Raw genomic sequence first — 112867 nt, 5'->3', positions numbered from 1 at the left:
CGTGCGCATTGCCCTGGACAACTTCGGCACCGGCTATTCCAGCCTCTACCACCTGCGCAACTTCAAGCTCGACAAGGTGAAGATAGACCGCAGCTTCATCGAGAGCATGGGCGTGGAACAGGAAAGCGCCGATATCGTCAATGCCCTGGCCGGGCTGGGCCGCGGCCTGGGCCTGACGCTGGCCGCCGAAGGCATCGCCGACCCGGACCAACAGGCCGCGCTGATCGGCAGCGGCTGCGAACAGGGCCAGGGACATCTGTTCAGCGAGCCGATCGAGGCCGCGCGCACGCTGGAACTGGTGGCGCAGCCGGCGGCCGCGCCGGCCTGAGCCGGGCAGTACCTTCCAGGCGCTTTGACCTTTCGGCCGCCCGTCAGGCGGGGGCCGTGGCCTTCATGGACGGCCGCTGCGAAAACGCCTCGTAGAATGCCGCCGCGCCGGGCCGCCCGCAGCGCCAGTCTTCGCCCGCGAACCTGAAATCGAGATAGCCGAGCGCGCACGCCACAGCGATCCGTTCGACCGTGGCCGGGCCCTGCAGTGCGGCGGCATCGGCCTCGATGCTATCGAGCGCGGCCCGTACCTTGCCCATCTGTCCATCTATCCATTCCGGCCAGCGCAACGCAACAGGCCGTAGCGCGGTTTCGTAGCGCAGCAATACCGCCGCATCGAGCAGGCCGTCGGCCAGCGCATGCAGGCGAAGTGCCGGCCACCGTTGCGCGCCGGGCGGCATGATCGACGCCGCGCCGGGCAGCTCCGCCAGATATGCCACGATGACACGACTGTCGTACAGCGGCGTGCCGTCGTCCAGTTCCAGAACTGGAACCTTGGCCAGCGGGTTGCGCGCGGCCACCTCCGGGTTGCGCGCCACCGGCGACACCGCCTGTTCCACCAGTTGCAGCCGGCCGGCGATGCCGGCCTCGTGCGCGGCCACGAGCACCTTCCTGGCGAAAGGCGATGCGGGGGTGTAGATGAATTTCACCTGTTGTCTCCTCGATGCGCCGCCGGCGGCGGCCGGCCGCCATTGTCCGTTGCTGGCCGCCGCCTGGCAACGCAGGCGAGAACGGAAAGCCGCGTATCGACGGCCATAGGTTTTACATATGCCTAATCTCGGAAAACGGTATTTTTCATCTGGACGGCCACGGCGCATGCTCTGCGCTGTCGCGACGAGGGCGGGCGCCAGACCCGCAGCGCGACGGCACGGAGGAGACCGCAATGAAAAGACGATCGGCACTGCCGCTCCTGGCGGCACTGTCATGCTGGGGTCCGGCCATGGCGCAGGATTACCCGACCCACGCGCTGCGCATCATCGTGCCGTTCGCGCCGGGCGGATCCAACGACGTGGTGATGCGCCTGCTGGCGCCGAGGCTGGCCGAGCAGCTCGGCCAGCCCGTGGTGATCGAAAACCGCCCCGGGGGCGGCTCGACGATAGGCATGGACGTGGTCGCCAAGTCGCCGCCCGACGGCTACACGCTGGGCGTGGCCAACATCTCGTTCGGCTCCAACCCATTCGTCATGGCCAAGATGCCGTTCGACGCCAGGAAAGATTTCGTGCCGGTGGGCCTGGTAGCGCTGGTGCCGTTGGTGGTGGTGGTCAATCCGTCGGTGCCGGCACGCTCCGTTTCCGAGCTGATCGACTACGCCAAGGCGCATCCCGACGCCATCAACTACGGCTCGGCCGGCAACGCCAGCGGCCCGCACCTGGCCACCGCGCTGTTCAACTACCAGACCGGCACGAAGATGACGCACATTTCGTACAAAAGCGGGGGCGAGGCGGTGGCCTCGCTGTTGGGCGGCGTCACCACGGTGCTATTCGCCACCATCGCGTCGTCGGTGCAGCAGATCAAGTCCGGCCGCATCATCCCGTTGGCGGTGACCACGCTGCAGCGCGACCCGAGCCTGCCCGACGTGCCGACCGTATCGGAAGCCGGCGTGCCCGGTTTCTCGGTGTCGGACTGGGTCGGCATCGTGGCGCCTGCCGGCACGCCCGGCGCCATCGTGACCAAGGTCAACGAGGCGCTGGCCAGGACGCTGGCCAAGCCCGAGGTGCGGGCCAGCCTGGCCAAGGTCGGCACTCAGCCGGTGGGGGGTACGCCCGCCGAACTGGACGACTTCATCAACAAAGAGCTCGCCACCTGGTCGAAAGTCGTCAAGGCGGCGGGCATCCACATCGACTGACCGATCGGAAGCAAAGCGATGACCCACACCATCGGCATGCTCATCCCAGCCACCAACACCGCGGTCGAGATAGACGTCAACCGGGTGCTGCCAAAGAACTACCAGGTCCACGTCGGCCGGCTGCGGGCCAGTTCGGTCGACGAGGCGGGCTGGCACGAGCACGACGCCGACATCGACTACCAGGCGCAGTTGCTGGGAACCATCAAACCGGCCGTCATCATCCTGCTGCAGACGGCCAGCAGCTTCTACGGTCCGCCCGGCTACGACGCCGAGGTGGTCCGCCGCATCGCCCGCATCTCGGGGGCGCCTGCCGGCACCACGGCCCACGCGATCGGCCGCGCGATGAAGGCGCTGGGCGCGCGCAAGGTGGCCATGCTGTCGCCGTACAACGCCGACCTGGTAGCGCGTGGCCGGCGCTATTTCGAAACCGTGCACGGGCTCGAATTCCTGGCCGTCGATTCATTCGACATGACCGATCCGATGGCCATCACCCGCCTCGGCACCGAGCCGGCCGAGGCCGCGCTGGAACGCTTGGCGCGACAGGCGCCCGACGCCATCATATTGGCCGGCGGCGCCTACCACGTGATGGACCAGGTCGACCGCTGGGAGCGCCGCTTCGGCATACCCATCGTCACCACCAACCAGGCCGCCATGTGGGCTGCGGTGCAGGCGGTAGGCGGCGCGGAACGCATCGCGGGCTACGGCCGGCTGCTGGCCTACATGCCCAGAGGCTGAAGCGCGCGCATCCCACGACCAGAACATTCAGGACGGGAAGAGCAGGCAATGAACAAAGACACGCAGTCCGGCCAGGCGTCCTTCATCGCACAGATGGTCGGCCTGCCCTGGCGGGAATTCCCCGGGCACTTCGGCGGCGCGCTGTCGAAGATGCTGGTCGGGCCGGAGATCGGCGGCTCGGCGCGCATCGACTTCCGCATCTCGCGCTACGCGCCGGCGGCCTACGTCGAAGAACACGCGCACAAGGTGCAAGAACAGATCTACTACATACTCGAAGGAGAGGGTTTGCTCACGCTGGATGACGACAGCCGCATCATGCGGCCGCACGACTACGTCTACGTCCGGCCGGGATGCCGGCACGGCCTGGCCAACACCGGACTGTCGGGCCTCGTGTTCCTGGTCATCACGACACCGGCCAGCGACGAGGAGGCGCCGTGATGGTCAGCAGCGCCCAGGTACACGGCGCCGGCCGGCCGCCCGGCACCGCGACGCAGCCCGGCCAGCTGGTCGACGGCGAATGGATCGAAGGCGCCGGCGAGCCGCTGGCGGTGCGCGACAAATACTCGCTCGAACCTTTCGCATGGATCGGCACGGCCGACGCCGCCCAAGTCCGCCACTGCGTGGAGACGGCGCACGCCGCGTTCCGTCGCGGCGCGCCCGGCGCGTTCGAACGCGGCGTCGTGCTCGACCGTGCCGCCGCACTGGTGGAAACGCGCGCGGAAGACTTCGTCGAGGCGATGCGGCGCGAGGCCGGCTTCCCGCGCCAGGACGCGCTGGGCGAGGTCCGGCGCTGCATCCAGACGCTGCGGCTGTCGGCCGAGGAAGCGCGGCGCATCGCCGGCGATATCGTGCCAGTCGACGGCGCGCCGCAGCAGGCCGGCCGGCTGGCCTTCACGCTACGCGTGCCGCTGGGCGTAGTGGTGGCGATCACGCCGTTCAACTCGCCGCTCAATACCGTGGCCCACAAGATCGCGCCGGCCTTCGCCGCCGGCAATGCCGCCATCCTCAAGCCCTCGCCCCATACGCCGTTCACCGCCTGCCTGCTGGCGCGCGCGCTGGCCGACGCCGGCATGCCGCGCGGCCTGCTATCGGTACTGCAGGGCGGCGCCGAGGTCGTCCAGCGCCTGCTACAGGACGAACGCGTGCGTTTCATCGCCTTCACCGGAAGCACCGAGGCGGGCCGGACGATCCAGCAGGCCGCCGGCCTGCGGCGCACGCAGATGGAACTCGGCTCGATCGCCTGCACCATCGTGTGCGCCGACGCCAACCTCGACCACGCGCTGCCGCGCATCGTGGGCGCGGCCTATCGCAAGGCGGGCCAGGTCTGCACTTCCATCCAGCTGCTGCTGGTGCACCGCTCGCGCATGGCGGAGGTCGAAGACCGGCTGGCCGGTGCGGTGCGCGGACTGGCCTACGGCGACCCGGCCGACCCCGGCACGGTGGTCGGCCCCGTCATCAGCGAAGCATCGGCCGTGCGCATCGAAGCCTGGATCGACGAAGCCATCGGCCGCGGCGCGCGCCGCCTGGCCGGCGGCCGCCGCAGCGGAGCCGTGATCGCGCCTACCTTGTTGGCCGACGTCGACGACGGCATGAAGGTCAGCTGCGCCGAGATCTTCGGGCCGGTCATGTGCCTGCTGCCCTTCGATCGCCTGGAAGATGCCATCGGCCGCATCAACGCCACGCCCTACGGGCTGGCCGCCGGCATTTTCACCAACCGGCTCGACGAAGCGCTGGGCGCCGCGCGCCGGCTGGAAGTGGGCGGCGTGCACGTCAACGACACGTCGAGCTCGCGGGTCGACATGATGCCCTACGGCGGCAGCAAGGACAGCGGCTTCGGCCGCGAGGGCCCGCGCTACGCCATCCACGAGATGACCGAAGAACGCGTCGTGTCGTTCACCTGCGTCTGAAGAAGGAATCGCGAAATGTCCAAGATGAAAGGCGGCGAGCTCATCGCCGAGTACCTGGTCCGGGAAAAAGTACCGTACGTGTTCGGCATCTGCGGCCACGGCAACGTAGGCATCCTCGACGCGCTCTACGAGGTGCGCGACAAGGTCAGGCTGGTGTCGCCGCGCCACGAGCAGTGCGCGGGCCACATGGCCGACGCCTACTTCCGGGTCAAGCACCGGCCAGTGGCGACACTGTCGTCTACCGGGCCGGGATCGGCCAATATGGTGATGTCGCTGGCCACCGCGCTGTCGGATTCCTCGGCCTTCCTGGCCATTACCGCCAACGTGCCGACCTCGCAGGCCAATCGCGCGCCGTTCCAGGAGCTGTACAAGCACAACCAGTCCGACTTCCCGTCGGTGCTGCGGCCGGTGGTCAAGCGCAGCTTCCAGCCCTCGCGGGTCGACATGCTGCCGCTGGCGCTGCGCCAGGCCTTCGACACCATGACCACAGGCCGCCCCGGCCCGGTCAATCTCGATATTCCATACAACGTGTTCCAGGAAGAGGCCGACGTCGAAGTGCCGCCGCCGGCGCACCGCCACGGCACGCACCGGCCCGGCGCCTCGGAGGCCGACGTGGCGGCCTCGCTCGACCTGCTGGAGCAGTCGGCGCGGCCGGTGTTCTTCATCGGCCAGGGCGCCACGCTGGCCGAGGCCGGCCCCGAGATCACCGCCCTGTCGCAGCGGCTCGGCATCCCGGTCATCACCTCGCCCAACGGCATGGGCTGCGTGCCGGCCGACGATGCGCTTACGCTCGGCTTCATCGGCCGCAACGGCGCCTATCCGGCCAACCAGGCCGGCCGCCATGCGGATCTGGTCATCACGATCGGCACCCGCTTCGACGATCGCTCCTCCTCTACCTGGCATCCCGGCTATTCGTGGAACTTTCCCAAGACCCGCCTGCTGCACGTCGACATCGATCCTCAGGAACTGGGCCGCAACTATCCGCCCACGCTGGGCATCATCGCCGACGCCAAGGTCTACGCCGGGCAGCTGCTGGCTGCGCTGGACGGCCGGCCCGGGCTGGATGCTTCCCGCTTCGGCGCCTGGCGCGAGCAGGTGGCCGGCTGGCGGGCCGAATGGGAAGCCTACGTGCGGCCGCATTTCAGCGAGACCACCTCGCCGCTGCGGCCGGAATACGTGGTGGGCGCGCTGCAAAGCGCCTTGCCCGACGACGTGATCCTCACCCTCGACTCGGGGGTGCACCACAACTGGTTCATGCAGTTCTGGAAGCCGAAGCGGCCGCAAAGCATGCTCAATAGCTGGGGCTATTCGTCGATGGGTTTCGGCGTGTGCAGCGTGCTGGGCGCACAGCTGGCCGCGCCCGACCGGCCGTGCGTGGCGGTGGTGGGCGACGGCGGCTTCACGATGACGCCCTACGTGCTGTGCACCGCGGTCGAATACGATTTGCCCTGCGTCTGGGTCATCTGGAACAACTTTGCCTGGGCCGCGATCCGCGACATCCAGTACGGCCTGTTCGACGGTCGCGAGTACGGAACCGCCTTCTACCGCGGCCAGGACATGAAACAGCCGTACAACCCTGACTTCGCGGCGCTGGCCCGCGCCTGCGGCGCCGACGGCGTGACCGTCACCCGCAGCGAGGACCTGCGCGGCGCGGTGGAGCAGGCGGTGCGCAACCGCCGGCCTTGCGTGATCGACGTACACGTCGACGCCGAGGTCCGTCCGCCGTCCACCGGCACCTGGCAACTCCCGCCGATTCCGTTCAAGGATCCCGTCTACGGCAAACCCTGGATCGCCTGACAGCGGTGCATCAGACACCCACACAGGAGGAGACACTCATGAAAGCCATCACCGCGGCCGCCCTCGCGCTGGCCGGCCTGTTGCCGTTCACCCCGCCCGCCGGCGCGCAGCCCTATCCGGACAAGCCGATCAGGATCATCGTGCCGTTCGCCCCGGGCGGCTCCACCGACGTCGTCATCCGGCTGCTGGCCCCGCGGCTGACGGAACAGCTGGGCCAATCGGTCGTGGTCGAGAACCGGCCCGGCGGAGGCGCCATCATCGGCATGAACGTAGTGGCGCGCGCGGCGCCCGACGGCTACACGCTGGGCGTGGCCAGCCTGTCGTTCGGCGCCAATCCATTCTTGCACAGCGAGATGCCGTTCGACGCCGAGCGCGATTTCGCGCCGATCAGCCTGGTGGCGCTGGTGCCGATGGTGATGGCGGTCAATCCTTCCGTGCCGGCACATTCGGTGCAGGAGCTGGTGGCGCTGGCCAAGAAGAATCCCGGCCAGATCAACTACGCGTCGGCCGGCACCGGCAGTTCGAATCACCTGGCCACCGAGCTGCTCGCCTATCTGACCGGCTCGAAGATGACGCATGTTCCGTACAAGAGCGGCGGCGAAGCCGTCACCTCGATCGTCGGCGGCCAGACGTCGGTGCTGTTTGCCACCATCCCCTCGGCATTGCAGTACTTCAAGGCGGGCCGGCTGCGCGGCCTCGCCGTCACCAGCGCGCAGCGCGACCCCACGCTGCCCGATATCCCGACCGTGGCCGAGTCCGGCGTGCCGGGCTACGAAGTCAACGATTGGCAGGGCCTGTACGCGCCGGCCGGCACGCCGCCGGCGGTGGTGGCGCGCGTGCACCAGGCGCTGACGGCCGCGCTGGCGCAGCCCGGGGTCAAGGAAGGCATCGAGAGGGTCGGGGCGCATCCGGTCGGCAGCACGCCGGAAGAGCTGTCGGCCTATCTCAAGAACCAGCTGGCGACCTGGTCCAAGGTCATCAAGGCCGCCAACATCCGCATCGACTGAAACAGCGACACATCCCGCCACCGCGCGTGGCGCAAGGAACGACGATCATGAGTTTCGAGAAACGCATAGGCCTGCTGGTGCCCTCGTCCAACACCTCGGTCGAGGCCGAATTCCACCGGCTGCTGCCGGCGGGCGTCACCCAGCACGTGGCGCGGCTGTTCATCGCCCGCGTCGAGCCCGATTCGATCGAACGGATGGTCGAGACGCTGGAGGCGCAGTCGCGCCTGCTGGCCTCGGCTGACGTCGACCTCATCATGCTATGCGCCACCGCGCCCAGCTTCCTGAAGGGCCAGGGCTACGACCGCGAAATCGGCAAACGCATCGAAGACGCCACCGGCAAGCCGGCCACCACCACCTCGACCGCGCTGCTCGACGCACTGCGCGCGCTGGGCATCCAGCGGCTCGCGCTCGGCTCTGCCTTCACTCCCACCGTCAACGGCATCTGCGCCGGCTTCCTCGAGGCCAACGGACACCGGGTGGTGGCGCAGGACGGCCTGAACAAGCTCGACAACCTGGAGATCGGCCGGCTCGACGTCGAAACCGCCTTCGATCTCGGCACCCGGATCGACCGCGACGACGCACAGGCCATCGTGCTGGCCTGCACCAACTGGCGCACCATCGACGTCATCGACCGGCTCGAACAGCGCCTGAACAAACCGGTGCTGACCACCACTCAGGTCAGCGCCTGGCATGCGCTGCGCAAGCTGGGCTATGGCGGCAGCATTGCCGGCTACGGCACGCTGCTGCGCGACCACCTGGCGCCGCAGGCGGCCTGACGGCCGCCCGCTTCGTCGCACCGCTGACCACGATGGCGGCCGGCCGCCACGGCCCGGCCGCAGGACCTTACGCGTCCTCAACCCTACGGAGACGACATCATGAACCTTCCCCGCCTTGGCCTGCCCGGCCGGCGGCGGCTGCTTGCGGCCGCCGCCGGCGCCGCCGCCCTGGCCGCGCCCGTCGCGCACGCGCAATCCAGCTACCCCGTCCGCTCGATCAGGATGATCGTGCCCTATTCGATCGGCGGCGCCTCCGGCGTCCTGGGCCAGGGTGTGGCCGAGAAAATGACCGCCCTGCTCGGGCAATCGGTATATGTCGAAGAGCGCACCGGCGCCAACGGCATCCTGGGCGCGCAGGCGGCCGCCACCGCGACGCCCGACGGCTACACCATCGTGCTGCTGAACGATGGCACGGCGGCCCTGAACCAGGCGCTGTACCCGAAGCTGCCGTACGACATGCAGAAGGATTTCGTGCCATTGAGCTACGGCGGCGACGTCCGCATGGTGCTGATCGTCAACCCCTCGGTACCTGCCAGGAACGTGGCCGAACTGCTCAAGATCGCCCGCGGCAAGCATGGCGACATGAACTACGCCTCGGGCGGCGCCGGCAGCGTGCAGCAGATCCTGATGGAGATATTCATGGACGCCACCGGCACGCGCTTCACCCACGTGCCGTACAAGGGCGTCATCCCGGCGGTGTCGGCGGTGGCCGGCGGCCAGGTACCGGTCATGTTCGCCGGGCTGGCCGGCGCGCTGCCGCTGATCCAGGCCGGACGTGTGCGGGCGTTGGCCGTCACCAGCGCCGATCGCCAGGACTCTTTGGCCGACGTGCCAACCTTGAGCGAGGAAGGCGTGGCCGGCTTTCCCACCGAGCCGTGGAACGCGTTCTTCGCGCCCGCCGGCACGCCGCCCGAAATCGTCAAGCGCCTGAACTGGGCGCTGACGCAGGCCCTGAACGCGCCCGATGTGCGCGAGAAGCTGAAGCTCTCGCTAGGCGTGCGCCCCAGCACGCCGGAAGAACTGAAGAAGATCGTCGACCGCGACATCGCGCGCTACGGCGCGCTGGTGCGCAAGGTCGGCATCCGGCTGGACTGAGCGCGGCGCCTGCGCTCAGGCGACGGCCGCCGCGCCGACCGGATCGATGCCCGGCCACTCGCCCGACTCGACCAGGCGGGCGGCCACGGTCTTCAATTCCTCGCTGACCAGCGCGGCCGCCGGCGATAGCATGTCGGGCGCAATCGTGTACAGGTAGTTGCGCCGGTCTATTCGGGCATCCGAGATTGACAGCGCGCGCCAGGTCCGGCCGCGCTGCCCCTCCAGCGACATGACCGAAATGGGTTTGATGCTGGCCCCCATGCCGTCGTACACACAACCCATCAGCAACGACAGCGAGTCGATCTCGGCCACGATGTGCGGCGACAAATTGCGTTGGTCGAACTCGGCATTGATCCGCCGCCGCAGCCCGTGCATGCCGGTGGGCAGAATCAGCGGCAGCGCTGCCGCCTCGGCCAGGGTGATACTGGTGCGCCCGGGCGCCACCAGTGTGGTGTGGCCCGGCAGGATCACGAACAATTCCTCTTCGAACAGCGGCACGGCATCGAGGTCCGGAATCGCATCGCGGCTGAACAGGATGGCCAGATCCAATTGCTTGAGCCTCATCATCTGGCACAGATGGCCGCTCATGCCCTCCACCACGTTGAGCAGAATGCTGGGGTAATGCTCGCGCACCTGCTTCACCAGCGGCAGTCCGAGCGTCAGGATGGTGGTGGCCGGCAGGCCGACGGTTACCATGCCGCGCACCGTGCCCGAATCCTGCCGCGCGATCGACAGCGCCTGGTCCACCTGCCGCAGCATGAAACGCGCGTGGTGATACAGCGCCAGGCCGTTCTGGGTCGGAACCACGCCTTTGGAAGAGCGGGTCAGCAGCGGCTTGCCCACCTCTTCTTCCAGCTTGGTCAACTGCTGGCTAAGCGCCGGCTGGGCCACGAACAGCTGCCGGGAAGCTTTCGACACGCTTTCGCTTTCGACGATCTGTACGAAATACCGAAGTTGGCGGATGTCCATGTGCTCCTCCGTGAAAACCCGGTGCCGGCGCGGCCGAGACGCGGCGCCGCTTCGGGCTTTTTCCGCGCATTGTGCCACCGGCGGGCAAGGCGCCGGAAGGCGAATACCCAAATCGTGGTATTGCCGGGCCTGGGGGGCGCCGGTAGGCTCACCCGCATCGTCCGCCGCCGAACCGAGAAGGAGATCCCCAGCCATGAGAAGCCCCGCCCCGAGGCCGCGGCTGCGAGCCCTGTCCGCCGCCGCGACCCTGCTGACGCTGGCGGCCTGCCACAGCGATTCCGGCACCAGCTCATCCGCTCCGCCGCCGGTGGCGCAGAAACCCAACATCCTGTTCATCGTGCTCGACGACTTCGGCGTCGACCAGCTCACGGCCTACGGCTACGGCGGCGCGGCCCCGGCCCGCACGCCCAACCTGAGCGCCATCGCCAGGGCCGGCCTGCTGTTCCGCAACGCCTGGGCCATGCCGACCTGCACGCCCACGCGGGCCACCTTCTTCACGGGGCGTTACCCGTCCAGCACCAACGTCCTGAACGCGGTGGTGTCCAGCGACCTCGCCAACTCGGAAATCTCGCCGTACGAGGTGACCGTGCCCAAGATGCTGAAAACCCAGGGCTACGTCAGCGCGCTGATCGGCAAGATGCACCTCACGGGCTCGGACCTGGACGGTTCGCGCAATCTGCCCTACGGCTGGCAGACCATGTGGAAGCTGGGCTTCGATCACTTCGACGGCTACCTCGACGGCGCGCCGTACCCGGTCGATACGCGCGCCGGCCTGTCCACCTTCGGCAGCGACGTGGCGGATGGCCCCTACAAGTGCGGCTTCGTGCCGCGCGCCCAATTCACCGGCGGGGCCGACTCGGGCGCCTGCTACCAGGCCACCGGCAGTTGCGAAAACCTCGCCGTGGGCAGCGACGGCACCGCCCCGGGCCGCAGCTGCATGGAGCGCGGCGGCATTTTCGATCCCGGCCAGAGCTGCCAGAGCAGCGTCCCCTCTTACATCGACTTCACTGCGCAGAACGGCTATTACACCGGCGAATTCATCGTCAGCGAAGCCGACGGCAGCGCCGTGAAGGTCACGGCCAGCGACCCCGCCGGCCGCGGCTACCGCACCACGATGGAAACCGACCGCGCCATCGCCTGGGCCAAACAGCAGGGCGGCGACAAGCCCTGGATGCTGACGCTGGGCTACTCGGCCATCCACGCGCCGCTGCAACTGCCGCCCAAATCGTTGATCGCGGACGACACGCTGGGTCGCAACGACCCCTTCGTCTGCTTCCCCGGCAGCGACGCCGAAGGCGCGCCCGCGGGCCAGCTCTCCGGAGTGGTCGATCCGCGCCTCATCACGAACCTGATGACCGAGGCGATGGACAAGGAGATCGGCCGCCTGCTGGTGGAACTGGGCCTGGCCAGCTGGAACGACGACGGCACGCTGAACTACCAGCCCGAAAAGACCAACACCGTGGTGGTGGTGATGGGCGACAACGGCACCTACGTGAACAGCGTCAAGCTCACCGCGCCGGGCCAGTTCGACGCCGCCCGCTCCAAGGGCTCGCCCTACCAGACCGGCGTGTGGGTGCCGCTGCTGGTGGCCGGGCCGATGGTCAAAGAGCCGGGCCGCGAAGTGCCGCACATGGTCAACGCCGCCGACCTGTACCAGCTGTTCGGCGAACTCGCCGGGGCCGACGTGGCCGCCAGCGTGCCCGCCGACCGGCCGATCGACGGTCAGCCCATGCTGGCCTACCTGACCGACCCCGGCCAGGCCGGCATCCGCGCCACCAACTTCACCGAAGTGGGCATGAATTTCACCAATCCGCAGGCGACCAGCACGCCGTTTCCCTGCGTGATCGAGGCGGCCGACACCTGCCTGGTGTTCTTCCCGGACAAGGCGCTTTGCGACGACCAGAGCGGCGTCTGGTACGGCCCGGGCTCCACCGTGGCCGGCGTGCCCGCGCCCAACGGGTACAGCAACTGCGCCCAGGTGTCGTCGTTCCGCGTCGCCAACGGCCAGGACGCCGTCAAGGTCTACCCGCGCGCGCAGAAGGCGGTGAGCGACGGCACCTACAAGCTGGTGCGCGTCGACCGGCAAAACTGCCCGGTGGACACCAGCGACATCGACAGCGCCCAGTGCAGCGGCTACGCGCTTACCGACGAGTTCTACAAGATCGACACCGCCACGCCCAATCCCACGCTCGACCGCGACGTGGGCTCCTCGCAGGCCTCGCCGCCCATCGCCACGGCCACGTCCACCGACGGCAACGCCCCCGTCATCACGGGCCTGAACGGCGAGCAGCAAGAGGCGTACGACCGGCTCAAGGCCGAACTGGACAAGCGGGACGAGGTGGCCAGCTACAACCAGAACTACGACAGCGTCAATTGCCCGGGCGACGGCAACCGGGATTTCGTGGTCGATCAGCAAGACCTGGACAACTGGACCGAGCTGAGCCGGCTCAACGGCGGCCAGTCGAGCTGGTACGACTTCAACCACGACGGCAAGACCGACGCGGCCGACCAGGCGATCATCCAGCAGAACCTCGGCAGGCGCTGCACGCCGCCGGCGTCCTGAACAATCCGGATTTCATGGGGCAGCTTTTTTTTCGCGGTGGCAGGGAATAATCGGGCATGGCGGTACGTCCATACCTTGCCGTGTCCCCTACCGTGAAGGAGTTGCCATCATGAACGTCCGATTCGCCGCCGCGGCGCTGTCCGCCGCCCTGTTCTGCGCCGCCGCCCAGGCCCAGGCGCCCGTCAAGACCCAGGACGGCCTGCTGGTCGACAGCGCCGGCATGACCCTCTACACCTTCGACCGCGACAGCGGCGGCAAGAGCGCCTGCAACGGCGCCTGCGTCAAGCTGTGGCCGCCCGTCATGGCCACCGCCGCCGACAAGCCGTCCGGCGACTACACCGTCATTGCCCGCGACGACGGCGGCAAGCAATGGGCGTACAAGGGCAAGCCGCTGTACCGCTACGCCAGCGATGCCAAGCCGGGCGACCGCGGCGGCGACAACTTCAAGGAGGTGTGGCACGTCGTCAAGCCCTGACCGCCGCCCGCCATGCGCGCCAGCGACGAAACCGAGCTTCTGGCCTGCATTCCCAGCCTGCGCCGCTATGCGCGCGGCCTGACGGGCGATCCGCACCGCGCCGACGACCTGGTGCAGGACACGCTCGAGCGCGCCTGGCGCCGCTTCGGGCTATGGCAGCGGCGCGGCGAATTGCGCGCATGGCTGTTCGGCATCATGCACAACCAGTTCGTCGACCGGCTGCGCGCCCGGCACAGCCGGCCCGAGGCCGATGCCGGCAGCGACCCGCCCGATGCCGAGGTGCGCGCCACCCAGGCCGACCGCCTGGAGGTGCGCGACCTCGACCGCCTGCTGGCCCGGCTGCCTCCCGACCTGCGCGCCGTGCTGCTGCTGGTGGGCGTGGAGGAATTGAGCTATCGCGAAGCCGCCGCCGTCATGGGCGTGCCGATCGGCACCGTCATGTCGCGGCTGTCGCGCGCGCGCGAACGGCTGGCCGCGCTGATGCAATGAACCCGACCTCCTACGCGCTTCTCGCGCCCCCTCGAGGGGGCGATGCGGGCGGACCGGCGGAGCCGGATCCGCCGCATCCTGGATGGCACCGCCGCAAATTCATGCGCCATGGAAAGCTGAAATGACATGAACGAAAGCGAACCTACGTCTTCCGGCCTTTTCGCCACCGGCGCGCCCATTGCCGAGGCCGACCTGCACGCCTACGCCGACCGCGAATTGCCGCCGGCGCGCCGCGCCGAGGTCGAGGCCTATCTGGCGTCCCACCCCGACGCCCGCCGGCGCATCGAGGCCTGGCAGGCGCAGAAACGCGTGCTGCGCGAATGGCTCGACCCCGTGCTGGACGATCCGCTGCCGCTGCGCTTTCCCTTGCAGCCGGCGCGCCGGCCGTGGCCGTGGCCGCAGCCGTGGCGCAGCCTGGCCGCCGGCGTGGCGATCGCCATCGCCAGCGGCGGCGCGGCGTGGTCGGTGCGCGGCGTGCTGGATGCCCGCGCGCCCGTCGGCGGCATGCAAGCACTGGCCGCGGCCGATGCCGGCGCCGGGTTCGCCCACCGCGCCGCGATCGCGCATGCAGTCTATACCCCGGAAGTGCGGCGTCCGGTGGAAGTCGGCGGCGACCAGGAACAGGCGCTGGCCACCTGGCTCACGCGCCGCCTGGGCGCCACCGTCAAGCCGCCCAGGCTGGCCGGCATCGGCTACGACCTGGTGGGCGGCCGCCTGCTGCCCGGCGGCAAGGGCCCGGTGGCCCAGTTCATGTACGCCGACGCCAACGGCCGGCGCCTGACCCTGTACGTGACGCGCGAAGTGGAAGGCGCCCAGACCACCGCGTTCCGCTTCAAGGAAGAAGGCGCGGTCAAGGTGTTCTACTGGATCGACCCGCACTTCGGCTATGCGCTGTCGGGCGCCATCGACCGCGGCGAACTGCTGCGGGTGTCAGAAGAAGTCTACAAACAGCTCGATTGACGATAGACCCCGCGCGGCCGCGGCCACGGTCGCGGCGCGGCTGGCGCTAGACGCCGGCGCCGCCGTCCGCCGTTCGCGCGTGCGCCGTCGCTTCTTCCTCGACCCAGGCCTTGATGTCGCGCGCCATCGGATTGCGCAGTTCTTCCAGCACGTGGGCCACCAGGCCGATGGCGCGCGACATCACGCCGATGCCCCGCACCACCCGCCACGGAATCGCCAGTTCGCTGGCCACGGCGGCGATCGCGCCGGTGGCGTTGACCGGCAGATTCTTTCCCAGTCGCTTCCCGGCCGCCTCCGCAACGGCGTTCATCAGTGCCACGTAGGGGCCGTCGAAGCCATTTTCGCGGGCGATCTCGAACAGACGGGGCGCGCGCGGATCCTGCGGCTTGTGGATGTGGTGGCCGATGCCCGGCACGGTCCGCTTGCCGGCCACGTGCGCATCGACGATGCGCGCCGCCAGCGCGCCGATGTCGCCCGGGCTGGCCGGATCCGGCAAGCCCTCCTGCAGCATGCGCGCGGCGTTTTCCATGCTGCCCACGAACACGCTGCCCAGGCCGCACAGGCCGGCGGCCACCGCGGCCTGCATGGCCTCGGGCGCGCCGCACAGCGTCATGCGGGTGACGATGGCGCTGGGCGTCATGCCGTGTTCGACCAGGATGACGGCCATCGCGTTGAACAGGCGCGACTCGCGCTCGTCCGGCAGGCGGCCCGTCAATTCCAGGAAGGCCATGTCGCCCAGCGAGACCTTGCCCATGATGTCTTTGCACAGGTCGAGCCCCTGGACGGTGATCGACTCCTCGGTGCTCCAGCTGATGTCGGTCCTCAATTGCTTGCGCTTGGCCATGGTGGCTTGTCTCCTCCGCATTGCGGCTGTCGTGCCGATTGGAAAAACGAAATGACCGCGCCGGCGCGGCCGCGGATCATGCCTGCAGATCGACCATGCGGGCCTTGACGGCCGGGTCGTCGCGCAGCACGTTCTTGGCGATCTTGTGGGTGGGGGTGTGGGGCAGCGACGGCACCAGGGCCACGTAGCGCGGCACCTTGCTGGCGGCCAGGCGTTCCCGGCACCAGGCGGCGACGTCGGCCTCGGCCAAGGCCGCGCCATCGCGCGGCGCCACCACCATCAGGATCTCGTCTTCGCCCAGCTCCGACGGCACGGCCAGCGCCGCGGCCTCGTAGACCGCGGGATGTTCGTTCATCACCATCTCCAGCTCCGCCGCGGCGATGTTTTCGCCGCGGCGGCGAATGATGTCTTTCTTGCGCGAAACGTGGAAGAAAAAGCCATCGGCGTCGCGCCGGACCAGGTCGCCCGTCTTCAGCCACTCGCCCTCGAAGGCCTGGCGGGTCTGCTCGGGATCGCGGAAGTAACCCTGCATGACGATGGGCGTGGCCACCCACAGTTCGCCCACTTCGCCGACGCCGACGTCGCGGCCTTCGTCGTCGACCACCCGGCAGCGCGCCCAGGGCCGCGCCGGATCGGGATGGACGCCCACCACGCCCATGCTGCCGGGCTTGTCGGGGCCATCGTAGGGATTGCACGTCACGCCAGGGATTTCGGTCATGCCGAAACCCGAAAACAGGCGCTGCACGCCGAACTCGTCGCGGAACACCGGCGCCGCTTTCTTGCGCACGCCGTAGACCGCGCGCAGCCGGTGGTCGGGCCGGTACTCGCTGCGGTCGCGCGCGGCCAGGATGGTGCCGACGGCCTCGATGATATTGACCACGGTGGCGCCATTGTCGGCGGCCGTCTGCCAGAAGGTCGAGGCGGAGAACCTGGGCACCACGATCATGCATGCGCCGGCGGCCAGCACGCCGCTGACCGAATAGAACAAGGCGTTGATGTGGAAGAAGGGCAGCACGATCATCACGCGGTCCTCCGGCTGCAGGTGCAGCCGCGCGACATTGGCCTCGCCCGCCGCCACCAGATTGCTCTGGCTGTGCATGACGCCCTTGGGAAAGCCCGTGGTGCCCGAGGTATAGATGATGACGCAGGTGTCGGACGGCGCCGCGGGGGCCGGCAACGGCTGGTCGCCGGCGCCGTCCATGGCCGCAGCCAGAGAGGCCGGGTCGTCGGCCCGAGCGTCGAGCGTCATCACCCATGGCGGCGCGTCGGACCCGGCCACCGCCCTGCCGACCAGCTCGAGCAGGCGGGACTCGGCGATGACCCCCTGCACGTCGGCATGCCGCAGCGCGTAGGCCATTTCCCGCTCGCCGAATTCGGGATTGACTGGCACCATGATGGCGCCCAGCCGCGCCAACGCGAACAGCGCCAGCACGTGGCCCTTGTCGTTGCGGCCGGCCACCGCCACCCGCATGCCATGCCCGATGCCGCGCCCGGCCAGCGCGCGGGCCAGGCGCTCGTAGCGGTCGCCGAATTCCTGCCATGTCCAGGGCACGCCGTCCTGGATCAGGAAGGGCTGGCCGGACCGCGTGGCGCAGCGGCTCCGGAACGCCGCGTGCAGGGTGCCGTCGTGGGGGGGATAACAGTTCAGGACGTCGAGCGGATTTTTCATGGCTAGAGGGCGCGAGCAGGACGGGGCGGCCGGCGGCGGACCGCGATCGATGGCTCGCGCACGCCAGGTCTGGCTTTTTTCCGGACGCCTGATCGCATAATCTTATCCTTGCAGGCTCCAGAAGTCAGAACGACACGCGCGGGCCGCCTGCGCCAGCCCGACCGAAACCCCTGCCCCTTCCCAGGAGGAGACGTGAAAATTGCGCTCGCAGCGGCGGCCTTCGCGGCCGTCTTCGCATCCCCAGGCCATGCCGCATCGGCCGACAGCTATCCCGACAGGCCCGTCCGCATCGTGGTGCCGTTCGCCGCCGGCGGCGGCGGCGACTTCATCGTCCGCGCCTTTTCCGACAAGCTCGCCGACACGCTCAAGCAGCCCGTCGTGATCGACAACCGCGGCGGCGGCAATACCGTCACCGGCACCGAAGCCGTGGCCAAGGCCGCGCCCGACGGCTACACGCTGCTGATCGTCAGCCCCAGTTTCGCCACCAATCCCACGCTCATGTCCAGCCTGCCGTACAAGACGGAGGATTTCGCGCCGGTCGGGCTGGTCATCACCTATGCCATGGGGCTGGCGGCCCGCTCCACGCTGGAGGCAAACGACATCCCCCAATTGCTCGATCTGGCCAGGAAGAAACCCGGCACGCTGACCTTCGCCACCTCGGGCGAAGGCTCCGCCACCCACCTCGCCACCGAGCTGTTCAAGGCCGCCACCCACATCAACGTCCTCGACGTGCCGTACCGCGGCGCCGGCCCGGCCATGCTCGACGTCGCCAGCGGCCACGTCGACCTCGCGTTCACCGGCCTGTCGCAGATCAAGCCACACCTGGAGAGCGGCCGCGTCAAGCTGATCGCCACCTCCGGGCTGAAGCGGCTGCAATCGGCGCCCGACGTGAAAACCATCGCCGAACAGGGCGTCAAGGATTTCGAGGCCGTGGTGTGGTGGGGCATCCTGGCGCCGGCCGGCACGCCCAAGCCCATCATCGACAAGATCAACGGCGCGCTGCGCACCAGCCTGGCCGACCCCGAAGTGGCCAAGCGGCTGTCGGTCATCGATGGCGAAGTGCGCGTATCGTCGCCGGAGGCGTTCGGCCGCTACGTGCGCGAGGAAATCGACCGCTGGCACACGCTGCTGAAGCCGGCCAAAAAGTAGCCCCGTCCGCTCTCGACGGAACGCGCAGGCAGCCGGGCGCCGCGGCGTTGGCGGCGTCCCCGGACGGCCTAGCCGCCGTCCCCCCCGTCCGCCATGGCCGCCAGCGCCGACGCCTGCCGCTGCAATCCGCCGAGCATGGCGTCGGCCACGCGCTGCGGAAACCCCGCCGGCAGTTCGGCACCGACGGCCGCGATCACCGCCGGCGTGCGCTCGACGATGCGCGCGATGAGCGCATCGGGGGCGCGCAGGCCCATCAGCCCGGCCGTGTGGATCATGTGGCCGCGCCGGATTTCCCTCAATCCATAGTGCTTGTGCCTGCCGCGAAACGCCATCGCCAGCTTGGCCTCGAACCGCGAAACCTGTCCGCCGCCGTCGCCTTCCACCGGCCAGATCGACAACACGTCGTAGAGCGGCGTCATCGAATAACGTCCTTGCGGATGGATGTGGAGACTGAAGTTCTTCGCGTGTCCGTCGGTCGCCGCCAGCATCCAGAACAAGACCTGCGCGGCGAAGAAATCCGCCTGATCTTTTTCGGCCTGTGTCGAGTGGCCCAGTATGCGCGCGATCTCAAGCATCCCGGGCCCGCCCTGGTTCTCGTATTTCAAATGCGATGGAGTATCCGTTGCCTGACAAAAATCCTCTTGCGGCAACCTCATCCACCACCTGCCGCTGGAGTGCAGTTGGCGATCGAAACGCTCGACCGCCAAGGCCTTGACCGCGCCGAACGCCAGGATCTCGCAATTCGCCACCGGCAGGCCATAGGCGGCAAGAATCCGCGCGCACAGCCATTCATTTTCAAGCGATGCCGAAAAATCCAGCTTGCGGTTGCCGACCAGGCCCAGCGGCAGTTTGAAGATATGCGTGGTCGGCGTGGCGCCATGCGGCAGGCACCACCTGCCTTGGTGCCGCAGCAATGCCGTTTTTTCCTGCGCGCCGGCCAGCGAAATGCGCAGATCGTCCTCATCGTTCCACCGCGCCTGTCCCGGGGGCGCCGCGACGCGCAGCAGGTGCTGCGCGACCTCGTCGTCGCTCAACGGCCGGCCGTCTATCGTCATGACGCCTTCCGGCGTTTCGCCGTCCGGCAGCAACTGCACCGCGCCGACGCAATCGCGCCCGATCGCGGCCAGCAGGTCGAAGGCTTCCGCCGACGCGGCGGCGAAACGGGCCGCCACCCGCCTGCGGATCGCATCGCTGTCGGGCAGCAGATTGTCGAAATAGTGCTGGACGGGATCGCCTTTCAATACCGTGCCGGCATCGCCGAAAGGCAGTGACAGCGACAGCGGCCGGCCTGCCGGGGACGCCATCCAGGATTCGGCATAGCGCAATTCCATCGGGCCGTAGGCGGGCAGGGACCAATCGCCCACGTAGACACCATTGGCCCAGATGCCCAGCCGGCGTCCGCGCGAGCGGCGGCCCACGCTACCACTCCACCGGCGTGCCGGCCTGGCCTTGCGGCTGGTCGGGCGGGTTCGCGCCCTGCGGCGCGACCCACAGTTCCAGTTTCAGGATGGCCAGCCAGTCGAGCAGGCGTTCGGCGGTCAATTGCGCCGGATCGCTCTCCAGTTCCGACACGCGGTTCTGGCTGATGCCCAGCCGCTCGGCCAGGGCCGCCTGCGACAGTTTACGCGCCGCGCGGGTCGACCGGAGCAGATGGGACAGCTGGCTGGCCTGCAGGATGAGATGGCTCATGATCTTATCGACAATATCGATACTCAGAATTTATCGCTATTGTCGATAAAGATCAAATATCGGTATTGTCGATAAAGCGCGTTTATCGACAATACCGATACCAATACACCCCGGCTGCTATGCCGCCCTCACGGCCGGCACCGACCGCACGGCCGGCCGCTCCACGCCGCAGAAACGGAAATCCACCTCCGGCTGCCGCCCCGAGATCAGCTCGGCCAGCGCCCGCCCGGACCCGCAGCCATGGGTCCACCCCAGCGTGCCATGCCCGGTATTCAGGTACAGCCCCGCCACCCGGCTCTTGCCGATGTACGGCACGTTGCCCGGCGTGGCCGGCCGCAGGCCGGTCCAGTAGCTGGCCAGTTCGGGCCGGCTCATGCCTGGGAACACCTCCAGCGTGCGGCGCACGATGGCTTCGCAGCGGACCGGGTTCAGCGCCAGGTTGTAGCCGTTGAGCTCGGCCGTGCCGGCGATGCGCAGGCGGTCGCCCAGGCGCGAGAACACCAGCTTGAATTCGTCGTCGGTCAGGCTGACGCTGGGCGCGGCGGCCGGGTCCAGCACGGGCAGCGTGGCCGAATAGCCCTTGGCGGGGTAGACGTCGAGCTTGACGCCGGCCTCGCGCGCCAGCAGCGGGCTCAGGCTGCCCAGCGCCAGCACGTAGGCGTCGGCCTTGACCACTTCGTACAGGCCGGTCTCGCCGGCGATCTCCACGCCTTCCATCGCGCCGCCGGCCACCCTCAGCTTCTGGATCCGCACGCCGTAGCGGAATTTCACGCCGCGCGCCTCGCACAGCGCGGCCAGGCCGGTGGTGAACTTGTGCACGTCGCCCGATTCGTCGGCGCTGGTGTAGGTGGCGCCGGCCAGTTGCGGCGCGATGTGGGCCATCGCGGGTTCGAGTTCGACCGCGCGCCTGGCGTCGATCACCTCGCGCTCGCAGCCCAGCTCGCGCATCACGCGCGCCGGCTCCAGCGCGGCGTCGAACTCCTTGGCGCTGGTGTAGAAGTGCAGGATGCCTTTTTCCAGGTGGTCGTACTCGATGCCGGTTTCGCGGCGCAGTTCCTGCAGGCTGTTGCGGCTGTAGGTGCCCAGGTTCAGGATCTGGATCATGTTGTCGGTGGCGCGGCGATGGCTGCATTGCATCAGGAACTTCAGCCCCCACGACCACTGCGCCGGATCGGCCCGCAGCCGGAACAGCAGCGGCGCGTCTTCCTTGCCCAGCCAGCGCAGCAGCTTCAGCGGCGCCGACGGATTGGCCCACGGCTCGGCATGGCTGACCGAGATCTGGCCGCCGTTGCCGAAGCTGGTTTCGCGGGCGGCGCCGGCGTTGCGTTCCAGCACGGTCACTTCGTGCCCCTGGCGGCTGAGGTACCAGGCGGTGGCGACGCCGATCACCCCGGCGCCCATGACGACGACTTTCATCGCGAATCTCCAAAAGGAAAAGGGCGGTTGCCGCCGCATCGCGACGGCACCGCCCCACTGTCCTTTTGCCTGAGAGATTCGCCGCATCCGCCCGGATGAGGCTTGCCCCTTCGGCGGCCGCGCCGGCATGCCGGGCGACGCTCTCCAGTTTTGCAATCCGACCAGTCTGTTGACCTGAGCGTTTCAGGGGTACGCCTTCGGTAGCGCACGCTTCCACGTGCGGCTTCTCCTGGTTGCCACAAGGTAGCATGGGCCCGCGGGCCGCCGCAACCCGCCGTGCGCGGCCGCCCGCGCCATGCGGGCCGCTTCCATTAGAATCGTTGGATATTCCTGACAACGCGCCCGCAGGCGCTCCCGCCATGGCCCAAGGCTTCACCACCCGCATCCTGCACAGCGACCGCCAATCCCCCATCGAGCACGGCGCGGTGCACAAACCCATGCACGTCGCCGTCGCGTTCGGCTACCAGGACACGCAAACGCTGGTCGACGTGTTCCAGGGCCGCAACCCCGGCTATTCCTACGGCCGCCAGGGCAATCCCACCACGGCCGCGCTGGAGGCCAAGCTCAACGGCATGGAAGACGGCATCGGCACCGTCACCTTCGCCACCGGCATGGCGGCCATCGCGGCCATCATGACCTCGCTGCTGAAGGCCGGCGACCACATCGTGTCGAGCGCCTTCCTGTTCGGCAATACCAACAGCCTGTTCGACACCCTGCACAACCTGGGGGTGGAGATCGATTTCGTCGACGCCACCGACGCCGCCGCGGTCGAACGCGCGCTGCGGCCGGAAACGCGCATGGTGTTCGTCGAGACCATCGCCAACCCGCGCACCCAGGTGGCGGCGCTGGCCGAGATCGGCGAACTGTGCCGGCAGCGCGGCGTGCTGTACGTGGTCGACAACACGATGACCTCGCCCTACCTGTTCCGGCCCAAGACGGTCGGCGCCGGGCTCAGCGTGAACTCGCTCACCAAGTACATCTGCGGCCACGGCAACGCGCTGGGCGGCGCCGTCACCGATACCGGCCTGTTCGACTGGACGGCCTACCCCAACATCTTTCCCGCCTACCGCAGCATCAAGCCGGCCATGCAGGGGCTGCAGCAGATCAAGAAGAAGGCGCTGCGCGACATGGGCGCCACGCTGACCTCGGAAGCCGCGCACCGCATCGCGGCCGGCGCCGAAACGCTCAGCCTGCGCATGGACCGCGCCTGCGCCAACGCCGCCGCGCTGGCCGCGCAGCTGGCCGCGCATCCCAAGGTCAAGCGGGTCTACCACCCCAGCCTGCCCGACCATCCGCAGCACGCCCGCGCGCGCGAACTGTTCCGCCACGGCGGCGCGCTGCTGAGCTTCGAACTGCAGGACGGGCTGGACCCGGTGCGCTACCAGGACGCGCTGCAAGTGGTGATCTCGTCCACCCACCTGGGCGACAACCGCACGCTGGCGATCCCGGTGGCGCAGACCATCTACTGGGAAATGGGCGCCGAGCGGCGGCGCTCGATGGACATCGCCGATTCGCTGATCCGCGTCTCGGTCGGCATCGAGGATACCGACGACCTGCTGGGCGACTTCGACCAGGCGTTCGGCGCGGTGTGAACGCGCCGGCGCGCCAGGACGGCGCCGCGCCCGGCGGCCCGTTCCAGGTACGGATCGAGCCGCACGGCTGGTGCTTCGAGGCCGGCTCCAGGCAATCGCTGTTCGAGGCCGCGCGGCAGGCCGGCATCCGGCTGCCCACCCTGTGCCGCAACGGCACCTGCCGCACCTGCATCGCCCTGCTGCGCGAAGGCAGGGTGCGGTACCGCGTGGAATGGCCCGGCGTCAGCGCCGACGAAAGGGAACAGGGCTACATCCTGCCCTGCGTGGCGGTGGCCGAGTCGGCGCTGATAATCGAATTGCCCGAGGCAAGACGCTGGGACGATCCGTATTGAGCCCGCTGCTTCAGGACGCCGCGCCCGCCGCCCGCAGCTTGATCGCCTGGTGGCGGCGTTCCATTTCCTGGCGCAGCTCGCGCCGCGCCTGGGCGGCATCGAAGCGCTGGCGCTCTTCCTCGGTCTGCGGCACCAGCGTGGGCACCACCGCCGGCGTGCCGTCGTCGTCGACAGCCACCATCGTGAAATAGCAGCTGTTGGTGTGCCGCACCACGCGCTGGTGGATGTCCTCGGTCACCACCTTGATGCCGATCTCCATCGAGGTGCGGCCGGTGTAGTTGACCGATGCGTAGAAGGTTACCAGCTCGCCCACGTGGATCGGCTGGCGGAACACCACCTGGTCCACCGACAGCGTGACCACGTAGCGGCCGGCATAGCGGCTGGCACAGGCATAGGCCACCTGGTCCAGGTATTTCAGGATGGTGCCGCCGTGCACATTGCCCGAGAAATTGGCCATGTCCGGCGTCATCAGGATGGTCATCGAAAGCTGGTGGTGGGAGTCGTTCATGAGGGCGGAACGGCGCGTGGAGAAGCGGCCATTGTAATGGTGCGATGCAAAAAAACGTCGCGCAGATTCAAAGAATGGGCGCGAACAGCCTGGCGTAATGCATGACGATGCGGCGCGGCATCGACACCTGCTCGTATTCGTCGGCCGGCACCAGTTCGGCCTGCTCGAAGTCGGCCCGCAGCATGGCCTCGACGTCGGCCGCGAAGGCCGGGCTGGCCACCAGCAGCATCAGCTCGAAGTTCAGGCGGAACGAGCGGTTGTCGAGATTGGCGCTGCCCACCGCGGCCGCGTCGTCGTCGATCAACAGCGCCTTCTGGTGCAGGAAGCCGGGCTGGTAGCGATAGACCTTCACGCCCGTGCGCACCGCCTCGTAGGCATGGTAGGCCGAGGCCTGGAACACGGTGAAGTGGTCGGGCCGGCACGGGATCAGCACGCGCACGTCCACCCCGCGCAGCGCCGCCAGCCGCAGCGCCGCCCGCACCGCCGAATCCGGCACGAAATACGGCGACGACAGCCAGATCCGGTGGCGCGCCGCATGGATGGCCTGCACGAAGAACAGCGAGCAGGTCTCCTGCGCGTCGGCCGGGCCGCTGGGCACCGCCAGGCAGCACATGTCGCCCGGCGTCGAGACCGGCTCGCGCACGTCGGGCAGGCGCTGGGTCACCCAGTACCAGTCTTCGCTGAAGGTGCGCTCGACCTGCACCACCGCCGGCCCCTCGATGCGGATGTGGGTATCGCGCCAGGGCGACAGCGGCGCCCGCGCGCCCAGGTATTCCACGCCCACGTTGTGGCCGCCGATGAAGGCGCATTGGCCGTCGACCGAGACGATCTTGCGGTGGTTGCGGAAATTCAGCTGGAAGCGGTTGCGGAAGCGGCGGATCGCGAAGGCGTGGATCTGCACCCCCGCGGCGCGCAGCGTGTCGATGTAGCGGCGGTCCAGCGCGTGGCTGCCGATGCGGTCGTACAGGAAATACACGCCCACGCCGCGGCCCACGGCGTCGAGCAGCGCGCGCTGCAGTTCGCGGCCGAGATCGTCGTTGCGGACGATGAAGAATTGCACGATCACGTAGTGGCGGGCGGCGGCGATCGCCTGGAAGATCGCGTCGAACGTGGCGCGGCCGTCCTTGAGCAGGGCCACGCGGTTGCCGCCCAGGAAATGCCGGCCCACCAGGCCCTCCACCGCCAGGAAGCGGTGCAGCGCCGGCTCCTGCGCGGCGTAGCGGCGCGCGGCGGCCACGATGCGCATCGCGGCGTCGCCGGCGGCCCGGCGCGCCTGCGCGCGGGCGCGGTTGAAGCGGTGCTCGTCCACGTAGCCGGCGAACCGGCTGCTGCCCAGGAACAGGTAGGGGACCAGCGTCACGTACGGCACCGATACCAGCGCCACGGCCCAGGCGATGGCGCCCTGCGAGGTACGGGCATGCATGATCGCATGGCACGCCGCGATGAACCCCAGCACGTGCAGCGAAACCAGCTCCAGGCCGACCGACAGCAGATTCATGGCATCAACGACGTGTGTCCCCGTTATCGGGCGTAAGGGTAACCGATAGGACGAGGCGCGGGGGGCGCGTGAGGCCGCCGCGCAACGGTCGGGACCGCGCACCGGCGGGCCGGCCGGGCTCAGTCGTCGGCGCCGGCGTCCAGGCCCGGGAACAGGACCTCGGTGAACCCGAAGCGGGAGAAGTCCTCGATCCGCGACGGGTACAGGCGCCCGATCAGGTGGTCGCACTCGTGCTGCACCACGCGCGCGTGGAAGCCCTCGGCAATGCGGTCGATCGGCGCGCCTTGCGGATCGACGCCGCGGTAGCGGATATGCGTGTAGCGCGGCACCACGCCCCGCAGGCCAGGCACCGACAGGCAGCCCTCCCAGCCCTCTTCCCGCTCGTCCGACAAGGGCTCGATCACCGGATTGATCAGCACGGTGGTGGGCACCGGCGGCGCGTCGGGATAGCGTTCGCTGCGCTCGAAGCCGAAGATCACCACCTGCAGGTCGACGCCGATCTGCGGCGCCGCCAGCCCCACGCCGCCCGCGGCCGCCATCGTGTCGAACATGTCGGCGATCAATTCGTCGAGCTCGGGCGTACCCGTCCGCTCGACCGGCCGCGCGATGCGCAGCAGCCGCTCATCGCCCATCTTGAGGATCCCGCGAATCAAAACCGGCTCTCCTCCAGGCTCATTGCAATGGCTGCTTCAACAGGCCCTGGGCCGACGGCCGCGCGCTGATGCGCTCGTGCCAGGCCCGGATGTTGGGCACATGGGGATGCTCGATGGGCAGGCCCAGCCAGCGGTCGACCGCGCAGCCCGCCACCACGTCGCCCATGGTAAAGCGGCTGCCGCCGACATGATCCTGGCCCGCCAGCGACTGCTCCAGCACCATCGCCACCTGCGCCGCCCGGGCCACCGACTGTTCGATGGCCGCCTGGTTGCGTTTCTCCGGCGGCGTGCGGATCAGCTGCATGAAGGCCGGGACCATGGCCGGGCTGAACTCCACGTTCTGCCATTCCATCCAGCGATCGCTCAGGCCGCGCTCGCGCGGATCTTCCGGCCACAGCGAGCCGGCGCCGTAGCGCGCCGCCAGGTAGCGGACGATGGCGTTCGACTCCCACAGGATGAAACCGTCGTCGTCCAGCGTCGGGATGCGCCGGTTCGGGTTCAGCGCGCCGTACCCGGGCGTATCCAGGCCGCCGAACGCGCCGCCCACGTCGACGCGCTCGAACGGCAGGCCCAGTTCGCGGATGGTCCATACGACTTTCAGGACGTTGATCGATGTAATGCGGCCCCAGACTTTCAACATCGGCGATTTCCTCATGCTTTGCCGGCGCATGCCGCCGGATCACGGTATTCGAGCGCGGCGGCCGCCACGGCGTCCAGCACGCCGGGCAGGTCGGACAGCGCGGGCAGCACGGCCACTTCCAGACCCGGATGCCGGACGCGAGCGGCTTCCAGCAAGGCCGGCAGGTCGCGCAGCACATGGCCGCCGCCGGCCCAGAACACCGGCAGCAGGGCGACCCGCGCGTGCCCGGCCGCGGCCAGCGCGTCGATCGCGTCGGGCAGCGTGGGCGGCATCAGCTCCAGGAAGGCCTGGGCCACGGTCACCGCCGGATCGCGGCGCCGCACCGCATCGGCCAGGCGCGCCAACGGCTCGGCCCAGCGCGGGTCGCGGGAGCCGTGCGCGAACAGCAGCAGCGCGCGGGCGGATACGGTCAAGGCGTTCATGCGCCTGCCTTGCGCAATGCGTCCACCGCCTCTATCGCGACGCGGCATTGGTCGGCGATGGCCTGCGGCATGGGCGTTTCGCCGCGGCGGATGGATTCGATCCAGGCGGCGGTGGCGGCGGCCTCGCGTTCGGGCAGCTCCGGCAATTGCGGCGGGCTGCCGGCGGCGCCTTCGATCGCCACGCTCTCGGCCCCGTCCAGCCAGCGCGCCACACGCTGCGGCCGCCGCACGTTGGCGACGGCCTCGCCTTCGGTGGCCCGCATCAGCAGCGCCGCCTGCGGCCGCATGGCGAACAGTTCGCCCAGCATCGCGCCGAATTCGGGATGGGTATAGCTCGACATCAGCAGGCTGGGCCCGGCCACCGGGCACAGCAGCTTGACCAGCGTATGCGCGACGTTGCGCACGCCCAGCACGCGGCGGATGCCGACCAGCCGCGCCAGGCCCGGATGCACCACGTCCAGCGGCAGATAGGCCATGCCGCCCGCGCGCAAGCGCGCCGCGGCGTCGTCCGGCCCGGCCGCGGGCTCGACGCCGAGCGCGCGCAGGATCTCCTCCGTGCCGACCCGCGCCGCGGCCGTGCCGTGCGCCGGGTCGGACGCCTGGCCGTGCATCAGCACCGGCACGCCGGCCCGGGTCAGCGCCCAGGCCAGCAGCGGCACCAGGTTCGGCAGGCGCCGGGCGCCGTTGTAGGTAGGCAGCACCACCACTGGCGCGCCGATCTCCAGCCGCGCGCCGCGCGGCTCGGCGGCGTCGAGGAAGCCGGCCACCTCGGCCGCCGCCTCGCCCTTCATCCGCAGCGCCAGCAGCACGCCGCCCAACTCCAGGTCGGACACGCGGCCATCCAGGATGGCCGCCATCAGCGCCTGCGCCTGTTCGCGGCTCAGCGCCCGCGAGCCGTCCTTGCCGCGGCCGATCTCGCGCAACAGCGGCGCGCAGGCGAAACCGGGTTCGTTCACGAGAGCATCCTCCGCGCGGCGAGGTCCACTGCCGCTTCATCGAGCTTCACTGCCGCCCCATCCGGCTTCACTGCCGCCCTATCCGGCTTCACTGCCGCCCTATCCGGCTTCACTGCCGCCCTGTCCACTGCCGCCTCGTCAGCCTTCACTGCCGCCTCATCAAGCCATTGATCCGCTCGGCCGCCGCCAGCAGCGGCGGCAGCAGCCGTTCCCGCATCTGTTCGGCGGTGATCAGATGCGCCTGCCCGCTCAGGTTCAGCGCCGCGATCGTGCGCCCGCCGTGGTCGCGGATCGGCGCGCTGATGGCCACCAGGCCGGTTTCCAGCTCGCGGTCGACCAGCGCCCAGCCTTGCCGGCGAACCTGGGCGATCACCTCCTTGAGCCGGGCCGGGTCGGTCAGCGTCAATGGCGTATGCGCGGCCAGGTCCGAACGGCGCAGCGCGTCGTCGAGCGCGGCGTCGTCCAGGTCGGCCAGCAACACCCGGCCCATGGCCGAACAATAGGCCGGCAGCCGGCTGCCGACCCCGAGGTTGACCGACATATTGCGCCCGGCCGGAACGCGCAGCACATAGACGATGTCGGTACCGTCGAGCACCGTGGCCGAGCAGGACTGGTGCACCTCGGCCGCCAGAGTCTCCATGACGGGCTCGGCCAGGTCCCAGAACGGCATCGAGCTCAGGTAGGCGAAGCCCAGCTCCAGGATGCGGGGCGTGAGCCGGAACAGCCGGCCGTCGTTGCTGACGTAGCCCAGCTGCACCAGCGTCAGCAGAATCCGCCGGGCCCCCGCGCGGGTGAGCCCGGCGGCCTCGGCCACCTCGGTCAGCGTCATGGCCGAACGCCGGGCGTTGAAGACCCGGATGACGCTCAGGCCGCGGGCGAACGACTGCACATAGGCATCGCCCGGCCGCGCGGGCGTCACAGCAGTTCGAACGCCATCGCGGTGGCTTCGCCGCCGCCGATGCACAGGCTGGCCACGCCGCGCTTGCCGCCCGTCTTGCGCAGGGCGCCCAGCAGCGTGACGATCAGCCGCGCGCCGCTGGCGCCGATCGGGTGGCCCAGCGCCGTGGCGCCGCCGTGCAGGTTGAGCTTTTCGCGCGGAATGCCATGCTCCACCGCGGCCGCCATCGCCACCGCCGCGAACGCCTCGTTGATCTCGAACAGGTCGACGTCGGCGGTCTTCCAGCCGGTCTTGTCGAACAGCTTGCGCAGCGCGCCCACCGGCGCCGTGGTGAACCACTGCGGTTCCTGCGAGTGCTGGCTGTGCGCCACCACCCGCGCCAGCGGCTTGACGCCCAGCTTGCCGGCGGTCGACTCGCGCATCAGCACCAGCGCCGCGGCGCCGTCGGAAATGCCCGACGAGTGGGCCGCGGTGACGGTACCGTCCTTCTTGAAGGCCGGCTTCAGCGTGGGGATCTTCTCGGGATTGGCCTTGTACGGGCCTTCGTCTTTCGAGACCACCTTCTCGCCCTTGCGGTCGGTCACGGTGGCGGGGGCGATTTCCCAATCGAAGCTGCCGTCCTCGCTGGCGGCCTTGGCGCGGCGCAGGCTCTCGACCGAGAACTCGTCCTGCTGCTGGCGCGAGAACTGGTACTTGGCCACGCAGTCTTCGGCCAGGATGCCCATCGAACGGCCGCGCTCGTAGGCGTCTTCCAGGCCGTCGAGCGCCATGTGGTCGTACATGGTGGCGTGGCCGTAGCGATAGCCCTGGCGGGCCTTGGGCAGCAGGTAGGGGGCGTTGCTCATGCTTTCCATGCCGCCGGCCACGACCACGTCAACCGTGCCGGCCAGCAGCATGTCGTGGCCGAGCATCGCGGCCTTCATGCCCGAACCGCACACCTTGTTGATGGTGCTGCACGCCACGCCGATCGGCAGGCCTGCGCCCAGCGCCGCCTGCCGCGCCGGCGCCTGCCCCTGGCCGGCCTGCAGCACGTTGCCCATCAGCACTTCCTGGATCTGCTCGGGGCGCAGCCCGGCGCGCTCGACCGCGGCCTTGATCGCCACCGATCCCAGCTGGTTGGCCGACAGGCTGGAAAGCTCGCCCAGCATGGCCCCGATCGGGGTACGGGCGACGGAAACTACGACTATGGGATCCGACATGGGAACTCCTGACTCCTGACGCGGGAAGAAAAGGGTCGGGGCGGCGGGCGGCGACCTGGGTACACTGGTACTTTACGCTAATGTATTTTAGTCCACTGATACCGGCCCACCTGTATGCCGGCCCCCCTGCGCGCTTGCGCGCGCCCCTCGAGGGGCGATGCGGGCGGGCCGGCGGAGCCGGATCCGCCGCATCCTGGATGGGGCGGCGCGGATTCGTGCGGTGTGGAAGGCGCGCGGCACCATGGAAAACCTATGAACGAACTCGAACACGAACTGCACTACCCCCTGGGCGACAAGCTGCCGGCGCCTGCCACGACCATCGAACTGGCGCCCGGCGTGCGCTGGCTGCGCATGCCGCTGCCGTTCGCGCTCGACCACATCAACCTGTGGCTGCTGCGCGACCGCATCGACGGCCGCGACGGCTGGACGGTGGTCGACTGCGGCGTGTCGCGCGACGAGGTCCAGGCGCTGTGGGAGCAGATCTTCGAGAAGGAGCTGCAGGGCCTGCCGATCCTGCGGGTGATCGTCACCCACATGCATCCCGACCACATCGGCCTGGCCTACTGGCTGACCGAACGCTGGCAGGCGCCGCTGCAGATGACGATGACGGACTACGCCATCGCCCAGCTCAACCTGACCGGCAGCTCCATGGCCGGCGGCGACCGGGTGGCCGACCATTTCGAGCGCCACGGCATGGCCGACGCCGGCGCGCTGGAAGCCGTGCGCAGCCGCGGCGGCTACTACCAGCGGATGGTGCCGCGGGTGCCGCCCAGCTTCGTGCGCATCCTCGACGGCGATACCGTGCGGATCGGCGGCCACGACTGGCACGTGATCGTCGGCTACGGCCATGCGCCGGAACACGCCTCGCTGCACTGCCCGGCGCTGAACGTGCTGATCTCGGGCGACATGGTGCTGCCGCGCATTTCCACCAATATCGCCGTGCACGCCAACGAGCCGGAAGGCAACCCGCTGCAGGCCTACCTCGATTCGCTGGACCGCTACCGCGCGCTGCCGGCCGACACGCTGGTGCTGCCGTCGCACGGGCGGCCCTTCGTCGGCTTGCATACGCGGGTGGATCAGCAGCATGGGCACCATGCGGGTCACCTGGAAAGAGTGCTGCAGGCCTGTGGCAACGGGCCGCAGTCGGCTGCCGACATTATCCCGGTGCTGTTCCGGCGCAAACTTGACGCGCATCAACTGACGTTCGCGGTGGGCGAGGCGATCGCCCATCTGCACATGCTGTATTACCAGGGCAGGCTGGCGCGCCGGACGGGGAACGACGGCGTGATCCGGTTCGCGGCGGTGGGCTGACGCGTCCGGCCGGCGCGGCGGTCAGCCCGGGATTTCGGGCTCGACCAGCTTCGCCAGCTGCTCCAGCGATTCCTGCCAGCCGAGATAGCACATCTCCACCGGGATGACCTCGGGTATCCCTTCCTGCGCGATCGCGATCTCGGTGCCGCAGGCCACCTGCCGCAACTCGACCGTGACCTGCATTTCGCCCGGCAGGTTCTGGTCGTCGAAGCGATCCGAATAACGGAGCTTCCGGGACGGCACCAGTTCGAGGTACTCGCCGCCGAAGGAGTGGCTGTTGCCGGTGCCGAAGTTCCGGAACGACATCCTGTGGCTGCCGCCCACCCGCGCCTCCAGGTGATGGACCTGGCAGGTGAACCCATAGGGCGGAAGCCACCTGGCGACGGCGTCCGGTTCGAGGAAGGCCCGATAGACGCGTTCGGGAGGCGCGCGCAAGACGCGGTGCAGTTTGACGGTTCCGGTAGCCATGGCCGGTCTCCTTGTGGAAAAGGTGGGATTTACATCTACGACGGATGGGCGATACGGGTATCCTCTGCGGCAAGAGAGTGGGAGTTTAGGAGGAGAACGTGAAAAAGTCGTGTTCGGGCGGGCGGCCGCCGGCATTCGCCATCCATCGGACCCGGACCTTGCTCCGGCCCCTGGCCACGGCCGCCGTGCTGGGCCTGGCCGCCTGCGGCGGCGACGATGACCCTGGCGGCGACGACGGGAACGGCACGCCCGCCGCGTCCTGCGCCGAACGGGCCAACGACACCGAAGCCAGGCTGCTGGCCTGCGTCACGGGCGACGGCGCGCTGGCCCATCTGCAGGAACTCGACCGCATCGCCCGCGCCAACGGCGGCAACCGGACCAGCGGCAGCCCCGGCCACGACGCGTCGGCCGCCTATGCCGAAAAGGTGCTGGCCGACGCCGGCTACGCCGTCACCCGCCAGGCCTTCACCTTCGTCCAGTACACCGACCTGGGCGGCAGCGCGCTGCGGCAGGTATCGCCCGCCCCCGCCGAAGATATTCCGCATCGGGTCATGGATTATTCCGGCTCGGGTGACGTCGCCGCCGCGCCCGTGTTCGTGGCGGCGGGGCCGGGCTGCGGCGCGGCCGATTTCGCCGGCCTGCCCGCCGGCGCCGCGGCCCTGGTCGAGCGCGGCGACTGCTCGTTTTACGACAAGGCCATGAACGCCATCGCGGCCGGCGCGGCCGCCGTCGTGGTCTACAACAATGAAAGCGGCGATGTGGAGGGCAGCTTGAGCGAGGCGTTCAGCGCCGACGTCCCCGTGCTGGAGACCACGCGCGAAGCCGGACAGCGGCTGGCCGCGACCCCCGGCCTGGTGCTGGGCATCAAGGCCGGCACGCTGCGCACGTCCGGCACGAGCTACAACGTCATCGCGGAAGGCCGCGGCGGCGGCCCGGACCACGTGGTGGTGGTCGGCGCCCACCTGGATTCGGTCGCCGCGGGGCCAGGCATCAACGACAACGGCAGCGGCTCGGCAGCGGTGCTGGAAACCGCGGTGCAGATGGCGAAGGTCACGCCTGCGAACAGGCTCCGCTTCGCGCTGTGGGGTGCCGAGGAAAACGGCCTGCTCGGCTCGGCCGACTACGTCGACAGCCTGACGGAGGAAGAACGCGGCAGGATCGCGCTGTACCTGAACTTCGACATGCTGGCTTCGCCGAACGGCGGATACTTCATCTATGACGGCGACGATTCCGACGGCGTCGGCGAAGGCCCCGGCCCCGACGGCTCGGCGACGATCGAGGGCGCCTTCGAGGCGTTCTACCAGGCGCGGGGCATACCGACCAAGGGTACGGACTTCGACGGCCGTTCCGATTACGGGCCGTTCATCGAGTATGGCATCCCTGCCGGTGGCGTATTCAGCGGTGCGGAGGATTTGCGGACCGAAGAAGACGCGGCGCTGTGGGGCGGCGCCGCGGGCATCGCCTTCGATCCGTGCTACCACCAGGCTTGCGACGACCTGGGCAATCTCGATCTTGCCGCGCTCGAGGTGAATGTCGACGCGGTGGCGGCGATCACGCTGCGTTTCGCCAACAGCCTGGAGGGCCTGCGGCCGCCAGCCATGCCGGGCGCCATGGCGCGGATGCAGGGTGGCGCGACACGCGCGCAGGCCTATACGCCGCCCGCCGACATGCGGCCGAGGCAGGCGCCGGCTCGGCGCTAGCCTTGCGGGCCGGCGCGCTGCCGCCGCAAAGAGCGCCGGCGCGCCCCGCGGCGGGCGTATCAGCCGCGCCGGGCCGCTTCGATCGCGGCGATGTCGATCTTGCCCATTTCCATCATGGCTTCGAACGCGCGCTTGGCGGCCGCCGGGTCGGGATCGGTGACCGCGGCCGTCAGGGCGCGCGGCGTGATCTGCCACGACAGCCCCCACTTGTCCTTGCACCAGCCGCATGCGCTTTCCTGGCCGCCGTTGCCCACGATCGCGTTCCACAGGCGATCGGTTTCGGCCTGGTCGTCGGTCGCGACCTGGAATGAGAAGGCCTCGGTGTGCCTGAACGCCGGGCCGCCATTCAAGCCAAGGCAAGGAATGCCCATCACCGTGAACTCGACCGTCAGGACATCGCCTTGCTTGCCCGAGGGATAGTCGCCGGGCGCGCGATGAACGGCCTTTACCGCGCTGTCGGGAAAGGTCTCCGCGTAGAATGTGGCGGCATCCAACGCGGTGCCGTCGTACCAGAGGCAAATCGTGTTCTTGCCGGTCATCCTGGTTCTCCCAGCTGCGAGACGAGCGCCTGGGCGGCGGCGCGGCATTCATTGTCGCCGATGTGCCGATGCGTGACGAGCCGCAGCGTTCGCGCATCGCGCGCCCGCACCGCCACGCCCGCCCGGGCCAGCGCGTCGACCCAGGCCGACGCATCGCGCGGCCGCCGCGCGGCGCCGACGTCGACCATGACGATATTGGTTGGCGGCGGCGCGTCGCCGACCCATGCCGGGTCCGCGTCGCGCAACAGCGACCACAGCAGCGCCGCGCGCCGATGATCCTCGGCCAGCCTCGCCGTCATCTCGCGCAGCGCCACCAGCCCGGCCGCCGCCACGCACCCGGCCTGCCGCAATCCGCCGCCCGCCATGCGGCGGAAGGCGCGCGCGCGGGCGATGAAGTCCTTCGACCCGGCCAGCACCGAGCCCATCGGCGCGCTCAGGCCCTTCGACAGGCAGAAGGTGACGCTGTCGCCGGCCGCCGCCACCGCCGACGCCTGCACGCCCAGCGCCAGCGCGGCGTTGAAGATCCGCGCGCCGTCGATGTGGACCGGCACCCCGGCCGCGCCCGCCGCGTCGCGCAGGCCGGCCATGTAAGCCAGCGACGGCACGCGCCCGCCGGCGTGGTTGTGGCTGGTCTCGACCACCACCATCGCGGTGGGCGTGCCGTGGCGGGAATAGCCGGAGCGCAACGCGGCGCGCACCTGGTCCAGGTCCATTTCGCCGCCCGGGGCGGGCAGCCGCGTGCACATCAGGCCGGCCAGGCGGGAGATGCCGCCGCCCTCGGAACGCGCGATGTGCGCATGCTCGTCCACGACCGCCTCGGCGCCCCGCACGGCGTGCGACAGCGACGCCACCAGGTTGCCCATGGTGCCGCTGACGACGAACAGCGCGTCCTCCTTGCCCATCATGGCCGCGCCCAGTTCCTCCAGCTCGCGCACCGTCGGGTCGCGGTCGAGTCCGTCGTCGCCCAGCCGCGCGGTGCGCATGGCTTCGATCATCGCCGGCGTGGGCAGCGTGACGGTGTCGCTGCGCAGGTCGATGACGCCGTCCATCGCGATGCTCATCATGTCGGTGCTCCATGGCGCCGCGCGCCTTTCACGACGCATGGACCCGCGCCGCCCCGTCCGGGATGCGGCGGATCCGGCTGCGCCGGTCCGCTCGCATCGCCCCCTGAGGCGCGCGCGAAGCGCGCAGGGGGGATCATTCCCCCCGCCAGCCGGCGGTCACGCCGATGGCCGTCTCGACGTCGGACAGGTCATTGTAGAAATGGATGGAGAAGCGCAGCAGGCCCCGGCGCACCGCCGCCTGCACGCGGTTGGCCTGCAAGTGCTGCTGCAGCCGATCGGACGCCTGCGCGCCGCCGGGAATCTTCAGGCATACCATGTTGGCCATCAGCGCGCCTTGCGGACGAACGACCTGACAGCCGCGCTCGGCCAGCCCGTTCGCCAGCGCGGTCGCCAGCTGCGTGACATGGCGGTCGATGGCCGGCGTGCCGCAGTCCAGGATCATCCCCAGCGTGTCGTTCACCAGCGCCGACGCCAGGAAGTTGTAGTTGCCCAGGTCGAAGCGCAGCGCGCCCGGCTGGTACTGGATCGGGCCGGTGTCGTAGTCGGCCTCGTGCGTGGCGGCGATCGTCACGCCGAAGCGCGCCAGTTGCCGCGGCGCCAGCGATTCGGCAAAGGCCTTGCGCACGTACAGGAAGCCCATGCCGTACAGCGAACAAAGGCCCTTCTGCGTGCTGGCGGCCAGCGCGTCGATGCCCATGGCCTCGACGTCCAGATGCGTGATGCCGGCGGCCTGCGCCGCGTCGACCACCAGGTGGGCGCCGGCCTCGCGGCAGGCCAGGCCCAGCCGGTGCAGGTCGGTGCGGAAACCCGGCTTGAACGAGGTGGCCGACACGGTCACCACGCGCACCGGCGCGCCCGAGCGCAGCGCGTCCAGCACTTCTTCGAGCGGAAACAGGCCGTCGGGCGCGGGAAAGTCGCGCACCGTCACGCCCAGGCGTTCCTGGTTGCGCCAGGTGTACAGATTGTTCGGATGCTCGATGCCGGAGCACAGGAAAACCTGGTCGCCCGGCTTCCAGTCGATCGATGCCGCGATGATGTTGAGCCCTTCCGATACGTTCTTGGTGATCGCGATCTCGACCGGGTCGGCGCCGACCAGGCGCGCGAAGCGCTGCCGCGCGGTCTCGACCAGCCCGAAATAGCGGTCCTTGTCGATGACGCCGTCGACCCGCTCCTGCAGGTGGGCCTGGGCGATGTCGAGGCTGCTGGCGGGGATCAGGCTGCGGCTGGCGACGTCGAGATGGGCGCGCTGCGACGTGCCGGGAAACCGCGCGCGCACGCCGGCGAACAGGGAGGGATCATGGGAAGTAGTCATGAGGAGGCATACCGCGGAGATGGCTTGCGGATAGCATAGCCAAGCGCCGCCGGCGCGCCTATCGAGTTTTGCGCGGGCGAGCCATGACGCCAGGTCATAGCTCGGGCGGCCGCGTCGCCGGGCCGGCGACGGCGCCGGCCTGCTGGTAAAGGAAGCGGATCAGCGTCGCGGCCGCCGCCGACAGCGGCCGGTCCACGCGCCGGATGATGCCCATCTGGCGCTCGGGCCGCGGCTCGCCCAGCCGGCGGTAAACCAGCCCTTCCATGTTCATCGCCTCCAGCCCCACGCGCGGCAGGATGGTGACGCCCAGTCCTTCGCGCACCATGCTGAGCGCCGTCACCATGTTGACCACTTCGAAGGCCGGCGCGCGGTGGCAGCCCGCCTGGGCCAGCCCCGCGTCGGCCAGGCGGCGGGCCGCCGCCGAGATGGGCAGCAGGATGAGCGGCACGTCGGCCAGGTCCGCCCATGCGACCTCGGCCGCGGCGGCCAGCGCATGGTCGGGCCGCACGATGGCGACCAGTTCGTCCATGAACATGAAATCGAAGCGCAGCGCCGGATCGGCGTGCGAGAACATGCCCAGCCCGAACTCCACTTCGCGCTGGAGCACCTTGTCGATCAACAGGCCGTTCTGGTCTTCGATCTGCCGGACCTGCACGTGCGGATGGCGTTCGCGCAGCTGCGCGATGGCGCGCGTGCCGATGACGAACGCGGCCGACGGCAGCACCGCATAGGTGATCGAGCCGCGCTCGCCGCCGGCCAGTTCGCGCAGGTTCGCATAGGCGTGCTGCAAGTCGTCCAGCGGACGCTTGACCTGCGCCAGCAGGATGCGCCCGGCCTCGGTCAGCTCCATGCGGCGGGTGGTGCGTTCGAACAGGCGCACGCCCACCATGCCCTCCAGCTCGCGGATCAATTGCGAGAACGCGGGCTGCGTCATGGCGAGCCGGTCGGCCGCCTTGCTGAAGGCGCCCGTTTCGGCCGCGGCGACGAATCCTTCCAGCTGGCGTAGCTTGAAATTCATACGTATCGCGTATAAATAATAAATAAATATCCAATAGTCGTAATAGTCTAGCAAGCTCATAGTCACATCGACAGGGCCGGTCGCGGCCCATGCCGAGGACTGAATGAGCGAATACTGGATAGGCATCGACACGGGCGGCACCTTCACCGACCTCGTGCTGGCCGAAGCGCGCACCGGGCGCTGGCACTATCACAAGGTGCCCACGCTGACGGCCGACCCCGCGCGCGGCATCTTGAACGGCATTGCCGAAATCATCTCCCTGGCGGGGATAGCCGCCGCCGACGTGCGCTTCCTCGTCCTGGGAACCACGCTGGCCACCAATGCGGTGCTGGAAGGCAAATGGGCCCCCACCGGCCTGATCACCACGCGCGGGTTCGGCGACGTGCTGAGCCTGGCGCGCCAGCGCCGCCCGCACTACTTCAACCTCGACGTGCCCAAGCCGGTGCCGCCGGTGGCCGACGACTGCCGCATGGAAGTCGACGAGCGCCTGTCGGCCGGCGGCGAGGTCGTCACGCCGCTGGACGACGACGACGTGCTGCGCGCGGTAGCCACGCTCAGGCAGCGCGGCGTCGAGGCGGTGGCCATCTGTTTCCTGCACGCATACCAGAACCCCGAGCACGAAGCGCGGGCGCGGCGGCTGGTGGCCGAACGGTGGCCTGGCGTCTACGTCAGCGCGTCGTCGGAAGTGCTGCCCGAATTCCGCGAGTACGAGCGCTTCGTCACCACCGTCGTCAACGCGAGCCTGATGCCGATCATGGACGACTACCTGCGCCGCTTCGAGGACGGCGTGCGCGAGCTGGGCGTGCCGTCGGCGGCGCACGTCATGCAGTCCAACGGCGGCGCGGTCACCGCCGGAACGGTGCGCAAGCGCCCCATCAACACCTTCTTCTCCGGCCCGGCCGGCGGCGTGGTCGGCACCGCTGCGCTCGGCCAGGCGGCCGGCGTGCGGCACCTCATCACCTTCGACATGGGCGGCACCAGCACCGACGTGTGCCTGATCCGGGACTTGCGGCCGGCCATGAAGAACGAGCGCGACATGGGCGGCTTCCCGGTGCGCACCCGCACGCTCGACATCCATACCATCGGCGCCGGCGGCGGCAGCCTGGCCTGGCTCGACGCCGGCGGCATGCTGAAGGTCGGCCCCAAGAGCGCCGGCGCCTATCCCGGCCCGGCGGCCTATGGCCGCGGCGGCGAGCGGCCCACCGTCACCGACGCCAACGTGCTGCTGGGGCGGCTGAGCCCCGTATCGCTGCTCGGCGGACGGATGGCCATGCATCCCGACCTGGCGCTGCGGGCCATCCGCCGCGAGGCCGCCGACGCCATGGGCAAGACGCCCGAGGAAGTGGCGATCGGCATCCTCGAAATCGCCAACGCCAACATGACCGGCGCCGTGCGCGTGATCTCGGTCGAACAGGGCGAAGACCCGCGCGACTACGCGCTGGTGGCCTTCGGCGGCGCCGGGCCGCTGCACGCCGCCGACGTGGCGGCGATGGCCGGCATGCGCCACGTCATCGTGCCGCCGCGGCCCGGCCTGATGTCGGCGCAAGGCCTGCTGCAGGCCGACCGCCAGGGCGATTTCTCGCTGACGCGCCTGGTGCCGGCGACGCCCGACCGCCTGCCCGCGCTGAACGCCGGGCTGCAGGAACTCGGCCGCCGCGCGGCGCAATGGCTCGACGCCGAAGGCATGACGCGCACGGCGCGCGACGCCGGCGCCGTCTCGCTGCGCTGGCAGCTGGACCTGCGCTACGTGGGCCAGAACGCCGAACTGATCCTCGACATCGCCGGCGGCGAGCTCGACGCCGACGGCCTCGCGGCCGCCATCGAGGCCTACCACCGCCGGCATGCCGAGCTGTACGGCTACGACATGCGGACGCAGGGCATCGAGGTAGTCAACGTGCGGCTGTCGGTCGTGATCGCCCGCGGCCGCATCGGCACCGACGCGCCCATCGACGCCGACCGCCGCGCCGCGGCGGCGGAGTCCTCCCGCCGGCCGGTGTGGTTCGCCGCCACCGGCTTCGTCGACACCCCGGTGCTCCAGCGCGACGAGCTGGCCGCCGGCACCGTGCTGCGAGGCCCTGCCATCGTCGAGCAGATGGACACCACCACCGTCATCCCGCCCCATTCACTGGCCCGCGTCGACGCAGGCGGCTGCCTGCACATCGACCTGGCCCCCGACGCCGACGGCAAGGAAGCGCAACGATGACCGCCACCGTAGACCCCATCCGCGCCGAGGTCGTCGCCCGCTACCTGCTGGGCGTCACCGAGGAAATGAGCGCCGCGCTGATGCGCACCGCGTTCTCGCCCAACATCAAGGAACGCGGCGATTGCTCGACCGCCGTGTTCGACCACGCCGGCAACGTCGTGGCCCTGCCGCAGCGCGTGCCGATCCACCTCGGCTCGATGGTGGGCGTGGTCGAATCCGTGCTCGAGCGCTTCCCGAAAGACGGCATCCGCCCGGGCGACATGTTCCTCGCCAACGATCCGTACAACGGCGGCGGTTCGCACCTGCCCGACATCAACGTCATCGCGCCGGTCTTCGCCGGCGCCGAGATCGTCGCCTACGTGGCCTGCATCGCCCACCACGCCGACGTCGGCGGCATGGTGCCGGGCTCCGAGGCGGCGGTCTGCAATTCGATCTTCCAGGAAGGCATCCGCATCCCGCCCGTGCGCATCGTCAGCGAAGGCCGCATCAACCGCGACGTGTTCGACATCCTGCTGCTGAACTCGCGCACGCCCGACGAACGCGCCGGCGACCTGCGCGCGCAGATCGCCGCCAACACCGTCGGACTGCGCAGCGTGCAGGCGCTGTTCGAACGCTACGGGGTGGCGCAGACGCAGGCCACCATGGCGGCCTACCTCGACTTCACCGAGAAGCGCTTCGCCGCCGCCATCGCCAAGGTGCCGCCCGGCCGCTACGAAGCCTGCGAATACCTGGACGGCGCCAACGAAGGCGAAAAGGCCGCCATCCGGCTCGCGCTGACGGTCGGCGACGGGCGCCTGGGCTTCGATTTCGCCGGCTCGGCGCCGCAGCTGGCCGCCGCCCGCAACATCCCCTTCCGCGCATTGGTCGCGACCATCTACACGGTGGTCAAGAGCCTGCTCGACCCCGACGTGCCGGCCAACTCGGGCTACTTCCGCACGATGGACATCAGCGCCCCGCCCGGCACCGTCGTCGGCCCGGTCTCGCCCGCCGCCGTCGGCGCCCGCTCGATCTCGTGCGCGGTGCTCGGCGACGCGATCGCCGCGGCCCTCTCGCAGGCCCTGCCCGAACGCGCGCTGGCCGGCTGCGGCCCGCACCAGCTGATCGTGCTGGCCGGCACCGACCCGCGCACCGGCCACTACTACGTCAACTACGAAACCATCGCCGGCGCGATGGGCGCGCGCGCCTACCAGCCCGGCGTCGACGCGGTGCGCGTGCATGCGTCGGGCTCGTCCAACCTGCCCGTCGAGGCGCTCGAACACGCCTACCCGTTCCGCATCGACCAGTACGCGCTGCGCAAGGGATCGGGCGGCGACGGCCGCCATCCCGGCGGCCAGGGCGTGGTGCGCGACTACCGCGCCCTCGGCGACGACACCGTGCTGAGCCTGTCGTCGGAACGCCAGCACGCGCCGGCCCGCGGGCTGGCCGGCGGCGGCGACGGCGCCCTGGGCCAGTTCGTGCTCAATCCCGGCACGCCGGAGGAGCGGCAGCTGCCCTCCGCGGCCGCCGAGATCCGGCTGCGCAAGAACGACGTACTGCGGGTCAACACACCCGGAGGAGGCGGCTACGGCCCACGCACCTGAGCGGCGGACACACGCCGCCGGGAAGGACGTGGCGGGGAGACGAAGTCAGTCAATGGCAGGCCCTGGTTGCATGTTTCCGTGATTTCCAACCTCGAAGGAATCCTCATGTTCTCGATCAAGACAGCGCTCAAGCTGATGCAGTGGGCTTCTCTGATGGCAGTCTCGTTGTCGCTGAATCCGGCCCGCGCCGCGGACGCCTATCCCAACAGGCCGATCCGCTTCGTGGTGCCCTACGCCGCCGGCGGCGCCGTCGACGTCGCCGCGCGCCTGATAGGCAAATACATCGCCGAAGACCTCGGACAACAGGTCGTGGTCGAGAACAAGCCCGGCGCCGGCGGCATCATCGCCATCAAGCACACGCTGAGCTTCCCGCCCGACGGCTATACCTTTCTCGTCTGTGCCGCCGGCGAGATCGTCATCAACCCGGTCATCAACAAGGAAGTGGACTACGACCCGCAGAAAGACCTCACGCCGGTCAGCATGGTCACCAGCGCGCCGAACGTGCTGGTGGTGCGCAAGGACTTCCCCGCCAACAGCGTGGCCGAGCTGATCGACTACGCGCGCCAGCATCCCGGCGAACTGACGTTCTCGTCCAGCGGCGTCGGCACCATCCAGCACATCACCGGCGAGGTCTTCAACCGGCTGGCGAAAATCGAGTTGCGCCACGTCCCCTACAACGGCGCCCCGCAGGCCACCATGGAAGTGGCCACCGGCCGCGTCACGATGACCTACGCCAGCCCGGGCTCGATCCGCGGCTTCGTCGACCGCGGCGAGCTGAAGATGCTCGGCATGGTGCTGCCCGAACGCTACGCGCCCCTGCCGCAGGTCCCGACGATCCGCGAAACCCCGGGCATGGAGTCGTACAACATCGAAAGCTGGTTCGGCATGTTCGCCGCGGCGGGCACGCCGCCCGACGTCGTGAAGAAGATCAACGGCGAAGTCCAGCGCGCGATGCAGCAGCCCGATATCGCCAAGAAACTGATCGATACCGCCGGCGTGCCGATGCGGACCACGCCGGAACAGGCGCGCGAGTTCGTCACCAAGGAAATCGCCAAGTACAAGCCGATTCTGAAAGAGGCGGACATCAAGCTGCAATGAGTGCTTCGCCATTGCCGGACAGCGGTCTGGCGCTGCTCACGAGATTGCCCTCTGCACGGGGGATGCTGGCGTTCAACATCACGGCGCGGCATCTCAATCTCGTCCGGGCCGCGCAGGAGCTGGGCATTACCCAGGGGGCGCTGAGCCGGCAGATCAAGGCGCTGGAGGATCATCTGGGCGTGCGGCTGTTCGAGCGGCATGCCCGGGGGCTGGCGTTCACGCAGGAAGGCGAGCTGCTTTATGACTTCACGCGGCGCGGCTTCGAAACGCTGGGCGCCGGCATCGGCCGGCTGACGCTGCGGGCCGAGCGTCAGACGCTGGTGTTGTCGGTGGCGCGCAGCTTTGCGCTGCGCGTGCTCATTCCCCGGCTGGCGGAGTTTACCCAGGCGCATCCGCACATCCATTTGAATCTGGACATTCATCGCTATTTCGCGGACATCGCCACCTCGGGCGTCGACGTTTCGATCCGCCTCGGCGCCGGAGACTGGCAGGACTGCCGGGTGACGCGGCTTACGCGCGATCGCATCGTGTCGGTATGCGCTCCTTCGCTGCAGGCACAGCTAGGCGATCCGGTGCTGCGCGCCCGCGTGCCGCTGCTGCGCAATGTCGAGCGCGACTATCCGATGCACTGGAACGCCGGCATCGGCGATGCGCGCATAGACTTCAACGATTCCGCGTCGATGCTGGCCGCCGCCGAAGCCGGCATGGGCGTGGCGGTATCTCGCACATCGCTGGTGGCTGATGCCGAGAGGCGGGGAAAACTCGTGCGGCCCACGGACCATGACACCCGCGATGGCCTGGACTACTACGCGGTTTGTACCGAGAACGCCTACCGCAAGCCGTCGGTGCAGGCGTTTTGCGCGTGGGTGTCGACCGCGATCGGTCGGTCGAACCCCGTCACTCCGCCATCTCCTCATAATCCTCGATGATCTCGTCCGACATCCGGCCCAGATGCTTCAGCTCGCCGATGTCCCTGATGTGATCATAAGAAAGATACGTACACATGTCCTTCAGCGCCCGCCCCTCCAGCAGCGAAAAAACCGGCCGCATGATTTCCTGCAGCACCTTCTCCCGCTTTTCTACCGGCGCCACGATGTGAAGCTTGAGCGAGATATTCGGCTGCAACGCCACCAGATCGGCCATCCGCAACAAGCCGGAATACACGGACGTCGTATGCTCGACCTCGAACGCCCGCACGATGGAACGTTTGCGCAGCCACAGTACGTCGATTTGTTCGACGGTCTTCATCGTGCTGCTGTCGTAGTTGAGCGGCAGATCGTCGAGCAGGACATCCGGCTCCGGGTGCCACACTTTTAATACCCGGCTGCGATCGGCCCGGGGCAGCCAGATCCTGAAGCCCAACGTTTCGCCGATCTTCGCGACCAGTCCTTGCACGCGCATGGATTCGCGAACGCTATCCGCGCTGACTTCTTCCTCTTCCTCGTCGAGCGTGGTCGGCACCACGACGCTGACGGCGGTCTTGTCGGTTCGCTTGATCGTGTCTTCGCCTTTCCAGAGCGCCTGCACCTCGGGGGTATAGAAGAAGACGCCTATGGTGCGCGCGCTGCCTGGCAGACCAAGGCGGTGCATGCTTTGGATGATGATTCTGTTGGATTCGACGATGCGGGTGCCGATCGAGGGTGCGTCCCACTCGAAGGAGGTGGACAAGCCCAGGAATTCGATGACGGCGCGGCGGTCCTTGAGCGAAATGATCGAGAGGTTGTCGACCGGATCGTAGGCGGCGAGAAACGCGCCGATGGTGTTGCCGCTGGGGCCGGTGAGGTTGTTCTTCTGGCCTTGATTCTTGCGATAGAGTTCGTCGATGAGCGCGGCCTTTTGCCGGTCGTCGGTTTCGTTCAGGACGGCATGAACCAGCCGCCCGAGCGCCGGGTTATCGTGAAATTCGTTGAGCATGCGGCGCCAGGCGCCCTGGGGCACCATGACCCGGGCAACGGCTTCGTCGTTCTTGGTGTTGCCTTTGCCGTTGCGGTCCAGGATACGGATGATTTCGTCGCATTCGGCCTCGCCCAGAGGGCCGGGAGTGCCCGACAGGATGCGCTCCTGCCAGAAAATGCGCATTTTGTGGCTGAGCCGTTGCCATACCTGGTCTTTTTCTTGCGCGTCGTATCGTGATCGGAAGCTCGTGATCAGCGTTGCGATGTTCTGCGATTCGGCCATGGTCGCCCTCCAGGGATCTTATTCGTGAATAACAGGTTCAAGACGGCCGCGGCTTGCGCGGGGCGCCCACGGCCAGGCGGTCGTACAGCGCGGCGGGCAGGAGCCGCATCAGCCGGGCGACGATGGCCATCTGCCATGGAATGACCGTATAGCGCTCTCCGCGCCCGATGGCGCGCACGGCCCGCGCGGCGAAATCGTCGGCATCCATCAGGAACGGCATCCGGTACGGGTTGCGCGCGGTCATCGGCGTACGGATATAGCCCGGGGCCACCGTCGTGACCCGGATGCCGGACGGGCTCAATTCGTTGCGCAGGCTTTCGCAATAGGCAATGACGGCCGCCTTCGACGCGCTATACGCGCCCGCGCCCGGCAAGCCGCGGATGCCCGCCACGCTGGCGATGCCGACCAGGCTTCCCCGGCCGGCCCGTTTCATCCCTTCGATGAACGGCTCGAAGGTGGCCACCATCGCCAGCAGGTTGGTATCGACCACCGCCCGGAACACCTCGAAATCCTCTGCCTGCTCGGTAAGCGTCCCGGCGCTGACGCCCGCGTTGGCGATCACCACCTCCACGCTCCCGGCCTGGGCGATGAATTGCGCGGCCGCGGCGTGCAAGGCGGCCCGGTCCCGCACGTCCAGCGCATGGCAATGGTGCCGTCCGGGCAATGTCCCGGCCAGCGCCCGCAAGGCGTCGCCGCGCCGGGCCACGAGCCCGAGCGTGGCGCCCTGCGCCGCATACCTGCGCGCCAGCGCCTGCCCGATCCCGCTGCTCGCCCCGGTGATGAATACGTTCATGCCCGCCCCCGCCAAACCGGCATTATCGCCGCACGCCTCGGCCATTGTTGTCCAGGACCGACATGCCCCGTGCGTTGCACGGCGCAATGTGGTATGCTATATGCATAGATTCGCGCAAGACCGTTCTCCCAAGGTCTTTCTGCAGCCCCGCCGGCCTCTCAGGCCCGTCTCGCGAGCGGCTCGCTACAGTTTCCACCCCACCTGATTGCTCTTGAGTGTTTCTGTCCCCCGCAGGCATGCCGCCCACGGGGTGTCCCCGTTTTTTCCATTCATTCCAAAGGAAACACCATGGCTATTCAGACCGGCACCGTGAAATGGTTCGACGACGGCAAGGGCTTCGGCTTCATCACTCCCGCCGACGGCTCCAAAGACCTGTTCGCCCACCACAGCGAAATCCGCAACGACGGGGGCTTCCGCACCCTGGCAGAAGGCGCGACGGTGGAGTTCGAGGTCAGGCAAGGCCCCAAGGGCCTGCAGGCCGCCAACATCCGCGCGCGATAACGCGACCAGCGTCTCGCCAGCCGCACGGGGGCGCGGCATCCTGCCCCCGGACACCTACTCGACACAGGAGCGTACTAGTGGCCAAAGAAGAGCTCATTGAAATGCAAGGCCTCGTCAACGAGGTTCTGCCGGACTCCCGGTTCCGCGTGACACTCGACAACGGGCATGAACTGGTCGCCTACACGGGCGGCAAGATGCGCAAGCACCACATCCGTATCCTGGCCGGCGACAAGGTTTCGCTGGAAATGTCGCCGTACGACCTGACGAAAGGACGCATCACCTTCCGCCATCTCGAACGCCGTCCCGGCTCGACGCCGCCGCCCACGCACCACCGGCGCTGAGCGCCTTCTCAGGCTTTCACGACGGGCAGCGCCCCCGCGCAGGGCGGTATAGTCGCGTATCGGCCCGCCGGCCGGCCGCCCGACGACCAGAAGAAAGGAAAGCAGGAAGCCGAGACATGAGCGCACTCCCCCCCGAAGCCCTACGCACGGAACTCGCCGCCCTGGTGGGCGCCGGCCAGGTATTCACCGACCCGGCCGATACCGAACGCTACGAACAAGGCGCCCGCTACGGCGACGGCAAGGCCGCGCTGGTGGTCCGCCCCGGTTCGGCGGCCGAGGTCGCCGCCGTGGTCCACTACTGCGCCGTTCACGGCGTGCCATTGATCCCGCAGGGCGCCAACACCGGCCTGGTGGCCGCCAGCACGCCCGATTCGAGCGGCACCCAGGTCGTCATGAGCCTGGAGCGGCTGCGCGGCGAGATCGAAGTCGACCGCGCCAACCGCACCGCCACCGTCGGCGCCGGCGTCACCCTGCAAGACCTGAACGAACGGCTGGCGCAGGATGGCCTGTGCTTTCCGATCGACCTGGGCGCCAATCCCACGATAGGCGGCATGATCGCCACCAATACCGGCGGTTCGCGCCTGATCCGCTACGGCGACGTGCGGCACAACCTGCTGGGCCTGGAGGCCGTGCTGGCCGATCCGCCCGGCCAGGTGCTGGACCTGATGAGCGGCCTGCGCAAGAACAACACCGGCTACGACCTGAAGCAGCTGTTCGTGGGCACCGGCGGCACCGGCGCGGTGGTCACCCGCGCCGTGCTGCAGGTCCATCCGCTGCCGCGCCAGACCGCCACCGCGCTGATCGTGCCGACCGGCCAGGACGCCATCCTCGACCTGCTGATCGCGCTGGAAGGCGAGTTCGGCGATTTCCTGACGGCCTACGAAGGCATCTCCCAGGCTGCCATGCAATCGGTGCTCGACCACGTGCCAGGCACCGCCAATCCCTTCGCGCCCGAGCCGGTGCCCGGCTACGCGCTGCTGGTTGAATTGAGCTCCACCGCGTCGCGCGAACTGCTGGGCGTCGACCTGCAGCAGGCGCTGAACGACTTCCTGGAACGCCAGTTCGAAACGCTGGTGACCAACGCCGTGCTGGATGGCGGCGCCGACCTGTGGAAGATCCGGCATTCGATCAGCGAATCGATCCGGCAGCAGGGCAAGCTGATCGCGTTCGACATCGCCGTGCCGCGCTCCTCGATGGTGGCCTTCCGGACCGACGCCCTGGCCATGCTGCAGCGGGATTTTCCGTGGCTGCGGCTGTTCGATTTCGGCCACTGGGGCGACGGCGGCTGCCATTTCAACATCGTGTGGCCGCACGAAGCCACGCCGGCGTTCGACGCCGACACGGTGGAAAAACTGCGGGTGGCGATCTACGACCTGGTGGTGCGCGGCTATGGCGGCAGCTTCAGCGCCGAGCACGGCGTGGGGCCGTACAACGAGCGTTTCTATCATCGCTACACCGGGCCGGCGGTCCAGGCCTACGCGGGGCGGATCCAGAAGGCGATGGATCCGCACGGCGCGCTGGGCCGGGTCTGGTTCGGACCGGCTCCGGCGCCCTGACGACGGGTAAAACGAGGCGCGGACCGGCTCCGGCGCCCTGACGGGTAAAACGCGGCGCGGGCAGGCGCCCCGCCGCGACGGCGCTTCCCGCGCCGGCCTACCTGGCCGCCGCGCCGCCGCCGCTGCGTTCCTTGGCCACCAGGAAATCCAGCACCTGCAGCGCGGACGCGTTGCTGCCGGTCTGCGCCGGCGAGGTCACGTAGTGCCCGTTGACCGCCAGCGTGGGCACGCCGTCGATGTTGTACGCCTCGGCCAGCTTGACCGCGCGCTGCACCTTGGACTGCACGCCGAAGGAATTGAAGGTGGCCGTGAACTGGGCCTTGTCGAAGCCCTGCCTGGCCGCCCAGTCGATGATGCGGTCGGCCGTGTTCAGCGGCTGGCGCTCCTGGTGGATGGCGTTGAACACCTTGGCCTGGAATTCATCGACCTTGCCGAGCGACTCCAGCGTGTAATAAAGCCGTTGCTGGGGCTCCATGCCGGCATTGAAGCGCACCGGCACCCGGCGCACGACGACGTCGGCCGGCTGCTTGCGGATCCAGGCTTCCAAGCTGGGCTCCAGCGCGTTGCAATGGGGGCAGCTGTACCAGAAGAATTCGGTGACCTCGATCTTGCCCGGGCTGTCGGTGGGCTGGGGCTGCGGCAGGCGGGTGTATTCGGCGCCTTCGCGCGGCTGCTGGGCCTGCGCCGCGGCGGGCAGGAGGAAGGCGGCGCCGGCGGCCAGCGCCAGGGTGGCGCCGAGACGGCGCAGGAGCGATGCAACGGTCATTGGGAGTTCCTCTGTTTCTGCGTGGCCGCCGCGCGGCCGGATGCTGGACTGCGACCGGCGGCGCCCCGCCGGAGTTCCGCGGCCGGCCGGCGGGCGTCCGGCCGCGCCGGGACGCCTATTTCTTGACCACCGCCGCCTCGATGCCGTTTTCGGCCAGCCGCGCGCGCGTGCGGTTCATGTCGTCGAGCTTGGCGAACGGGCCCAGCCGCACCCGGTGCACCGTGCCGTTCTGCAAATCCGCCGTTTCCAGCCGGGCCTGGAAACCCAGGAACGCCAGCCGGGCCTTCAGCGATTCGGCGTCTTCGATCACCCGGTAGGCGCCGACCTGGAGGTAATACGCGCCATCGCCCGTGCCCGCGGCCGTGGCCGCGCCGGAAGACGCGGCGGCCGGCGGGGTGGCGGCCGCGGGCGGCCGCGGCGGCGAACCGCTGTTGCGCCGGATGGCCGAATTGGCCAGGAATTCGCCCAGCGGGTCGCGCTTGGCGTCGGGCACCGGGGCCGGCGCCGGCTCGGTGGCCGAGGGGCCGGAGGCCGGCGGCGCGCCGGCCGGGGCGTCGCGGCCGCTGTACAGGCTGCGGTTGGGATCGGGCGCGTTGGCCGGGTCCACCGGGGGCGCCGGCGGCGTGCGCGGCCCCCTGCTGACGAAGGGAACGGGGGCGTTCTTCACGTACACCGCCACCATGACGGCGATCACCAGCCCGACCAGCAGGCCTGCGATCAGGCCGAACAGCGTGCCGCCCCGTTGGGCGCGGAGAGTAGGCATGAATCGTATCCGGGCATTCACATCCGTTGCGGCGCCGACACGCCGAGCAGCGCCAGGCCGTTGGCCAGCACCTGGCGGGTGGCCGCCAGCAGCGCCAGGCGCGCCAGCTTCAGGGCCGGGTCGTCGACCAGCACCCGCTCGGCATTGTAATAAGCGTGGTAGTCGGCGGCGCAATCCTTCAGCCAGAAGGCGATATGGTGCGGCGACAGCTCGGCCGCGGCCAGCGCCACGGTGGCGGGGAAGCCCGCCAGCCGCTGCATCAGCTGGTATTCGCGCTCGGCCGTCAGCAGGCTGGTGTCGGCGTCGGCAAGCTCGGCCGGGTCGCCGCCCCACTGGGCCAGGATCGAGCAAATGCGCGCGTGCGCGTACTGGATGTAGTAGACCGGGTTCTCGTCGCTCTGCTTCAGGGCCAGGTCGACGTCGAACACGAATTCGGTGTCGGCGCGCCGCTGGATCAGGAAGTAGCGCACCGCGTCGCGGCCGACCCAGTCGATCAGGTCGCGCAAGGTGACGTAGCTGCCGGCGCGCTTGGAGATCTTGACCTCCTCGCCGCCGCGCATCACCTTGACCATCTTGTGCAGCACGTAGTCGGGATAGCCCTTGGGAATGCCGATGCCCAGCGCCTGCAGGCCCGAGCGCACGCGGGCGATGGTGCCGTGGTGGTCGGAGCCCTGGATGTTGATGGCCTTGTCGAAGCCGCGCTCCCACTTGGTGACGTGGTACGCCACGTCGGGCACGAAGTAGGTGTAGCCGCCTTCGGACTTGCGCATCACGCGGTCCTTGTCGTCGCCTTCGCCCAGTTCGGTGGTGCGCAGCCACAGCGCGCCGTCGAGCTCGTAGGTATGGCCGCTGGCGATCAGCTGGCGGACGACCTGGTCGACCCGGCCGCTGGTGTACAGCGAGCTTTCCAGGTAGTAGTTGTCGAACTTCAGGTCGAAGGCCTGCAGGTCCAGATCCTGTTCGCGGCGCAGATAGGCCACGGCGAAGCGGCGGATGTCTTCCAGGCTGTCGGGATCGCCGGCGGCGGTGACGGGGTCGGCGTCGGCCGCCTGCACCGTCTTGCCGGACAGGTAGTCGGCGGCGATGTCGTTGATGTATTCGCCGCGGTAGCCGTCGGCCGGGAAGTCCGGGTGGTCGGGCGTCAGGCCGCGGGCGCGGGCCTGCACGCTGATGGCCAGGTTGTGTATCTGGTTGCCGGCGTCGTTGTAGTAGAACTCGCGGTGCACCGTCCAGCCGCCGGCGTCGAACAGGCGGCAGATGGCGTCGCCCAGCGCGGCCTGGCGGGCGTGGCCCACGTGCAGCGGGCCGGTGGGGTTGGCCGACACGAATTCGACGATGACCTTGCGGCCGGTGGCCGGCGCACGGCCGAAACCGGCGCCGCCCTGGCGGATGGCGGCCACCACTGCCTGCTTGGCGGCCGGCGCGATGCGGATGTTGATGAAGCCGGGGCCGGCCACTTCGGCGCCGGCCACCAGGCCGGCGGCGCCGGGCTGGGCGGCCAGGGCATCGACGATGGCCTGCGCCAGTTCGCGCGGATTGCGGCGCAGCGGCTTGGCGATCTGCATCGCCACGTTGGTGGCGAGGTCGCCGTGGGAGGCCACCTTGGGCCGTTCCAGCAGCACGCTGGGCGAGGCGTCGGGCGCGACGGCGCGCACGGCGGCGCCGATCAGGCCGATGAGTTGTTCCTGTTGCTCGGGGAGCATGAATGAAAAAGTCGCTGAACGAGTAGTGCCGAATGTTAACAGCCGGGCCGCCCAGGCCCCAACCGCGGGTGGGCGGCCACCCGGATCACGCCCGGGCAGCCGCCGGCCGCCTGCGGCGGGGCGGGGTCGAAGCGGTAGAACAGGTCGGGTTCGCTGACCACGAACAGCCGCCCGCCCGGGTCGACCGCCACGCCCTCGGCCTGCGGTACGCCGTCCAGGTGGCGCAGACCCAGCGGCAGGCCGGTGGGGTCCATCTCCATCACCAGTTGCGATTCGTCGCTGAGCAGCAGCAGATGGCCGGTTTCCGGGTCGACGTCGACCGACGACAGGTCGGTGCCGAACACCGATCGGTCGATCCAGGCGCTCAGGTCTTCGATGCGCGGCTGCGCGTCCTTGCCGGTCTTCAGCCCGGCGATGCGGTACAAGGCGCGCGGCTTGCGTTCGCGCACCATGTACAGCAGGTCGTTGCCGCGGTCGTAGCCGACGCCTTCCAGCCCATGGTTGCCGCCGTCCCGCAGCACATCGATGCGGCGGCCGGCGGCGGCATCGATCGGCTGCGGCCGGGCGGGCAGCGCGAAGGTGCGCACCGTGCCGCGGCCCTCCTCCACGATCGCCACCTCGCCGTCGCCCAGGTAGGCCACGCCCTCCACGTCGGATACGTTGCGCAGCGGGTAGCTGGCCAGCGGCGTGCCCTCGCCGTCCAGTTCGATCAGCGTGGGCGGGCGGTTGACCACCGCCAGCAGCCGGCCGCGATCGGTGTCGTAGGTCAGCCCCGACAGGTTGCGCGACACGCCGGCCACGGCCTTGCCGTCGATGCCGGCGCGGTAGGCGGCCAAGTCCAGGCTGGCGCCGGCCGGCTCGCGGTTCCACAGCGCGGCCTGGCGCCCGCTGCCGTCCAGCCACAGGTAGAGGCGGTTCTCGACGTGGTGGAAGCGCACCGCCAGATAGGCGGCGTAGAGGAGCGCGGCAGCGCAGCCGAGGACGGCGCAGCGCCGCAGGAGGCGGGAAGGCGCCACGGCGGGACTCGGGGAATGAAGGGATGGCGGCCGCCGGCGGGCGGCGCGGCGGGCATGAATGGTTTCACAAATGGCTCCAAGAATACACGGCTCGCGCCGCCGGCGCCCGACGGCGCCGGCCGGATCCGCCATAATGGGGTTCCGATCCCCCCAGGAGGCGCCATGCTCGTTACGTTCAGATCGAAAGCGGCCGGCGAGGTCATCATGCTGGCCGAGCACGCCAAGCCGCTGCTGGAACTGGCCGGCAAGTCCTTCGACGGCCAGCTCGATCCGCGCGGCGTATTCACGCCGGAGCAGCTGCCGGCCGCCATCACCGGCATCGAACGCGCGCTGGGCCTGGAAAAGCGGCCGCAGTTCGACGAAGACGACCCCGAGCAGGCGGCGCTCGCCGCCCGCTACGTCAGCCTCAAGCAGCGCGCCTTCCCGCTGCTCGACATGCTGCGCGCGGCGCGCGACAAGGGCGTCAACGTGACCTGGGAAAGCTGAGGCGCCGATGTCGTCGTGGCAAGACGTGCTCGATTTCTGGTTCCTGCCGGCCGACGACCCCGGCCACCTGCGGCCGCGTGCCGTGTGGTTCCGCAAGGATCCGGCCTTCGATGCCGAGGTGGCCGCGCGTTTCCGGCGCGAAGTGGAGCTCGCGCTGCACGGCGGCCTGCGCGACTGGCGGCGGCAGCCCGACAGCGCGCTGGCCCGCATCCTGCTGCTCGACCAGTTCACGCGCAACATCTGGCGCGGCACGCCGCAGGCCTTCGCCGGCGACGGCCAGGCGCTGGCCGACGCGCTGGCGCTGATCGACGGCGGCGGCTACCTGCGGCTGCCGCCGGTGCAGCGCGAATTCGTCTACCTGCCGCTGATGCATAGCGAAACGCTCGGCGTGCAGGAGCGCTGCGTGGCGCTGTACACCCGGCTGGCGCAAGACCACCCCGCCGCCCAATCGTCGCTGGAATTCGCCATCCGCCACCGCGACATCATCGCCCGCTTCGGCCGCTTCCCGCATCGCAACGCGATCCTGGGACGCGGCAGCACGTCGCAGGAAGTGGAGTTCCTGAAGCAGCCAGGGTCGGGGTTCTAGGCCGGCGCCGGGCCGTCCCAAGCCGGCCGCGTCCCCCCGGGGGACAGCCGTTCGGGCGCCGTCCAGGCGTTCGAACGGCCAGGGGCACCATAGGCCGGCGCCGGGCCGCCCCAAGCCGGCCGCGTCCCCCCGGGGGACAGCCGTTCGGGCGCCGTCCAGGCGTTCGAATGGCCAGGGGCACCACTATTCGGGTTGTACGCCTGCGGCTTTCACCATGTCGCCGACGATCGCCGCTTCCTCGCGGATCTCCTGCCGCAGCCGGGCGCCGTCGCTGGCGATCACCGTCAGGCCCTTGGACGTGGCCTGCTTCTCGGCGAAGTCGGGCTGCTTCAGGATCGCGCGGATGTCGTCGCGGATCTTGTCGAGCACCGGCTGCGGCGTGCCGGCCGGCGCGAACAGGCCGTACCAGATCGACGCGCGCACGTAGGGATAGCCTTCCTCGTCGGCGGTGGGCACGTCGGGATACTGCGCCACGCGTTCCTTGCCGGCCACCGACACCGGCTTGATCTTGCCGGCCGCGATCAGCGGCGCGGCGACGTTGGCCGAGCCGGTGGCCAGCATCACCTCGCCGGCGGCCAGCGCCGTCAGCAGCGGGTTGATGCCCTTGTAGGGCACGTGCAGCATGTCGACCGATTCGCGGTTCTTGACCAGTTCGAACAGCAGATGCGGCTGGCTGCCGTTGCCGAACGAGCCGTAGGTCAGCTTGCCCGGCTGGCGGCGCGCCAGCGCCAGCAGTTCCTTGAAGTTCTTCACCGGGACGTTGGCGTTGGCCAGGATGAGCTGGTCGCTGCGCACCATCATCGTGATGGGCGCGAAGCTGCGGTCGGGGTCGTAGGGCAGCTGCTTGTACAGGTAGCGGTTGGCCACCAGGGTCTGGTTGACGGTGGCCAGCAGCGTGTAGCCGTCGGCCGGCGCGGTGGCCACGGCCTCGGCGCCGATCAGCGAACCGGCGCCGGCGCGGTTCTCGACCACGACCGGCTGCTTCCACTTCTGCGCGAGTTCGGCGCCGATGGCGCGGATCAGGATGTCGATGCCGCCGCCGGGCGCGAACGGCACGATCACGCGCACCGGCTTGTTGGGGTAGGACTGTACCTGGGCGGTGGCCGCGCCAGCGGCGAGCGCCGTGGCGGCCAGGATGGCGGCCCGTATCAGGGCCACGAAGCTGCGTCGGTTCATGGTCGGGTCTCCTCGGAACATTTGCTTGGTCGTTGCTGGATCGTCTCGTCCGGGTCGCACGGCCGACATGGCGCGCCCGCATCATCTCGCTCCGGCCGGCGATTCACGGGCGCCTGCATGTCAGCATCAGGCGTAGACATGGCCGTCGAACAACCGCCGCGTGGTGCGGAAGAAGGCGCCGCGCTCGGCGTGCCAGCCGCCATCGGGCAGGCGGCGCACCGCGGCGTCCACCGTCAGCACGCCCGACGGCATGCCCAGGCGCAGCGCGCCGCCGGCCGCGCGCGCGGCGCGCTGCGCCACGCTGCCTTCGATGCGCGCGGCCACGGCGGTGCACAGCGACGCGGTCAGCGGCAGCGCGCGGTGCGGCTGGCCGCTGGACAGCATGCGCACCACCAGGTCGACCGCGCTGGCGGGTAGCGGCTCGCCCGCCAGCGTTTCGGCGTTCTGCGGCGCCGACACGAAGCCGACGAAGGGGACGATGCGGATGGCGCGCGCCTGTTCGATCGTCGGCGCGATGCCCATCGCCACCGAGGCGTGGGCGCGGATCTCGTTCATGGCGGCCAGCAGCTCCGGCATGGCTTCGAGCTTTTCGGGCAATTCCGTACCCGTCAGGCCGAGCGTGGCGGCATCGACGAAGACGCAGGCGTTGGCCGCGTCGACCATCGACGCCTCCACCGCGCCCAGGCCGGGGACCTGCAGCGTGTCGACCGCATTGCCCGTGGGCAGCAGCCGGCCGGTGGTGGCGCCGCCGGGCTTCAGGAAATCGAGCCGCACCGGCGCGCCGGTGCCGGCCACGCCCGGGATGGCCAGATCGCCGCGCGCCACGCTGCGGCCGCCCGACACCGGGAAGGTGGAATGAATGATCTTGCCGGTGTTGGTGTTGTGGATGCGCACCGTGGCCTGGCCATCGGCCACCGCCGGGCGCACCAGCCCCTCGTCGATCGCATAGGGGCCGATCGCCGACGACATGTTGCCGCAGTTGCCGCGGTAATCGCAGGCGGCGTCCTTCACCTGCACCTGGACGAAGGTGTAGTCGACGTCGGCGCCATCGACCGAGGGCGGGCCGACCAGGCAGACTTTCGACAGCGACGACACCCCGCCGCCCATGCCGTCGAGCTGCCGCCCGTAGGGATCGGGGCTGCCCATCGCCGACAGGAATATCGCGTCGCGCGCGGCGCGATCGCGGGGCAGGTCTTCCACGTTGAAGACCAGCGCCTTGCTGGTGCCGCCGCGCATGAACGCGGCGCGATATCGTTCCGCCATGATCAGTAGGCCCTGGGCGACTGCCTGTCGCGCTCGGCCACGGGCAGCGTCATGTCGCCCACGCCCTCGATCGCGATGCGCACCGTGTCGCCGGCCGCGAACGGCCCCACGCCTTCCGGCGTGCCGGTGGCGATGACGTCGCCCGGCCGCAGCGGCAGCACCGACGAGATCAGCTCGATCAGCTCGGCCACGCCGACGATCATGTCGCGCGTGTTGGCCTGCTGCTTCAGTTCGCCGTTGACCCATAGCCGGTTGTCGAGCGCCTGCGGGTCGGCCACTTCGTCGGCCGTGACCAGCCACGGGCCGAGCGGGGTGAAGGTCTCGAACGATTTGCGCATCGAGCGCTCTTCCTCGGCCACGCCTTTTTCGATGCGCATCGTGGCGTCGACCAGGCAGGCATAGCCGAACACGTGTTCGAATGCCTTTTCGCGCGGGATGTCACGGCCGCCGCGGCCCACGATCACCGCCAGTTCGGATTCGTGGTCGAAGCGGCGCGACGAACCGCGGGGCAGCAGGATGCCGGCGCCGGCGCCGGACAGCGAGCCGGGCGCCTTCAGGAAGAAGCCCTGCTCGCGCGCGCTGCGGCCCTTGCCGGTGACCGAGCGGTCGCCCAGTTCGCCGATGTGCTTGCGGTAGTTGGCGGGCGCGGCGAACACGTGCGACGGGCTGGGGCTGGGGGGCAGCAGCGCCACCTCGGCCAAGGGCCGCGCAGCGGCCTCCCGGCGGGCGGCGGCAAGCGCCGGGGCCGCCTCGCTCCAGTGCGCGATCAGCCAGTTCATCCGCTGCGCGGGCAGTTCGGCCAGCCAGGGCGGCAGCGCGGCGGTCACGTCATGGATGCGGTCGCCCTCGACCAGGCCGACGCGGTAGTCGTCGAATACGGCAAGTTTCACGATTTCTCCTCAAGATAATGCCGGGCCGCCGGGCGCAGCCCGGCCTTGGGGGTGCTCGATCATCTGGAAGCCGCCGCCGGCGGACAGCGCTTCTTCGCGGTAGTAGCCCAGCGCCCGCAGCGCCGGCAGGTCGTTGACCTGGAACAGGATGGCGTCCCGTTCGGCCGAGCGGTTCAGGTGTTCGTGCCAGGCCCATGGCGCGATCGTCAGGAAATCGCCGGCCGACCAGTCGTGGCGCACGCCCTCGACGACGGACGCGCCTTCGCCGCGCACCACGTAGTACAGCTTGCTGCCGGTGTGCCGGCGCGCGCGGCCGCGAAAGCCCGGCCGCAGCATCTGCAATTGCTGACCCAGCGTCGGCATGGTGGAGCCGCCGTCGGCCGGGTTGCGGTATTCGAGGATGACGTCGTCGAAGGGGTCGGGCTCCAGCCCGGCGGCCTGTTCGAGCGCGGCCATCGACATCGCGCGCGGATAGGCCAGCAGCGGATTGCGGGCCGGCCGCGGCAGGCCGGGCGGGCTCATCAGGCCGCTGCCGTACTGGCGGAACGATTCGTCGCGGATCCCGGCCACCGGCTGCTCGGCCTGCGTATAGGGATCGAAGAAGGTGGCGTGCAGCGAGCGCACCAGCGAGATGTCGAGCACGTCGAGCCAGATCATCGGCGCGCTGCCGCGATGCACGTGGTCGTGCCAGGTGCCGGACGGCGTCAGCACCAGGTCGCCCTCGTTCATTTCATAGCATTCGCCGTCCACCGTCGTGCTGCAGCCGTGGCCCTGCATGACGAAGCGCAGCGCGTTGGCCATGTGCCGGTGCGCCTGCGCCACCTCGCCGGGCAGGATGACCTGGATCGAGCCCCAGAACGTGGGCGTGGTGCCGTAGGGCAGGCCCGGATCGGCCAGCCGCAGCGTGCGCCGCATGCCGCCCGAGCCGATCGCGATCATCTCGCCGATGCGGTCCAGCAGCGGCTTCAGGTCGCTCCAGCGCCACAGCAGCGAACGCGCCGGCGAGCGCGGCTCGCGCGTGAACAGCGGCGGGTCGTCGGGCTGGTGCACCCGGCAGTTGAAACGCGCCAATTCCTTTTCGAGCTGGCGACGCGCCTCGGCGTCCGCCATCACAGCTTCATGTCCCATGCCAATCTCCAGGCGCTACACAACTTCCGCCCCGCGAACCACCCCGATCAGGGCCGCGGCGTCGGCCGGCGGCGCGTCGGCGCGCCAGGCCACCTGGCCGTCGGGGCGCACCAGCACCAGCCGGCGCTCGTACAGCGCGGCCGCGTTCTCGTCGTCCACGTCTTCCACCCGCAGCGGCACGCCGGCGGCTGCGGCCGCGGCCACCAGCGCATCGACCGCCGGCGGCGCCACGCCGAAGCGCAGCAGCACGAACTCGCGGCCGAACAGGTCGAGGGTGGAGCGGCCCGGCGCCAGCCAGGCGTGCGGCGCGCGCGATCCCGGCCGCGCGGTGGGCGTATAGCTGGATACCTCGTCGGGCGGCCGCGGCGTGCCGTCGGGCACCACGATGGGCGAGCCTTCGTATACATAGCCGAGGTGGATGCCGATCGAGAACCACTCGCGCCGCATCATCTCCGTATAGCGCTGGCCGTACTCGCGGCGCGCGGCCTCGGCCGCGGGGCCGTCGCCCTCGAACATGACGGGATCGGGACGCATGATGCGCGGCGCCAGCATGCGCTTCAGGTTGTCGCCGGCCTCCGAGACGTTGCGGATGGCCACCGGGCGCTGTTCCGTCTCGTAGGTGGCCAGCAGGCCGGCGCCGCCCCAGCCCTGCGCGGCGGCCGCCAGCTTCCACGACAGGTTGACGGCGTCGAGGATGCCGGTGTTCATGCCGAAGCCGCCGGTGGGCGAGGTCAGGTGCGCGGCATCGCCGGCGATGAACACGCGGCCGCGCCCGTAGGCGTCGGCCACCAGCTGGCGGCGCACCCATGGCAGCAGCGACAGGATCTCGAAATCGAATTCGCGGCCCACCGCGCGCACGATGGCGCGGCGCATTTCTTCTTCCGTCACGGCGCGGCGCTCGGCGTCGCCCACCAGCGAGAAGCGCCATTGGTCGCGCCCGTTGATGGCCACCAGCGTGGCCCAGGTGCCTTCGGGGCCGATGAAGATGTAGCGATAGGCGGGCTTCTTGTCGTGCAGGGCTTCCAGGCCGTCGCAGCGGAACACCACGTTGGTGGTGTAGGTGAGCACGGCGTCGCCCGACATGCCGATGCCGAGCTGCTGCCGCACCCGGCTGGCGCCGCCATCGCAGCCGACCAGGTATTGCGCTTCGATCACGTGCGTATCGCCGGTGGCGGCGTCGCGCACGGTGGCGGCCACGTGGTCGCCGCGGTCGGCGAAATCCAGCAGTTCGGTGCCGTAGCGGATCGATACGCCGGGCCACTGGCGCGCGAAGCGCGCGAGCACCGGGTCGAAGAAGTTCTGCGGACAGCGCTCGCGTTTCTGCGGGCTTTGCGGCGGCGGCCGTTCCTCGCGCGGCGAGGGGAAATGCTCGCGGCCGAATTCGTAGCCGTTGAGCGAGGTCACCCAGGCACAGTCCTGCGGGTAGTCGCGGTTGTAGCCGGCGCTTTCCACCCAGGGCACGATGCCCCAGCGGCGGCAGAACTCCATGGTGCGGATGCCGACCATGTCCATCCGCGGCTGGCCGATCACGCCGTCGCCCTTTTCGATCAGCACGCAGGAAACGCCGCGCCAGCCCAGGTCGCCGGCCAGCGCCAGGCCGACCGGGCCGGCGCCGGCGATCAGCACGGCGGGACGGTGGGACATTGCCTATCTCCTCGTTCGCGGCCGGCCAGGCGCGGCGCGCCGGCACGGTCTCAATTCAAATGGTCAGTCCGTTCATGCTAAATGGTCAGTCCATTTGAAGTCAAGTCGGCAAGGCCCGCATCGCGCCTCCGGCGCGACATGGGTCGAACGGGTATGGACGGAAGGCGGGCGGAGCGGCTCAGCCAGCGGCTTTGCCGCCGGCAGCGCTGCGCCGCGTCGCGGCGCGGGACGATGCCGAGCGCGCGGGGCGCGCACGCGCCGCCGTTTGCGCGGCGTGCCGGGCCTGCGCCTCGAACAGGTATTCGTGCAGGGATTTCAGGTGCTCGGCCATCAGCGCGGCAGCCTCGTCGGGCCGGCGTTGGCGGATCAGTTCGACGATGCGCCGCTGCACCTTGACGGTATCGAAGCGCGGCACCGCGTCGAAGCGGATCAGCACGCCGAGCACGATGTCGGTCACCGCGTCGACCAGGATGGCCATGATCTCGTTGCCGGTGGCCATGGCGAGCAGGCGGTAGAAGGCCACCAGCTGCACGCGCCGCTCTTCGAAGCGGCCCGCCGCGGTCAGTTGCTCGGTAAGGTCGATGCTTTCGTCGAGCGCGCGCAGGTCGTCTTCGGTGGCGCGCTGGGCCGCCAGGCGGATCACGGCGTCCTGCAGGATCACCCGGCTTTCGGTCAGGCTTTCCAGCGAAAGCCGGCCGAGGAACACCATGTCGCGCAGCGACTGCGTGACCACGGCCGGATCGCCTTCGCGGATGAAGGCGCCGCCCTTGACGCCCTTGCGCAGCTCCACCAGGCCGGCCATTTCGAGGCTGCGGATCGCCTCGCGCACCGCGGCGCGGCTGGCGCCGAACTGCACGGCCAGCTCGCGCTCGGCGGGCAGCTTGTCGCCGGGCTTGAGCTGGCGGCTGGCCAGCTGGCTGCGGATGCGGTCGCAGATCTCCTCGAACACGCGCGGCGAGTGGACGCGGGCGCCGCGGGTGAGCAGGTCGATATCGGGCAGCGACGCGTTGGCCATGGGCGGATACAGGGAGGGCGTGACAGACAGGCGATTCTAGCCCGATGCGTCCGCCGCGGCCGCGCTGCGCCGGCAAGCGGCGCAGCCATCATGCTGCGGGCACGCGAGCGCCGGCCCCGAGGGCAGGACGCCGCGTGCGCCCCGTCAGTCGATCAGCTCGGGCTGGGCCTCGGTCTGCTCGTCTTCGCCGGCCGCCTCGCGCGCGTGCCGGTTGACCGCGCTCAGCACGGCCTTGAACGAGGCCGTCACGATGTCGCTGTCCACGCCCACGCCGAAGCCGGTGGGCGATTCGCCGATGCGGACCTCCACGTAGCAGGCGGCCGTGGCGTCGGCGCCCACGCCGATCGAATGTTCGTGGTAGTCCATCATCCGCACCGGCATGCCCAGCGCATGCACGAAGGCGTCGATCGGCCCGTTGCCCACGCCGGTCAGCGTGCGCGGCTTGCCGCCGTGGCGCACGTCGACCTCGACCCGCACGCCGCCGTCGACGCTGGCGATGCGATGGCCCACGAAGCGGTAGGGCTGGTCCACGTCCAGGTACTCGCGGCGGAAGATCGCGTACACATCGCCGGCCGACACCTCGCGCCCGGTCTCGTCGGTCACGCGCTGGATGGCGCGGCTGAACTCGATCTGCAGGCGGCGCGGCAGGTCGAGGCCGTGCTCCTGCTGCAGCAGGTAGCTGACGCCGCCCTTGCCCGACTGGCTGTTGACGCGGATCACCGCGTCGTAGCTGCGGCCCAGATCGGCCGGGTCGATCGGCAGGTAGGGCACGTCCCAGAAGGTGTCGGGCTTGCGCTGCGCGAAGCCCTTCTTGATGGCGTCCTGGTGCGAGCCGGAGAAGGCGGTGAAGACCAGGTCGCCCACATAGGGATGGCGCGGATGCACCGGCAGCTGGTTGCAGTACTCGACGCAGCGGCGCACGTCGTCGATGTCGGAAAAGTCGAGCCCGGGCGCGATGCCCTGGCTGTACAGGTTCAGCGCCAGCGTCACGATGTCGACGTTGCCGGTGCGCTCGCCGTTGCCGAACAGGCAGCCCTCGATGCGATCGGCGCCGGCCAGCACCGCCATCTCGGCGGCCGCCACCGCGGTGCCGCGGTCGTTGTGCGGATGCACGCTGAGCACGATGCTGTCGCGCCGGGCCAGGTTGCGGTGCATCCATTCGATCTGGTCCGCGTACACGTTCGGCATCGCGCATTCGACGGTGGCCGGCAGGTTGAGGATGATCTTGCGCCCGGGCGTGGCGCCCCAGGCCTCGACCACCGCATCGCACACTTCCTTGGCGAAATCGAGCTCGGCCGAGCTGAACACCTCCGGCGAATACTGGAACACCCACTCGGTTTCGGGCCGCGCCGCGGTCAGTTCGCGGATCAGGCGGGTGCCATTGAGCGCCACCTGCTTGACCTCTTCGCGCGTCATGTTGAACACGATGCGGCGGAAATCGGGAGCGATGGCGTTGTACAGGTGGACGATCGCGCGGCGCGCGCCCTGCACCGAATCGATGGTGCGGCGGATCAGGTCTTCGCGCGACTGGGTCAGCACCTCGATGGTGACGTCGTCCGGCACGCGGTCTTCCACCACCAGGCTGCGGATGAAATCGAAATCGGTCTGCGACGCCGACGGGAAGCCGACCTCGATCTCCTTGAAGCCGATCTCGACCAGCTTTTCGAACATGCGCAGCTTGCGTTCGCCGTTCATCGGCTCGATCAGCGCCTGGTTGCCGTCGCGCAGGTCGGTGCTCATCCAGATCGGCGGCGCCGTCATGCGGCGGTTGGGCCAGGTGCGCTCGGAAAAGTCGTAGGCGGGGAACGGACGATACTTGACCGCGGGATTCTTCAACATGGACATGGGGTGACTCCAGCTACTACTGCGTGCAACGGTGCGGACGGGTTGGACGAACCCGGAGGGTGTGGCCGTGCGGCTGCCGAACTGCCACGGACGCTAGGCCCGGCAGCCGATCGGTAGTAGTAGCGAGGCGGGGGAAGAAAGGCGCAGGGATGCCGCGGACGCGCGCGCGCCGGCGTTCCGCGCAGCGGGCTGCGGGAAGGCGGCTGAAACGATGGCGGAATTGCTACAGGCCATGGCGCGTTGGGTACGAGAAAGCGCGGGAACCGCAGGTTGGGCGTGATTCGCCGGCGCAAAGAACCGTTAGTCAACCACATATCGGCCGGTTCTGCAAGTCGGGGGCCGGTCGCAAGGGCCTTTGGCCGCGCAACGCTGCGGCATAATCGCCAAAAGGGCCGGCCTTCCCCTGCGGCCCGCACGCGAGCGAACGCCATGAACCCCGATCCTTTCGCCGTTTCGATCCGCCCCGACCCGTGGCCGGCCGAACCGTTCAACGACGCCGGCGCCGCGGTGCAGCGGCTGGTCGACATCTATGCCCGCAACACCGCCTTTCTGTGCGACACCTTCCGCAACGTGCTGGCCGCCCGCGCCGGCGCGCCCGGCCGCGTGCGCGCCTGCTATCCCTTCATCCGCCTGCGCGTGGACACCTACGACGAAGTGGATTCGCGGCTGTCGTACGGGCACGTGGCCGAGCCGGGCGTGTACCAGACCACCGTCACCCAGCCCGCGCTGTTCCGCGCCTACCTGACCGAACAGATCGACCTGCTGCTGCGCAACCACGGCATGCCGGTGGAGGTGGGCGAATCCGACGTGCCGATCCCGCTGCACTTCGCCTTCCCCGAAGGCAGCTATGTGGAAGGCGAGCACGTGGAGGCGCTCAGGCGCCCGCTGCGCGACGTGTTCGACACGCCCGACCTGGCGGTGACCGACGATGCCATCGTCAACGGCACCCGCCTGGCGCGCGAAGGCGAGCCGCTGCCGCTGGCGCCGTTCACCGCGCCGCGCATCGATTATTCGCTGCACCGCCTGCAGCACTACACCGCCACGGCGCCGTCGCACTTCCAGAACTTCATCCTGTTCACCAACTACCAGTTCTACGTGGACGAGTTCTGCCTGCGCGCGCGCCGGCTGGTGGCCGACGGCCAGTACGAGGCCCTGGTCGAGCCCGGCAACCGCATCACCCGGCGCGACGCCGCGCCGGCCGCGGCGCCGCCGACCCGCATGCCGCAGATGCCGGCCTATCACCTGCTGCGGCCGGGGCATTCCGGCATCACGCTGGTCAACATCGGCGTCGGGCCCTCGAATGCCAAGACCATCACCGACCACATCGCCGTGCTGCGGCCGCACGCCTGGCTGATGCTGGGCCACTGCGCCGGCCTGCGCGGTTCCCAGCGGCTGGGCGACTACGTGCTGGCGCACGGCTACGTGCGCGACGACCACGTGCTCGACGCCGACCTGCCCACCTGGGTGCCGCTGCCGCCGCTGGCCGAGGTGCAGGTGGCGCTGGAACAGGCGGTGGAGGAAGTGGCCGGCCTGTCGGGCTGGGAACTCAAGCGCATCATGCGCACCGGCACGGTGGCCACCATCGACAACCGCAACTGGGAGCTGCGCGAGCATCTGGAGCCGGTGCAGCGCTTCGCGCAGTCGCGCGCCATCGCGCTCGACATGGAATCGGCCACCATCGCCGCCAACGGCTTCCGCTTCCGCGTGCCCTACGGCACGCTGCTGTGCGTGTCCGACAAGCCGCTGCACGGCGAGCTGAAGCTGCCCGGCATGGCCAGCGCCTTCTACCGCCGGCAGGTGGGCCAGCACCTGGACATCGGCATCCGCGCGCTGGAGATCCTGCGCGACATGCCGCCGGAGCGGCTGCATTCGCGCAAGCTGCGCAGCTTCATGGAGACGGCATTCCAGTAGGACCCACCCCTACGCGCTGCGCGCGCCCCCGGAGGAGGCCCTCCCCTACGCGCTTCGCGCGCCCCTCAAGGGGCGATGCGAGCGGACCGGCGGAGCCGGATCCGCCGCATCCTGGGTGGGAAGCTTGCAACGTTATGGAGACGGATATGACGACTCATCCCTTCCGCATTCTCGGCGTCGGCATCGACCGGCCCCATGCCGAGGTGGCCGCCTTCCTGGCCGACCCGCGCAATTTTCCGCTCTGGGCCAGCGGCCTGGCGGGCGGGCTCGAACGCCTGGCGCAGGCCGGCACGGCGGACGAATGGGTGGCCGACGGCGCGGACGGCCGCGTCACGATGCGCTTCAGTCCGCCCAATGATTTCGGCGTGGCCGACCATTGGGTGACGCTGCCGGACGGCACGACGGTCTACGTGCCGCTGCGCGCGGTAGCCGACGGCGACGGCGCGCTGGTCACGCTCACGCTATTTCGGCTGCCCGGCATGGACGATGCCCGCTTCGAGGCCGACGGCCAGTGGATCGAACGCGACCTGGCTTCGCTCAAGCGCGTGCTGGAAAGCCGCTGATGCGCACTTTCCTGCTGTACGTGGCCACGGCGTTGGCCGAGATCGCCGGCTGCTACTTGCCCTATCTGTGGCTGCGCGAGGGCCGCACGCCCTGGCTGTTGCTGCCGGCCGCGGCCAGCCTGGCGCTGTTCGCGTGGCTGCTCACCCTGCATCCCACGGCGGCCGGGCGGGTGTATGCGGCCTACGGCGGCGTGTACATCGGCACCGCGATCGCCTGGCTGTGGGCGGTGGACGGCGTGCGGCCCACGGCGTGGGACGCGGCCGGCGCGGCGGTGGCGCTGACGGGCATGGGCATCATCATGTTCCAGCCGCGGGCATAAGCCGCGCAGGCCGCGACAGGACGGCGCCGGGCCGCCGGCCGCGCCGCCGCGCATGGATCGCCGGCGGACCGCCGCCCCTCATGCCGCCTTCGACAGCAACGCGATGAAATCGCTCACCGCCGCGCTGGGCGCGGCATTGCGCTTGCGGATGATGCCCAGGCTGCGCACCGCCAGCGGGCCCGGAATGGGCAGGAACTTCAGGTCGCGCGTATCGACCCCGTGCTGGACGCTGGACGGCAGCACGGTCACGCCCATCCGGGCCCGCACCATGGCCATCGCGGTCACCGCGTGCTCCACCTCGAACGCCGGCGACACCGACGCATTGCTCATCTGCAGCGCGCGGCTGGCGGGCCCCGGCGTGACCAGGATAAGCGCAAAGGGATTGAGGCTGCGCCATGTGACGCGGCGCCCCACCAGTTCGTGGCCGGCCGGCACCACGATCATCAGCTGGTCGTTGAACACGCGCTGGAACACCAGTTCGGCGTCGGCGCGCAGCTCGGTGCCGATGCCGAGGTCGACCTCGCCGTTGCGCACTGCCTTGGGCACCTGGTCGTGCCCGCGCTCGCACAGCGTGACCCGCACCTGCGGATGGCGCTCCTGGAAGCGCCGCAGCGCGTTCGTCACGACGCCGGCCGCCAGCGACGACAGGCAGGCCACGCGCAGCCGGCCGCGCGAGCCCTGGCCGACGTCCTTGATGTAGCTGTAGGCCTCTTCCAGCTGGTCGATCGAACCCTTGATCTGCTCGTAGAACGCGCGGCCCTCCGGCGTCGGCTCGACCCGCCGCGTGGTGCGCACGAACAGCCGCACGCCCACGTCGCGCTCCAGCTCCTGGATCAGCACCGACAAGGAAGGCTGGGTGACCGACATCAGGTCCGCCGCGGCCATGAACGTTCCGGTCTCCACCAGATGGGCGAACGCCTTGATCTGGCGGTACTTGATGTTGTTGGACATATAGCCCCGCTTTATTAATACCCGCAGTTTATCAATTTGACGAGATTCATACGGAAATCTCTAATGAGCGCAAACATTCGCAGAGGAGACCTGCATGGCAGTCCCGGATCGGATCCGCGTCAGCAAGCTGACCCCGCACATCGGCGCCGAAATCGCCGGCGTCGACCTCACCGGGCCTCTCGCGCCCGACGCCGTGCGCGCGATCGAACAGGCGCTATGGGACAACCTCGTGGTTTTCTTCCGCGACCAGCCCATGACCTTCGAGCAACACGTGCGCCTGGGCCAATACTTCGGCGAGCTGTACGTGCACCCGGCCGCCGCCGCGGCGGCGCGGGCCAAGGCAGCGGCCAAGGCCACGGGCGGCGGCGACGGCAAGGCCGCGCCCAACGCCTATACCTCCACCGTGGACGGCCATCCCGAAATCCTGAAGATCTACGCCGACGAGCATTCGTCGCAGGTGGCCGGCGAGGACTGGCATTCCGACGTCACCTCGGAGACCGAGCCGCCGATGGGCAGCATCCTGCGCATCGAAGAACCGCCCCCCTGTGGCGGCGACACGCTGTTCGCCAGCATGTACGCCGCCTACGACGCACTGAGCGAACCCATGAAGGCGCTGCTGTCGCCGCTCACCGCCATCCACGACGGCATGAAGGTGTACGGCAGCCGCAGCGCCTTCGACCACACGCGCACATACCCGCAAAGCGAACACCCCATCGTGCGCACCCATCCCGTGACCGGGCGCCAGGCCCTGTTCGTGAGCCGCACCTTCACCACCCGCATCGTGCAGCTGCCCAAGGGCGAGAGCGACGCGCTGCTGCAATTCCTGTTCGCCCACGTGGAACAGCCGCTGTTCCAGTGCCGCTTCAGGTGGCAGAAGAACTCGGTGGCGTTCTGGGACAACCGCTGCACCCAGCACCAGGCGCTGTGGGACTACTTCCCGAACCGGCGCGTCGGCTACCGCATCCAGCTGGCCGGCGACCGCCCCTTCCACCAGGCTTGAAACCTCGCTACCAAGGCATGAGCAAAAGGAGACCGAAGAGATGAACGGCGCGAAGAAACTGCGGCAACTGCTGGCGCAGGACGGCGTACTCCAGGCCGGCGGCGTGGCCGACGCGGGCCAGGCCCGCCTGGTGCAGAAAGTGGGCTATCCGGTGGCCTACCTGTCCGGCGCCTACGTCAACCACACGCGCGGCTATCCCGACGGCGTGCTGACGCTGCCCGAGATCGCGCAGCGGGTGCAGGAGATCACCGACCGCATCGACATCCCGCTGATCGCCGACGGCGACGAAGGGTTCGGCGACGCCCTCAAGATCCAGCGCACCATCCGCGACTTCGAACGCGCCGGCGCGGCCGGCCTGCACATGGAAGACATGATCCAGAAGAAGCACGGCGACCCGCTGCCGATCCCGCGCGCGGTCGACCGCCTGAAGTGCCTGCTGGATTCCCGGCGCGACGACGACTTCGTCGTCATCGCCCGCACCGACGCGGTGGCGCCGTGGCGCCCCGGCGTGCACGACGACCTGGTCCGCTGCGAGCAGGACGCGCTGGAGCGCATGCATGCCTACGCCGAGGCCGGCGCCGACCTGGTCATGCCGCTGTACGCGTCGATGGACTGGGTGCGCAGGCATGGCCGCGACCTTCCCAAGCCGGTGGTGATCCTGGGCGGCGCCGCCAGGAGCTGGATGGGCCACGCGGCCGAAGAGCTCGAACTGGACATGACCGCCGCCGAAATGGGCGCCTACAACGTCAAGGTCGTCATCTACGGCACCAGCATGCTGTCGCGCAGCTTCAATTTCATGGAAAAGGAATACCGCAAGTGGCTGGCCGAAGGCCGCTTCGCCGCCGACCGGCAGGACGAGATCGACCGCATCGACGCCAACAACCTGGTCGGCCTGCCCGAAAAGGAAGCGCTGCTGTCCAGGTACACAGGATGACGCCCGCAAGACGGCGCAGAACAACAAAATCACCAGGAGACACCCAATGAACACGCTTCGCCGGGCCCTTGCGGCCCTGATCTGTGCAGGACTGGCCTGCTTCTGCCTGCCCGCGTCGGCGCAGAGCGGTCCCATCAGGCTGATCGTCGGCTCGGCCCCGGGCGGGCTGACCGATCTGGTGGCCCGCGTCGTCGCCAAGGTCATGAGCGACGAACTGCACCAGCCCGTGGTGGTCGAGAACCGCGACGGCGCGGCCGGCAACCTGGCTTCCGAGCATGTGGCCAAGAGCGCGCCGGACGGCAGCACGCTGCTGGTGAACTACACCAGCTTTTCCGCCAACACCAGCCTGTACAAGAAGCTCCCGTTCGATCCGGTGAAGGACTTCTCGCCCATCTCGCTGCTGGTCAGCAACATCCCCAGCGTGCTGATCGTGCGCAAGGATTTTCCGGCCAACAGCCTGGACGAACTGCTCGCGCTGATCAGGGCCCATCCGGGCAAGTATTCGGCCGGCCTGGGCGGGCTGGGATCGTCGCTGCACATGGCCACGGCCATCTTCAAGGTGAAGGCGGGGGCCGACGTGGTCATGGTGCCCTACAAGGGCGCCGGCCCGGCCCTGGTGGACCTGCTGGGCGGCCACATCGACATGATGTTCAACGCCACCATCAACGTCGCCTCGCACGTGAAGCAGGGCACGATCAAGGTGCTGGGCGTGACCAGCACCGGGCCGCTGAAGGAATACCCCGGCGCGGTGCCGATCTCCAGCTCGGTCAAGGGCTTCGAATCGTCGTCGTGGTACGGCCTGTTCGGGCCGGCCAACATGCCGCCGGCGGTAGTCGAGCGGCTGAACAAGGCCGCCCGCGCGGCCGTCGCGTCGCCCGAATTCACCAGGCTGATGGAATCGCAGGCCGGCGTGGCGCAAAGCAGCACGCCGGAGGAGCTGGAAGCCTTCCTGCGCAAGGACATCAGGAAGTACGCAGAGGTGGTGAAGGAGACGGGGATTACGCTGGACTGAACCCGGCCCGGACGCGGCCGCGCGGACAAGGGGAACCGCCTGGTCGCCCCCGCGGGCGCCATCAGAACGGCGGCGTCCCCTTCAGCGTCGTGCGGTGCATGCGCCGCCGCAGCGGCAGCTGGAAATCTCCCACCGCCTGGTGCATAGACGAGCAGTTGTCCCACATGACCAGGTCGCCCACCTGCCAGCGGTGGCGGTAGACGAACTGCGGGCGCGTGACGTGTTCCAGCAGCGTCTTCAGCAGCGCCCTGCCCTCCTCGGCCGGCATGCCGACGATGTCGCTGGTGATGAGGTCGCTGACGTACAAGCATTTGCGCCCGGTGATCGGATGGGTGCGCACCAGCGGATGCTCGACGTCGGGCACTTCGGCCTTGGTCTTGTCGCGCTCGGCTTTCATGTGCGCGATGGTGGCCGGATCCACGTTGCCGGCCTTTTCGGCTCTTTCGGCGGCCACCGCCACCCGGGCGCTGAAGCTGTTGACGGCGCGCAGGCCGTCGATCCGCCGCCTGGTGGCCTCGGGCAGCGCGTCGTAGGCGGCGGCGGTGCTGGCGAAGTAGGTGTCGCCCAGCGGCTGGCCGTTCAGCATCGGCACTTCCAGCGCGTACAGGAAGGAACCGCGCGGCGGCACGGGGGTGAAGCACATATCGCTGTGCCACATGCGGCCGGCGTCGGCCATGCCGATCGGCTTGCCGTTCTCGATGATGTTGGAGACCACGAAGATCTCCGGCTTGCCGGGCAGGTTGTAGGCGTCGATGACGAACTTCTCCAGGTCGCCGAAGCGGCGGGTGAAGGCGATGTGCTCGTCGGGCGACAGCTTCTGGCCGGCGATGACCACCACGCCGTGGCGGTTCCACAGATCCTCGATCTGGCGGAACTGGTCGTCGTCCAAGTGCGCCACGTCGACCCCGTGGATCTTGTGGCCGAGCGGCGCCTGCGCGTATTCGATGTCGAGTTTCATGGTGATGGTCCTGGGAGCGGTAGTCGTGCGGTCATTGGCGGAACGAGGCGTCTTCGCGGCCGACGGCGCGCAGCATCGCCGGCCATTCGAGTTCGCCGTAGGTGCGGCGCACGCCCGGCGTGTACAGCTCGGCGGTCAGGCGCGCCACGCTTTCGGGCGGCAGGTTCAGCTCGGTGCCGGCGGCCATCGCGTCCACCTGCGCCTTGCAGGCCATCTCCAGCCAGTACATGTTGTTGAAGGCTTCGGCCACGCTGCGGCCGCAGGTCAGCAGGCCGTGGTTGCGCAGGATCATGGCGTCGGTCCGGCCCAGGTTGGCGACCAGCCGTTCGCGCTCTTCCAGGTTGATGGCCGGGCCTTCGAAGTCGTGGTAGCTGACGCGGCCGTAGAAGCGCATCGCGGTCTGCGTGAGCGGCAGCAGCCCGCACTTCATGGCCGACACCGCCATGCCCGCCCGCGTGTGGGTATGGATGACGCAGCCGACGTCGGGCCGCGCCGCGTGCACGGCGCCGTGGATCACGAAGCCCGCCGGGTTCTGATCGTAGGGCACCTCCGGCTTGAGGATTTCCCGGCCTTCCAGGTCGATCTTGTACAGGTCGGAGGCCCGGATCTCGGAATACAGCATGCCGTAGGGATTGATCAGCACCTGGTCGTGGCGGCCCGGCACGCGCGAGGTGACGTGGTTGTAGGTGAGGTCCGACATGCCGTACTTGGCGATCAGCCGGAAACACGCCGCCAGGTCGACGCGGGCGTTCCATTCGTCATCGTCGACCTGGCGCCGGATGAAACCGGACGGCGCGGGCAGCTCGAAGGAAGCGGTTGGGCTGGGCATGGAAATCTCCTGTAGAAAGGATTCAGGCCTGGGTGCGCGCCATGCGCAGCACTTCCAGCATCAGGCTGTAGACGGCGCGGTTGGCTTCGGGCGACACGCCGTCGACGCTGGGCAGCGCCAGCCCGGTGTAGCCGTCGTAGGCGCCGGCGGCGATCGGCGCGGCGATGCTGGCCTCGACCTCGCGCCAGCCGGGCATCGCGTCGTGGCGCCCGGCGTGCAGGCACAGCGCGGCGGCGATCGCGTAGGCGCCCCAGTTCGACACCGAGGCCGGCAGCAGATGGTCGACTTCGGTAGCGTCGAGGATGCCGCCGCCGCAGGGACAGCCGCAGCCGCTGCCGTAGGGGGCATGCGCGCCCAGGGCCGCGGCCGCGCGGCCGAAGCCGATTTCGTTGCCGCCGTCGCCCACTCCCACGGTAACGATGCCGCGCCTGCGCGCCGCGGCGGCCAGCAGCTGCGCGTGGGCGACAAGGTCGGGATCCTTGGGCTTGCCGCTGCTGTTGTGGAACACGCCGCGCGCGTTGGGGCCGGGTTTTTCGACGAAGATCACGGCCCGCGCGTCGGCATGGCGGTCGAAGAAGCTTTCGGCGAACGCGTGGCCGGCCGCCGCGCCCGCGGGATAGCCCAGCAGCAGGGCCGCGTTGCCGCGCTCGCTCCATCCGGCTTCGTCCAGCAGCGGCGCGCCGGCGGCCAGCAGCGAACGGCCCACGGCATCGGCATAGATGTCTTCGGCCAGCACGCAGCTGCGCAGGCCCAGCGCGCCGAAGGTGCGCGCCAGCACGGCCACGCCGGACGGGCCGTCGGTTTCGCCGTGCGGCAGCCAGGCCGGATTGCCGGTGCCGGTGACCAGCACCACGCTGCCGCCGCCCGGCGCCAGCGCTTCGCCCAGCGCCCGCGCGACGCGGCCGCACAGCGCTTCGTCGCCCTGCGCCGCGCGCGCGGCCCGGTAGCGCAGCGCGGTGCCGCCCTGGCGCGTGCCGGCGCGCTTGAATTCCAGATTCGCGATCTGGTCCAGCGATTCGCAATACCCTTGCATGGCGGCGTCATCTCCCGCCCGCGGCGGGCGCCAGGCTGATGTCCAGCCAGCGTTCCCACAGCCGCGAGATGGACGCGTAATCGAGCGCGCCCAGGTCTTCGCCCATCGCCACTTCGTACACCGAATGCGCGGCCTGCACGGTGAACAGCGGCACCCCCATCGAGCGCGCCATCTCCAGCGCCAGCGCCGAATCCTTGCGCGCGTTGGCGGTGCTCATGCCGCCTTCGAAGTCCTGCCTGAAGACGCGTTCGCCCAGGCGATGCGTGAGCGGCCTCGACAGGCCCGAGTCGCGCCGCATCAGCTCGAAGAAAAGTTCCACCGGCAGGCCGGCCTTCACGCACATCGCGGCCGTTTCCAGCAGCATCACCATCGTGGTGTGCGCCACCGCGTTGTTGATTACCTTGGCGCGCATGCCGCTGCCGGCCGGGCCGAGGTAGAAAATCTTCTCGGCCACCCGCTCCAGCACCGGCCGCACCCGTTCGTGGTCGACCGCCGAGGCCCCCAGCAGAAAAGTGGTGCGGCCTTCGCTCAGCCGGTGCACGCCGCCCACGATGGCCGAATCCACCGCGGTGGCGCCGTGGCCGGCCAGGAAGCCGGACAGCCAGTCGACGTCGTCCGGGCTGACCGTGCTGCACTCCACGATCAGCCGGCCCTGCAGCGGCCCCTCGGCCATGGCGGCGGCGGCCGCGCGCGAGGCTTCGGGCGTGGGCAGGCACAGGAATACGATCTGCGCCGCCGCCACCACCTGCGCCGCCGACGCCGCCACCCGCACGCCGGCCTCGCGGCCCACGGCGCAGCGGCCGGCGTCGCGGTCGTAGCCGGCCAGGTCGAAATGCCTGAGCAGCGCGGTGGCCAGCGCCATGCCGGCGTTGCCGAGCCCGATCATGCCGAGCAGCGGCCTGTTTGCAGTTTCCATGGTCGTTCGCCTGTCGTGGGGGCTTCAGTTGACCGTGGCGCCGGAGTACCGGACGACCTCGGCCCACTTCTTGATCTCGCGCTGGATGTGCTGGCCGAGTTGCGCCGGCGTGCTGCCGATGGGCGTGGCGCCCTGCTCCAGCAGCTGCTGCTTGACGTCGGGCAGGTTGACGATGCGGGCCACGTCGGCCGACACCTTCTGCACGATCTCGGGGCTGGTGCCGGCCGGCGCCAGCAGCCCGTACCACGATCCCATCTCGTAGCCGGCCACGCCACTTTCCTGCATGCTCGGCACGTCGGGCAGGATCTCCACCCGCTGCGGGCTGGTCACCGCCAGCGCCTTCAGCTTGTGCGACTTGATGTGCGGCAGCGCCGACAGCACCGGGTCGAAGGTCATCTGGATCTGGCCGGCCAGCAGGTCGGTGTACATGCCGGAGGTGCCCTTGTAGGGCACGTGCACCGTGCGCACGCCGGCCAGCGTGTTGAACATTTCGCCGGCCAGGTGGTGGGAGCTGCCGTTGCCCGACGAGCCGAAATTGATCTGGCCCGGATGCGCCTTGGCGTAGGCGATCAGCTCGGCCACCGAATCGACCGGCACCGACGGATTCACCAGCAGCACGCTGACGGTGGAAGCCGCCAGCGAGATGGGCGCGAAATCCTTGACCGGGTCATACGGTAGCTTGGAGAACAGGCTGGGATTGATGCCGTGGGTGCCGACGGTCGACATCAGCAGCGTGTAGCCGTCGGGGGCGGCCTTGGCCGCCATCTCACAGCCGATGTTGCCGGCGCCGCCGCCGCGGTTGTCGACGATCACCGACACTTTCCACAGCTCGCCCAGCTTGTTGGCGATGATGCGGGTGACGGCGTCGCTGGCGCCGCCGGCGGTGTACGGAACGATGATGCGCACCGGCCGGTCGGGATAGGCGGCCCGCGCGGGCGCGGCAAGCGTGACGGCGATCGCGGCGCCGGACAGGGCGAAGGTCAATGTACGAAGATGCATGCTGTCTCACTCCGGTTTGGTGTTGGCATGGCGGACCGTCTGGCGCGGCCGTCCATTATGTGCACTATATAAACACTTCCTGAATCACTTCTCTCGCTTCTTTTGCTTCATATGGCCGGATTCTAGGTAGATTACCGGTGCAGGACAACTCCATTTTTCTGATAGGATGGGCATATTATGAACAACTATCCCTACATCCTGTCCATGAAGGCCGACGCCGAGACCGGCGCCGCCGGGCCGGCGGCCGGAGGCACCCAGAGCATCGAGCGCGCCGTCGCGCTGCTGCGGGCCGCCGCGCGCACCAACCGCGAAGGCGCCACCGCGTCGGAACTGGCGGCCCAGGTGCGGCTGGACCGCACCACCGCCCATCGCATCCTCAAATGCCTGGCGCAGCAGGGCCTGCTCAGCGGCGCGGGCGAACCGCGCCGCTACTTCCTGGGCCCGCTGGCCTACGAACTGGGCGCGGTGGCCGCCGAACGGCTCGACCTGCGCCGGATGTGCCGGCCGGCCATGACGCGCATCGCGGAGGAAACCGGCGACACCGTGTTCCTGCTGGTGCGGCAGGGCTACGAATCGGTCTGCGCCGAACGGCTGGAAGGCCACTACCCGGTCAAGACCTTCGTGGTCGACGTGGGCACCCGCCGGCCGCTGGGCATCGGCGCCGGCAGCATGGCGATCCTGGGCGCGCTGCCGCCGGACGAGACCGAGGCCGCCATCGCGCACAACGCCGCGCTGGTCGGCGGCTACGAAGGAATGAGCATCGAACGGATGCGGGAAATGGCGGCCGAGGTGCGCGCCACCGGCCGCTCCAGCATGGACGTGATCGACGTCGAAGGCGTGCACGCGGTGGCGGTGCCGATCCGCGCCCCCAACGGCCACGCGATCGCGGCGCTGAGCGTATCGGCCATCGCTTCGCGCATGAGCCCGGCGCGCCAGCAAACGCTGTTCGGCATCCTCGAGGCCGAGGCCGCACAATTGCGGAAGCTGCTGGGCTCCGACGCCTGGATCGTGTGAGCGGCGGCCGGCGCGCGGCGGTCAGGTTCCAGGCCGGCTGGCCGGATTCCTCCGCGCCGCCGCGTCAGAAGGTACCCGCATATACCGAACAACTGCGGCAGATCTCCGGCGGCTCGTCGCTGGCCAGCCGGCGGCGGAAATCCTCGTAGGCATCGCCGTTCCAGATTGCCTGCACGCCCGCCTGCGCCATGTTGCCGAAATTGACGCGGTCGGGCGTGGCCACCATGCAGCACGGCATCGCCTCGCCGCGGTAGCTCAGGTAGGCTCCGCGGCGCGGCCAGTCGCAGCGCGAGCCGGCTGGCCGGGCGGCAGCCGCGGGCTCGCGATCGATCGCCGGCAGGCGCAGCGGCATGCCGAGCGCCTGCGCCGCGCGCCGGGCGGCCTCGAAGTGGAAGGCCACGCGCTCGGGGTCTTCGTCCGTCAGGGTCTGCTGGTCGACGAAGCGGCGCATCGGCCGGTAGTGCGCCGGCAAGCTGTCCTCGCCGAAGTCGTGGCACAGGTGCTGGACCGATACCTCGTCCACGCCCAGCTCGTGCGCGATCCGGACGATGTCCGCCAGCTCATGCAGGTTCAGCCGCATCGCCACCGCCACGATGCCCACGTGCAGCGGCGCCGCCCGTTCCCGCCGCATGCGGGTCAACCGCCGCAGATTGGCCAGCATGCGGTCGAAACGGGCGCCGGTGCGGATGGCCTCGAACACTTCGGCGCTGGCGCCGTCCAGCGACACGTACAAGGCCGCCAGCCCGCTGTCCAGACAGTCCCTGACGCGCGCCTCGGTGCATACCGTCAGGTTGGTATTGGTGCTGACGCGCACGCCGCGCCCGGCGGCGTAGCGGACCATGTCGAAGAAGCGCGGATGCAGCATCGGCTCGCCCAGCCCCTGCAAGTGCAACTCTTCCATGCCCTGGAACTGGTCGACCAGTTCGCAGAAGACGCCGTACGGCATGAAGGCCGCCGGCCCGCCTCGCGCGCCGTCCTGGCGGAATTGGATCGGACACATGCGGCATTTGAGGTTGCATTGCCCGACCGGCTCGATCTGAACGAATTTCGGGAGCTCCATGACCCGGCCATCCTCCGTTTGAGGGGCCAAGCGGTCGCAACAAGCATGCCCGGCGCGCTCAGAGATCGGGCATGCGCACCGCCTCGTCCAGCAGCCACCGCCGGAACACCGTCACCTTGCGGTCGTCGGCCGCCTCGTGCGGGCACAGCAGGTAGTAGCCGGCCGCCCGCCGCAGCACCACCGGATGCGGCGCCACCAGCGTGCCGCGCGCGATTTCGCGCCGCAGATAGCGCAACTGGCCGAGCGCCACTCCCAGCCCCTCGATCGCGCACTGGTACACCACGCTCAGGTCTTCGTAGTACATGTCGGGCGCGCCGGCCGGCCTGGCGGCGCCGGCGGCGGCGATCCAGTCGCCCCAGTGGCGCGGCCGGCGGGTCGAGTGCAAGAGCGGCAGCGCCAGCAGCGCATCGGGATCGCCGGGGTCGAGCGTGGCCGCCAGGCGGGGCGACAGCACCGGCGTCAATTCATCGCTGAACAGCAGGTCCGCGGTCGTCCCGGGCCATTCGGCGCCGCCATAGACGATGCCGACGTCGGCGCTGTCGACGCGGAAATCGACCGGCTCCACGTGCGCCGACAGCCGTACCTTGATCTCGGGATGGGCAGCCTGGAACGCAGGCAGGCGCGGGATCAGCCAGCGCAGGAAGAAGGTGGTGTGGCCGCGCACCGTCAGGACCTGGTGCGAGCGGGTGGCCACCAGGTCTTCGGTCGCGTGGGCGATGCGCAGGAAGGCGGCGCTCAGCACCGCGGCGTACTCCTGGCCGCCGCGCGCAAGCGCCACGCCGCGGCCCCGGCGTTCGAACAGTTCGAAGCCGAGCCAGGACTCGAGCGCCTTGATCTGCTGGCTCACGGCGCCCTGGGTGATGTGCAGTTCGCGCGCCGCGGCGGTGAAGCTCAGGTGGTGCGCCACGCTTTCGAAAATGCGCAGGGGATGGAGCGGCGGAAGCGCGGAGCGGATCCTGGAAGGCGGCGTATCCATTAGAAGGCCTAATGTTTCGATAAAATATTCTGGCTTGCGGTTCTTGCCTGGCTCCGCATAGCATAACGGTGCCGGCGGAATCCTGCGGGAGGTCCGCGGCCCCGCCTCTCGATTAATTATTCTCATGAAGCCGCGGCAGGCCTGCGCCATGCCGGCACGCGGCCCGTTGCAGGAGACCGGATGAATCCGCGCTACACCACCGATTTCCCTTCGCTGCGCGACCGGGTCAGCCCGGAAGAATGGGAAACCCGGGTTGCGCTGGCGGCATGCTATCGGCTGGTAGACCGGCTCGGCATGACCGACATGATCTACAACCACATCACGGCGCGGATCCCCGGGCCGGAAGACCATCTGCTGATCAATCTGTACGGCCTGCTGTACAAGGAAATCACCGCGTCCAGCCTGGTCCGCATCGACCTCGACGGCAACATCGTCTCCAAGCAGGACACCGATTACGGCATCAACCGTTCGGGCTACGTCATCCACGGCTGTATCCACCGCGCCCGGCCCGACGTGAAGTGCATCATCCACACGCATACGCGCGCCGGCATCGCGATCTCGGCCATGGATTGCGGCCTGCTGCCGATCTCGCAGACCGCCAGCCGCTTCCACGGCCATATCGGCTATCACGATTTCGAAGGCCCCGCGATCGACCTGGCCGAGCAGGAGCGCCTGGTGCGCGACCTCGGCCCGCACAACGCGATGGTGCTGCGCAACCACGGCCTGCTGACCTGCGGCGCGTCGGTGCCGCAGGCGCTGAACCTGATGTACCAGTTGGAATCGTCCTGCCGCGCGCAGGTCGACGCCATGGCGGGCGGCAAGGAACTGAAGCTGCCGTCCGATGAAGTGCTGCAGCGCGCCGCCCATCTGTACCAGCCGGGCACCCGCCGGCCCTACGGAGAACTCGAATGGCATGCGCTGCTGCGCTGGCTGGCGGCCGAACCCGGAGGCTATCCGCCCTACGATAGCTGAACCGGCCGGCGGCCAAAAAGACGACAACCCAGGAGGAGATGACAATGCACCCGAAGTTCCCCACCCGGCAGCGCCATGGCGCCGCCGCAGCCGGGGCGCTGGCCGCCGCGCTGCTGGCGGCCGCCGCTTGTGCCCCCGCCATGGCGGCCTACCCCGAGCGGCCCATCCGCATGATCGTGCCCTTCCCGCCCGGCGGCCCGAACGACCTGCTGGGTCGCATCATCGCCAACGGCCTGTCGCAAGACCTGGGCCAGCCGGTGGTGCTGGACAACAAGGGCGGCGCCGGCGGCACCATCGGCACCGACATGGTCGCCAAGGCCCCGGCCGACGGCTACACGCTGCTGCTGTCGGGCACCGCCTCGCTGTCCATCGCGCCGGCGCTGTACCCCAAGCTGCCGTACGATCCGGTCAAGGATTTCGCGCCGATCAGCCTGACGGGCACCGCGCCGTCGCTGCTGATCGTCAACAACAACCAGCCCTTCAAGACCGTGTCCGAGCTGATCAAGGCGGCCAAGGCCAAGCCCGGCACGCTGAACTTCGCGTCGGCCGGGGTGGGCACGCCGCCGCACCTGGCGGGCGAGCTGTTCAAGACCATGGCCGGGGTCGACATCGTGCACGTGCCGTACAAGGGCGGCGGCCCGGCCATGACCGACCTGATCGCCGGCCAGGTGCAGCTGTATTTCTGCGGCATCGCGTCGGCCATCCCGCAAGTCAAGACGGGCAAGGTGCGGCCGATCGCGGTTACCAGCTCGCAGCGTACGGCGCTGATGCCCGACATGCCCACCGTGGCCGAAGCCGGGCTGCCGGGCTACGAGGTGGCGAACTGGTACGCCATCGTCGCGCCGGCCGGCACGCCGGCCGACATCGTCAGCAAGGTCAACGCCTCCCTGGTCAAGCTGCTGGCCAAGCCGGACGTGGTCTCGCAGATGAGCGAGCTGGGCGTGGACGCGAAGAGCTCTACGCCGGAAGAACTGGCGGCCTACCAGCGCAGCGAACTGACCAAGTGGGCCAAGGTGGTCAAGCAGGCCAACATCCCGCCGCAAGAATAGGCACCGGGCCCCGCCACGGGGCCCTACCCATGCCTACCGGGCGCAGGCGTCCGTCCCGCGCGGGACGGCCTGCCATGCCGCCCAGCCGACCAGCACCGGAATCAGCATCTCCAGGCTCTCTTCCATGCCTTGCAGCACGTAGCGCAAGGCTTCGGGGACGGCGATGCGGAACCAGTCGTCCAGGACGTCGGGGGCGCGGTCGAAGCACTGCGCCACCACCACCGCTCCCATGGCAAGCAACACCGTCACCGCCCAGGTTCGGCCGGCACGCAGGTCGCGCCACCAGATGCGGCCGCGCCGCAGCGCCAGCCACAGCAGCGAGGCGGCGATCGGCGCCAGCACGGCCAGCGCCTCTTCGATCTGGGTGGGCGTGCCGTCGCGGTTGTAGAAGCGGGATTTAAGGATGCTGATGCCGAACATGGCCTTGTGCAGGTCCAGTTCGCGCGCGGCGAACGCGCACAGCACGATGCAGACGGCGATCCGTTCCGGCCAGTGCGTGGCCTGCCGCGGCAGGACCAGCATGCCGATGCCGGCGACCACGTAGAACGCCACCGTGAGCGTTTCCACCGGCCCGCCCTCCTGGAAGAAACCGTAGGGCACGACGTCGGGAATCAGGAGGCCGGTCACGATCGCCACGGCCACGGTCAGCGCGACCAGCGCCACGCTGCCGTGGCGCAGCACCTGCGGCAGCCTCGCGCCGGCCGTGCCGGCCGTGCCGGTGGGACGCCCGAGGCGGGCCGCCATCAGGCCAGGCTCGACATCAGGGCGCGCCTGAGGTCGTCTTCGCTGCGGCCGCTGCGAGCGGCGTAGTCGGCGACCTGGTCGTCGCCTATCTTGCCGACGTTGAAGTATTGCGACTCGGGATGGCTGAAGTAGAAGCCCGACACCGACGCCGCCGGCGCCATCGCGTAGCTGTCGGTCAGCAGCATGCCGATGTCTTCGCAGCCCAGCACGCCGAACATGTCGCGCTTGACGGTGTGCTCCGGGCAGGCCGGATACCCCGGCGCCGGACGGATGCCGCGATAGGCCTCGGCGATCAGCTGGTCGTTGCTGAGCGCCTCGTCGGGCGCATAGCCCCACAGGTCCTGCCGCACGCGGGCGTGCATGCGCTCGGCGAAGGCCTCGGCCAGGCGGTCGGCGATGGCCTTGAGCATGATGGCGGAGTAGTCGTCGTGGCGGCGCACGAACTCGGCCTCGTGGCGCTCGGCGCCGATGCCGGCCGTGACCGCGAACAGGCCGATGTAGTCGGCCAGGCCCGAGTCCTTGGGCGCGATGTAGTCGGCCAGGCATTTGTTGTCGACGCCTTCGCGCTTGGCGGTCTGCTGGCGCAGGTTGCGCCAGGTGAACAGCACGCGCTCGCGGGTCTCGTCGGCGTAGACCTCGATGTCGTCGTCGTTGACGGTGTTGGCCGGGTAGAAGGCCACCGCCGCGTTGGCCGTCAGCCAGCGGCCGTCGATCACGCGCTTGAGCATGGCCTGGCCGTCTTCGTATACGCGGCGGGCGGAATCGCCCACCACCGCGTCGTCCAGGATGGCCGGGAACGGGCCGTGCAGGTCCCATGTCTGGAAGAAGGGCTGCCAGTCGATGTAGCGGGCGATCTCGGCCAGGTCGAAATTGCGGAACAGGCGGCGGCCGATGAATTTCGGCCGCGGCGGCGCGTAGCCCTGCCAGTCGATGCGCGGCTTGTTGGCGCGCGCCTCGGCCAGCGGCACCAGCGGCACCGCCTTGCGGTTGGCGTACTGTTCGCGCACGCGTTCGTATTCGGCCTTGATCCCGGCCACGTAGCGGGCGGCCTGGTCGGACACCAGGTTCTGCGCCACGCCCACCGAGCGGCTGGCGTCGGTCACGTAGATGACGGGCCCGTCGTAGTGCGGGGCGATCTTGACCGCGGTGTGCACGCGGCTGGTGGTGGCGCCGCCGATCAGCAGCGGCGTCGACTGGTCGCGAAAGTACGGGTCGCGCTGCATCTCGGAAGCGACGAAGGCCATTTCCTCCAGGCTGGGCGTGATCAGGCCCGACAGGCCGACGATGTCGGCCTTTTCTTCCTTGGCCTTGGCCAGGATCTCGGCGGCGGGCACCATCACGCCCATGTTGACCACCTCGAAGTTGTTGCACTGGAGCACGACGCTGACGATGTTCTTGCCGATGTCGTGCACGTCGCCCTTGACGGTGGCGATCACGATCTTGCCCTTGGACCGCACGTCGCCGCCGGCGGCCTCGAGCCTGCTCTTTTCTTCCTCGATGAAGGGGATCAGGTGGGCCACCGCCTGCTTCATCACGCGCGCCGATTTCACCACCTGCGGCAGGAACATCTTGCCCGAGCCGAACAGGTCGCCAACCACGTTCATGCCGTCCATCAGCGGGCCTTCGATCACCTCGATCGGCCGGCCGCCGCGCGCTGCGATGGCCTGCCGCGCCTCTTCGGTATCTTCCACGATGTAGGCGTTGATGCCGTGCACCAGCGCGTGCGTGAGGCGCTCGTTGCAGGGCTGCTGGCGCCAGGCCAGGTCTTCCTCTTTCTTCGTGCCCGAGCCGCGGATCGAATCGGCGAACTGCACCAGGCGTTCGGTGGGCGTGCGCTCGTCGGCCGGGTCGGTCTTGCCGGCCGGCTCGGGGCGGTCGAGCACCACGTCTTCCACCAGGTCGCGCAGCACCGGGTCGAGGTCGGCGTAGACGCCCAGCTGGCCGGCGTTGACGATGCCCATCGTCAGGCCGGCCTGGATCGCGTGGTACAGGAAGACGGTGTGGATCGCCTCGCGCATCGGCTCGTTGCCGCGGAACGAGAAGCTGACGTTGGAAATGCCGCCGGAAATCTTGGCGTAGGGCAGGTTGTCGCGGATCCAGCGCGTGCCTTCGATGAAGTCGACCGCGTAGTGGTTGTGCTCCTCGATGCCGGTGGCGATGGCGAACACATTGGGGTCGAAGATGATGTCTTCCGGCGGGAAGCCCACCACGTCGACCAGCAGCCGGTAGGCGCGCTCGCAGATCTGCTTGCGGCGTTCCAGCGTGTCGGCCTGGCCCTGTTCGTCGAAGGCCATCACCACCACCGCGGCGCCGTAGCGGCGGCACAGCCGCGCGTGGTGCAGGAAGGGCTCCTCGCCCTCTTTCATCGAGATCGAATTGACCACCGACTTGCCCTGCACGCACTTCAGGCCGGCCTCGATCACGCTCCACTTGCTGCTGTCGATCATCACCGGCACGCGCGAGATGTCGGGTTCGGAAGCGATCAGGTTGAGGAAGCGCGTCATGCTGGCCTGCGAATCCAGCATGGCCTCGTCCATGTTGACGTCGATGATCTGGGCGCCGTTTTCGACCTGCTGGCGCGCCACGCTGAGCGCCTCGTCGAATTTTTCCTCGCGGATCAGGCGCGCGAACATCTTGCTGCCGGTCACGTTGGTGCGTTCGCCCACGTTGACGAACAGCGTGTCGGCGTCGATGTTGAGCGGCTCCAGGCCCGACAGTCGCAGCTTGACGTCGACCTCGGGCACCGCGCGCGACGGCAGGCTGGCCACCTTGGCGGCGATGGCGCGGATATGCGCCGGCGTGGTGCCGCAGCAGCCGCCCACCATGTTGACGAAGCCGGCCCGGGCGAACTCTTCCAGCAGGCCGGAGGTGTCTTCCGGCGTTTCGTCGAAGCCGGTGTCGCTGAGCGGGTTGGGCAGGCCGGCGTTGGGGTAGATGCAGACGAAGGTGTCGCAGATCTTGGCCATCTCGGCCACGTAGGGCCGCATCAGCGCGGCGCCCAGCGCGCAGTTCAGGCCGACGGTGACGGGGCGCGCGTGGCGCACCGAGTTCCAGAAGGCTTCCACCGTCTGGCCCGACAGCACGCGGCCGGAAGCGTCGGTGACGGTGCCCGAGATCATGACGGGCAGGCGCTCGCCGCGCTTTTCGAACACCTCCTCGGTGGCGAAGATCGCGGCCTTGGCGTTGAGCGTGTCGAAGATGGTTTCGATCAGCACGATGTCGATGCCGCCGTCGAGCAGGCCTTCGAGCTGTTCGGCGTAGGCCTCGCGCAGTTCGTCGAAGGTGACGTTGCGCGCGGCCGGGTCGTTGACGTCGGGCGAGATCGAGGCGGTGCGCGGCTGCGGGCCGAGCGCGCCGGCCACGAAGCGCGGACGTTCGGCGGTGGCGTATTGATCGCAGGCGGCGCGCGCCAGCCGGGCCGACTCCAGGTTCATTTCGTAGGCCAGTTCCGGCAGCGCGTAGTCGGACTGCGCGATGGCGGTGGCGCCGAAGGTATTGGTTTCGATCACGTCGGCGCCGGCTTCGAGGTAGGCGCGGTGGATCTCGCTGATCACGTCGGGCCGCGTCAGGCTCAGCAGCTCATTGTTGCCTTTCAGGTCCTTGCCGTGCTCGCGGAAACGCTCGCCGCGAAAGCTCGCCTCGTCCAGCTTGTAGGTCTGGATCATGGTGCCCATCGCGCCGTCCAGGATCAGGATGCGCTGGGCCAGCAGCTCGGCAAAACGCGCGCCGCGCGTGTATTCGGAAGGGGCGAAGGGCAGGGTCGGAAACCGCATGGAAGAAAAGCCTCGAGAACGGCCCCCCGGGGCACGCCATGCAGGCCGGGCGGCCAAGCGTTCTATGTTACCAAACCACGCCGCCCCACCCAGGACGCCGCGGATCCGGCTCCGCCGGTCCGCCAGCGTCGCCCCTTGAGGGGAGCGGCCGCAGGCCGCCAGGGGCGGGCCTTTCCATTCCGGTCCGCCCGCATCGCCCCCTTGGGGGGCGCGCGAAGCGCGTAGGGGGGACCTCAGCAGGGAGCCTCACACAGTCCTCTGGAACTCCCGGACCACGGCATCGATCAACGGCGCCTTGGCCGACGCCCGCCGCTGCACCAGCGCGATGCCGCGCGTCTCCTTGGCGCGCCCCACCTTGAAGATGCGCAGCGCCGGATCCTCGTGCCAGCGGCTTTCGCGCAGATGCGGCAGCAGCGTCACCCCCACGCCCGAGCGGATCACTCCCACGATGGCGTCGATCGAGTTGAGTTCGAGGAAATCCCTGGGCTGGACCTTGAGCCTGCGCAGGATGCCGTCCACCAGCTGGCCGGTGCGGTCGCCGCGGTGGAAGCGGATGAAGGGGTATTTCTGCAGCATCGCCTTGACCGAGGTTTCCTCCACGCTGCGGCTGGCCAGCGCCACGATCGGCTCGCTGTACAGCTCGGTCACCTCCAGCGCGCGCAGGTCCTGGCCCGGGTCGCGCACGATGATGGCGGCGTCGAATTCGCCCGACTCCACCCGCGGGATCAGGTCGCCGGTATGCGAGGCCACCGCGTGCAGATCGAGGTTGGGATGGCGTTCCTTCAGCGCCAGCGTGGCCCGCACCAGCGGGCCGAGCGAAGCCACCACCACGCCGATGTGCACCGTGCCGGCGACCGACTCGGGATGCTGGAAGGCCAGCATCTGCTCGTACAGGGCAATCTGCTGGCGCACCAGCGGCAGCAGTTCGCGGCCGGCCTGGTTGATGACGACCGTCTTGCCGCGCCGCTCGAACAGCGGACGGCGCATCTCCGCTTCCAGCGCGCGCATCTGCAGGCCCACCGCCGCCTGGGTGAGCGCCACGCGCTGCGCGGCGGCGGCGAACGACCCCTCGGTGGCCACCGCCACGAAGGTGCGCAACAGGCGAATGCTGCTCATCGGTGTGCCCTCCTGCCGCCGCGCGACCGCTGCTCCGGAGCGGGCCGCGCCGCCGCGATGCGGGGCGTACCGCCAGTGTTCATCATAAATATATTCTTTAGTTTCAGGGAAAGTAATATTGGTTTTTCGTTTGGCGTTCCTTCACCCATAATTTTTTCCGAGCTCTCGCAACACACGACAATCCGGCGCTTTCAAGACCGGTGTTCTGCAGGTGGCGGATGACAACGGAGTCGGGCCCGGCACGCCAGCGGCAACGCGAACGTCCAGGCGCGGCGGATACGTCACCCACTGCCGTGGACGGAGTGTTCGCATGAGCTGTCCTTCCCTTGCCGCCACGCTCGAGCCCATGCCGGGCAGGCTGGTCGATACCGGCGGCCCCCGCCTGTACGTCACCGACAACGGCCAGCCCGGCGGCCCGCCGCTGGTCTTCTTCCACGGCCTGGGCTGGACCCACGCCCTGTGGCGCCGCCAGGCCGCCCGCTACGGCGACCGCTACCGCATCATCGCCGGCGACACCCGCGGCCACGGCCTGTCCGACAAGCCACCCGGCCCCTACACCATCGCCGGCATGGCCGAGGACTGGATCCGCGCGCTGGACGCGCTCGGCGTCGAACAATGGTGCCTGGTCGGCTTCTCCCAGGGCGGCCGCATCGCCCAGCAGATCGCCGTGACCGCGCCCGAGCGCACCCGCGCGCTGGTGGTGATAGGCAGCGGCTGCCGCGACAACCCGGCCTCGCGCGCCCGGATGGAACAACGGCTGGAAGCGGCGCGCCAGAGCACCCGCCACGCCGCCGAGGTGGCCGCCGCGTCGATCTTCTCGCCCGCCTTCATCGAACGCGAGGCCGGCTTCGTCACCCGTTTCATCGAACAGCGCGCCGCGCTCGACTTCACGCCGCTGGCGGCCGCCACGCTGGCCCTGCTGTCGTTCGACGTCAAGGCGGACCTGGCCCGGGTCGGCTGTCCGGCCCTGGTGGCGGTGGCCGGGCAGGACCAGCTGTGCTCGGTGCCCACCGCCACCGAGGTGGCCGAGGCGCTGCCCCATGCGACGCTGCGCACCATCCCCGGTTCGGGGCACATGGTGACGCTGGAGCAGCCGGCCGCCGTCGACGCGCTGCTCGACGATTTCCTGCACACCCATTACCACTGATGCCCGCGGCGCGCAGGCGCCGCGGCATTCGCCACAGCGAGGAACGACATGGCCAACTTCAGGATCGAAGGCGCCCGCGTATGGGGCAGCAAGGACACCGCGCCGGCGCCGGTATGGATCAGCGGCGACGCGATCGTCGACGCCCTGCCCGCCGGCGCGCCGTATGAAACGCTGCGCTTCGACGATGCCTGGATCGCCCCCGGCTTCATCGACGGCCACGTGCACTGCTTCAAGTACGTGACCGGCCCGTTCGGCCTGGATGCCGATTTCTGCGGCGTGCGCCAGGGCGTGACGACCATCGTCGACCAGGGCGGCCCGAGCTGCATCACCATCGACGCCTTCCGCCACTTCATCGCCGAGCCGGCCGCCAGCCGCACCTACTGTTTCATCTCGGCCTACCTGGTGGGCGGCCTGATGGGCCACCGCCACGTGGCCCTGTACGGACCCGGCTCGACCGACGCCGGGCTGGTCATCGAGGCCATCGAGAACAACCGCGACCTGGTGGGCGGCATCAAGGTGCACGCCGACCACGGCGGCTTCTCGCGCTGGGGCCCGCAGCTGGTGGCCGAGGCGCGCAAGATCTCCGACGCCACCGGGCTGCCGCTGTACATCCACCTGGGCACCATGTGGACCAACGCCGAAGGCAAGACCTACGACCCGGTCAAGGTGCTGGACGAGACCGCCGAGCTGCTGCGCCCCGGCGACATCCTGGCCCACCCGTTCACCCGCCGCCCCTCGGGCGGCATCCTGGCCGACGGCAGCGTGCACCCGGTGTTCCAGACCGCGCGCGAACGCGGACTGAAGATCGACGTCGGCCGCGGCTACCACATCGATTACCAGGTGGCGCGCCGCGTGCTCGACGCCGGCGTGATGCCCGACTCGCTGGGCTCCGACGTGCACGGCTTCAACGCCGGCCCCACGTCGCCGCCCGACAAGCGCTTCAATCTGTTCTACGCGATGTCGGAGATGGCCGCGCTCGGCATCCCGGTCGACCACATCGTCGACATGGTGACGCGCAACGCCGTCTGTTTCGTGCCCCCGCCGCAGCGCGTGCCGGCCGCCGGCGGCGCCGGCTTCACGCTGTTCCGCATCGCTTCGGAACGGCGCAGCTACACCGACTACAACGGCAACACCATCCACGGCGACACGGTGTTCTATCCGCTGGCCGCGCTGCTTGACGGCCGGGTGCACCACTGCAGCGAGGCCGACATGCCGTCGCGCCTCTTGCAGGCCGCCTGACCCCGCTTGCGCAAAGGTCCGCCATGTCCACATCGACCGGCTACATAGAATGCGCCGCCGTCCGCAAGATCTACGGCGACGGCGGCCAGGGTTTCGAGGCGCTGCGCTCGGTCAGCTTCACGATCCGCGACGGCGAGTTCGTGGCGCTGCTGGGGCCCAGCGGCTGCGGCAAGAGCACCCTGCTGATGATGATCGGCGGGCTGGAAGACGTCACCGCCGGCTCGATCCGCGTCGGCGGCGCGCCGGTCGACGGGCCGCGGCCCGACACCGGCGTGATGTTCCAGGACCCGACCCTGCTGCCGTGGAAAACCGCGCTCGAGAACGTGCTGTTCCCGATCCGCATGATGCGGCAGGACGTGTCCGCCTACGAGCCCGCGGCGCGCGAGCTGCTGCGGATGGCGGGGCTGGCGGCGGCGGTCGACAAGAAGCCGCGCCAGCTGTCGGGCGGCATGCGCCAGCGCGTGGCGCTGTGCCGGGCGCTGGTGCACCGGCCGCGCCTGCTGCTGATGGACGAGCCGTTCAGCGCGCTGGACGCCATCACGCGCGACGAAATGGGCGTGGCGCTGCTGGAACTGTGGGAACGGTACAAGCAGACGGCCATCTTCGTGACGCACAGCATCCGCGAGGCGGTGTTCCTGGCCGACCGCGTGCTGGTGATGGGCGGGCGGCCGTCGTCGATCGTCGCCGACATCCGGATCCCGTTCGCCCGGCCGCGCGCCTTCGCGGTGAACGAGTCCGCCGAGTTCAACGAAATCTGCGCCTATCTCAGGGAGCAGATCAAGGAATCGCCGGCCGCGATGGCCTAGCCGCATTCATTCAACCCGGGGAGCTTGCCATGACCGCATCCGATATTCTTCCTGCCTCGCCCGCTCGGCGCCGCGTACTGAAGGCCGGCGCCGTCACCGCGCTGGCCGCCGCCGGCGGCGCGCGCACCGTGTTCGCGCAGACGGCGCGCAAGATCAAGTTCACCCTGCCGTGGGTGGCCGAAGGCTCCAACGCCTTCCTGTGGGTCGCCCTCAACAAGGGCTATTGGAAAAAGCTGGGGCTGGACGTGGAACTGGCGCGCGGCTCGGGTTCGGCCATGGCGGCCGAGGCGATCGGCGCCGGCCGCTTCGACTTCGGCTACTGCGGCACCCACATCGGCATCCTGCAGACGGCCAAGGGGCTGCCGCTGAAATCGCTGGGCGTGGGCAGCTACGACGCCGCCATCGGCATCTGTACGCTGGCCGATTCCGGCATCCGCGCGCCGAAAGACCTCGAAGGCAAGACGCTGGCGTCGACGGTATCGTCCACCGAGTACCCGTTCATCCCCCTGTTCGCCAAGAACGGCGGGCTGGACCTGGACAAGGTCAAGCGCGTGGCGGTGGACGCCCAGCTGCGCCAGAAGGCGCTGCTGCAGAAGCAGGTCGACGCGATCTCGGGCGCGATCGGCAGCATGGTGCCGTCGATGACGGCGGCCGGCGTGAAGACCAATATGATGGCGTTCAGCCAGTACGGCATCCAGCTGTACGGCGGCAGCATCTTCACCCAGCCGCAGCGCTTCGCCTCCGACCCGGCGCTGTGCGAGGCCGTGGTGCAGGGCGCGATGGAAGGGCTGGCCTACACGCTGACCGATCCGGAAGGGGCGCTGCGCGCCTTCGCCGCCGAGGTCAAGGAGGCGGCGATTTCGCCGGGGGCGCTGCAACAGGTCAAGGTCGGGCTGGGCATGTTCGCGTCCAGCGCCATCCAGGACGATCCGCAATCCGGCGGGCTGGGCTGGCACAACCCGAAGACGATTGCCTCGATGACGGACCTCACCATCCAGTACGTGGCCGCGCCCGGCACCAGGAAGCCCGATCCGGAATCGTTGTACACCAACCAGTTCGCCGGCCGCATCAAGCTGTCGCCGGCCCAGTGGCAGGCGGCGAAGGACTACTTCAAGCCTTATCTGGCGGCGTGAGCGGCCGGATGCGGGGCGGCATTCCTGGAACCCGGGAGGTAACGCGATGAATCCCGACCGCGTCATGACGGCGCCCGCATCGGCCGCGCAAGCGCCGGCGGCGAAGGCGCCCGCGCCGCGCCGGTTCCGGCTGCCGGCCGCGCCGGCGGTGGCCGTGGCACTGGCCCTGGTAGCGCTATGGGAGGCGCTGTGCGGCCTGCTGCACATCAATACCGTCATCCTGCCCGCGCCGAGCGACGTGGCGGCCGCGGTCGCCGACCACTGGCCCGCCCTGCTGGCCGACACCGTGGCCACCGCGTCGGAAACGGTGGCCGCCTTCGTGCTGGCGGCTGCGCTGGGCATCGCGGGCGCCTCGGCGCTGACGCTGTCCACGCTGCTGAAGGAGGCGTTCTACCCCTACCTGGTGGCGTTGCAGACGGTGCCGAAGATCGCGCTGGCGCCGCTGTTCACGGTGTGGCTGTCGGTGGGCTTTACCTCGCGGCTGGCGATCGCCGTGTTCGTAAGCGTGTTCTCGATCCTGGTGCCGCTGATGAGCGGGCTGCGCCAGACGCCGCCCGACACGCTGCGGCTGGCGCGCTGCTGCGGCGCCGGCCGCTTGCAGGTATTCCTGCACATCCGCTTTCCGTACGCGCTGGACTTCCTGTTCTCGGGACTGAAGATCGCCGCCACCACCGTGGTGATCGGCGTCGTGGTGGGCGAGTTCATCAGCTCCGACAAGGGCCTGGGGCATTTGATCATGTACTCGGCCGCGCGCATGGAAACGCCGATGGTGATGGCGGCGGTCCTGATGCTGTGCGCGCTCGGCCTGGCGCTGTACGGCGCGGTGGCCTGGGCCGACGGCGCGGTGCGCCGCCGGATGTCGTGATGGCCGGACGCGGCCGTGATCGGCGGATGCCGTGACTGCCCGAAGTGGCCGCAATCGCCGGATGTCGTAGAAGGAGCCAAGCCATGAATCATCCCGCCGTCTCTCCGCTCGTGCTGCCGGCGCCGGCGCGCGGCCCGCTGCTGGCGCGGCGCCTGGCCCGGCTGCGGCCGGTGCTGTTGCCGCTGGCCGCCGGCGTCCTGCTGTGGCTGGCCTGGACCGCGGCCGTGGGCCGCTTCGGCGTGTCGCCGGTCATCCTGCCGGCGCCCGGCGCGATCGCCGGCGCCTTCCACACCAGCTTTCCGCTGCTGATGGAACACCTGCGGCAGACCGCCGGCGAGGCGCTGGTCGGCCTGGCGCTGTCCACCGCCTGCGGGCTGCTGATCGCGGTGGCCATCAGCCTGTCCGAGGCCATCTACCGCGCGGTGTACCCCGTGCTGATCGCGATCCAGGTCATCCCGAAGGTGGCGCTGGCGCCGCTGTTCGTCATCTGGATCGGCGTCGGCATCGAAACCCGCATGGCCTTCGCCGCCTTCCTGGCCTTCTTCCCGATCGTCGTGTCGGCCGCCACCGGCTTCGTGCGCGCCGACGAGAACCTGCTGCGGCTGTGCCGGGCCTATTCCGCCAGCCGCTGGCAGGTGTTCGTTTCTGTGAGGCTGCCGGGCGCGGTGCCGCACATCTTCAGCGGCCTGAAGGTGGGCGCCACGATGACCATGATCGGCCTGATCGTGGGCGAATTCGTCACCGCGCAGTCGGGTCTGGGCTACCTGACGATGTTCGGCGCCGCCACGCTGGAAACCGCGTTCATGATGGCGGCGATCTCGCTGATCTGCGCGATCGGCGCCACGCTCTACCTCGTGATGACGCTGTGCGAGAAGCTGGTGCGGCGGCTGATGGGGATATGAGTGAGCGGCGCGATGGGAGGATCCCTGTACGGCCGGGTGGCCATTGTGACCGGCGGCAGCCGCGGCCTGGGCCGGGTCATGGCCGAGACGCTGCTGGACGCCGGCTGCCGGGTGCTGATCACCGCCCACCACGAACCGCAGGCATTGGACGAGGCCGGGCATTGGGCGGGGGCGCATGCCGCGGCCGGCCGGCTGGCCACGCTGCGCGCCGATGTGACCTCGCCGGAAGACTGCGCCGCCACCATCGCGTGCGCGGTGGAACGCTTCGGCCGCATCGACGTGCTGGTCAACAACGCGGGCGTCGGCATGGGGCAGGTCGACCCCGGCGCCCACAACCGCCACGGCACGTTCTGGCACACGCCGGCCGAGGCCTGGCGCAAAATGGTCGACACCAACCTGAACGGCCCGTTCTACATGGCGCGCGCCGCCGTTCCGCACATGATCGAACGGGGCTTCGGCCGCATTGTCAACATCTCGACCAGCCTGCCCACCATGATCCGCGCCGGCTACTCGCCCTACGGCCCGACCAAGGCGGGGCTGGAAATCGCCACCGCGATCTGGGCCAGGGAACTGGCCGGCACCGGCGTCACCTGCAACGCGCTGCTGCCCGGCGGCGCCACCGACACCCGCATGATCCCGGGCGAAGGGCGCGGCCGCGCCACCTACGACGGCGCGCCGCTGCTGGCGCCGGACATCATGCGGGCGCCGGTGCGGTGGCTGGCGTCGGAACGCTCGTCGGCCTGGACCGGCCGCCGCTTCATCGCCAAGCTGTGGGATCCGGCCTTGCCGGATGACGAAGCGGTGCTGAAATCCGCCATGCCGGCGCAGGACGTGCCGGCGACGATCTAGCCGCGCGGTGGAAAAAGCCGCGCCGGCGAAGCGCCGGGCCGGCGGCAGTCCGCGCCGGAGCGCGGCGGCGGCACCGGCGAACCGAAGGCAGCCCGGCCCGCCGCTCAATGCAGCGGCCGGATCGTGCGCCGGATCAGCGGGCCGAATACCTCGGCGGCCAGAATCGGTTCCGAACTGGCGCGCACCCTGCGCCGCGCCAGCGGCAGCGGCAGCGGCGTCTCGACCTCCACCTGCGCGGGCGATTCGCCGCGCCATACCGCGGCGGCGCTCTCGACCACCGCCGCCATCTCGCGGCAATGGTTGAAGCGCGCCCGCAGCCAGCGGGCATCGCTGCCCATCTGCAAGGCCTCTTCCCGCAGCAGCCCGATCGGTTCGGCCGTGCCGAGTTCCAGCGCGACCGGCATCACGCGATCGAACACGGTGCGCAAGTGGTCTACCAGCCGCATGCGGCCGCAGACCGGATCGACATAATTGCCGTGCAGGCCGAAACGGCTGGCCTGGAAGCGATTGGTGCGATAGCCGAGCCAGGCCGAGTCCGGCGGCGCCGCTTCGCCCTCCATCAGCACGGCCAGCGCCTGCGCGAAGGCGGCCAGGCGGCAGGCCTTCTCCACCGTGAGCGGCGTGTCGCACACGCGCAGCTCCACGGTGCCGAATTCGGGCTTGGGCCGCACGTCCCAGTACAGGTCCTTGATGCTTTCGATCAGGCCGGAATGCTGCAGCTGCGCCAGGTAGGCCTCGAAGCCGTACCAGTCGGCGACCTCGGGCGGCATGTGGCCGCACAGCGGGAAGCTGTTGAGCGCGTTCAGGCGGCTGCAGGAGAACAGCGTGTCCACCCCTTCGAAATACGGCGACGACGCCGACAGCGCGATGAAGTGCGGCACATAGGGCGACAGCTTGCGGGTCAGCGCGATCGCGCCGTCGCCCGAGCCCACGCCCAGGTGGATGTGCTGGCCGAACACGGTGAACTGGCGCGCCAGGTAGCCGTACATTTCCGACAGGTACAAGAAACGCGGCGAGTCGTAGATGGCGCGCTCCTGCCACCGCATGAACGGATGCGTGCCGCCGCCGGCGATCCGCACGCCCACGGCATCGGCCGCGTCGTTCAACGCATCGCGCATGGCGCGCATCTCCTCCAGCAGGCGGGCCGGATCGGTATGGACCGACGAATTCAGCTCGATCATGGCCTGCGTGATCTCGGGCTTGACGCGATCGGCCATCGGATGATTGACGAACTGCGCCAGCAGCTCGTCGGCGGCGCCTTTGAGATCGTGCGTGGCCGGGTCGAGGATTTGCAATTCGAGCTCGATGCCGAGCGTATGGGGGGCGGACGGCGTGAAGGCGATGGTTTCCATCGTGGCGCTCCCTGATGTCGATTGGGGCCCGCGGCGGCCCGGATCTCTTGTGGCGGCGCCGTCCTGGGGCGCGCCGTGCATGGTTCGCAGAGCGATCGGCTCTTTACGATGACATCAGTTTAGGCTCAAGATTGCGTCGATTCGATGAAAATAGGCCGCAATTAGGCTTTATCCCTAGAGGGCTGGGACGACCGCAGCGAACTTGAAAAGTTCAAAAAGCCTGACGCGCCTACCCATCGGATGCAGGACGCAGACGCGCCGTCCGTCTGCGCCTTGCATGGGGCTTCGGCCCGGGATCAGTTGCTGCGGGCGAGAATCGCCGCGACGGCGGCATCGAGCGCCTCCGCAGCCGCTTTCAGCCGAGCGCGTTCCTCCCGGAGACGGCCGGCGGCGGCCTTGGAGTCATCGGCGGCCATCCGAAGCATCTTGGCAACCTCGGACGGTCCGACCGACCCTTCGCTGGTCCGGGTCGATACGAAGGCGGTTGCATCCAGCGCCTGATGAATTTGCGCGTCGGAAAGAGACAGCGAGCGGCCAATCGTCTTTTCCGCGGCCGCGTCGAGCTCGGCCGCCCCCACCGACTGCGGCGAGAGTTTCTGTTCCAACGAGGCTTTGACCAGTGCGCCGACAATGTGATGGGCGCGGCGGAAATCCAGCCTCTCCTCGCGCACGATGACATCCGCCAGGTTGCTCGCGGTGCTCCAATGCGCGCCCGCCCGCTCGGCCATCAGGTCTTTGTTGATACGCAGGGTGGCGACCACGTCTTCCATCAGCATCAGCGCCCAGTTGGTCGTTTCGAAAAACTCGAGATTGCCCGACGAGAAGAAGCGGTCGGAATCGATGCTGGTGGGCGTGCGCAGCATGCCGAGCTGCGACGGCATCCATCCAATCGACTCGCCGCCCAGAGCCCGCACCCGCTCCAGCACATAGGGATTCTTCTTTTGCGGCATGATGCTGCTCGTTCCGCAAAGGCCCTCGTCCAGTTCGACCAGGCTGAACTCCCACGACGACCAGATGTACAACTCCGAGGCCAGGCGGCTCAGCCCCGACATGAGAATCGAGAGGCCGCTGGCGATCTCGGCCAGGTAGTCCATGGCAAAGCCTCCGCAATCCTTGGAATTGCGGATGGGTGCGGAATGGCCGAGCAGCGCAGTGGTGCGCCGGCGGTCGATGGGCCAGCTGGTCCCGGCCAGCGCCACGCCGCCCAGCGAATTCATGTTGACGCGGTCATAGATCTGGAACAGCCGCTCGAAGTCCCGGGCGAATACATCGTATTGGTAAAGCGCGTAATGGCCCAGAATCCACGGCTGCGCGTGCTGCAGGTGGGTATATCCGGGCATCAGGACATCGACCCATTCCGCGGCGCGGTTGCGTATCGTTTCCTGAAACGCCAATACCTTTTCGATGATGTCCAGCAGGCTGTCGCGGGCGTGGACACGCGAAATCGCGGCATTCTGGTCGATGCGGCTGCGCGCCAATTGCAGCACGCCGGCGGCGTCCTGTCCGACGCGCGAAGCGATATAGTGCTCGACCTGCAGCAGCAGGCTGCCCTTCGAAGGGTCTATGCCCAGCAGTCCGGGGCCCTTCTCTCGGATTTCGAGCAGCGTGCTGAGCAGGGCCTTTGCCGCGGCCAGCGAGATGATGCCCTGTTCGGCCATCATCGAGACATGCGCCAGGTCGACGCTGACATATGCGTCGAACATCGCGCTGTCACGTGCGAGGATGGGTTTATAGACTGCCTCCACGAGGCTTGCCCGCGCCGGCTTGCCCAGGCGCGCGTCGGTTAAATTGGCCATGATTGCTCCGTTAAAGAGTGAGAATCTCTACCGCGCACGGGGCTCTTCATTGACGATCAGCCTCAATACGCCGAAGACGCGTTCGATGAGCGCGACGAATAACGCCGCGAAGACGATCAGAAAGCCGCTGACGGCCGTCACCACCGGATCGTCGCCCTGCGACGCGTAGTTGAATATTTCCGTAGGCAGGGTGGTGGCCCCCGGCTGCGACATGAAAATCGCGATCGTCACTTCATCGAACGAAAGAAGAAAAGCGAACAGCAGGCCGCCCATGACTCCCGGCGCGATAAGCGGCAAGGTGACGCGCGTAAGCGTGTACCACCAGGACGCGCCCAGGCTCTGGCTGGCCAGCTCGAATTGGCGGTTCAGGCTGCCAAGGCTCGTCAGCACGAGCCGGACGACGTACGGCAGCGTTATGAGGATCTGGCCCGCCAGCAGGCCATAAGGCGAGGTGCGGACCGCGAAGAAGGAGAACAGCTGCAGCAGCGCAATCGCGAGCACGATGTGGGGCAGCGCCAGCGGCATCATGATCACGTTGACGATGAGATCGCGGCCGCGGAATGCCGTGCGGCCCAGGATCAGCGCGCTGACGATGCCCAGCAGTCCGGATATGGCGGCCACCAGCAGCGACAGGACCAGGCTGAATTTGAAGGCATCGATGAAAGCCGGCGTGTTGTAGGCGGTTTCATACCAGCGGATGCCGAAAGCCCGCGGCGGAAAGCGCGTATAACCCTCGCCCGTGAAAGACAGGATCATGATCACGACCAGCGGCGCCAGCATGAATAGCGAGAAAATGACGGCAAACAGCCGGCGCAGCGCATGCAGAAAGGTGGCGGACGTCATGCCGTCAGACTCCCAATCGGTTCGTTGCCCCGCGGGACAATCGCTTGAAACCCCACAGGACCAACAAAGAGGCGGCGAGCAGCGTAATGGCCAGCGCCCCGCCCGTATGGGAATCGAACAGCACCAGGTTCTGCTGATAAACGATGAATGGCATGGTCTTGTTCGCGGTGCCGCCCAGCAGGACCGGCGTGCTGAATGCGGTCATCGAGATGGAGAAGACGATCGAGCAGCCTGCGACGATGCCGGGCACGCTGAGCGGGAACAGGATGTCCCTGAAGAGCCGTGCGTTGGAGGCTCCCAGTGTGGAAGCAGCGGCGAGCAGCCTCTTGTCGATCTTGCTCATCGTCGTGTTGAGCGAAAGGACCATGAATGGCAGATAAATGTGCATCATTCCGATCACCACTGCGGTTTCGGTCTTCAGCAGCCGCACCGATAATCCGTCGGGAAGCAGGGCATTCAACACGCCGCTAGGGGTGAATATCATGATCCACCCATAGGTGCGCACGATCACGCTGATGAACAACGGCGAGATCACGACGAATAGAAAGACGCGCCGCCACCTGCTTTGCGAAAAATACAGATACAGCGCCGCGGGATAACCCAGGCAGAGCGCCGCCAGCGTGGTGAAAAGGCTGATGCGCAGCGTGCGCCACATCACGTCCCAGTAGAATTCGTCGGCCACGATGTCGATGTAATTGGCCAAGGTCAATGGCCGGCCGTCGCTGCTCAGGCTGTTGACCAGAACAATGCCGAACGGAATCAACAGGAAGACAAACAGGAACAGAATGACGGGAAGGAGCAGCAGGGCGCGCACACCGGCGGCCGAAAGCTTGAAGCTTCTTTGTGGTTGCATATCGCGCTCAGGCTGCGGTGGCGTTGACGAAGAATCCGGCATCGGCTTGCCAGCCTATTTCCACGCAATCGCCGACATACATGGCATCGGCATTCTCCGAAAGGCCGCAGACCTCCACTTCCCCATGCTCGGTACTGACCCGGATCGTGGCGGTGGGCCCTCCGTACAGTACCTCGGCGACCTTGCCCCGGATGCGGTTGGGACATGAGGCGGGCGGGCTGATGCTCAGTTCTTCGGGGCGCAGGAACAACCTGTGCGGTCCCGGCGGCAATTCGGCCAGGCGTGCGTCGTCCAATCTGACGCTTGTGGCCCCTACCCGGAAATCGGCCTCGGCTCCGGTACGCGTCAGCACGCCATCGAAAGCGTTCGAACGGCCGATGAACCCGGCGACGAACGCCGTGCGCGGTGTTTTGTATATCTCGCGCGGCACTCCGACCTGATCGATATGCCCGCCGTTCAGTATCGCAACCCGGTCGCCCAAGCCGAATGCCTCTTCCTGGTCGTGGGTCACGAACACGGTGGTAACGCCGGTCGCCTTCTGGATGCGTTTGAGCTCGACCCGCATTTCATCTCGCAGGCGGGCGTCGAGATTGGAAAGCGGTTCATCCAGAAGCAGCAGGCGCGGCGCGACGGCCAGCGCGCGCGCGATGGCCACGCGCTGCTGCTCGCCCCCGGAAAGCTGGCGCGGGAAACGCGTCCCTTTGCCGCCGAGCCTGACGAGTTCCAATAGTTCTTCCACCCGCCGTGTGATGGTGCCTTGCGGCACCTTCCTGACTTTGAGACCGTACGCGACGTTTTCGGCAGCGGTCAGGTGAGGAAAAAGCGCATAGCTCTGGAATACGACCCCGACTTCGCGTTGCCGAGTGGCCAGCGAAGAAACGTCTCTGCCATCCAGCACGATTGCGCCATTGCGAACCGGGATGAAGCCGGCGATCGCCCCGAGCAGCGTCGACTTGCCGCAACCCGAGGGGCCGAGCAGGCAGAAGAATTCCCCCGCCCCGATGCTGAGGGAAACCGAATGAAGCGCGGTGGTCGAACCGTATCCGACATTCAGCCCCCGGATATCGAGCGAGGCGCCGGCGGTCCGTGCGGATTTTCCGGCACCCGGCGCGCCCGCCCGGGCTTCATTGACGTCCATGGCAAGCGAGCTGCGCGACATCTATATCCCTTGTTTGAAGATCGTTTCGAAATGGCGACATACGGAACGATCATAAGGACAAAGGGATGATCAAATTCGTCGATTTACGGCCCCAGAACGACGCGAATAATCATGTTCATTTGGCCAATAGACTTTATCCCGCAGTTTCTGTGTCTATGATGACGTTTATCAAATTCGGGAGATGCAGGAATGCAGACACCAGCGGCGGCTTTTTCTTCACCTTTGGCGGCCCGCCAGGCAGTGCGGTCGGGGTCATATACCGGCTATACGGCTGCACTGGTGCCGGGCTATGTTCAAGCCAACATCTGCATTCTTCCGAAAGACTGGGCTTCGGATTTCCTCCTCTATTGCCAGCGCAATTCCCGCCCCTGCCCATTGATCGCCTGCAGCGATCCCGGCGACCCCCGGCTGCCGAGCCTGGGCGCAGACCTCGACATACGCACGGACGTCCCGCGCTACCACGTGTTTCGCAACGGCGTGTTCACCGAAGAAACGACCGACATCTCCGCATACTGGCGGGACGACCTGATCACGTTCGCCTTGGGCTGCTCTTTTTCCTTCGAAGAAGCGTTACGCGACGCGGGATTGCCGTTGCGCTATCTCGACCTGGGCCGCGTCGCGGGGGTCTACGAAACGACGATCGAAACGGCCGCGGCCGGACCCTACGCCGGGCCCATGCTGGTCACGATGCGGCCCTTCGTTGCCGCTGACGCCATCCGGGCAATCCAGATCACCTCGCGTTTCCCCAACGTGCACGGAGCCCCCGTCCACATTGGCGACCCGGCACTGATCGGCATCGATCTATCCAAACGTTATCGGGATGTCGGCGACGGGACAGTGGGACGCGGCGAACTCCCTGTGTTCTGGGCATGCGGCCTGACCCCCCAGATGGCGGTAATGCGCGCCAAGCCCCCGCTATGCATTACGCACGCCCCCTCCTGCATGCTGGTGACGGACTTGCGCAATTCGAGCCTCGCAACCTTGTAGTCAGAACACTCGCAACCGCAACATGACATTCCGCTCACCGACGTTTCGAGATTTCGAACTCCCGGGAAAATCGGAGGCCATCGCCACTTCGGCCATGGCCGCCACTTCCCATCCCGCGGCGACCCTGGCAGCGCTCGACATACTGCGCATGGGGGGCAACGCGGTCGACGCGGCCGTCTGCGCCGCTGCCTTGCAAGGGGTGGTCGAGCCGACCCAGACCGGGATCGGGGGCGACTGTTTCGCCCTGATCATGCGCGACGCCGGCACGATCACGGCGCTGAACGGCTCCGGATGGTCGCCCGCACGTATCGATCCGGAACGGATCCGCGCGAGCGGGCTGCGGGAAATACCTGTGGAAAGCGCGACGGCGGTGACCATCCCCGGAGCGGTCAGGGCATGGGAGACATTGTTGTCCGACCACGGCTCGATGGAACTGGAACGCGTCCTGCAGCCGGCGATCCGAGCCGCCGAAGACGGTTATCCGGTGCTGGAGCGGCTGGCTTACGACTGGCGGCGGCAGCAGCAGAAGCTATCGCGCAACGCCGCGGCCGCCGCCGTCTTCCTGCCGGGCGGCGAACCGCCGCAGGTCGGCGCGCGACACCGGCAGCCCCAGCTTGCGAAGACGTTGCGTGCCATCGCCGCCCGCGGGGCCGCGGAATTCTATTGCGGCGCAACGACGCAGCGGATGGTCGAAACGTTGACGGCACTGGGCGGCGCGCATTCGATCGACGACTTCGAGACGTATCGCGCCGAATACGTAGACCCGCTATCGGCGCGCTATCGCGACTACCAGCTTTGGGAGTGCCCGCCGAACGGCCAGGGCTTGGTGCCGCTGATCATGGCGTCCATGCTCGACCGCTTCGACATGAGCCAGTACGGCCCCGTCAGCGTCGAGCGCTTCCATCTCCAGGCGGAGGTCGCCAGGCTGGCCTACGCCCAGCGGGATTCATTCATCGGCGATCCGAGACACGTCGCCATGGACATCGACGGCCTTCTTGGTGCGCCATACATCGATGCGCTGGTGAAAAGAATCTCGCTGACGAAACGGATGGCTGACATCGCGCCTCGCCCGGCCCCACGGCACAAGGACACCGTTTTCATTGCCGTCGTCGACCGGGACGGAACCGCCGTCGCATTGATCAACTCGATATTCGACGACTTTGGCAGCGGCATCGTCTGCCCCCATAGCGGCGTGCTTTTCCATAACAGGGGCAGCAGCTTCGTGCTCGAGTCAGGCCATCCCAATGCGCTCGCCCCCAGAAAGCGCCCTCTCAACACGATCATTCCCGGCATGCTGGCCCGCAACGGCCAGCCCGTGATGCCGTTCGGCGTCACCGGCGGGCATTTCCAGCCGAGCGGGCAGCTGCAATTGCTCGGCAATCTGCTCGATCACGGATTGCCGGTCCAGCAGGCCGTGGATCTGCCGCGGATGTTCGCCCGTGGCGACAGCTTCGAAGTCGAACGCGCGGTGCCGGAATCGGTCATCGCCGGCTTGCAGGCGCTCGGCCATGGCGTCACACGGTGTTCCCACCCGCTTGGAACAGCCCAGGCCATCTGGATCGACAGGGCCAACGGCGTTCTGCGCGGCGCAGCCGACGGCCGCCGCGACGGGCTCGCGCTCGGATATTGATTTCAATTAGAAGAGAAATTTCGTGCTCACCACTGCATTGGCTTCCAGACTGTTCCTCAATCCGCGAGCCTCCCACTCGCCTTACGCTGACGAAGGCCGGGACGACATCCTGAGCCTGCACGCATTGTCTCTGGCGCGTGCCGAGATTCAATCGTGGGAAGGCTACCAGGCCACGCCCTTGCGATCGCTGCGCTCCATCGCACATGAAACCGGCGTCAAAGCCGTCTTCTACAAGGACGAATCTCAGCGTTTCGGTCTGGGCAGCTTCAAGGCGCTCGGCGGTGCCTACGCGGTCTTTCGCCTGTTGCAGGCGGAGGTGGAAAGAGCCACGGGCGCCAGACCGTCATCGCGGGAACTCATCGCCGGCAAGTATGCTGAACTGACGCGCACGGTCACCGTCGCGTGCGCCACGGATGGCAATCATGGGCGCTCAGTGGCATGGGGCGCGTCGCTTTTCCACTGCCAGGCAGTGATCTACGTGCATGGCAGCGTCAGCACCGAGCGCGTCGGCGCGATCGCCGCATACGGTGCCCGCGTCGACCGCATAGAGGGCAATTATGACAACGCCGTATCGCGCGTGGCGCAGGATGCGGCGCGGATGGGATGGCATATCGTCTCCGATACTTCGTACGAAGGCTATGTCGACGTTCCGCGCGACGTCATGCAGGGCTACGGCGTCATGATCGAAGAGGCGATCGCCCAGGCGGGAACGATGCCGACCCATATCTTCGTGCAGGGTGGCGTCGGCGGCGTCGCCGCCAGTACGTGCGCCTATCTGTGGGAACGCTTCGGCGCGCGCCGGTCCACCCTGATCGTGGTCGAACCGGAAACCGCGGACTGCCTGTTCCAATCGGCCATGGCCGGCCGCCCCACCGCCGTGGCCGGAGAACTGGAGACGATCATGGCCGGACTCGCGTGCGGCGTCGTATCGCTATTGGCGTGGAAGATTCTGGACAAAGGCGCGGATGCGTTCATGACGATCAGCGACGCGGCGGCCGCCGATTGCATGCGGCGTCTGGCCGCGCCGCGAGAGGGCGATCCGCCGGTGGTCGCGGGCGAATCGGCCGTCGCCGGCCTCGCCGGATTCTTCGCCGTCTGCGGCGATCCGCAGCGTCGCGCGCAGCTCGGCCTCGACGAGGACAGCACCGTGCTTTTCCTGGGTACCGAAGGCGCCACCGATCGCGACGTTTACAAGAAAATCGTCGGTGCCGCACCGGAAGACATCGACCGAAACGCGACCTGACCATCTCCAAGGAAAATCATGAGTCTGCTGCACGTGCTGGATGATGCCATTCGCGCCGAACGGGCGACATTGCTTGAATTGGCCGCCCGGCTGGTAAGGGCGCCGAGCATGAGTCCGCCCGGACATACGGCGGCCGTCGCGGCGGAGGTGCTCGCTTATCTGCGGCAGGCAGGATTGAGTCCGCAGGTCGTCGCTGCCGAGGCAAGCGCTCCCAATGTCGTCGCCGAAGTGGAAGGCACCGGATCCGGGCCGCATGTGGTTTTCAACGCCCATATGGACACCATGCAGGCGGGCGACGAAACCGCATGGACGGTGCCCGTTCTCGATTTGACCCGCCGGGATGGCAAGGTCTTCGGACTGGGCATGGGAAACATGAAAGGCGCGCTGGCGGCCATGTGCCTGGCAACCGCCGTTCTCAACCGCCACCGCCACCGATTCGCCGGCAAGCTCACGATGACGGCGGTGTGCGACGAAGTCATGTTCGGCGAGCGGGGCACCGTGCATCTGCTGCGAGCCCGCCCCGACCTTGCCGGCGATTATCTGATCAGCGGGGAAGGTCCGGGTTTCATGCAACTGGCCCCGGCCGAAAAAGGCCTGCTCTGGCTGGACGTCCAAGCCCAGGGGATGGGTGGGCATTCCTCCCGCGCGCTGGAAGGCCGCACCGCTGCGATGCGGCTCGCGGTCTTTCTTTCGCGGCTGGACCGGATGAATTCCCATTTCGCCGTGCCGCCGGCGCAAATCAAGGACATTTCGGGCGGGGAAGGCAACCTCGGCATGAGGTTGTCGGCCAACGTGGGCGCCATGTCCGCCGGCGAGGTGCGCAGCCTCATTGCCGAACACGCGCGCGCGGAAATCGATTTCCGCCTGCCTCCCGGCATTTCGGCGGCCGAGGTTCAATCCCAGGTAAACGCCCTGGCGCAAGAAATCGGCGGACTGTCGGTAACGGTCGTCAAAGCGTGGGATGCGAACTGGACCGCGTTCGAAAACCCCTTGGTCACGACGATCAGGAAAGTGGCCACTGAAATTCGCGGCGTGCCGCCGGAGCTCGTGGTCAGGCTGCCCGGAAGCGACGCCCGGCGCTGGCGCGACCTTGGCACGCCGGCGGTATGCTACGGACCGCAGCCGACTTTGTCGGCCGGCGTGGACGACTATGCCAACGAACAGGATCTCATCGACTGCGCGGTGATTTATGCTCGTACTGCCATAGGCTTGATGGGAATCGTATAGCGGTGGCTTCGAACTCGATGCCGGTCACCACGCTGTGGCATTCCGTAGCGCGAACCGGGGACGGCACCATGAAATTCGACTCTTTTGATGTAAAGATTCTCAATCTTCTGCAGCAGAACAACCAGATCACGAGTGCCGAGCTGGCCGAACGGGTGAATCTATCCTCGGCCTCGTGTCTGCGCAGGGTACGCAGGCTGAGGGAAGAAAAAGTCATCACGTCGGATGTTTCCATCGTTTCCCCCGAAGCGGCCGGGCGCGGGCTGACGATGATCGTCATGGTATCGCTGGAACGGGAGAGGTCCGAACTCCTGGATAATTTCAAGCGCTCCATCCTGGCGCGGCCCGAGGTCACGCAGTGCTATTACGTGACGGGGGAAGCCGACTTCATAATCGTGCTGCACGCATCCGATATCGGCGATTACGAACGTTTCACCAAGAAATTCTTCTTCGACAACCCGAACGTCCGGCGGTTTTCGACCATGGTGGTGATGGACCGGATCAAATTTTCAACGGCCATCCCGATCGACCTGGCAGAATGAGCCGCGGCCTAGGGCCGCAGCAGCGCTATCCATTCTCCGGCATCGGCGGACGCCTCGATCCGGTCTGCCAGTCGCACCAGCGCTTCGGCGCGTTCACGATTCAGCCGCAGCTCCAGCAATTGAAGCGCCTTGGCGCGCAGTTCGTCGTCCGTCAACGGATTCTCGGGCGCGCCTTTTGCGAATTCAACGCTGCGCGACAGCGTCCGTCCGTCCTGCAAGGCGATCCTGACGGTGGGAGAGGCCCCGGTCGCCAGCGCGCGATCCCATATCAGCTCGGTGGCCCGCATCAGGCGCTGTACTTCGCTATCTTCGACATTTGGCGGCGAATATTGGGCCAGCCCCGCCCGCTGCGTGGCGGCGGCGACGGCCAGGCTATAAGGAAGGCTCAGCTGGGCATCCAGAAGCGTGTCGATGCGGCGTCCGCCCAGCTGGCGTATGGCGGTTTCGTCGCAGTGAACCTCGATTTTCACGATATCCGCCGCCGTGACGGAGTGCGCAGCCATCAGGTCGAACAGCGCGTCGATACCCGAATGGATGGCCCGGCAGCAGGCATATGGCTTGATGCCCGACCGCTCGATCCAGAAGTTTTCGCCGAGCTTCGCGAGCACCCGTTCAGGTCGCGCATCCGCGCCGCAGTACGTCGGAAAGAAGCCTCCCCACGGCGCCTCGAGCACGAAGCGCGGTCCGGTCATCCCGGCGCGGGCGAAAAAAGCCGCCATGACGCCGGCTTCGGCTGCCTTGCCGGAATGGACCCGCTTCGTCATCGCGCCATCGGCCAGATAGGCCCATGTGCCGCCGGTAAACGTTCCGGCAATGCCCAATGCCGCGGCAAAGCGCATGGCGTCCAGCCCCATCAGCCGGGCGACCGCCGCTGCGGCGCCGAACGTCCCGCATGTCCCGGTATTATGCCAACCGCGGTCGTTGTGAGCCCGATAGCCGCCGGCGCCTTCGGTGACGCGCGACATCACGTCGAAGCCGGCCACGATGGCCGTCAATACCTCCTCCCCGCTGTAACGCCCCGTTTGGGCGACGGCCAGCACGGCGGGCACGACGACGGCGCCGGCGTGCCCGCCGCCGAAGCCGTCGAGTTCGAGCGCATGGGCGGCGGTGCCGTTGACCAGCGCCGCCAGCGCAGGTGGCAGTGCGCTATCCGTTCCGAAAACACAGCTGCTGCCGGAACCGATGCCGGCATCGGCCAATGCCTGCCTGCATGCCTGGGCCGCGTCGGCTTCAATGCCGGCAACGGCGACCGCGACGATATCCAGCAACTGCCTTTTCGCCTGTCGGATGGCGTTGGCCGGCAGTTTCCGAAAAGTTGCGCTGCACCAATATTCAGAAAGGGATTCTGTGAGGGAATGCGCCGCTGCGGAGTTCATTTGGAATGCCTGCTCAGCGTTGCCGTTCCACGCGCTGATTCCAGCCGTCGAACAAGGCTTTCCGATGCTCCGCCAGATAGCTCCAATCGGGGCTGAATACCTCCGTGGCCGGGGGGAAATAGGATTTCAGATCTTCGTCGATCTGGATATCGGGCCGGATCGGGCCATAACCGAGCAGGCGCTCGAGCTTCAGCTGCGTTTCTGCCTGCAATAAATAATCGATCCACGCATGGGCAGCCTTCGGATGCGGGGCGCCTTTGATCACGCCGGTTTCGACCCGGTAACCGGTGAATCCCTCCTTGGGCCGGGCGAAGCCGATCGGCACGCCGGCACGCCGGAACTGCAGCGCGCGCAGCGCGACCTGCGGGGCGAGCCAGACATCCCTCTGCTGGAAAGCGCTGTCGAGCGCCCCCGGCGAGGAGAAAACGTCCATCAGGTTCGGCCTCAATGCGGACAGGCGGTCAAGGGCCGCATCGAGATTTCGCTGGTCGCCGGTCAGTATGTGCGCCAGCATCGCCACCAATGCCTTGGCCCCGGTGTTGCCTATGGTGAGAATGCCCGCGTGCCCTTTGAATTCCGGTTTCCACAGGCTGAGCCAGGAATCCGGCGGCGGCAGGCCTTTTTCGGCGAAGATCTCGGTGTTGTAAAGCAGCCCGACTGCATTGACACCGACCGGGAGCGCGGTCGGACTGCTGCGCATGCTGGCGGGAATCGCTTGCGCATTGGGAATGAGCGCCTCGTCGAACTGGGCCAGCAGGCCGTCGCGGGATGCATCGACGGTGGTCTCGCTCGTGACCCATGCGACGTCGATGCTCGGACGGTTACGCTCCGTGCGGTATTTGGCCAGGAGCTCGGATCCATTGCCGGCGATATAAATAAGCCGCTTGACGCCATAAGTGCGCGAAAATTGCGGAAAAATCTGCGTTTCGATGAGCCGCTGGGTCGAGCCGCCGACGCCTGAGATCACCAGCGTATCTTCGGCCTGCGGGGCCGCCGCGCGGGCAACGGACGCAATACCGAGGGCGCTGCCGAACGACACCGCGATGCCGGCGCCGGCGCCCTTCAAGATAGAACGCCGATTGGATTGTGCTGCCGACAGGCGGCGATTATCTGACGTCATTCTCTTCCCTTATTGCAAGATATGCAGCATGACTGCCCTGAAAGTCATGGTAGCGCGCGGCCAATGACGATATCCGTCATTTTTCCGGCCGAATTGGCGATTTTCATCGATTTGCGGCGATGCAGCGCCACTCGCCGGGAGACCGGCGCGCCGCCCTGCCGGGCATGAAAAAAGCCCCACAATGGGGCTTTCCGGGAAGTGAAGAACAGAATGGGTCAGTGCAGGGTCAGGGGACGGTTCATGAATTCATCGAATTGGCTGAGGAATTCGTCCACGTCTTCCATCGTAGGCTCGGTAGCGATCAATTCCTGCACCTTGCTGCGGAATTGATCGGCCGATTCGCCCGCGATGTAGACCTCGCGCCGGGATTGCTTGTCGACGATTTCGAATCCGCCGCCATGGGCTGCCCCTTCCAGCTGGGCGAATTCCACTACGACGTAGTTGGGGCTGTTGTAGATCATTTCCATGGCCTGGCTCCTGAAATCAGGGGTCTGCGGGACCTTGATTCGTACATGAGGCGTCGCCGGCGGAAATCAAGGGGCGGACGGATCCCCGCCTGCATCGGGCTCGAGCGCCAGATGCCCCCCGAAAGCCGGGCCGGACAGCTGGCGGCGCAGTTCGGGCAGGTGCTGCGCACTCGCCACCTCTATCCACATCCTGGCCGGCCGGGACAGCCGCAACAGCCGCGCGACCGTCACCCGCAGCGGCAGCTGGCCCACGCAACACGCGCAGCCCGCCGCCAGCTGTACCAGTTCGACCCCCGGCGGGGCCTGGAAAGTTCCCGGGCCGCCTTCGATGATGACGGCGCGCGGACCCGGGCCGGTATCGGCCTGCGCGGCCTCCAGCGCCAGGCTGCGGCCGCGGGCCAGCTCGGCGCCGGCCAGCAGCGTCAGCGCAGTGGCCATCGCCGACCTCCGCAGCGCCCGGCGCTCATTTCTTCCAGAACGCCCGCGTGAACAGCACGAGCACGGTGAACAGCTCGAGCCGGCCCAGCAGCATCGCGAACGAGCAGACCCAGGTCTGCGTGTCGGTCAGCACGGCATAGGTGGTGGTGGGCCCAACCTCGCCCAGGCCCGGCCCCACGTTGTTCAGGCTGGCCAGCACGGCGGTGAAGGCAGTCAGCGGATCCAGCCCGGTGAACAGCATCGCCATGGTCATCAGCAGCAGCGACGACCAGTACAGCAGGATGAAGGCCAGCACCGAGAACACCACCTTGTTGGGCACCGGCAGGCCGTTGAGGGTGACCGGATTGATGGCGCGCGGGTGCAGGATGCGGATGAACTCGCGCCGCGCCTGCTTGACCAGGATGACCATGCGGATCATCTTGATGCCGCCGCCGGTTGAGCCGGCCGACGTCGCGAAGCACGACAGCACCAGCATCAGCAGCGGCGCGAACAGCGGCCACGAGGCGTAGTCGGTATTGGAAAAGCCGGTGGTGGTGGCGATCGATACCGTGTTGAACATGGCATAGCGCAGCGCCGTCCAGAACGAACCGTACACGCCCCGCTGGTACAGGAAGAAGGCCACCACCAGGCCCGTGACGAGCACGGCCGCCACGTAGTACTTGGCCTCCGGGCAGCGCCAGTACGGGCGCAGGCTGCGCGCGCGGAAGGCGTTGAAATGGGTGGCGAAATTGATGCCGGCCAGCAGCATGAAAAATATCGACACCAGCTCCACGCCGGTCGAGTCGAAGTCGATGAAACCTGCATCCCGGGTGGAAAAGCCGCCCAGGCCGAGCGTGGTCGCCATGTGGCAGTAGGCGTCGTACCAGCCCATGCCGGTGGCGCGGTAGGCCAGCAGGCACAGCGCCGACAGCGCCATGTAGATCGCGTACAGCCCCTTGGCGGTGCCGGCGATGCGCGGGGTGAGCTTTTCGTCTTTCATCGGCCCGGGCGTCTCGGCCCGGAAGATCTGGCTGCCGCCCACGCCCAGCATCGGCAGGATGGCCACCGCCATCACCAGGATGCCCATGCCGCCGATCCAGACCAGCGTGCAGCGCCAGACGTTGATCGAGCGCGGCAGGTATTCCAGCCCCGACAGCACCGACGAGCCGGTGGTGGTCAGCCCCGACATGGCCTCGAAATAGGCGTCGGTCAGCGACAGCGGCTGGCCGGCGTCGTGGAAGTACAGCAGCAGCGGCGCCGCCGCGATCAGCGGCAGGAGGCTCCACACCAGCGACACCAGCAGGAAGCCGTCGCGCGGCTTGAGCTCGCGCTGGCCGAGCCGCGTGATCGCGTACACCGCCGCGCCGGCGCCGAACGACAGCAGCGCGGCGTCGATGAAGGCCGCCAGCCCGGCATCGTCGTAATACAGCGCCACGCCGATCGGGATCGCCATCGTCAACGAAAACAGCGCCATCACGAAGCCGACGACGTTCAGGACCGGAACGAGTTTGCGCATGGCTCAGAAGAAGGACACCGATACCTGGAACAGCTTCTCGACTTGCGCGATCAGGCGCTGGTGGGCGACGAACACGATGACGTGGTCGCCCGATTCGATGACGGTGTCGTGGTGGGCCATCAGCACTTCGTCGTGGCGCACCACGGCGCCGATGAAGGCGCCCTCGGGCAGGGCCAGGTCGCCCACCTGGCGGCCGATCACCCGCGACGACTTGGCGTCGCCGTGGGCCACCGCCTCCAGCGCCTCGGTCACGCCGTGGCGCAGGCGGTGCACGGCCACCACGTCGCCGCGCCGCACGTGGCGCAGCAGTTCGCCGATGGTGGTTTCCGACGGCGAGATGGCGATGTCGATGCGGCCTCCTTCCATCAGCTCGGCATAGGTCTTGCGGCCGATCAGCGCGATCACGCGGCGCGCGCCCAGGCGCTTGGCCAGCAGCGCCGACATGATGTTGTCTTCGTCGTCGCTGGTCAGCGACAGGAACAGGTCCATCTCGCCGACGTTCTCTTCCTCCAGCAGGTGCTCGTCGGTGGCGTCGCCGTTGAGCACCAGCGTGCGGCTGGGCAGCCGCGAGGCCAGGTATTCGCAGCGGCGCCGGTTCTGCTCGATCACCTTGACCTCGTAGCCGGCGCTGATCTGGCGCGCCAGCCGCAGGCCGATGTTGCCGCCGCCGGCGATCATCACGCGCCGCACCTTGCGGTCGCGCTCGCGCAGCTCGCGGATCATGTCGCGCACGTGGCGGGTGGCGGCCAGGCACAGCACCTCGTCGCCCGGCAGGATCATGGTGTCGCCTTCGGGCTCGATCAGGCGGTTCTGGCGAAAGATCGAGATGATGCGGATGTCGGCCCGCGGCAGGTGTTCCTTCAGGCTGTGGATGGGATGCTGCACCAGCGGGCTGCCGGCCACCGCGCGCACCGTGACGGCGCTGACCTTGCCGCCGGCGAATTCGACCACCTGCAGCGCCTCGGGAATCTCGATCAGGTTCTCGAGGTAGTCGGTCACGCTGCGCTCGGGGCTGATCACGTGGTCGACGCCGAAGCCGTCGCTGCCCATCAGCTCGGGCCGGTCGATGAATTCGCGCGAGCGGATGCGGGCGATGCAGCGCGGCACGTTGTAGACCTGCTTGGCGATCTTGCAGGCCACCAGGTTGGTCTCGTCGGCGGTGGCGCAGGCGATCAGCATGTCGGCGTCGGCCGCGCCCGCCTCGCCCAGGACCGTGATGTGGGTGCCGTTGCCGACCACGCGCATCAGGTCGAGCCGCTCCTGCAGCTCGGCCAGTCGGTTCGCGTCGGTGTCGATGACGGTGATGTCGTTGTGCTCGGAGACCAGGTTCTCGGCCACGCTGGTCCCCACCCGGCCGGCGCCGAGTATGACGATTTTCATACGCTGCGCTTGCGCGAGAGTTCGATGCCGAGCTGCTTGAGCTTGCGGTACAGGTGGGTGCGTTCCAGGCCGGTCTTGTCGGCCACCCGCGTCATGCTTCCGCCCTCGCGCGCCAGGTGGTGCTCGAAGTAGACGCGCTCGAAGGCGTCGCGCGCCTCGCGCAGCGGCAGGTCGAGGGAGAGGTCCTGCAGCGGGGTGCGGGGCGGCGCGTCGGCCGGCAGCGTCGCCGGGACGGGGCGCTCGGCCACCGCCGGCTGCACCGGCCGTCCGTAATCGGCGCCGACCGCGCCCACGGTGGAGGTGACCGGGGGCGGCGCATAGGCGGCGGGGCCGCCGGCGCGCACCGCGGCCGGGGCGGCGACGGCCGCCGGCCGGGTACCGCTGCGGCCGCGCTCGAGGGCGGTGGAGATGGTCTTCAGCAGCCGCGACATGGTGATCGGCTTTTCGAGGAAATCCATGGCGCCGATGCGGGTGGCCTCGACCGCGGTGTCGATGGTCGCATGGCCGCTCATCATGATGACCGGCATGTCGAGCACCCCTTGCGAGGCCCATTCCTTCAGCAGCGTGACGCCGTCGGTATCGGGCATCCAGATGTCGAGCAGCACGACATCGGGACGATGGGCCGCGCGCAGCGCGCGCGCGGCCGCCGCATTCTCGGCGAGATCGACGGTATGGCCCTCGTCGTAAAGAATCTCCGACAGGAGCTCGCGGATACCGACCTCGTCGTCAACCACCAGAATTCTGGCCATATTTTTTAGAAACCTCTGTTACGCGGACTGCGATGCCGCAGCCTGTGACACACCTCCGGCGCCCGCCTGGGCCGCCGGCTCGCCCGCCAGGCGGGTCAGCAAGATGGAAACCATCGCGCCGCCCTCCTGCCGATTGGCGAGATCGATCCTGCCGCCATGCTCTTCAATGATCTTCTTGACGATCGCCAGCCCGAGCCCGGTGCCGCGCGCCTTGGTCGTGACGTAGGGCTCGAAGGCCCGCTGCAGGATGCGCTGCGCGAAACCCGTCCCGCTGTCGGCAACCGTGAGCTTGACGGTGGCATGCTCGCGGCCGTCGGGCAGGCGCTGCGTGACCAGCCGCGTGGCCACGCCGATGAGTTCCTGCGGCGCCTTGCCCGGCTGGCCGGCCTCGGCCTGCTTGGCCCCGTCGCGGGCGCGTTCCTCGATGGCATCCTTCGCGTTGGCGATCAGATTATGAATCACCTGCCGCAGTTGTGTCGCGTCTCCCATGATGCGCGGCAGCCCGGGATCGAGGTCGACCGTCAGCGGCACGCTGCGGGCGCCGTCGCGCAGCAGCCCTTCGGCGCTGTCCCAGCCGTACAGCGTCAGCACCTCGGCCACCAGTTCGTTCAGGTCGAGCTGGCGCGGCTGCGCGGGCGGCGTCCGGGCGTATTCGCGGAAATCGTCCACCATGCGCTGCATGGAGCTTACCTGGTTGATGATGGTGGTAGTCGAACGCCGCAGCATGTCGGCCTCGGGTTTCTCCAGTTTGTCGGCCAGTTTTATCGCGATACGTTCCGCCGACAACTGAATGGGCGTCAAGGGGTTTTTGATTTCGTGCGCCAGCCGGCGCGCGACTTCCCCCCAGGCCACCGCGCGGTTGGCGGAGATGACTTCGGTGATGTCGTCGAACACCACCACGTAGCCGCCGTTCCCCCCGTTGGCCGGCAGATGCGTGCCGCGAGCCAGCAGAGTAATCGACATGTCGTCGGACGGCACGGCCGAAATGTTACCTTCGCCCTGGGCGCGCGCGGGTTCGGCCGCCTGCGGGCGGGTGATCTCGAACTGCTGCTGCCAGTGCGGGCGGCCGGTGGCGGCCGCCATGTGCTCGGCGAAGGCGGTGCGGATGGTCTGCGCGAAGGCGGTCAGGCCGTCGATGGTTTCCAGCGGGCGGCCGGCCACCGCGCGCAGGTCGACCCGCAGGATCTGCTGCGCGCCCTGGTTGACGGTGGCCACGCGGAAGGCTTCGTCGAACACCAGCACGCCCGACGACAGATTGCCCAGAATGCTTTCCAGGTAGACATTGCTGCGTTCGAGCTGGCGGCGGTTGCTCTCTACCATGCGGCGCGCCTCGTCCAGCTGGCGCGTCATGGCGTTGAACGAGCGGGTCAGCTGGCCGACCTCGTCGCGCGCGGGAGGCTCGGGAATCGGCCGGTAGTCGCCCACGCCCACGGCCTGCGTGCCCTCGGCCAGCCGCAGCAACGGCCGCACCAGCCGCGACGACAGCGAGAACGCGGCGGCGATGGCGGCGAATACCGCCAGCAGCAACGCCAGCGTCAGCGTGATGCCGTACAGATTGCGCAGCCCCTGGCGCGACAGCGACAGCTCCTGGTAGTCGCGGTAGCCGTTCTGCACCTGTTCGGCATTGGCGGCGATCTGGTCGGGCACCGGCTGCACCAGTTGCAGGTAGCGCGGCTCGGCCGGCAGCATGCCGGGCAGTTCCAGCGCGCCCGCCGGCGCGATCGGCACGATCACCCGCAGCCGCAGCGCGCTGCCGCCGGTGTCGCGCGTGGCGCCCAGCGGGCCCTGCTCGCTTTCGACCGTGGCCGAGCTGGGCGCGCTGTTCGACTCGGCGGCCGCGTAGCCGCGCGAAATCCGCAGCTGGCGCAGCACCTGGGGCGGCGGCGCCTCGGGCAGCAGGGTGCCGTAGACGCTCGTGGACCACGCGATGATGCGGCCGCTGGAAGTGAACACCATGGCCTCCTGCACCGCGGCGCGGTCGCGCAGACGGGTCAGCGTGGTGGCGATGTCGCCTTCCTGCGCGTCGCCCAGTTCGAGCGACATCGAGCGCGCCTTGGCGTTGATGTCCTGCAGCTGGGAATCGAGCGCGGCCCGGCCCAGCGCCAGGCCGGACTCGAGCGCGGTGTCGACCCGCACGTTGAACCACGACTCGATCGAGCGCGACAAAAACTGCACCGACAGCATGTAGATCAGCACGCCGGGCACCACGCCCACCAGGGCGAAGGCCAGCGCGAAGCGGGAGGTGAGCCGGGCGCCGAACTGGCGCCGGCGCAGCTGGTTCATCAGCCGGACCGTCAGCGCCGCGACCCACGAGAACAGCACCAGCGCGACTACGCCGTTCAAGGCCAGCAGCAGGTCGTAGTGCTGTTCGAGCCGCGACGAATTGCCGGTGGACCAGGCCAGCAGCAGGAGCAGCGCCAGCGCGCTGACCGCGCCGACGCCGAGCAGGATGCGCAGCAGGCGGTTCATGGCGCCTCCGTGGCGGGCGGGGCCGCCGGCCCGGCGCCGGGGGTGGCGGGCGGGACGGCCTGGGGCGAGGCGGGGCCGGGGGACGGCTGGCCCGCATCGGGCGGTACGCCGGGGACCGGCAGCTGGCCGTTGGACGGCAGCTGGCCGTTGGCTGGCGGCTGGCTATTGGCCGGCGGCGGGTTGCCGCCCGGCAGCGACAGGCCATTGCCCGCCGGGGCCTGGCCGCCTTGCGGCAACCCGGGGGGGCCGGCGCCCGCCGGCGCCGCCGCTGCCGGCGGCGGTCCTTGTGCCGGCGCATCGGTGGCCGGCGGTCCGGCCG

The 112867-nt window shown here is 68.7% G+C and carries 105 protein-coding genes, 2 pseudogenes and 1 riboswitch (1 of these 108 cut by a window edge); of the genes and pseudogenes, 48 read left to right on the top strand and 59 right to left on the bottom strand.

The genetic code is table 11. The features are described 5' to 3' along the window. A protein-coding gene (locus ABD927_RS02910; RefSeq protein WP_345246142.1) for a putative bifunctional diguanylate cyclase/phosphodiesterase crosses the window boundary here: on the top strand, window positions 1-328 show its final stretch. It extends 1262 nt beyond the left edge of the window; the window shows 328 of its 1590 coding nt (coding positions 1263-1590); its start codon lies off the left edge, out of view; it ends in the stop codon at window positions 326-328. 43 nt (window positions 329-371) lie between these two features. Here the strand turns inward: ABD927_RS02910 and ABD927_RS02905 are convergent, their stop codons facing one another. Beyond that, window positions 372-977, bottom strand: coding sequence for a glutathione S-transferase (locus tag ABD927_RS02905; RefSeq protein ID WP_345246140.1), 606 nt, complete (start codon window positions 975-977; stop codon window positions 372-374). A gap of 233 nt (window positions 978-1210) precedes the next feature. On the opposite strand from ABD927_RS02905, the gene ABD927_RS02900 reads away from it, so the two are divergent. From ABD927_RS02900 to ABD927_RS02865, 8 genes are all read left to right on the top strand, one after another. Then, the gene (locus ABD927_RS02900; RefSeq protein WP_345246138.1) at window positions 1211-2173 is read left to right on the top strand and encodes a Bug family tripartite tricarboxylate transporter substrate binding protein; all 963 of its coding nucleotides are present in this window, start codon (window positions 1211-1213) and stop codon (window positions 2171-2173) included. A gap of 18 nt (window positions 2174-2191) precedes the next feature. Beyond that, on the top strand, window positions 2192-2908 hold the full coding sequence (locus tag ABD927_RS02895) for a maleate cis-trans isomerase family protein (protein WP_345246136.1): 717 nt from the start codon (window positions 2192-2194) through the stop codon (window positions 2906-2908). Between the two features lie 48 nt (window positions 2909-2956). After that, window positions 2957-3346 (top strand): cupin domain-containing protein, encoded by a 390-nt coding sequence (locus ABD927_RS02890; protein ID WP_345246134.1) that lies wholly within the window; start codon window positions 2957-2959, stop codon window positions 3344-3346. Further along, the gene (locus ABD927_RS02885; protein ID WP_345246484.1) at window positions 3346-4815 is read left to right on the top strand and encodes an aldehyde dehydrogenase family protein; all 1470 of its coding nucleotides are present in this window, start codon (window positions 3346-3348) and stop codon (window positions 4813-4815) included. The genes ABD927_RS02890 and ABD927_RS02885 overlap by 1 nt, the downstream gene beginning before the upstream one ends. Before the next feature lie 15 nt (window positions 4816-4830). Further along, a complete protein-coding gene (locus tag ABD927_RS02880) occupies window positions 4831-6612 on the top strand; it encodes a thiamine pyrophosphate-binding protein (RefSeq protein ID WP_345246132.1) in 1782 nt (593 codons plus the stop codon). A 38-nt stretch (window positions 6613-6650) separates the two neighbouring features. After that, window positions 6651-7619: a Bug family tripartite tricarboxylate transporter substrate binding protein gene (locus tag ABD927_RS02875; protein WP_345246130.1), complete on the top strand. Its 969-nt coding sequence runs from the start codon at window positions 6651-6653 to the stop codon at window positions 7617-7619. Window positions 7620-7666: 47 nt separating this feature from the next. Then, complete coding sequence (locus tag ABD927_RS02870) at window positions 7667-8395, top strand: maleate cis-trans isomerase family protein (RefSeq protein ID WP_345246128.1); 729 nt, start codon at window positions 7667-7669, stop codon at window positions 8393-8395. A gap of 99 nt (window positions 8396-8494) precedes the next feature. Continuing rightward, window positions 8495-9490: a Bug family tripartite tricarboxylate transporter substrate binding protein gene (locus ABD927_RS02865; RefSeq protein ID WP_345246126.1), complete on the top strand. Its 996-nt coding sequence runs from the start codon at window positions 8495-8497 to the stop codon at window positions 9488-9490. 15 nt (window positions 9491-9505) lie between these two features. Here the strand turns inward: ABD927_RS02865 and ABD927_RS02860 are convergent, their stop codons facing one another. Next, on the bottom strand, window positions 9506-10459 hold the full coding sequence (locus ABD927_RS02860) for a LysR substrate-binding domain-containing protein (protein ID WP_345246125.1): 954 nt from the start codon (window positions 10457-10459) through the stop codon (window positions 9506-9508). 193 nt (window positions 10460-10652) lie between these two features. Here ABD927_RS02860 and ABD927_RS02855 point away from each other — a divergent pair, with 193 nt between their 5' ends. The 4 genes from ABD927_RS02855 to ABD927_RS02840 all read left to right on the top strand — a co-directional run bounded on the left by ABD927_RS02855 (window position 10653) and on the right by ABD927_RS02840 (window position 14946). After that, on the top strand, window positions 10653-13022 hold the full coding sequence (locus tag ABD927_RS02855) for a sulfatase-like hydrolase/transferase (RefSeq protein ID WP_345246123.1): 2370 nt from the start codon (window positions 10653-10655) through the stop codon (window positions 13020-13022). A gap of 109 nt (window positions 13023-13131) precedes the next feature. Further along, on the top strand, window positions 13132-13497 hold the full coding sequence (locus tag ABD927_RS02850) for a COG4315 family predicted lipoprotein (RefSeq protein WP_345246121.1): 366 nt from the start codon (window positions 13132-13134) through the stop codon (window positions 13495-13497). A gap of 12 nt (window positions 13498-13509) precedes the next feature. Further along, window positions 13510-13986 carry an RNA polymerase sigma factor gene (locus ABD927_RS02845; RefSeq protein WP_345246119.1) on the top strand — a complete coding sequence of 159 codons (477 nt, stop codon included), beginning with the start codon at window positions 13510-13512 and terminating at the stop codon, window positions 13984-13986. A 126-nt stretch (window positions 13987-14112) separates the two neighbouring features. Then, complete coding sequence (locus tag ABD927_RS02840; protein WP_345246117.1) at window positions 14113-14946, top strand: anti-sigma factor family protein; 834 nt, start codon at window positions 14113-14115, stop codon at window positions 14944-14946. A 46-nt stretch (window positions 14947-14992) separates the two neighbouring features. Here ABD927_RS02840 and ABD927_RS02835 read toward each other — a convergent pair whose 3' ends face one another. Together ABD927_RS02835 and ABD927_RS02830 are read right to left on the bottom strand one after the other, a co-directional pair. Further along, a complete protein-coding gene (locus ABD927_RS02835) occupies window positions 14993-15790 on the bottom strand; it encodes a citryl-CoA lyase (protein ID WP_345246115.1) in 798 nt (265 codons plus the stop codon). Between the two features lie 76 nt (window positions 15791-15866). Beyond that, window positions 15867-17459, bottom strand: coding sequence for a class I adenylate-forming enzyme family protein (locus ABD927_RS02830; RefSeq protein ID WP_345246113.1), 1593 nt, complete (start codon window positions 17457-17459; stop codon window positions 15867-15869). Between the two features lie 192 nt (window positions 17460-17651). Here ABD927_RS02830 and ABD927_RS02825 point away from each other — a divergent pair, with 192 nt between their 5' ends. After that, window positions 17652-18608: a Bug family tripartite tricarboxylate transporter substrate binding protein gene (locus ABD927_RS02825; RefSeq protein WP_345246111.1), complete on the top strand. Its 957-nt coding sequence runs from the start codon at window positions 17652-17654 to the stop codon at window positions 18606-18608. Window positions 18609-18676: 68 nt separating this feature from the next. Here the strand turns inward: ABD927_RS02825 and ABD927_RS02820 are convergent, their stop codons facing one another. The 3 genes from ABD927_RS02820 to ABD927_RS02810 all read right to left on the bottom strand — a co-directional run bounded on the left by ABD927_RS02820 (window position 18677) and on the right by ABD927_RS02810 (window position 21713). Then, complete coding sequence (locus ABD927_RS02820; RefSeq protein ID WP_345246109.1) at window positions 18677-20026, bottom strand: type II toxin-antitoxin system HipA family toxin; 1350 nt, start codon at window positions 20024-20026, stop codon at window positions 18677-18679. A 1-nt stretch (window position 20027) separates the two neighbouring features. Next, window positions 20028-20297: a helix-turn-helix domain-containing protein gene (locus ABD927_RS02815; RefSeq protein WP_345246108.1), complete on the bottom strand. Its 270-nt coding sequence runs from the start codon at window positions 20295-20297 to the stop codon at window positions 20028-20030. Window positions 20298-20414: 117 nt separating this feature from the next. Beyond that, entirely contained in the window at window positions 20415-21713 is a 1299-nt protein-coding gene (locus tag ABD927_RS02810; RefSeq protein WP_345246106.1) for a D-amino acid dehydrogenase, read from the bottom strand. Between the two features lie 47 nt (window positions 21714-21760). After that, a riboswitch (glycine riboswitch) is annotated at window positions 21761-21869 on the bottom strand. A 203-nt stretch (window positions 21870-22072) separates the two neighbouring features. On the opposite strand from ABD927_RS02810, the gene ABD927_RS02805 reads away from it, so the two are divergent. After that, window positions 22073-23305: a cystathionine gamma-synthase family protein gene (locus tag ABD927_RS02805; RefSeq protein WP_345246104.1), complete on the top strand. Its 1233-nt coding sequence runs from the start codon at window positions 22073-22075 to the stop codon at window positions 23303-23305. Next, window positions 23302-23637, top strand: coding sequence for a 2Fe-2S iron-sulfur cluster-binding protein (locus tag ABD927_RS02800; RefSeq protein ID WP_345246102.1), 336 nt, complete (start codon window positions 23302-23304; stop codon window positions 23635-23637). The genes ABD927_RS02805 and ABD927_RS02800 overlap by 4 nt, the downstream gene beginning before the upstream one ends. A 10-nt stretch (window positions 23638-23647) precedes the next feature. Here ABD927_RS02800 and ABD927_RS02795 read toward each other — a convergent pair whose 3' ends face one another. The 8 genes from ABD927_RS02795 to ABD927_RS02760 form a co-directional block, all read right to left on the bottom strand. Continuing rightward, entirely contained in the window at window positions 23648-24145 is a 498-nt protein-coding gene (locus tag ABD927_RS02795) for an acyl-CoA thioesterase (RefSeq protein ID WP_345246100.1), read from the bottom strand. A gap of 67 nt (window positions 24146-24212) precedes the next feature. Next, the gene (gene cls, locus ABD927_RS02790) at window positions 24213-25643 is read right to left on the bottom strand and encodes a cardiolipin synthase (protein ID WP_345246098.1); all 1431 of its coding nucleotides are present in this window, start codon (window positions 25641-25643) and stop codon (window positions 24213-24215) included. 119 nt (window positions 25644-25762) lie between these two features. Beyond that, window positions 25763-26296 (bottom strand): peptide deformylase, encoded by a 534-nt coding sequence (gene def / locus ABD927_RS02785; RefSeq protein ID WP_345246096.1) that lies wholly within the window; start codon window positions 26294-26296, stop codon window positions 25763-25765. A 19-nt stretch (window positions 26297-26315) separates the two neighbouring features. Continuing rightward, a complete protein-coding gene (locus tag ABD927_RS02780) occupies window positions 26316-26936 on the bottom strand; it encodes a glutathione S-transferase family protein (RefSeq protein WP_345246094.1) in 621 nt (206 codons plus the stop codon). Window positions 26937-26947: 11 nt separating this feature from the next. Further along, window positions 26948-27358 carry a sirohydrochlorin chelatase gene (locus ABD927_RS02775; RefSeq protein WP_345246092.1) on the bottom strand — a complete coding sequence of 137 codons (411 nt, stop codon included), beginning with the start codon at window positions 27356-27358 and terminating at the stop codon, window positions 26948-26950. Further along, window positions 27355-28314 (bottom strand): DNA-binding protein YbiB, encoded by a 960-nt coding sequence (gene ybiB / locus ABD927_RS02770; RefSeq protein WP_345246090.1) that lies wholly within the window; start codon window positions 28312-28314, stop codon window positions 27355-27357. The genes ABD927_RS02775 and ybiB overlap by 4 nt, the downstream gene beginning before the upstream one ends. Window positions 28315-28459: 145 nt before the next feature. Further along, on the bottom strand, window positions 28460-29233 hold the full coding sequence (locus tag ABD927_RS02765) for an IclR family transcriptional regulator domain-containing protein (RefSeq protein ID WP_345246088.1): 774 nt from the start codon (window positions 29231-29233) through the stop codon (window positions 28460-28462). After that, entirely contained in the window at window positions 29230-30411 is a 1182-nt protein-coding gene (locus ABD927_RS02760) for an acetyl-CoA C-acetyltransferase (RefSeq protein ID WP_345246086.1), read from the bottom strand. Before ABD927_RS02760 ends, ABD927_RS02765 begins: the two co-directional genes overlap by 4 nt. Window positions 30412-30663: 252 nt before the next feature. Here ABD927_RS02760 and ABD927_RS02755 point away from each other — a divergent pair, with 252 nt between their 5' ends. Continuing rightward, complete coding sequence (locus ABD927_RS02755) at window positions 30664-31722, top strand: MBL fold metallo-hydrolase (RefSeq protein ID WP_345246084.1); 1059 nt, start codon at window positions 30664-30666, stop codon at window positions 31720-31722. 21 nt (window positions 31723-31743) lie between these two features. Here ABD927_RS02755 and ABD927_RS02750 read toward each other — a convergent pair whose 3' ends face one another. Further along, on the bottom strand, window positions 31744-32190 hold the full coding sequence (locus tag ABD927_RS02750) for an SRPBCC family protein (RefSeq protein ID WP_345246082.1): 447 nt from the start codon (window positions 32188-32190) through the stop codon (window positions 31744-31746). 98 nt (window positions 32191-32288) lie between these two features. On the opposite strand from ABD927_RS02750, the gene ABD927_RS02745 reads away from it, so the two are divergent. Next, window positions 32289-33890: a M28 family metallopeptidase gene (locus ABD927_RS02745; protein ID WP_345246080.1), complete on the top strand. Its 1602-nt coding sequence runs from the start codon at window positions 32289-32291 to the stop codon at window positions 33888-33890. Window positions 33891-33949: 59 nt separating this feature from the next. On the opposite strand, the gene ABD927_RS02740 is transcribed toward ABD927_RS02745, so the two are convergent. The 4 genes from ABD927_RS02740 to ABD927_RS02725 all read right to left on the bottom strand — a co-directional run bounded on the left by ABD927_RS02740 (window position 33950) and on the right by ABD927_RS02725 (window position 37823). Further along, on the bottom strand, window positions 33950-34429 hold the full coding sequence (locus tag ABD927_RS02740; protein WP_345246078.1) for a VOC family protein: 480 nt from the start codon (window positions 34427-34429) through the stop codon (window positions 33950-33952). Then, the gene (locus tag ABD927_RS02735) at window positions 34426-35493 is read right to left on the bottom strand and encodes a threonine aldolase family protein (RefSeq protein WP_345246076.1); all 1068 of its coding nucleotides are present in this window, start codon (window positions 35491-35493) and stop codon (window positions 34426-34428) included. The genes ABD927_RS02740 and ABD927_RS02735 overlap by 4 nt, the downstream gene beginning before the upstream one ends. A gap of 133 nt (window positions 35494-35626) precedes the next feature. Beyond that, window positions 35627-36805: an aminotransferase class V-fold PLP-dependent enzyme gene (locus ABD927_RS02730; RefSeq protein WP_345246074.1), complete on the bottom strand. Its 1179-nt coding sequence runs from the start codon at window positions 36803-36805 to the stop codon at window positions 35627-35629. Between the two features lie 94 nt (window positions 36806-36899). Continuing rightward, on the bottom strand, window positions 36900-37823 hold the full coding sequence (locus tag ABD927_RS02725; protein ID WP_345246072.1) for a LysR family transcriptional regulator: 924 nt from the start codon (window positions 37821-37823) through the stop codon (window positions 36900-36902). A gap of 103 nt (window positions 37824-37926) precedes the next feature. Here ABD927_RS02725 and ABD927_RS02720 point away from each other — a divergent pair, with 103 nt between their 5' ends. The 4 genes from ABD927_RS02720 to ABD927_RS02705 all read left to right on the top strand — a co-directional run bounded on the left by ABD927_RS02720 (window position 37927) and on the right by ABD927_RS02705 (window position 43633). Continuing rightward, entirely contained in the window at window positions 37927-40026 is a 2100-nt protein-coding gene (locus ABD927_RS02720; protein ID WP_345246070.1) for a hydantoinase/oxoprolinase family protein, read from the top strand. After that, window positions 40023-41606, top strand: coding sequence for a hydantoinase B/oxoprolinase family protein (locus ABD927_RS02715; protein WP_345246068.1), 1584 nt, complete (start codon window positions 40023-40025; stop codon window positions 41604-41606). The genes ABD927_RS02720 and ABD927_RS02715 overlap by 4 nt, the downstream gene beginning before the upstream one ends. Window positions 41607-41711: 105 nt before the next feature. Then, entirely contained in the window at window positions 41712-42704 is a 993-nt protein-coding gene (locus tag ABD927_RS02710; protein WP_345246066.1) for a Bug family tripartite tricarboxylate transporter substrate binding protein, read from the top strand. After that, a complete protein-coding gene (locus ABD927_RS02705) occupies window positions 42701-43633 on the top strand; it encodes a LysR substrate-binding domain-containing protein (RefSeq protein ID WP_345246064.1) in 933 nt (310 codons plus the stop codon). Before ABD927_RS02710 ends, ABD927_RS02705 begins: the two co-directional genes overlap by 4 nt. Here the strand turns inward: ABD927_RS02705 and ABD927_RS02700 are convergent. Together ABD927_RS02700 and ABD927_RS02695 are read right to left on the bottom strand one after the other, a co-directional pair. Then, window positions 43602-44882 (bottom strand): hypothetical protein, encoded by a 1281-nt coding sequence (locus ABD927_RS02700; protein ID WP_345246062.1) that lies wholly within the window; start codon window positions 44880-44882, stop codon window positions 43602-43604. The genes ABD927_RS02705 and ABD927_RS02700 overlap by 32 nt on opposite strands. A gap of 37 nt (window positions 44883-44919) precedes the next feature. Continuing rightward, the gene (locus tag ABD927_RS02695) at window positions 44920-45675 is read right to left on the bottom strand and encodes an SDR family oxidoreductase (RefSeq protein WP_345246060.1); all 756 of its coding nucleotides are present in this window, start codon (window positions 45673-45675) and stop codon (window positions 44920-44922) included. Between the two features lie 294 nt (window positions 45676-45969). On the opposite strand from ABD927_RS02695, the gene ABD927_RS02690 reads away from it, so the two are divergent. From ABD927_RS02690 to ABD927_RS02680, 3 genes are all read left to right on the top strand, one after another. Beyond that, window positions 45970-46176: a cold-shock protein gene (locus ABD927_RS02690; protein ID WP_345246482.1), complete on the top strand. Its 207-nt coding sequence runs from the start codon at window positions 45970-45972 to the stop codon at window positions 46174-46176. A gap of 77 nt (window positions 46177-46253) precedes the next feature. Next, window positions 46254-46517 (top strand): translation initiation factor IF-1, encoded by a 264-nt coding sequence (infA, locus tag ABD927_RS02685; RefSeq protein ID WP_345246058.1) that lies wholly within the window; start codon window positions 46254-46256, stop codon window positions 46515-46517. A gap of 116 nt (window positions 46518-46633) precedes the next feature. Then, the gene (locus tag ABD927_RS02680; protein WP_345246056.1) at window positions 46634-48073 is read left to right on the top strand and encodes an FAD-binding oxidoreductase; all 1440 of its coding nucleotides are present in this window, start codon (window positions 46634-46636) and stop codon (window positions 48071-48073) included. Between the two features lie 97 nt (window positions 48074-48170). On the opposite strand, the gene ABD927_RS02675 is transcribed toward ABD927_RS02680, so the two are convergent. The 4 genes from ABD927_RS02675 to ABD927_RS02660 all read right to left on the bottom strand — a co-directional run bounded on the left by ABD927_RS02675 (window position 48171) and on the right by ABD927_RS02660 (window position 52321). Further along, entirely contained in the window at window positions 48171-48839 is a 669-nt protein-coding gene (locus tag ABD927_RS02675; protein WP_345246054.1) for a thiol:disulfide interchange protein DsbA/DsbL, read from the bottom strand. A gap of 115 nt (window positions 48840-48954) precedes the next feature. Beyond that, window positions 48955-49602: an SPOR domain-containing protein gene (locus ABD927_RS02670; protein ID WP_345246052.1), complete on the bottom strand. Its 648-nt coding sequence runs from the start codon at window positions 49600-49602 to the stop codon at window positions 48955-48957. A gap of 17 nt (window positions 49603-49619) precedes the next feature. Next, entirely contained in the window at window positions 49620-51305 is a 1686-nt protein-coding gene (gene argS, locus ABD927_RS02665; RefSeq protein ID WP_345246050.1) for an arginine--tRNA ligase, read from the bottom strand. A 35-nt stretch (window positions 51306-51340) separates the two neighbouring features. After that, window positions 51341-52321 (bottom strand): SdiA-regulated domain-containing protein, encoded by a 981-nt coding sequence (locus ABD927_RS02660; RefSeq protein ID WP_345246048.1) that lies wholly within the window; start codon window positions 52319-52321, stop codon window positions 51341-51343. A gap of 162 nt (window positions 52322-52483) precedes the next feature. On the opposite strand from ABD927_RS02660, the gene ABD927_RS02655 reads away from it, so the two are divergent. Together ABD927_RS02655 and ABD927_RS02650 are read left to right on the top strand one after the other, a co-directional pair. Next, the gene (locus ABD927_RS02655) at window positions 52484-52807 is read left to right on the top strand and encodes a DUF1840 domain-containing protein (protein WP_345246046.1); all 324 of its coding nucleotides are present in this window, start codon (window positions 52484-52486) and stop codon (window positions 52805-52807) included. Between the two features lie 7 nt (window positions 52808-52814). Continuing rightward, window positions 52815-53393 carry a DUF924 family protein gene (locus ABD927_RS02650; protein ID WP_345246044.1) on the top strand — a complete coding sequence of 193 codons (579 nt, stop codon included), beginning with the start codon at window positions 52815-52817 and terminating at the stop codon, window positions 53391-53393. Between the two features lie 183 nt (window positions 53394-53576). Here the strand turns inward: ABD927_RS02650 and ABD927_RS02645 are convergent, their stop codons facing one another. From ABD927_RS02645 to leuA, 7 genes are all read right to left on the bottom strand, one after another. Beyond that, entirely contained in the window at window positions 53577-54569 is a 993-nt protein-coding gene (locus ABD927_RS02645) for a Bug family tripartite tricarboxylate transporter substrate binding protein (protein WP_345246042.1), read from the bottom strand. 126 nt (window positions 54570-54695) lie between these two features. Then, on the bottom strand, window positions 54696-55832 hold the full coding sequence (locus ABD927_RS02640; protein ID WP_345246040.1) for a 2-methylaconitate cis-trans isomerase PrpF family protein: 1137 nt from the start codon (window positions 55830-55832) through the stop codon (window positions 54696-54698). Window positions 55833-55834: 2 nt separating this feature from the next. After that, window positions 55835-56722 (bottom strand): fumarylacetoacetate hydrolase family protein, encoded by an 888-nt coding sequence (locus ABD927_RS02635; RefSeq protein WP_345246038.1) that lies wholly within the window; start codon window positions 56720-56722, stop codon window positions 55835-55837. A 9-nt stretch (window positions 56723-56731) separates the two neighbouring features. After that, window positions 56732-57850 carry a cupin domain-containing protein gene (locus ABD927_RS02630; RefSeq protein ID WP_345246036.1) on the bottom strand — a complete coding sequence of 373 codons (1119 nt, stop codon included), beginning with the start codon at window positions 57848-57850 and terminating at the stop codon, window positions 56732-56734. Window positions 57851-57865: 15 nt separating this feature from the next. Continuing rightward, window positions 57866-59494: an FAD-dependent monooxygenase gene (locus ABD927_RS02625; RefSeq protein WP_345246034.1), complete on the bottom strand. Its 1629-nt coding sequence runs from the start codon at window positions 59492-59494 to the stop codon at window positions 57866-57868. Between the two features lie 178 nt (window positions 59495-59672). Continuing rightward, complete coding sequence (locus ABD927_RS02620) at window positions 59673-60509, bottom strand: FadR/GntR family transcriptional regulator (protein WP_345246033.1); 837 nt, start codon at window positions 60507-60509, stop codon at window positions 59673-59675. 144 nt (window positions 60510-60653) lie between these two features. Continuing rightward, window positions 60654-62348, bottom strand: a complete 1695-nt coding sequence (leuA, locus tag ABD927_RS02615; protein ID WP_345246480.1) for a 2-isopropylmalate synthase — start codon at window positions 62346-62348, stop codon at window positions 60654-60656. 435 nt (window positions 62349-62783) lie between these two features. Between leuA and ABD927_RS02610 the strand changes: the two genes are divergently transcribed. The 3 genes from ABD927_RS02610 to ABD927_RS02600 all read left to right on the top strand — a co-directional run bounded on the left by ABD927_RS02610 (window position 62784) and on the right by ABD927_RS02600 (window position 65148). Further along, on the top strand, window positions 62784-64265 hold the full coding sequence (locus ABD927_RS02610; RefSeq protein WP_345246031.1) for an AMP nucleosidase: 1482 nt from the start codon (window positions 62784-62786) through the stop codon (window positions 64263-64265). A 146-nt stretch (window positions 64266-64411) separates the two neighbouring features. After that, window positions 64412-64828 carry an SRPBCC family protein gene (locus ABD927_RS02605; protein ID WP_345246029.1) on the top strand — a complete coding sequence of 139 codons (417 nt, stop codon included), beginning with the start codon at window positions 64412-64414 and terminating at the stop codon, window positions 64826-64828. Then, complete coding sequence (locus ABD927_RS02600; RefSeq protein WP_345246027.1) at window positions 64828-65148, top strand: YnfA family protein; 321 nt, start codon at window positions 64828-64830, stop codon at window positions 65146-65148. The genes ABD927_RS02605 and ABD927_RS02600 overlap by 1 nt, the downstream gene beginning before the upstream one ends. Before the next feature lie 78 nt (window positions 65149-65226). Here the strand turns inward: ABD927_RS02600 and ABD927_RS02595 are convergent, their stop codons facing one another. Further along, a complete protein-coding gene (locus ABD927_RS02595) occupies window positions 65227-66099 on the bottom strand; it encodes a LysR family transcriptional regulator (RefSeq protein ID WP_345246025.1) in 873 nt (290 codons plus the stop codon). 94 nt (window positions 66100-66193) lie between these two features. On the opposite strand from ABD927_RS02595, the gene ABD927_RS02590 reads away from it, so the two are divergent. From ABD927_RS02590 to ABD927_RS02580, 3 genes are read left to right on the top strand one after another with little or no spacing between them, the layout of a single operon-like run. Next, window positions 66194-67099 (top strand): TauD/TfdA dioxygenase family protein, encoded by a 906-nt coding sequence (locus ABD927_RS02590; protein ID WP_345246023.1) that lies wholly within the window; start codon window positions 66194-66196, stop codon window positions 67097-67099. A gap of 40 nt (window positions 67100-67139) precedes the next feature. After that, complete coding sequence (locus ABD927_RS02585; protein WP_345246021.1) at window positions 67140-68033, top strand: isocitrate lyase/PEP mutase family protein; 894 nt, start codon at window positions 67140-67142, stop codon at window positions 68031-68033. Between the two features lie 46 nt (window positions 68034-68079). Further along, window positions 68080-69045 (top strand): Bug family tripartite tricarboxylate transporter substrate binding protein, encoded by a 966-nt coding sequence (locus ABD927_RS02580; protein ID WP_345246019.1) that lies wholly within the window; start codon window positions 68080-68082, stop codon window positions 69043-69045. Between the two features lie 61 nt (window positions 69046-69106). Here the strand turns inward: ABD927_RS02580 and ABD927_RS02575 are convergent, their stop codons facing one another. From ABD927_RS02575 to ABD927_RS02555, 5 genes are read right to left on the bottom strand one after another with little or no spacing between them, the layout of a single operon-like run. Continuing rightward, a complete protein-coding gene (locus tag ABD927_RS02575) occupies window positions 69107-70003 on the bottom strand; it encodes a TauD/TfdA dioxygenase family protein (protein ID WP_345246017.1) in 897 nt (298 codons plus the stop codon). Window positions 70004-70034: 31 nt separating this feature from the next. Further along, on the bottom strand, window positions 70035-70832 hold the full coding sequence (locus ABD927_RS02570) for a class II aldolase/adducin family protein (RefSeq protein WP_345246015.1): 798 nt from the start codon (window positions 70830-70832) through the stop codon (window positions 70035-70037). A 22-nt stretch (window positions 70833-70854) separates the two neighbouring features. After that, complete coding sequence (locus ABD927_RS02565) at window positions 70855-71865, bottom strand: glutamate cyclase domain-containing protein (protein ID WP_345246012.1); 1011 nt, start codon at window positions 71863-71865, stop codon at window positions 70855-70857. Window positions 71866-71872: 7 nt separating this feature from the next. Continuing rightward, window positions 71873-72781 (bottom strand): NAD(P)-dependent oxidoreductase, encoded by a 909-nt coding sequence (locus ABD927_RS02560; RefSeq protein ID WP_345246010.1) that lies wholly within the window; start codon window positions 72779-72781, stop codon window positions 71873-71875. Window positions 72782-72805: 24 nt separating this feature from the next. Further along, window positions 72806-73780: a Bug family tripartite tricarboxylate transporter substrate binding protein gene (locus ABD927_RS02555; RefSeq protein WP_345246008.1), complete on the bottom strand. Its 975-nt coding sequence runs from the start codon at window positions 73778-73780 to the stop codon at window positions 72806-72808. A 177-nt stretch (window positions 73781-73957) separates the two neighbouring features. On the opposite strand from ABD927_RS02555, the gene ABD927_RS02550 reads away from it, so the two are divergent. Beyond that, window positions 73958-74794: an IclR family transcriptional regulator gene (locus tag ABD927_RS02550; RefSeq protein ID WP_345246006.1), complete on the top strand. Its 837-nt coding sequence runs from the start codon at window positions 73958-73960 to the stop codon at window positions 74792-74794. A gap of 64 nt (window positions 74795-74858) precedes the next feature. Here the strand turns inward: ABD927_RS02550 and ABD927_RS24520 are convergent, their stop codons facing one another. The 3 genes and pseudogenes from ABD927_RS24520 to gcvA form a co-directional block, all read right to left on the bottom strand. Further along, window positions 74859-75146, bottom strand: coding sequence for an SPASM domain-containing protein (locus ABD927_RS24520; protein ID WP_425570169.1), 288 nt, complete (start codon window positions 75144-75146; stop codon window positions 74859-74861). A gap of 201 nt (window positions 75147-75347) precedes the next feature. Continuing rightward, a pseudogene (locus ABD927_RS24515) lies at window positions 75348-75854 on the bottom strand (radical SAM protein); the annotation flags it as partial. A 58-nt stretch (window positions 75855-75912) separates the two neighbouring features. Beyond that, window positions 75913-76830 (bottom strand): transcriptional regulator GcvA, encoded by a 918-nt coding sequence (gcvA, locus tag ABD927_RS02540; protein WP_345246002.1) that lies wholly within the window; start codon window positions 76828-76830, stop codon window positions 75913-75915. Between the two features lie 180 nt (window positions 76831-77010). Between gcvA and ABD927_RS02535 the strand changes: the two genes are divergently transcribed. After that, window positions 77011-77802 (top strand): class II aldolase/adducin family protein, encoded by a 792-nt coding sequence (locus ABD927_RS02535; protein ID WP_345246000.1) that lies wholly within the window; start codon window positions 77011-77013, stop codon window positions 77800-77802. A gap of 44 nt (window positions 77803-77846) precedes the next feature. Beyond that, window positions 77847-78851, top strand: a complete 1005-nt coding sequence (locus ABD927_RS02530) for a tripartite tricarboxylate transporter substrate binding protein (RefSeq protein ID WP_345245998.1) — start codon at window positions 77847-77849, stop codon at window positions 78849-78851. A 33-nt stretch (window positions 78852-78884) separates the two neighbouring features. On the opposite strand, the gene ABD927_RS02525 is transcribed toward ABD927_RS02530, so the two are convergent. The 3 genes from ABD927_RS02525 to ABD927_RS02515 form a co-directional block, all read right to left on the bottom strand. Beyond that, a complete protein-coding gene (locus ABD927_RS02525; RefSeq protein WP_345245996.1) occupies window positions 78885-79595 on the bottom strand; it encodes a hypothetical protein in 711 nt (236 codons plus the stop codon). Next, window positions 79595-83368, bottom strand: a complete 3774-nt coding sequence (metH, locus tag ABD927_RS02520; RefSeq protein WP_345245994.1) for a methionine synthase — start codon at window positions 83366-83368, stop codon at window positions 79595-79597. Before metH ends, ABD927_RS02525 begins: the two co-directional genes overlap by 1 nt. Before the next feature lie 246 nt (window positions 83369-83614). After that, window positions 83615-84484, bottom strand: coding sequence for a LysR family transcriptional regulator (locus ABD927_RS02515; RefSeq protein WP_345245992.1), 870 nt, complete (start codon window positions 84482-84484; stop codon window positions 83615-83617). A 310-nt stretch (window positions 84485-84794) separates the two neighbouring features. On the opposite strand from ABD927_RS02515, the gene ABD927_RS02510 reads away from it, so the two are divergent. From ABD927_RS02510 to ABD927_RS02480, 7 genes are all read left to right on the top strand, one after another. After that, entirely contained in the window at window positions 84795-85631 is an 837-nt protein-coding gene (locus tag ABD927_RS02510) for an alpha/beta fold hydrolase (RefSeq protein ID WP_345245990.1), read from the top strand. A 48-nt stretch (window positions 85632-85679) separates the two neighbouring features. Next, a complete protein-coding gene (locus tag ABD927_RS02505) occupies window positions 85680-86870 on the top strand; it encodes an amidohydrolase/deacetylase family metallohydrolase (RefSeq protein WP_345245989.1) in 1191 nt (396 codons plus the stop codon). A gap of 23 nt (window positions 86871-86893) precedes the next feature. Continuing rightward, window positions 86894-87676, top strand: coding sequence for an ABC transporter ATP-binding protein (locus ABD927_RS02500; RefSeq protein ID WP_345245988.1), 783 nt, complete (start codon window positions 86894-86896; stop codon window positions 87674-87676). A 29-nt stretch (window positions 87677-87705) separates the two neighbouring features. Further along, window positions 87706-88809, top strand: a complete 1104-nt coding sequence (locus ABD927_RS02495) for an ABC transporter substrate-binding protein (protein ID WP_345245986.1) — start codon at window positions 87706-87708, stop codon at window positions 88807-88809. A gap of 46 nt (window positions 88810-88855) precedes the next feature. Further along, window positions 88856-89674 (top strand): ABC transporter permease, encoded by an 819-nt coding sequence (locus ABD927_RS02490; RefSeq protein ID WP_345245984.1) that lies wholly within the window; start codon window positions 88856-88858, stop codon window positions 89672-89674. An 83-nt stretch (window positions 89675-89757) separates the two neighbouring features. Continuing rightward, window positions 89758-90576 carry an ABC transporter permease gene (locus tag ABD927_RS02485; protein ID WP_345245982.1) on the top strand — a complete coding sequence of 273 codons (819 nt, stop codon included), beginning with the start codon at window positions 89758-89760 and terminating at the stop codon, window positions 90574-90576. A gap of 12 nt (window positions 90577-90588) precedes the next feature. After that, window positions 90589-91425 (top strand): SDR family NAD(P)-dependent oxidoreductase, encoded by an 837-nt coding sequence (locus ABD927_RS02480; RefSeq protein ID WP_345245980.1) that lies wholly within the window; start codon window positions 90589-90591, stop codon window positions 91423-91425. 104 nt (window positions 91426-91529) lie between these two features. Here the strand turns inward: ABD927_RS02480 and ABD927_RS02475 are convergent, their stop codons facing one another. The 5 genes from ABD927_RS02475 to ABD927_RS02455 form a co-directional block, all read right to left on the bottom strand. Then, the gene (locus ABD927_RS02475; RefSeq protein WP_345245978.1) at window positions 91530-92777 is read right to left on the bottom strand and encodes a YbdK family carboxylate-amine ligase; all 1248 of its coding nucleotides are present in this window, start codon (window positions 92775-92777) and stop codon (window positions 91530-91532) included. A gap of 296 nt (window positions 92778-93073) precedes the next feature. Then, window positions 93074-94573, bottom strand: a complete 1500-nt coding sequence (argH, locus tag ABD927_RS02470; RefSeq protein WP_345245976.1) for an argininosuccinate lyase — start codon at window positions 94571-94573, stop codon at window positions 93074-93076. Between the two features lie 27 nt (window positions 94574-94600). Next, window positions 94601-95416, bottom strand: coding sequence for an ABC transporter permease (locus ABD927_RS02465; protein WP_345245974.1), 816 nt, complete (start codon window positions 95414-95416; stop codon window positions 94601-94603). Window positions 95417-95420: 4 nt separating this feature from the next. Continuing rightward, window positions 95421-96269 (bottom strand): ABC transporter permease, encoded by an 849-nt coding sequence (locus ABD927_RS02460; protein WP_345245972.1) that lies wholly within the window; start codon window positions 96267-96269, stop codon window positions 95421-95423. 7 nt (window positions 96270-96276) lie between these two features. Next, window positions 96277-97407, bottom strand: coding sequence for an ABC transporter ATP-binding protein (locus ABD927_RS02455; RefSeq protein WP_345245970.1), 1131 nt, complete (start codon window positions 97405-97407; stop codon window positions 96277-96279). Between the two features lie 210 nt (window positions 97408-97617). Here ABD927_RS02455 and ABD927_RS02450 point away from each other — a divergent pair, with 210 nt between their 5' ends. The 5 genes from ABD927_RS02450 to ABD927_RS02430 all read left to right on the top strand — a co-directional run bounded on the left by ABD927_RS02450 (window position 97618) and on the right by ABD927_RS02430 (window position 103054). Then, window positions 97618-98415, top strand: a complete 798-nt coding sequence (locus ABD927_RS02450; RefSeq protein ID WP_345245968.1) for a putative hydro-lyase — start codon at window positions 97618-97620, stop codon at window positions 98413-98415. A 22-nt stretch (window positions 98416-98437) separates the two neighbouring features. After that, window positions 98438-100045 (top strand): gamma-glutamyltransferase, encoded by a 1608-nt coding sequence (gene ggt, locus ABD927_RS02445; protein ID WP_345245966.1) that lies wholly within the window; start codon window positions 98438-98440, stop codon window positions 100043-100045. A gap of 22 nt (window positions 100046-100067) precedes the next feature. After that, a complete protein-coding gene (locus tag ABD927_RS02440) occupies window positions 100068-101288 on the top strand; it encodes a diaminopropionate ammonia-lyase (RefSeq protein WP_345245964.1) in 1221 nt (406 codons plus the stop codon). Window positions 101289-101306: 18 nt separating this feature from the next. Continuing rightward, entirely contained in the window at window positions 101307-102515 is a 1209-nt protein-coding gene (locus tag ABD927_RS02435; protein ID WP_345245962.1) for a M20 family metallopeptidase, read from the top strand. Between the two features lie 68 nt (window positions 102516-102583). After that, window positions 102584-103054 carry an Lrp/AsnC family transcriptional regulator gene (locus ABD927_RS02430; RefSeq protein ID WP_345245960.1) on the top strand — a complete coding sequence of 157 codons (471 nt, stop codon included), beginning with the start codon at window positions 102584-102586 and terminating at the stop codon, window positions 103052-103054. 8 nt (window positions 103055-103062) lie between these two features. On the opposite strand, the gene ABD927_RS02425 is transcribed toward ABD927_RS02430, so the two are convergent. The 9 genes and pseudogenes from ABD927_RS02425 to ABD927_RS02385 all read right to left on the bottom strand — a co-directional run. Beyond that, the gene (locus ABD927_RS02425) at window positions 103063-104430 is read right to left on the bottom strand and encodes an MmgE/PrpD family protein (RefSeq protein WP_345245958.1); all 1368 of its coding nucleotides are present in this window, start codon (window positions 104428-104430) and stop codon (window positions 103063-103065) included. Window positions 104431-104443: 13 nt separating this feature from the next. Then, the gene (locus ABD927_RS02420) at window positions 104444-105550 is read right to left on the bottom strand and encodes an extracellular solute-binding protein (protein ID WP_345245956.1); all 1107 of its coding nucleotides are present in this window, start codon (window positions 105548-105550) and stop codon (window positions 104444-104446) included. Window positions 105551-105765: 215 nt separating this feature from the next. Then, window positions 105766-106017 carry a BTH_I0359 family protein gene (locus tag ABD927_RS02415; RefSeq protein WP_345245954.1) on the bottom strand — a complete coding sequence of 84 codons (252 nt, stop codon included), beginning with the start codon at window positions 106015-106017 and terminating at the stop codon, window positions 105766-105768. A 66-nt stretch (window positions 106018-106083) separates the two neighbouring features. After that, window positions 106084-106455, bottom strand: a complete 372-nt coding sequence (locus ABD927_RS02410; RefSeq protein WP_345245952.1) for a hypothetical protein — start codon at window positions 106453-106455, stop codon at window positions 106084-106086. 25 nt (window positions 106456-106480) lie between these two features. Further along, entirely contained in the window at window positions 106481-107950 is a 1470-nt protein-coding gene (locus tag ABD927_RS02405; protein ID WP_345245950.1) for a TrkH family potassium uptake protein, read from the bottom strand. A 3-nt stretch (window positions 107951-107953) separates the two neighbouring features. Next, window positions 107954-109330, bottom strand: coding sequence for a Trk system potassium transporter TrkA (gene trkA, locus ABD927_RS02400; protein WP_345245949.1), 1377 nt, complete (start codon window positions 109328-109330; stop codon window positions 107954-107956). Continuing rightward, window positions 109327-110079, bottom strand: coding sequence for a response regulator (locus tag ABD927_RS02395; protein WP_345245947.1), 753 nt, complete (start codon window positions 110077-110079; stop codon window positions 109327-109329). The genes trkA and ABD927_RS02395 overlap by 4 nt, the downstream gene beginning before the upstream one ends. A gap of 18 nt (window positions 110080-110097) precedes the next feature. Next, window positions 110098-112548 carry a sensor histidine kinase gene (locus ABD927_RS02390; RefSeq protein WP_345245945.1) on the bottom strand — a complete coding sequence of 817 codons (2451 nt, stop codon included), beginning with the start codon at window positions 112546-112548 and terminating at the stop codon, window positions 110098-110100. Next, window positions 112545-112867: pseudogene (locus ABD927_RS02385) on the bottom strand (hypothetical protein); the annotation flags it as partial. The pseudogene ABD927_RS02385 and the gene ABD927_RS02390, both read right to left, overlap by 4 nt.

The organism is Pigmentiphaga soli (assembly GCF_039541095.1).
In the GTDB taxonomy this organism is placed as follows: domain Bacteria; phylum Pseudomonadota; class Gammaproteobacteria; order Burkholderiales; family Burkholderiaceae_B; genus Pigmentiphaga; species Pigmentiphaga soli.
This window is presented reverse-complemented; position numbering and strand designations above follow the sequence as displayed.

Bases quoted from the DNA above. Each gene is read 5' to 3' on its own strand.
- ABD927_RS02900 (WP_345246138.1), top strand. From the start codon at position 1,211: ATGAAAAGACGATCGGCACTGCCGCTCCTGGCGGCACTGTCATGCTGG.
- ABD927_RS02895 (WP_345246136.1), top strand. From the start codon at position 2,192: ATGACCCACACCATCGGCATGCTCATCCCAGCCACCAACACCGCGGTC.
- ABD927_RS02890 (WP_345246134.1), top strand. From the start codon at position 2,957: ATGAACAAAGACACGCAGTCCGGCCAGGCGTCCTTCATCGCACAGATG.
- ABD927_RS02885 (WP_345246484.1), top strand. From the start codon at position 3,346: ATGGTCAGCAGCGCCCAGGTACACGGCGCCGGCCGGCCGCCCGGCACC.
- ABD927_RS02880 (WP_345246132.1), top strand. From the start codon at position 4,831: ATGTCCAAGATGAAAGGCGGCGAGCTCATCGCCGAGTACCTGGTCCGG.
- ABD927_RS02875 (WP_345246130.1), top strand. From the start codon at position 6,651: ATGAAAGCCATCACCGCGGCCGCCCTCGCGCTGGCCGGCCTGTTGCCG.
- ABD927_RS02870 (WP_345246128.1), top strand. From the start codon at position 7,667: ATGAGTTTCGAGAAACGCATAGGCCTGCTGGTGCCCTCGTCCAACACC.
- ABD927_RS02865 (WP_345246126.1), top strand. From the start codon at position 8,495: ATGAACCTTCCCCGCCTTGGCCTGCCCGGCCGGCGGCGGCTGCTTGCG.
- ABD927_RS02860 (WP_345246125.1), bottom strand. From the start codon at position 10,459: ATGGACATCCGCCAACTTCGGTATTTCGTACAGATCGTCGAAAGCGAA.
- ABD927_RS02855 (WP_345246123.1), top strand. From the start codon at position 10,653: ATGAGAAGCCCCGCCCCGAGGCCGCGGCTGCGAGCCCTGTCCGCCGCC.
- ABD927_RS02850 (WP_345246121.1), top strand. From the start codon at position 13,132: ATGAACGTCCGATTCGCCGCCGCGGCGCTGTCCGCCGCCCTGTTCTGC.
- ABD927_RS02845 (WP_345246119.1), top strand. From the start codon at position 13,510: ATGCGCGCCAGCGACGAAACCGAGCTTCTGGCCTGCATTCCCAGCCTG.
- ABD927_RS02840 (WP_345246117.1), top strand. From the start codon at position 14,113: ATGAACGAAAGCGAACCTACGTCTTCCGGCCTTTTCGCCACCGGCGCG.
- ABD927_RS02835 (WP_345246115.1), bottom strand. From the start codon at position 15,790: ATGGCCAAGCGCAAGCAATTGAGGACCGACATCAGCTGGAGCACCGAG.
- ABD927_RS02830 (WP_345246113.1), bottom strand. From the start codon at position 17,459: ATGAAAAATCCGCTCGACGTCCTGAACTGTTATCCCCCCCACGACGGC.
- ABD927_RS02815 (WP_345246108.1), bottom strand. From the start codon at position 20,297: ATGAGCCATCTCATCCTGCAGGCCAGCCAGCTGTCCCATCTGCTCCGG.
- ABD927_RS02810 (WP_345246106.1), bottom strand. From the start codon at position 21,713: ATGAAAGTCGTCGTCATGGGCGCCGGGGTGATCGGCGTCGCCACCGCC.
- ABD927_RS02805 (WP_345246104.1), top strand. From the start codon at position 22,073: ATGGCCCAAGGCTTCACCACCCGCATCCTGCACAGCGACCGCCAATCC.
- ABD927_RS02795 (WP_345246100.1), bottom strand. From the start codon at position 24,145: ATGAACGACTCCCACCACCAGCTTTCGATGACCATCCTGATGACGCCG.
- cls (WP_345246098.1), bottom strand. From the start codon at position 25,643: ATGAATCTGCTGTCGGTCGGCCTGGAGCTGGTTTCGCTGCACGTGCTG.
- ABD927_RS02780 (WP_345246094.1), bottom strand. From the start codon at position 26,936: ATGTTGAAAGTCTGGGGCCGCATTACATCGATCAACGTCCTGAAAGTC.
- ABD927_RS02775 (WP_345246092.1), bottom strand. From the start codon at position 27,358: ATGAACGCCTTGACCGTATCCGCCCGCGCGCTGCTGCTGTTCGCGCAC.
- ABD927_RS02760 (WP_345246086.1), bottom strand. From the start codon at position 30,411: ATGTCGGATCCCATAGTCGTAGTTTCCGTCGCCCGTACCCCGATCGGG.
- ABD927_RS02755 (WP_345246084.1), top strand. From the start codon at position 30,664: ATGAACGAACTCGAACACGAACTGCACTACCCCCTGGGCGACAAGCTG.
- ABD927_RS02750 (WP_345246082.1), bottom strand. From the start codon at position 32,190: ATGGCTACCGGAACCGTCAAACTGCACCGCGTCTTGCGCGCGCCTCCC.
- ABD927_RS02740 (WP_345246078.1), bottom strand. From the start codon at position 34,429: ATGACCGGCAAGAACACGATTTGCCTCTGGTACGACGGCACCGCGTTG.
- ABD927_RS02735 (WP_345246076.1), bottom strand. From the start codon at position 35,493: ATGATGAGCATCGCGATGGACGGCGTCATCGACCTGCGCAGCGACACC.
- ABD927_RS02730 (WP_345246074.1), bottom strand. From the start codon at position 36,805: ATGACTACTTCCCATGATCCCTCCCTGTTCGCCGGCGTGCGCGCGCGG.
- ABD927_RS02725 (WP_345246072.1), bottom strand. From the start codon at position 37,823: ATGAATTTCAAGCTACGCCAGCTGGAAGGATTCGTCGCCGCGGCCGAA.
- ABD927_RS02720 (WP_345246070.1), top strand. From the start codon at position 37,927: ATGAGCGAATACTGGATAGGCATCGACACGGGCGGCACCTTCACCGAC.
- ABD927_RS02715 (WP_345246068.1), top strand. From the start codon at position 40,023: ATGACCGCCACCGTAGACCCCATCCGCGCCGAGGTCGTCGCCCGCTAC.
- ABD927_RS02710 (WP_345246066.1), top strand. From the start codon at position 41,712: ATGTTCTCGATCAAGACAGCGCTCAAGCTGATGCAGTGGGCTTCTCTG.
- ABD927_RS02705 (WP_345246064.1), top strand. From the start codon at position 42,701: ATGAGTGCTTCGCCATTGCCGGACAGCGGTCTGGCGCTGCTCACGAGA.
- ABD927_RS02700 (WP_345246062.1), bottom strand. From the start codon at position 44,882: ATGGCCGAATCGCAGAACATCGCAACGCTGATCACGAGCTTCCGATCA.
- ABD927_RS02695 (WP_345246060.1), bottom strand. From the start codon at position 45,675: ATGAACGTATTCATCACCGGGGCGAGCAGCGGGATCGGGCAGGCGCTG.
- ABD927_RS02680 (WP_345246056.1), top strand. From the start codon at position 46,634: ATGAGCGCACTCCCCCCCGAAGCCCTACGCACGGAACTCGCCGCCCTG.
- ABD927_RS02675 (WP_345246054.1), bottom strand. From the start codon at position 48,839: ATGACCGTTGCATCGCTCCTGCGCCGTCTCGGCGCCACCCTGGCGCTG.
- ABD927_RS02670 (WP_345246052.1), bottom strand. From the start codon at position 49,602: ATGCCTACTCTCCGCGCCCAACGGGGCGGCACGCTGTTCGGCCTGATC.
- argS (WP_345246050.1), bottom strand. From the start codon at position 51,305: ATGCTCCCCGAGCAACAGGAACAACTCATCGGCCTGATCGGCGCCGCC.
- ABD927_RS02655 (WP_345246046.1), top strand. From the start codon at position 52,484: ATGCTCGTTACGTTCAGATCGAAAGCGGCCGGCGAGGTCATCATGCTG.
- ABD927_RS02650 (WP_345246044.1), top strand. From the start codon at position 52,815: ATGTCGTCGTGGCAAGACGTGCTCGATTTCTGGTTCCTGCCGGCCGAC.
- ABD927_RS02645 (WP_345246042.1), bottom strand. From the start codon at position 54,569: ATGAACCGACGCAGCTTCGTGGCCCTGATACGGGCCGCCATCCTGGCC.
- ABD927_RS02640 (WP_345246040.1), bottom strand. From the start codon at position 55,832: ATGGCGGAACGATATCGCGCCGCGTTCATGCGCGGCGGCACCAGCAAG.
- ABD927_RS02630 (WP_345246036.1), bottom strand. From the start codon at position 57,850: ATGGGACATGAAGCTGTGATGGCGGACGCCGAGGCGCGTCGCCAGCTC.
- ABD927_RS02625 (WP_345246034.1), bottom strand. From the start codon at position 59,494: ATGTCCCACCGTCCCGCCGTGCTGATCGCCGGCGCCGGCCCGGTCGGC.
- ABD927_RS02620 (WP_345246033.1), bottom strand. From the start codon at position 60,509: ATGGCCAACGCGTCGCTGCCCGATATCGACCTGCTCACCCGCGGCGCC.
- leuA (WP_345246480.1), bottom strand. From the start codon at position 62,348: ATGTTGAAGAATCCCGCGGTCAAGTATCGTCCGTTCCCCGCCTACGAC.
- ABD927_RS02610 (WP_345246031.1), top strand. From the start codon at position 62,784: ATGAACCCCGATCCTTTCGCCGTTTCGATCCGCCCCGACCCGTGGCCG.
- ABD927_RS02605 (WP_345246029.1), top strand. From the start codon at position 64,412: ATGACGACTCATCCCTTCCGCATTCTCGGCGTCGGCATCGACCGGCCC.
- ABD927_RS02600 (WP_345246027.1), top strand. From the start codon at position 64,828: ATGCGCACTTTCCTGCTGTACGTGGCCACGGCGTTGGCCGAGATCGCC.
- ABD927_RS02595 (WP_345246025.1), bottom strand. From the start codon at position 66,099: ATGTCCAACAACATCAAGTACCGCCAGATCAAGGCGTTCGCCCATCTG.
- ABD927_RS02590 (WP_345246023.1), top strand. From the start codon at position 66,194: ATGGCAGTCCCGGATCGGATCCGCGTCAGCAAGCTGACCCCGCACATC.
- ABD927_RS02585 (WP_345246021.1), top strand. From the start codon at position 67,140: ATGAACGGCGCGAAGAAACTGCGGCAACTGCTGGCGCAGGACGGCGTA.
- ABD927_RS02580 (WP_345246019.1), top strand. From the start codon at position 68,080: ATGAACACGCTTCGCCGGGCCCTTGCGGCCCTGATCTGTGCAGGACTG.
- ABD927_RS02575 (WP_345246017.1), bottom strand. From the start codon at position 70,003: ATGAAACTCGACATCGAATACGCGCAGGCGCCGCTCGGCCACAAGATC.
- ABD927_RS02570 (WP_345246015.1), bottom strand. From the start codon at position 70,832: ATGCCCAGCCCAACCGCTTCCTTCGAGCTGCCCGCGCCGTCCGGTTTC.
- ABD927_RS02565 (WP_345246012.1), bottom strand. From the start codon at position 71,865: ATGCAAGGGTATTGCGAATCGCTGGACCAGATCGCGAATCTGGAATTC.
- ABD927_RS02560 (WP_345246010.1), bottom strand. From the start codon at position 72,781: ATGGAAACTGCAAACAGGCCGCTGCTCGGCATGATCGGGCTCGGCAAC.
- ABD927_RS02555 (WP_345246008.1), bottom strand. From the start codon at position 73,780: ATGCATCTTCGTACATTGACCTTCGCCCTGTCCGGCGCCGCGATCGCC.
- ABD927_RS02550 (WP_345246006.1), top strand. From the start codon at position 73,958: ATGAACAACTATCCCTACATCCTGTCCATGAAGGCCGACGCCGAGACC.
- ABD927_RS24520 (WP_425570169.1), bottom strand. From the start codon at position 75,146: ATGCCGCTGCGCCTGCCGGCGATCGATCGCGAGCCCGCGGCTGCCGCC.
- gcvA (WP_345246002.1), bottom strand. From the start codon at position 76,830: ATGGATACGCCGCCTTCCAGGATCCGCTCCGCGCTTCCGCCGCTCCAT.
- ABD927_RS02535 (WP_345246000.1), top strand. From the start codon at position 77,011: ATGAATCCGCGCTACACCACCGATTTCCCTTCGCTGCGCGACCGGGTC.
- ABD927_RS02530 (WP_345245998.1), top strand. From the start codon at position 77,847: ATGCACCCGAAGTTCCCCACCCGGCAGCGCCATGGCGCCGCCGCAGCC.
- ABD927_RS02525 (WP_345245996.1), bottom strand. From the start codon at position 79,595: ATGGCGGCCCGCCTCGGGCGTCCCACCGGCACGGCCGGCACGGCCGGC.
- metH (WP_345245994.1), bottom strand. From the start codon at position 83,368: ATGCGGTTTCCGACCCTGCCCTTCGCCCCTTCCGAATACACGCGCGGC.
- ABD927_RS02515 (WP_345245992.1), bottom strand. From the start codon at position 84,484: ATGAGCAGCATTCGCCTGTTGCGCACCTTCGTGGCGGTGGCCACCGAG.
- ABD927_RS02510 (WP_345245990.1), top strand. From the start codon at position 84,795: ATGAGCTGTCCTTCCCTTGCCGCCACGCTCGAGCCCATGCCGGGCAGG.
- ABD927_RS02505 (WP_345245989.1), top strand. From the start codon at position 85,680: ATGGCCAACTTCAGGATCGAAGGCGCCCGCGTATGGGGCAGCAAGGAC.
- ABD927_RS02500 (WP_345245988.1), top strand. From the start codon at position 86,894: ATGTCCACATCGACCGGCTACATAGAATGCGCCGCCGTCCGCAAGATC.
- ABD927_RS02495 (WP_345245986.1), top strand. From the start codon at position 87,706: ATGACCGCATCCGATATTCTTCCTGCCTCGCCCGCTCGGCGCCGCGTA.
- ABD927_RS02490 (WP_345245984.1), top strand. From the start codon at position 88,856: ATGAATCCCGACCGCGTCATGACGGCGCCCGCATCGGCCGCGCAAGCG.
- ABD927_RS02485 (WP_345245982.1), top strand. From the start codon at position 89,758: ATGAATCATCCCGCCGTCTCTCCGCTCGTGCTGCCGGCGCCGGCGCGC.
- ABD927_RS02480 (WP_345245980.1), top strand. From the start codon at position 90,589: ATGGGAGGATCCCTGTACGGCCGGGTGGCCATTGTGACCGGCGGCAGC.
- ABD927_RS02475 (WP_345245978.1), bottom strand. From the start codon at position 92,777: ATGGAAACCATCGCCTTCACGCCGTCCGCCCCCCATACGCTCGGCATC.
- argH (WP_345245976.1), bottom strand. From the start codon at position 94,573: ATGGCCAATTTAACCGACGCGCGCCTGGGCAAGCCGGCGCGGGCAAGC.
- ABD927_RS02465 (WP_345245974.1), bottom strand. From the start codon at position 95,416: ATGACGTCCGCCACCTTTCTGCATGCGCTGCGCCGGCTGTTTGCCGTC.
- ABD927_RS02460 (WP_345245972.1), bottom strand. From the start codon at position 96,269: ATGCAACCACAAAGAAGCTTCAAGCTTTCGGCCGCCGGTGTGCGCGCC.
- ABD927_RS02455 (WP_345245970.1), bottom strand. From the start codon at position 97,407: ATGGACGTCAATGAAGCCCGGGCGGGCGCGCCGGGTGCCGGAAAATCC.
- ABD927_RS02450 (WP_345245968.1), top strand. From the start codon at position 97,618: ATGCAGACACCAGCGGCGGCTTTTTCTTCACCTTTGGCGGCCCGCCAG.
- ggt (WP_345245966.1), top strand. From the start codon at position 98,438: ATGACATTCCGCTCACCGACGTTTCGAGATTTCGAACTCCCGGGAAAA.
- ABD927_RS02435 (WP_345245962.1), top strand. From the start codon at position 101,307: ATGAGTCTGCTGCACGTGCTGGATGATGCCATTCGCGCCGAACGGGCG.
- ABD927_RS02430 (WP_345245960.1), top strand. From the start codon at position 102,584: ATGAAATTCGACTCTTTTGATGTAAAGATTCTCAATCTTCTGCAGCAG.
- ABD927_RS02425 (WP_345245958.1), bottom strand. From the start codon at position 104,430: ATGAACTCCGCAGCGGCGCATTCCCTCACAGAATCCCTTTCTGAATAT.
- ABD927_RS02420 (WP_345245956.1), bottom strand. From the start codon at position 105,550: ATGACGTCAGATAATCGCCGCCTGTCGGCAGCACAATCCAATCGGCGT.
- ABD927_RS02415 (WP_345245954.1), bottom strand. From the start codon at position 106,017: ATGGAAATGATCTACAACAGCCCCAACTACGTCGTAGTGGAATTCGCC.
- ABD927_RS02410 (WP_345245952.1), bottom strand. From the start codon at position 106,455: ATGGCCACTGCGCTGACGCTGCTGGCCGGCGCCGAGCTGGCCCGCGGC.
- ABD927_RS02405 (WP_345245950.1), bottom strand. From the start codon at position 107,950: ATGCGCAAACTCGTTCCGGTCCTGAACGTCGTCGGCTTCGTGATGGCG.
- trkA (WP_345245949.1), bottom strand. From the start codon at position 109,330: ATGAAAATCGTCATACTCGGCGCCGGCCGGGTGGGGACCAGCGTGGCC.
- ABD927_RS02395 (WP_345245947.1), bottom strand. From the start codon at position 110,079: ATGGCCAGAATTCTGGTGGTTGACGACGAGGTCGGTATCCGCGAGCTC.
- ABD927_RS02390 (WP_345245945.1), bottom strand. From the start codon at position 112,548: ATGAACCGCCTGCTGCGCATCCTGCTCGGCGTCGGCGCGGTCAGCGCG.